This window comes from Fictibacillus sp. NPDC058756 (assembly GCF_042746035.1).
Lineage (GTDB): Bacteria > Bacillota > Bacilli > Bacillales > Fictibacillaceae > Fictibacillus.
This window is the reverse complement of the sequence record NZ_JBHYPU010000001.1, coordinates 57,672-173,014: the sequence shown is the minus strand read 5'-3', so window position 1 is coordinate 173,014 and position 115,343 is coordinate 57,672. Positions and strand designations below refer to the sequence as shown.

At 39.9% G+C, this 115,343-nt stretch carries 116 protein-coding genes, 4 pseudogenes and 4 riboswitches (1 of these 124 only partly in view); of the genes and pseudogenes, 47 read left to right on the top strand and 73 right to left on the bottom strand.

Annotated elements, in window-relative coordinates; translation table 11 throughout:
* Positions 1-404 precede the first annotated feature (404 nt).
* Both ACFW35_RS00885 and ACFW35_RS00880 read left to right on the top strand, forming a co-directional pair.
* Entirely contained in the window at positions 405-1,205 is an 801-nt protein-coding gene (locus ACFW35_RS00885) for a class I SAM-dependent methyltransferase (RefSeq protein ID WP_379843095.1), read from the top strand.
* Entirely contained in the window at positions 1,205-2,038 is an 834-nt protein-coding gene (locus ACFW35_RS00880; protein WP_379843094.1) for a lipoate--protein ligase family protein, read from the top strand. Before ACFW35_RS00885 ends, ACFW35_RS00880 begins: the two co-directional genes overlap by 1 nt.
* Positions 2,039-2,255: 217 nt before the next feature.
* Here the strand turns inward: ACFW35_RS00880 and pta are convergent, their stop codons facing one another.
* Entirely contained in the window at positions 2,256-3,236 is a 981-nt protein-coding gene (gene pta / locus ACFW35_RS00875; protein ID WP_379843092.1) for a phosphate acetyltransferase, read from the bottom strand.
* Between the two features lie 197 nt (positions 3,237-3,433).
* Here pta and ACFW35_RS00870 point away from each other — a divergent pair, with 197 nt between their 5' ends.
* The 5 genes from ACFW35_RS00870 to gerQ all read left to right on the top strand — a co-directional run bounded on the left by ACFW35_RS00870 (position 3,434) and on the right by gerQ (position 6,506).
* The gene (locus ACFW35_RS00870) at positions 3,434-3,535 is read left to right on the top strand and encodes a four-helix bundle copper-binding protein (RefSeq protein ID WP_379843090.1); all 102 of its coding nucleotides are present in this window, start codon (positions 3,434-3,436) and stop codon (positions 3,533-3,535) included.
* 110 nt (positions 3,536-3,645) lie between these two features.
* Positions 3,646-4,422, top strand: coding sequence for a sporulation protein (locus ACFW35_RS00865; protein WP_379843088.1), 777 nt, complete (start codon positions 3,646-3,648; stop codon positions 4,420-4,422).
* Between the two features lie 75 nt (positions 4,423-4,497).
* On the top strand, positions 4,498-5,241 hold the full coding sequence (hemQ, locus tag ACFW35_RS00860; RefSeq protein WP_379843086.1) for a hydrogen peroxide-dependent heme synthase: 744 nt from the start codon (positions 4,498-4,500) through the stop codon (positions 5,239-5,241).
* A 344-nt stretch (positions 5,242-5,585) separates the two neighbouring features.
* The gene (locus ACFW35_RS00855; protein WP_379843084.1) at positions 5,586-6,017 is read left to right on the top strand and encodes a cell wall hydrolase; all 432 of its coding nucleotides are present in this window, start codon (positions 5,586-5,588) and stop codon (positions 6,015-6,017) included.
* Positions 6,018-6,029: 12 nt separating this feature from the next.
* Positions 6,030-6,506, top strand: a complete 477-nt coding sequence (gene gerQ / locus ACFW35_RS00850) for a spore coat protein GerQ (RefSeq protein ID WP_077360750.1) — start codon at positions 6,030-6,032, stop codon at positions 6,504-6,506.
* A gap of 75 nt (positions 6,507-6,581) precedes the next feature.
* On the opposite strand, the gene ACFW35_RS00845 is transcribed toward gerQ, so the two are convergent.
* On the bottom strand, positions 6,582-6,953 hold the full coding sequence (locus ACFW35_RS00845) for a DUF423 domain-containing protein (RefSeq protein WP_379843082.1): 372 nt from the start codon (positions 6,951-6,953) through the stop codon (positions 6,582-6,584).
* A 113-nt stretch (positions 6,954-7,066) separates the two neighbouring features.
* Entirely contained in the window at positions 7,067-7,294 is a 228-nt protein-coding gene (locus ACFW35_RS00840) for a YvrJ family protein (protein ID WP_066294082.1), read from the bottom strand.
* Positions 7,295-7,500: 206 nt separating this feature from the next.
* On the opposite strand from ACFW35_RS00840, the gene ACFW35_RS00835 reads away from it, so the two are divergent.
* On the top strand, positions 7,501-7,671 hold the full coding sequence (locus ACFW35_RS00835; protein ID WP_156774322.1) for a hypothetical protein: 171 nt from the start codon (positions 7,501-7,503) through the stop codon (positions 7,669-7,671).
* Positions 7,672-7,822: 151 nt separating this feature from the next.
* Here the strand turns inward: ACFW35_RS00835 and ACFW35_RS00830 are convergent, their stop codons facing one another.
* A complete protein-coding gene (locus ACFW35_RS00830; protein WP_379843080.1) occupies positions 7,823-8,146 on the bottom strand; it encodes a DUF5327 family protein in 324 nt (107 codons plus the stop codon).
* A gap of 259 nt (positions 8,147-8,405) precedes the next feature.
* A complete protein-coding gene (locus ACFW35_RS00825; protein ID WP_379843079.1) occupies positions 8,406-8,636 on the bottom strand; it encodes a hypothetical protein in 231 nt (76 codons plus the stop codon).
* Positions 8,637-8,991: 355 nt separating this feature from the next.
* On the opposite strand from ACFW35_RS00825, the gene ACFW35_RS00820 reads away from it, so the two are divergent.
* Both ACFW35_RS00820 and ACFW35_RS00815 read left to right on the top strand, forming a co-directional pair.
* Positions 8,992-9,549 (top strand): beta-class carbonic anhydrase, encoded by a 558-nt coding sequence (locus ACFW35_RS00820; RefSeq protein WP_379843077.1) that lies wholly within the window; start codon positions 8,992-8,994, stop codon positions 9,547-9,549.
* A 175-nt stretch (positions 9,550-9,724) separates the two neighbouring features.
* Positions 9,725-10,075, top strand: coding sequence for a general stress protein (locus ACFW35_RS00815; protein ID WP_379843075.1), 351 nt, complete (start codon positions 9,725-9,727; stop codon positions 10,073-10,075).
* Positions 10,076-10,128: 53 nt separating this feature from the next.
* On the opposite strand, the gene ACFW35_RS00810 is transcribed toward ACFW35_RS00815, so the two are convergent.
* On the bottom strand, positions 10,129-10,662 hold the full coding sequence (locus ACFW35_RS00810; protein ID WP_379843074.1) for a hypothetical protein: 534 nt from the start codon (positions 10,660-10,662) through the stop codon (positions 10,129-10,131).
* A 101-nt stretch (positions 10,663-10,763) separates the two neighbouring features.
* Between ACFW35_RS00810 and ACFW35_RS00805 the strand changes: the two genes are divergently transcribed.
* Positions 10,764-11,978, top strand: coding sequence for an NAD(P)/FAD-dependent oxidoreductase (locus ACFW35_RS00805; protein WP_379843072.1), 1,215 nt, complete (start codon positions 10,764-10,766; stop codon positions 11,976-11,978).
* Positions 11,979-12,209: 231 nt separating this feature from the next.
* On the opposite strand, the gene ACFW35_RS00800 is transcribed toward ACFW35_RS00805, so the two are convergent.
* Positions 12,210-13,007 carry an alpha/beta fold hydrolase gene (locus ACFW35_RS00800; protein ID WP_379843071.1) on the bottom strand — a complete coding sequence of 266 codons (798 nt, stop codon included), beginning with the start codon at positions 13,005-13,007 and terminating at the stop codon, positions 12,210-12,212.
* Between the two features lie 174 nt (positions 13,008-13,181).
* Between ACFW35_RS00800 and ACFW35_RS00795 the strand changes: the two genes are divergently transcribed.
* Positions 13,182-13,679, top strand: coding sequence for a YajQ family cyclic di-GMP-binding protein (locus tag ACFW35_RS00795; protein ID WP_066244549.1), 498 nt, complete (start codon positions 13,182-13,184; stop codon positions 13,677-13,679).
* 70 nt (positions 13,680-13,749) lie between these two features.
* On the opposite strand, the gene ACFW35_RS00790 is transcribed toward ACFW35_RS00795, so the two are convergent.
* The 4 genes from ACFW35_RS00790 to ACFW35_RS00775 all read right to left on the bottom strand — a co-directional run bounded on the left by ACFW35_RS00790 (position 13,750) and on the right by ACFW35_RS00775 (position 15,697).
* Complete coding sequence (locus ACFW35_RS00790; protein WP_379843069.1) at positions 13,750-14,001, bottom strand: DNA-binding protein; 252 nt, start codon at positions 13,999-14,001, stop codon at positions 13,750-13,752.
* Positions 14,002-14,226, bottom strand: coding sequence for a hypothetical protein (locus ACFW35_RS00785; RefSeq protein WP_379843067.1), 225 nt, complete (start codon positions 14,224-14,226; stop codon positions 14,002-14,004).
* 366 nt (positions 14,227-14,592) lie between these two features.
* The gene (locus tag ACFW35_RS00780; protein WP_379843066.1) at positions 14,593-15,309 is read right to left on the bottom strand and encodes a lysophospholipid acyltransferase family protein; all 717 of its coding nucleotides are present in this window, start codon (positions 15,307-15,309) and stop codon (positions 14,593-14,595) included.
* Positions 15,310-15,322: 13 nt separating this feature from the next.
* Entirely contained in the window at positions 15,323-15,697 is a 375-nt protein-coding gene (locus tag ACFW35_RS00775) for an SLAP domain-containing protein (RefSeq protein WP_379843064.1), read from the bottom strand.
* Positions 15,698-15,832: 135 nt separating this feature from the next.
* On the opposite strand from ACFW35_RS00775, the gene ACFW35_RS00770 reads away from it, so the two are divergent.
* The gene (locus tag ACFW35_RS00770) at positions 15,833-17,305 is read left to right on the top strand and encodes a hypothetical protein (protein ID WP_379843062.1); all 1,473 of its coding nucleotides are present in this window, start codon (positions 15,833-15,835) and stop codon (positions 17,303-17,305) included.
* Positions 17,302-17,946: a sortase gene (locus tag ACFW35_RS00765; protein WP_379843061.1), complete on the top strand. Its 645-nt coding sequence runs from the start codon at positions 17,302-17,304 to the stop codon at positions 17,944-17,946. Before ACFW35_RS00770 ends, ACFW35_RS00765 begins: the two co-directional genes overlap by 4 nt.
* 54 nt (positions 17,947-18,000) lie before the next feature.
* On the opposite strand, the gene ACFW35_RS00760 is transcribed toward ACFW35_RS00765, so the two are convergent.
* From ACFW35_RS00760 to ACFW35_RS00700, 13 genes are all read right to left on the bottom strand, one after another.
* Positions 18,001-18,546: a hypothetical protein gene (locus tag ACFW35_RS00760; protein WP_379843059.1), complete on the bottom strand. Its 546-nt coding sequence runs from the start codon at positions 18,544-18,546 to the stop codon at positions 18,001-18,003.
* A 17-nt stretch (positions 18,547-18,563) separates the two neighbouring features.
* Complete coding sequence (locus ACFW35_RS00755; protein ID WP_379843057.1) at positions 18,564-20,144, bottom strand: bifunctional metallophosphatase/5'-nucleotidase; 1,581 nt, start codon at positions 20,142-20,144, stop codon at positions 18,564-18,566.
* A 184-nt stretch (positions 20,145-20,328) separates the two neighbouring features.
* A complete protein-coding gene (locus ACFW35_RS00750; protein WP_379843055.1) occupies positions 20,329-22,719 on the bottom strand; it encodes an immune inhibitor A domain-containing protein in 2,391 nt (796 codons plus the stop codon).
* A gap of 173 nt (positions 22,720-22,892) precedes the next feature.
* Entirely contained in the window at positions 22,893-23,831 is a 939-nt protein-coding gene (locus ACFW35_RS00745) for a type II secretion system F family protein (protein ID WP_379843053.1), read from the bottom strand.
* A gap of 4 nt (positions 23,832-23,835) precedes the next feature.
* Positions 23,836-24,798: a type II secretion system F family protein gene (locus tag ACFW35_RS00740; RefSeq protein WP_379843052.1), complete on the bottom strand. Its 963-nt coding sequence runs from the start codon at positions 24,796-24,798 to the stop codon at positions 23,836-23,838.
* Positions 24,798-26,225 (bottom strand): CpaF family protein, encoded by a 1,428-nt coding sequence (locus ACFW35_RS00735; protein ID WP_379843050.1) that lies wholly within the window; start codon positions 26,223-26,225, stop codon positions 24,798-24,800. The genes ACFW35_RS00740 and ACFW35_RS00735 overlap by 1 nt, the downstream gene beginning before the upstream one ends.
* Before the next feature lie 12 nt (positions 26,226-26,237).
* A complete protein-coding gene (locus tag ACFW35_RS00730) occupies positions 26,238-27,086 on the bottom strand; it encodes an AAA family ATPase (protein WP_379843048.1) in 849 nt (282 codons plus the stop codon).
* Positions 27,087-27,124: 38 nt separating this feature from the next.
* On the bottom strand, positions 27,125-27,784 hold the full coding sequence (gene cpaB, locus ACFW35_RS00725) for a Flp pilus assembly protein CpaB (RefSeq protein ID WP_379843046.1): 660 nt from the start codon (positions 27,782-27,784) through the stop codon (positions 27,125-27,127).
* 8 nt (positions 27,785-27,792) lie between these two features.
* Positions 27,793-28,698: a TadE/TadG family type IV pilus assembly protein gene (locus ACFW35_RS00720; protein WP_379843045.1), complete on the bottom strand. Its 906-nt coding sequence runs from the start codon at positions 28,696-28,698 to the stop codon at positions 27,793-27,795.
* An 11-nt stretch (positions 28,699-28,709) separates the two neighbouring features.
* Positions 28,710-29,090 carry a TadE/TadG family type IV pilus assembly protein gene (locus tag ACFW35_RS00715; protein WP_226536906.1) on the bottom strand — a complete coding sequence of 127 codons (381 nt, stop codon included), beginning with the start codon at positions 29,088-29,090 and terminating at the stop codon, positions 28,710-28,712.
* A complete protein-coding gene (locus ACFW35_RS00710) occupies positions 29,090-29,605 on the bottom strand; it encodes an A24 family peptidase (protein WP_379843043.1) in 516 nt (171 codons plus the stop codon). The genes ACFW35_RS00715 and ACFW35_RS00710 overlap by 1 nt, the downstream gene beginning before the upstream one ends.
* Before the next feature lie 141 nt (positions 29,606-29,746).
* The gene (locus ACFW35_RS00705; protein ID WP_130292912.1) at positions 29,747-29,941 is read right to left on the bottom strand and encodes a Flp family type IVb pilin; all 195 of its coding nucleotides are present in this window, start codon (positions 29,939-29,941) and stop codon (positions 29,747-29,749) included.
* The gene (locus tag ACFW35_RS00700) at positions 29,913-30,308 is read right to left on the bottom strand and encodes a DUF192 domain-containing protein (protein WP_379843041.1); all 396 of its coding nucleotides are present in this window, start codon (positions 30,306-30,308) and stop codon (positions 29,913-29,915) included. The genes ACFW35_RS00705 and ACFW35_RS00700 overlap by 29 nt, the downstream gene beginning before the upstream one ends.
* 85 nt (positions 30,309-30,393) lie before the next feature.
* Positions 30,394-30,493, bottom strand: a riboswitch (cyclic di-GMP riboswitch).
* A 436-nt stretch (positions 30,494-30,929) separates the two neighbouring features.
* Between ACFW35_RS00700 and ACFW35_RS00695 the strand changes: the two genes are divergently transcribed.
* A complete protein-coding gene (locus tag ACFW35_RS00695) occupies positions 30,930-32,507 on the top strand; it encodes a hypothetical protein (protein ID WP_379843039.1) in 1,578 nt (525 codons plus the stop codon).
* Positions 32,508-32,754: 247 nt separating this feature from the next.
* On the opposite strand, the gene ACFW35_RS00690 is transcribed toward ACFW35_RS00695, so the two are convergent.
* The 5 genes and pseudogenes from ACFW35_RS00690 to ACFW35_RS00670 form a co-directional block, all read right to left on the bottom strand.
* The gene (locus ACFW35_RS00690; protein ID WP_379843037.1) at positions 32,755-33,582 is read right to left on the bottom strand and encodes a TIGR03943 family putative permease subunit; all 828 of its coding nucleotides are present in this window, start codon (positions 33,580-33,582) and stop codon (positions 32,755-32,757) included.
* A 119-nt stretch (positions 33,583-33,701) separates the two neighbouring features.
* Positions 33,702-34,572 (bottom strand): annotated as a pseudogene (locus ACFW35_RS00685) (permease).
* 262 nt (positions 34,573-34,834) lie between these two features.
* Positions 34,835-35,743, bottom strand: coding sequence for an NAD(P)-dependent oxidoreductase (locus tag ACFW35_RS00680; protein ID WP_379843036.1), 909 nt, complete (start codon positions 35,741-35,743; stop codon positions 34,835-34,837).
* A 22-nt stretch (positions 35,744-35,765) separates the two neighbouring features.
* Complete coding sequence (locus tag ACFW35_RS00675) at positions 35,766-36,080, bottom strand: hypothetical protein (RefSeq protein WP_379843034.1); 315 nt, start codon at positions 36,078-36,080, stop codon at positions 35,766-35,768.
* A 262-nt stretch (positions 36,081-36,342) separates the two neighbouring features.
* The gene (locus ACFW35_RS00670; RefSeq protein WP_379843032.1) at positions 36,343-37,680 is read right to left on the bottom strand and encodes an MFS transporter; all 1,338 of its coding nucleotides are present in this window, start codon (positions 37,678-37,680) and stop codon (positions 36,343-36,345) included.
* 155 nt (positions 37,681-37,835) lie between these two features.
* Here ACFW35_RS00670 and ACFW35_RS00665 point away from each other — a divergent pair, with 155 nt between their 5' ends.
* The gene (locus ACFW35_RS00665; protein WP_379843031.1) at positions 37,836-38,459 is read left to right on the top strand and encodes an NAD(P)-dependent oxidoreductase; all 624 of its coding nucleotides are present in this window, start codon (positions 37,836-37,838) and stop codon (positions 38,457-38,459) included.
* Between the two features lie 56 nt (positions 38,460-38,515).
* Here the strand turns inward: ACFW35_RS00665 and ACFW35_RS00660 are convergent, their stop codons facing one another.
* Together ACFW35_RS00660 and ACFW35_RS00655 are read right to left on the bottom strand one after the other, a co-directional pair.
* Entirely contained in the window at positions 38,516-39,049 is a 534-nt protein-coding gene (locus ACFW35_RS00660) for a DUF420 domain-containing protein (protein WP_379843029.1), read from the bottom strand.
* Between the two features lie 232 nt (positions 39,050-39,281).
* The gene (locus tag ACFW35_RS00655) at positions 39,282-40,985 is read right to left on the bottom strand and encodes a M3 family oligoendopeptidase (RefSeq protein WP_379843028.1); all 1,704 of its coding nucleotides are present in this window, start codon (positions 40,983-40,985) and stop codon (positions 39,282-39,284) included.
* Positions 40,986-41,104: 119 nt separating this feature from the next.
* Between ACFW35_RS00655 and ACFW35_RS00650 the strand changes: the two genes are divergently transcribed.
* The 5 genes from ACFW35_RS00650 (at position 41,105) to ACFW35_RS00630 (ending at position 46,996) form a co-directional block, all read left to right on the top strand.
* The gene (locus tag ACFW35_RS00650) at positions 41,105-42,337 is read left to right on the top strand and encodes a PucR family transcriptional regulator (RefSeq protein WP_379843026.1); all 1,233 of its coding nucleotides are present in this window, start codon (positions 41,105-41,107) and stop codon (positions 42,335-42,337) included.
* A gap of 369 nt (positions 42,338-42,706) precedes the next feature.
* Positions 42,707-43,837, top strand: a complete 1,131-nt coding sequence (gene ald / locus ACFW35_RS00645) for an alanine dehydrogenase (protein ID WP_379843025.1) — start codon at positions 42,707-42,709, stop codon at positions 43,835-43,837.
* Positions 43,838-43,974: 137 nt separating this feature from the next.
* On the top strand, positions 43,975-45,330 hold the full coding sequence (locus ACFW35_RS00640; protein WP_379843023.1) for an alkaline phosphatase: 1,356 nt from the start codon (positions 43,975-43,977) through the stop codon (positions 45,328-45,330).
* 81 nt (positions 45,331-45,411) lie between these two features.
* Positions 45,412-46,089: a DUF4352 domain-containing protein gene (locus ACFW35_RS00635; RefSeq protein WP_379843021.1), complete on the top strand. Its 678-nt coding sequence runs from the start codon at positions 45,412-45,414 to the stop codon at positions 46,087-46,089.
* 159 nt (positions 46,090-46,248) lie between these two features.
* Positions 46,249-46,293: riboswitch (PreQ1 riboswitch) on the top strand.
* A 4-nt stretch (positions 46,294-46,297) separates the two neighbouring features.
* Positions 46,298-46,996 (top strand): queuosine precursor transporter, encoded by a 699-nt coding sequence (locus ACFW35_RS00630; RefSeq protein ID WP_379843020.1) that lies wholly within the window; start codon positions 46,298-46,300, stop codon positions 46,994-46,996.
* A gap of 14 nt (positions 46,997-47,010) precedes the next feature.
* On the opposite strand, the gene ACFW35_RS00625 is transcribed toward ACFW35_RS00630, so the two are convergent.
* Positions 47,011-47,976 carry an HD domain-containing protein gene (locus ACFW35_RS00625; RefSeq protein WP_379843018.1) on the bottom strand — a complete coding sequence of 322 codons (966 nt, stop codon included), beginning with the start codon at positions 47,974-47,976 and terminating at the stop codon, positions 47,011-47,013.
* A 240-nt stretch (positions 47,977-48,216) separates the two neighbouring features.
* Between ACFW35_RS00625 and ACFW35_RS00620 the strand changes: the two genes are divergently transcribed.
* Positions 48,217-49,047: a glycerophosphodiester phosphodiesterase gene (locus ACFW35_RS00620; RefSeq protein WP_379843016.1), complete on the top strand. Its 831-nt coding sequence runs from the start codon at positions 48,217-48,219 to the stop codon at positions 49,045-49,047.
* Positions 49,048-49,404: 357 nt separating this feature from the next.
* Here the strand turns inward: ACFW35_RS00620 and ACFW35_RS00615 are convergent, their stop codons facing one another.
* Positions 49,405-49,905, bottom strand: a complete 501-nt coding sequence (locus tag ACFW35_RS00615; protein ID WP_379843014.1) for a hypothetical protein — start codon at positions 49,903-49,905, stop codon at positions 49,405-49,407.
* 87 nt (positions 49,906-49,992) lie between these two features.
* Positions 49,993-50,490: a Crp/Fnr family transcriptional regulator gene (locus tag ACFW35_RS00610; protein ID WP_379843013.1), complete on the bottom strand. Its 498-nt coding sequence runs from the start codon at positions 50,488-50,490 to the stop codon at positions 49,993-49,995.
* Between the two features lie 82 nt (positions 50,491-50,572).
* Between ACFW35_RS00610 and ACFW35_RS00605 the strand changes: the two genes are divergently transcribed.
* The gene (locus tag ACFW35_RS00605) at positions 50,573-51,517 is read left to right on the top strand and encodes an AEC family transporter (RefSeq protein WP_379843011.1); all 945 of its coding nucleotides are present in this window, start codon (positions 50,573-50,575) and stop codon (positions 51,515-51,517) included.
* On the opposite strand, the gene ACFW35_RS00600 is transcribed toward ACFW35_RS00605, so the two are convergent.
* Entirely contained in the window at positions 51,494-52,459 is a 966-nt protein-coding gene (locus ACFW35_RS00600) for a YbgA family protein (RefSeq protein WP_379843009.1), read from the bottom strand. The two genes, ACFW35_RS00605 and ACFW35_RS00600, sit on opposite strands and share 24 nt — an antisense overlap.
* Before the next feature lie 102 nt (positions 52,460-52,561).
* Between ACFW35_RS00600 and ACFW35_RS00595 the strand changes: the two genes are divergently transcribed.
* Entirely contained in the window at positions 52,562-53,029 is a 468-nt protein-coding gene (locus tag ACFW35_RS00595; protein WP_379843008.1) for an NUDIX hydrolase, read from the top strand.
* Here ACFW35_RS00595 and ACFW35_RS00590 read toward each other — a convergent pair whose 3' ends face one another.
* A complete protein-coding gene (locus ACFW35_RS00590) occupies positions 53,030-53,902 on the bottom strand; it encodes a GNAT family N-acetyltransferase (RefSeq protein ID WP_379843006.1) in 873 nt (290 codons plus the stop codon).
* A 155-nt stretch (positions 53,903-54,057) separates the two neighbouring features.
* Here ACFW35_RS00590 and trhA point away from each other — a divergent pair, with 155 nt between their 5' ends.
* On the top strand, positions 54,058-54,699 hold the full coding sequence (gene trhA / locus ACFW35_RS00585) for a PAQR family membrane homeostasis protein TrhA (RefSeq protein ID WP_379843004.1): 642 nt from the start codon (positions 54,058-54,060) through the stop codon (positions 54,697-54,699).
* 21 nt (positions 54,700-54,720) lie between these two features.
* The gene (locus ACFW35_RS00580; RefSeq protein WP_379843003.1) at positions 54,721-54,903 is read left to right on the top strand and encodes a DUF6954 family protein; all 183 of its coding nucleotides are present in this window, start codon (positions 54,721-54,723) and stop codon (positions 54,901-54,903) included.
* Positions 54,904-54,930: 27 nt separating this feature from the next.
* On the opposite strand, the gene ACFW35_RS00575 is transcribed toward ACFW35_RS00580, so the two are convergent.
* Both ACFW35_RS00575 and ACFW35_RS00570 read right to left on the bottom strand, forming a co-directional pair.
* Entirely contained in the window at positions 54,931-56,193 is a 1,263-nt protein-coding gene (locus ACFW35_RS00575; RefSeq protein ID WP_379843001.1) for an MFS transporter, read from the bottom strand.
* A gap of 67 nt (positions 56,194-56,260) precedes the next feature.
* Positions 56,261-56,863: a TetR/AcrR family transcriptional regulator gene (locus ACFW35_RS00570; protein ID WP_379843000.1), complete on the bottom strand. Its 603-nt coding sequence runs from the start codon at positions 56,861-56,863 to the stop codon at positions 56,261-56,263.
* An 81-nt stretch (positions 56,864-56,944) separates the two neighbouring features.
* Here ACFW35_RS00570 and ACFW35_RS00565 point away from each other — a divergent pair, with 81 nt between their 5' ends.
* Positions 56,945-57,430, top strand: coding sequence for an 8-oxo-dGTP diphosphatase (locus tag ACFW35_RS00565; RefSeq protein WP_379842998.1), 486 nt, complete (start codon positions 56,945-56,947; stop codon positions 57,428-57,430).
* Between the two features lie 201 nt (positions 57,431-57,631).
* Here the strand turns inward: ACFW35_RS00565 and ACFW35_RS00560 are convergent, their stop codons facing one another.
* The 5 genes from ACFW35_RS00560 to ACFW35_RS00540 form a co-directional block, all read right to left on the bottom strand.
* Positions 57,632-58,735 carry a M24 family metallopeptidase gene (locus ACFW35_RS00560; protein ID WP_379842997.1) on the bottom strand — a complete coding sequence of 368 codons (1,104 nt, stop codon included), beginning with the start codon at positions 58,733-58,735 and terminating at the stop codon, positions 57,632-57,634.
* 410 nt (positions 58,736-59,145) lie between these two features.
* Positions 59,146-60,528, bottom strand: a complete 1,383-nt coding sequence (locus ACFW35_RS00555) for a glycine--tRNA ligase (protein ID WP_379842995.1) — start codon at positions 60,526-60,528, stop codon at positions 59,146-59,148.
* A 346-nt stretch (positions 60,529-60,874) separates the two neighbouring features.
* Positions 60,875-61,828, bottom strand: coding sequence for an aminoimidazole riboside kinase (locus ACFW35_RS00550; protein ID WP_379842993.1), 954 nt, complete (start codon positions 61,826-61,828; stop codon positions 60,875-60,877).
* Between the two features lie 290 nt (positions 61,829-62,118).
* Positions 62,119-62,616 (bottom strand): PTS sugar transporter subunit IIA, encoded by a 498-nt coding sequence (locus ACFW35_RS00545; RefSeq protein ID WP_379842991.1) that lies wholly within the window; start codon positions 62,614-62,616, stop codon positions 62,119-62,121.
* Positions 62,617-62,840: 224 nt separating this feature from the next.
* Positions 62,841-65,210 (bottom strand): M14 family zinc carboxypeptidase, encoded by a 2,370-nt coding sequence (locus ACFW35_RS00540; protein ID WP_379842990.1) that lies wholly within the window; start codon positions 65,208-65,210, stop codon positions 62,841-62,843.
* 244 nt (positions 65,211-65,454) lie between these two features.
* Here ACFW35_RS00540 and ACFW35_RS00535 point away from each other — a divergent pair, with 244 nt between their 5' ends.
* The 4 genes from ACFW35_RS00535 (at position 65,455) to ACFW35_RS00520 (ending at position 71,062) form a co-directional block, all read left to right on the top strand.
* The gene (locus ACFW35_RS00535; protein WP_379842988.1) at positions 65,455-66,417 is read left to right on the top strand and encodes an aldo/keto reductase; all 963 of its coding nucleotides are present in this window, start codon (positions 65,455-65,457) and stop codon (positions 66,415-66,417) included.
* Positions 66,418-66,858: 441 nt separating this feature from the next.
* On the top strand, positions 66,859-68,523 hold the full coding sequence (locus ACFW35_RS00530) for a PTS transporter subunit IIBC (RefSeq protein WP_379842986.1): 1,665 nt from the start codon (positions 66,859-66,861) through the stop codon (positions 68,521-68,523).
* 3 nt (positions 68,524-68,526) lie between these two features.
* Entirely contained in the window at positions 68,527-69,330 is an 804-nt protein-coding gene (locus tag ACFW35_RS00525) for an endonuclease/exonuclease/phosphatase family protein (protein WP_379842984.1), read from the top strand.
* 67 nt (positions 69,331-69,397) lie between these two features.
* Entirely contained in the window at positions 69,398-71,062 is a 1,665-nt protein-coding gene (locus ACFW35_RS00520; protein WP_379842982.1) for a glycoside hydrolase family 13 protein, read from the top strand.
* Positions 71,063-71,105: 43 nt separating this feature from the next.
* On the opposite strand, the gene ACFW35_RS00515 is transcribed toward ACFW35_RS00520, so the two are convergent.
* The 7 genes from ACFW35_RS00515 to proC form a co-directional block, all read right to left on the bottom strand.
* Positions 71,106-71,423 carry a hypothetical protein gene (locus ACFW35_RS00515; protein ID WP_379842981.1) on the bottom strand — a complete coding sequence of 106 codons (318 nt, stop codon included), beginning with the start codon at positions 71,421-71,423 and terminating at the stop codon, positions 71,106-71,108.
* Positions 71,424-71,697: 274 nt separating this feature from the next.
* Positions 71,698-72,495 (bottom strand): nucleotidyltransferase domain-containing protein, encoded by a 798-nt coding sequence (locus ACFW35_RS00510; protein ID WP_379842979.1) that lies wholly within the window; start codon positions 72,493-72,495, stop codon positions 71,698-71,700.
* 69 nt (positions 72,496-72,564) lie between these two features.
* On the bottom strand, positions 72,565-73,668 hold the full coding sequence (locus tag ACFW35_RS00505; RefSeq protein WP_066294247.1) for a fatty acid desaturase family protein: 1,104 nt from the start codon (positions 73,666-73,668) through the stop codon (positions 72,565-72,567).
* Between the two features lie 173 nt (positions 73,669-73,841).
* On the bottom strand, positions 73,842-74,273 hold the full coding sequence (locus tag ACFW35_RS00500) for a hypothetical protein (RefSeq protein ID WP_379842977.1): 432 nt from the start codon (positions 74,271-74,273) through the stop codon (positions 73,842-73,844).
* Between the two features lie 2 nt (positions 74,274-74,275).
* Entirely contained in the window at positions 74,276-74,854 is a 579-nt protein-coding gene (locus ACFW35_RS00495) for a hypothetical protein (protein ID WP_379842976.1), read from the bottom strand.
* A 95-nt stretch (positions 74,855-74,949) separates the two neighbouring features.
* A complete protein-coding gene (locus ACFW35_RS00490) occupies positions 74,950-76,065 on the bottom strand; it encodes a DEAD/DEAH box helicase (protein ID WP_379842974.1) in 1,116 nt (371 codons plus the stop codon).
* The gene (proC, locus tag ACFW35_RS00485; protein ID WP_379842972.1) at positions 76,065-76,874 is read right to left on the bottom strand and encodes a pyrroline-5-carboxylate reductase; all 810 of its coding nucleotides are present in this window, start codon (positions 76,872-76,874) and stop codon (positions 76,065-76,067) included. The genes ACFW35_RS00490 and proC overlap by 1 nt, the downstream gene beginning before the upstream one ends.
* 117 nt (positions 76,875-76,991) lie before the next feature.
* Here proC and ACFW35_RS00480 point away from each other — a divergent pair, with 117 nt between their 5' ends.
* From ACFW35_RS00480 to ade, 6 genes are all read left to right on the top strand, one after another.
* Positions 76,992-77,459 (top strand): hypothetical protein, encoded by a 468-nt coding sequence (locus ACFW35_RS00480; protein ID WP_379842971.1) that lies wholly within the window; start codon positions 76,992-76,994, stop codon positions 77,457-77,459.
* Between the two features lie 22 nt (positions 77,460-77,481).
* Complete coding sequence (locus ACFW35_RS00475) at positions 77,482-78,876, top strand: dipeptidase (RefSeq protein WP_379842969.1); 1,395 nt, start codon at positions 77,482-77,484, stop codon at positions 78,874-78,876.
* Positions 78,877-79,154: 278 nt separating this feature from the next.
* Positions 79,155-79,649 (top strand): hypothetical protein, encoded by a 495-nt coding sequence (locus ACFW35_RS00470; protein WP_379842968.1) that lies wholly within the window; start codon positions 79,155-79,157, stop codon positions 79,647-79,649.
* A gap of 16 nt (positions 79,650-79,665) precedes the next feature.
* Positions 79,666-79,842, top strand: a complete 177-nt coding sequence (locus ACFW35_RS00465) for a hypothetical protein (RefSeq protein WP_165389308.1) — start codon at positions 79,666-79,668, stop codon at positions 79,840-79,842.
* On the top strand, positions 79,839-80,036 hold the full coding sequence (locus ACFW35_RS00460) for a YwbE family protein (protein ID WP_130292825.1): 198 nt from the start codon (positions 79,839-79,841) through the stop codon (positions 80,034-80,036). Before ACFW35_RS00465 ends, ACFW35_RS00460 begins: the two co-directional genes overlap by 4 nt.
* Before the next feature lie 148 nt (positions 80,037-80,184).
* A complete protein-coding gene (ade, locus tag ACFW35_RS00455; protein WP_379842966.1) occupies positions 80,185-81,921 on the top strand; it encodes an adenine deaminase in 1,737 nt (578 codons plus the stop codon).
* Here the strand turns inward: ade and ACFW35_RS00450 are convergent.
* The 6 genes from ACFW35_RS00450 to ACFW35_RS00425 form a co-directional block, all read right to left on the bottom strand.
* Entirely contained in the window at positions 81,918-82,547 is a 630-nt protein-coding gene (locus ACFW35_RS00450) for a response regulator (RefSeq protein ID WP_379842964.1), read from the bottom strand. The genes ade and ACFW35_RS00450 overlap by 4 nt on opposite strands.
* Positions 82,544-83,584: a sensor histidine kinase gene (locus ACFW35_RS00445; protein ID WP_379842963.1), complete on the bottom strand. Its 1,041-nt coding sequence runs from the start codon at positions 83,582-83,584 to the stop codon at positions 82,544-82,546. The genes ACFW35_RS00450 and ACFW35_RS00445 overlap by 4 nt, the downstream gene beginning before the upstream one ends.
* A complete protein-coding gene (liaF, locus tag ACFW35_RS00440; protein ID WP_379842961.1) occupies positions 83,581-84,318 on the bottom strand; it encodes a cell wall-active antibiotics response protein LiaF in 738 nt (245 codons plus the stop codon). The genes ACFW35_RS00445 and liaF overlap by 4 nt, the downstream gene beginning before the upstream one ends.
* An 86-nt stretch (positions 84,319-84,404) precedes the next feature.
* The gene (locus tag ACFW35_RS00435; RefSeq protein WP_379842960.1) at positions 84,405-85,049 is read right to left on the bottom strand and encodes a PspA/IM30 family protein; all 645 of its coding nucleotides are present in this window, start codon (positions 85,047-85,049) and stop codon (positions 84,405-84,407) included.
* 27 nt (positions 85,050-85,076) lie between these two features.
* Complete coding sequence (locus tag ACFW35_RS00430) at positions 85,077-85,424, bottom strand: flagellar basal body rod protein (RefSeq protein ID WP_379842958.1); 348 nt, start codon at positions 85,422-85,424, stop codon at positions 85,077-85,079.
* A gap of 198 nt (positions 85,425-85,622) precedes the next feature.
* Positions 85,623-86,102, bottom strand: coding sequence for an NUDIX hydrolase (locus tag ACFW35_RS00425; RefSeq protein ID WP_379842956.1), 480 nt, complete (start codon positions 86,100-86,102; stop codon positions 85,623-85,625).
* 112 nt (positions 86,103-86,214) lie between these two features.
* On the opposite strand from ACFW35_RS00425, the gene ACFW35_RS00420 reads away from it, so the two are divergent.
* Complete coding sequence (locus tag ACFW35_RS00420) at positions 86,215-86,691, top strand: glutathione peroxidase (RefSeq protein WP_379847337.1); 477 nt, start codon at positions 86,215-86,217, stop codon at positions 86,689-86,691.
* A 462-nt stretch (positions 86,692-87,153) separates the two neighbouring features.
* On the opposite strand, the gene ACFW35_RS00415 is transcribed toward ACFW35_RS00420, so the two are convergent.
* Positions 87,154-87,852 (bottom strand): pseudouridine synthase, encoded by a 699-nt coding sequence (locus ACFW35_RS00415; RefSeq protein WP_379842955.1) that lies wholly within the window; start codon positions 87,850-87,852, stop codon positions 87,154-87,156.
* A gap of 216 nt (positions 87,853-88,068) precedes the next feature.
* Here ACFW35_RS00415 and ACFW35_RS00410 point away from each other — a divergent pair, with 216 nt between their 5' ends.
* Positions 88,069-89,220, top strand: a complete 1,152-nt coding sequence (locus ACFW35_RS00410; protein WP_379842953.1) for a GNAT family N-acetyltransferase — start codon at positions 88,069-88,071, stop codon at positions 89,218-89,220.
* Between the two features lie 145 nt (positions 89,221-89,365).
* The gene (locus tag ACFW35_RS00405) at positions 89,366-89,554 is read left to right on the top strand and encodes a DUF4025 domain-containing protein (protein ID WP_379842951.1); all 189 of its coding nucleotides are present in this window, start codon (positions 89,366-89,368) and stop codon (positions 89,552-89,554) included.
* Between the two features lie 111 nt (positions 89,555-89,665).
* Here the strand turns inward: ACFW35_RS00405 and ACFW35_RS00400 are convergent, their stop codons facing one another.
* The 4 genes from ACFW35_RS00400 to ACFW35_RS00385 form a co-directional block, all read right to left on the bottom strand.
* Positions 89,666-90,319: a glycosyltransferase gene (locus tag ACFW35_RS00400; RefSeq protein ID WP_379842950.1), complete on the bottom strand. Its 654-nt coding sequence runs from the start codon at positions 90,317-90,319 to the stop codon at positions 89,666-89,668.
* A gap of 344 nt (positions 90,320-90,663) precedes the next feature.
* On the bottom strand, positions 90,664-92,709 hold the full coding sequence (locus tag ACFW35_RS00395) for a catalase (RefSeq protein ID WP_379842948.1): 2,046 nt from the start codon (positions 92,707-92,709) through the stop codon (positions 90,664-90,666).
* Positions 92,710-92,828: 119 nt separating this feature from the next.
* Complete coding sequence (locus tag ACFW35_RS00390) at positions 92,829-93,416, bottom strand: hypothetical protein (protein ID WP_379842947.1); 588 nt, start codon at positions 93,414-93,416, stop codon at positions 92,829-92,831.
* A 13-nt stretch (positions 93,417-93,429) separates the two neighbouring features.
* Positions 93,430-94,614 carry a hypothetical protein gene (locus tag ACFW35_RS00385; protein ID WP_379842945.1) on the bottom strand — a complete coding sequence of 395 codons (1,185 nt, stop codon included), beginning with the start codon at positions 94,612-94,614 and terminating at the stop codon, positions 93,430-93,432.
* Positions 94,615-94,982: 368 nt separating this feature from the next.
* Between ACFW35_RS00385 and ACFW35_RS00380 the strand changes: the two genes are divergently transcribed.
* Entirely contained in the window at positions 94,983-96,533 is a 1,551-nt protein-coding gene (locus ACFW35_RS00380; RefSeq protein ID WP_379842943.1) for a glycosyl hydrolase family 28-related protein, read from the top strand.
* A gap of 42 nt (positions 96,534-96,575) precedes the next feature.
* Here the strand turns inward: ACFW35_RS00380 and ACFW35_RS00375 are convergent, their stop codons facing one another.
* From ACFW35_RS00375 to rlmN, 3 genes are all read right to left on the bottom strand, one after another.
* On the bottom strand, positions 96,576-97,115 hold the full coding sequence (locus ACFW35_RS00375) for a GNAT family N-acetyltransferase (RefSeq protein WP_379842942.1): 540 nt from the start codon (positions 97,113-97,115) through the stop codon (positions 96,576-96,578).
* A gap of 14 nt (positions 97,116-97,129) precedes the next feature.
* Entirely contained in the window at positions 97,130-99,085 is a 1,956-nt protein-coding gene (locus ACFW35_RS00370) for an endonuclease MutS2 (RefSeq protein ID WP_379842940.1), read from the bottom strand.
* Positions 99,086-99,618: 533 nt separating this feature from the next.
* The gene (rlmN, locus tag ACFW35_RS00365; RefSeq protein ID WP_379842938.1) at positions 99,619-100,698 is read right to left on the bottom strand and encodes a 23S rRNA (adenine(2503)-C(2))-methyltransferase RlmN; all 1,080 of its coding nucleotides are present in this window, start codon (positions 100,696-100,698) and stop codon (positions 99,619-99,621) included.
* A 311-nt stretch (positions 100,699-101,009) separates the two neighbouring features.
* On the opposite strand from rlmN, the gene ACFW35_RS00360 reads away from it, so the two are divergent.
* Positions 101,010-102,500, top strand: a complete 1,491-nt coding sequence (locus tag ACFW35_RS00360; protein WP_379842936.1) for a peptide MFS transporter — start codon at positions 101,010-101,012, stop codon at positions 102,498-102,500.
* Between the two features lie 621 nt (positions 102,501-103,121).
* On the top strand, positions 103,122-103,613 hold the full coding sequence (locus tag ACFW35_RS00355; protein WP_379842935.1) for a GNAT family N-acetyltransferase: 492 nt from the start codon (positions 103,122-103,124) through the stop codon (positions 103,611-103,613).
* 123 nt (positions 103,614-103,736) lie between these two features.
* Here ACFW35_RS00355 and ACFW35_RS00350 read toward each other — a convergent pair whose 3' ends face one another.
* The 3 genes from ACFW35_RS00350 to ACFW35_RS00340 form a co-directional block, all read right to left on the bottom strand.
* The gene (locus ACFW35_RS00350; protein WP_379842933.1) at positions 103,737-103,925 is read right to left on the bottom strand and encodes a hypothetical protein; all 189 of its coding nucleotides are present in this window, start codon (positions 103,923-103,925) and stop codon (positions 103,737-103,739) included.
* A gap of 383 nt (positions 103,926-104,308) precedes the next feature.
* Positions 104,309-105,133, bottom strand: a complete 825-nt coding sequence (locus ACFW35_RS00345; protein WP_379842931.1) for a MetQ/NlpA family ABC transporter substrate-binding protein — start codon at positions 105,131-105,133, stop codon at positions 104,309-104,311.
* 19 nt (positions 105,134-105,152) lie between these two features.
* Positions 105,153-106,547: an LLM class flavin-dependent oxidoreductase gene (locus tag ACFW35_RS00340; protein WP_379842929.1), complete on the bottom strand. Its 1,395-nt coding sequence runs from the start codon at positions 106,545-106,547 to the stop codon at positions 105,153-105,155.
* A 121-nt stretch (positions 106,548-106,668) separates the two neighbouring features.
* Positions 106,669-106,772, bottom strand: a riboswitch (SAM riboswitch).
* A 160-nt stretch (positions 106,773-106,932) separates the two neighbouring features.
* A riboswitch (SAM riboswitch) is annotated at positions 106,933-107,048 on the top strand.
* 88 nt (positions 107,049-107,136) lie between these two features.
* Between ACFW35_RS00340 and ACFW35_RS00335 the strand changes: the two genes are divergently transcribed.
* The 4 genes and pseudogenes from ACFW35_RS00335 (at position 107,137) to ACFW35_RS00320 (ending at position 110,189) form a co-directional block, all read left to right on the top strand.
* A complete protein-coding gene (locus ACFW35_RS00335) occupies positions 107,137-108,318 on the top strand; it encodes an acyl-CoA dehydrogenase family protein (protein ID WP_379842927.1) in 1,182 nt (393 codons plus the stop codon).
* A gap of 24 nt (positions 108,319-108,342) precedes the next feature.
* A pseudogene (locus tag ACFW35_RS00330) lies at positions 108,343-108,746 on the top strand (cupin domain-containing protein); the annotation flags it as partial.
* A 135-nt stretch (positions 108,747-108,881) separates the two neighbouring features.
* A complete protein-coding gene (locus ACFW35_RS00325; RefSeq protein ID WP_379842926.1) occupies positions 108,882-109,742 on the top strand; it encodes a helix-turn-helix domain-containing protein in 861 nt (286 codons plus the stop codon).
* A gap of 57 nt (positions 109,743-109,799) precedes the next feature.
* A complete protein-coding gene (locus ACFW35_RS00320) occupies positions 109,800-110,189 on the top strand; it encodes a VOC family protein (RefSeq protein ID WP_379847336.1) in 390 nt (129 codons plus the stop codon).
* 126 nt (positions 110,190-110,315) lie between these two features.
* On the opposite strand, the pseudogene ACFW35_RS00315 reads toward ACFW35_RS00320, so the two are convergent.
* The 6 genes and pseudogenes from ACFW35_RS00315 to ACFW35_RS00290 all read right to left on the bottom strand — a co-directional run.
* Positions 110,316-110,653 (bottom strand): annotated as a pseudogene (locus ACFW35_RS00315) (SDR family oxidoreductase); the annotation flags it as partial.
* Positions 110,654-110,661: 8 nt separating this feature from the next.
* Positions 110,662-110,765 (bottom strand): annotated as a pseudogene (locus ACFW35_RS00310) (alkylphosphonate utilization protein); the annotation flags it as partial.
* Between the two features lie 80 nt (positions 110,766-110,845).
* Positions 110,846-111,112, bottom strand: coding sequence for a hypothetical protein (locus tag ACFW35_RS00305; RefSeq protein WP_379842924.1), 267 nt, complete (start codon positions 111,110-111,112; stop codon positions 110,846-110,848).
* A gap of 506 nt (positions 111,113-111,618) precedes the next feature.
* Positions 111,619-112,782, bottom strand: coding sequence for a CaiB/BaiF CoA transferase family protein (locus ACFW35_RS00300; protein WP_379842922.1), 1,164 nt, complete (start codon positions 112,780-112,782; stop codon positions 111,619-111,621).
* A 2-nt stretch (positions 112,783-112,784) separates the two neighbouring features.
* A complete protein-coding gene (locus ACFW35_RS00295; RefSeq protein WP_379842921.1) occupies positions 112,785-114,359 on the bottom strand; it encodes a fatty acid--CoA ligase in 1,575 nt (524 codons plus the stop codon).
* 192 nt (positions 114,360-114,551) lie between these two features.
* Positions 114,552-115,343, bottom strand: the 3' portion of a protein-coding gene (locus ACFW35_RS00290) for a thiolase family protein (RefSeq protein ID WP_379842919.1). The gene runs 348 nt beyond the window's last position; the window shows 792 of its 1,140 coding nt (coding positions 349-1,140); its start codon lies off the right edge, out of view; it ends in the stop codon at positions 114,552-114,554.

The window sequence follows — 115,343 nt, the reverse complement described above, 5'->3', positions numbered from 1 at the left end:
AATCATGTTGAGAAGGTATTTTCTGAACGGAATCTGTCATTTGTTTAATAGAATATACCCTATTGTATCGTGTTACTAACTTTCAAAACAACCACTATTTTTTCTATATTGGTCTCTTTTATATCGGCAAATGGTGCCATAAATCCACCATTTTCTTCCCCTTTCAATATGAGTTATACTAGATAAAGCTTATATCGGAAATGATAGTTTTATATGGCTGAATGTTGATTTTCCGCTCCAGGATGCTCGCTTTTCGCGGGGTGTGCGGTGAGCCTCCTAGCGCTCTGCACCTTCAGGAGTCTCACCTGTCCCACTCATCCCGCTGGAGTCTCACACCTTACGCTCCAATCAACTTAACAAAGAAGAGTACTCAACTTTTATATAGATTGCAGGAGGAACAATTCATGGATCAAGAACGAAGATTAAAAAATGGACAGGCATGGAACAACAGTTCTTATCAGGCTTGGGTCAACCGTTTTGGCGCGCCTGAAAAAGCGGTATCCCGCATTTTGAAAGATCCAAAAAGACGGCTGCAGCCACTCGATCAGTATGTTGGGGATGTTTCTGGCAAAAAGATCGTCAACCTTTTAGGATCACACGGCAGTAAAGCTGTAGCTTTGTCTTTGCTTGGAGCTGACGCTACAGTTATCGATATTTCAGAATCGAACGCTGCATACGCACGCGAACTAGCTGAAGCTGCTGACGTTAACATTCGCTATGTTGTTGAAGACATTTTAAATCTGCCAGAATCAGAACTGACGGGTGATTATGAGATGGCCTTCATGGAAAACGGCATTCTGCATTATTTCACCGACTTGAACGCTTATTTTGAAGTAGTCGCAGGTCTATTAAAGCCGGGCGGAAAACTGATTTTGCAAGACTTCCATCCTGTTTCTACAAAACTGATAGAATCACAAGGCAAAAGTCAGGCCGTAAGAAAGCACAAAGTCACTGGTGATTATTTTAGTGAAGAGCTTGTAACGATGGATGTCGCTTACTCCAAATTCCTGCCTGAACTCCAATATGCAACTTCTGAAGAACGAGCTCCTTTTCAGGTTCAAATCCGCCAATGGACGCTTGGAGAAATCGTTACGGCAATCGGCAGCCAGGGCCTTTGGATCAAACAGCTCGTTGAAGAGCCCCACGCAGACGAACTTGACCGCGGCATTCCAAAATCCTTCATTATCGTTGCGGAGAAACTGTAATGACGAATCATCTGTTAGAGCAGCCTGCTTGGCGGCTGATCGACCAGTCTACGCTAGGACCCGGATTTGATGCAAGACAGTCTTTTGCGACCGACGATACACTATGCACTTCGATCGGGAGCGGGAACTCGCCTGCCACGGCACGCACGTGGGTCCATCACAATACGATCGTCCTCGGCATTCAGGATACACGGCTACCCTATCTAAAGGACGGGATCAATTATTTGGAGGCACGCGGTTATCGAGTGATTGTACGAAATTCCGGCGGTCTTGCCGTTGTACTGGATGAAGGTGTATTGAACATCTCACTCATTCTCCCTGAAAAAGAAGGGACAATCGACATCAACCAAGGCTATGATACGATGACAACATTAGTGGAGCAGCTCCTTGAACCTTATGGAGCATCATTTGAAGCCTATGAGATCGTCGGCTCTTATTGCCCGGGAAGCTATGATCTAAGCATCGGCGGGAAAAAATTCGCAGGAATCTCACAGCGGCGCATGCGCGGCGGTGTTGCGGTGCAGATCTACTTGTGTGTGGATGGCAGCGGTTCAGAGCGTGCAGCGCTAATCGGCGAGTTTTACAAGCGCGGCTTAAGAGGCGAAACAACAAAGTTTCAATACCCTGAGATTCAGCCGAATGTGATGGCAAGTTTAGCGGAGTTGCTAGGCCGTCCGCTCACAGTAGCAGAAATCCACGCCCGTCTATTAAATGTGCTGCACAAAAACAGCGATCTCTTTTTCAGTGGCCAGCTATCAGCGGAAGAAAGCGAGTTGCTTCCAGGAAATATACAAAGAATGTGGGATCGAAATGAGAAGGCACTGTCACTTTAGGTGGCAGTGTCTTTTTTAAGCGGACAACAACATTTTTTGTACGATAGAGAAGAAAAATTGTTCGATTCGGCCCACCTTTTTTTGGTTAGCGTTGTTTTTTGTTCGGTTACCTGCACTTTTTGTTCGGTCGCCCATACATTTGTTTTTTAACAAAGAATTTGCAGAAAAATCCTTTTTTCCATAAGAAAAAGCCAGCTCCACCGAGCTGGCTTTCCAATTATTTAACGTCTAGTGACTGCATCGCCGTGATCAAGGCTAATTTATAAACGTCTTCTGCATTACAGCCACGGGATAGATCGTTTACAGGCATGTTCAAGCCTTGTAAGATAGGTCCGATTGCTTCAAATCCGCCTAAACGCTGAACCATCTTGTAGCCGATATTTCCTGTTTCAAGGCTTGGGAAGATAAATACGTTCGCTTCCCCTTTTAATGGTGAATTCGGGGCTTTTTTCGTTGCAACAGACGGTACGAATGCTGCATCGAATTGAAGCTCTCCATCATACATAAAGTTCGGGTCCATCCCCTTGAGAATTTCAAGTGCTTCTACTACTTTTTCAGTCTCAGGTGAAACAGCAGATCCTTTTGTTGAGAAAGACAGCAACGCCACTTTCGGGTCGATGCCGAAAACGCGAGCCGTTTCAGCAGAAACAACCGCAGATTCAGCTAAATCCTGGCTGGACGGTGCGATATTGATCGCGCAGTCCGCGAATACATACTTCTCGTCGCCACGCACCATGATGAACGCACCAGACGTTTTCTTAACGCCTTCTTTTGTCTTGATGATTTGAAGAGCCGGACGAACCGTATCAGCCGTGGAATGAGCTGCTCCGCTTACAAGCCCTTGAGCCTTTCCAGTGTAAACGAGCATCGTGCCGAAATAATTTTCGTCCAATAAAATCTTGCGTGCCTGCTCTTTTGTTGTTTTCCCTTTACGGCGTTCTACCAATGCATCAACTAAGGCATCCAACTCTGGATATTCAGATGGGTTAAGAACTTCTACTCCATCAAGTGAAAATCCACCCGCTTCTGCTTTTGCAGAAACCTCCGCTTGGTTTCCTACTAAAATAGGCTGCAAAACTTTTTCAGAAGCTAGACGGCTTACTGCTTCTAGAATTCTTTCATCCGTACCTTCAGGAAAAACGATAACCGGATTCGCTGCTTGTACTTTGTTTTTTAAATCTATAAAAAGTTCGCTCATGTGAAAAATAGCCTCCTATAAATCTGTTTCTGACTCTGCAATTTACATTCCCTATTAGGTTACTCCTTTTTTATGACCTTTTAAACCTATGCATACAGTTGTAAGCGCTTGATAAGAGAAGTTCTTTTATTTTGAATTTTTAAACGCCTGCTATTGGAGGATGTTGACTTCCACTCCAGGTTCTCGCTTTCCGTGGGGTGGGCGGTGAGCCTCCTAGGCTAATTAAGCCTGCACACTATCAGGAGTGTGCGAAAGCTTGCTTCAGAAGTGCAGAAGTTTGCAGAAAAATGGTCGCGTAAAACGATGAAAATTTTCTTCCCCCAATCGGAAGAAAGTTTTTTGTTTGCAGATGAATCTTTTTCCTTTTCCTTCCGTAAAATTGAGAGATAAATTTGGAGGAGGAATCAGCATGTCTTTTGTTAACCGTATGTTGGCTAGTGTAGGAATTGGAGCAGCAAAGGTAGACACGATTTTAGATAAGGATACTTACTCACCTGGCGAAACCATTACAGGTACGATTAAAATAGAAGGCGGAAAAGTGGATCAGAATATTGACCACATCACCCTTTACGTGATGACAGAATTTTACCGTGAAGTCGATGATAAAAAAGTGCGTGATACAGCAGCGATTGAAAACACTACGGTTGGCACAAGTCTTGTGGTAAAGGCAGGAAGTTCTCAAGAGATTACTTTCTCGCTCAAACTTCCATATGATACGCCTTATACACTTGGACACACCCCTGTTTGGATCAAGACTGGACTGGATATTCAGATGGCAGTGGATCCAACAGACAACGATCAGATCCGTGTACACCCTGATGCTGAAACATCTGCCATTTTTGATGCGATCGAACAGCTTGGATTCAGACTTCGCAAAGCATATTGCGGATCTGCTCCGCGCTATATGCGCCGCAGGCTTCCTTTCCTGCAGGAATTCGAGTACGTACCAACTTCAGGTGCTTATGCAGGGAAACTTGATGAACTGGAAGTCATATTAGTTCCGCAAAGTGACAGCATCGAGCTTTTAATGGAGATCGACAAACGCGGAAAAGGCTTGTTCGGCATGCTGGAAGAAGCAATGGACCTTGATGAAACGAAGGTGCGTATGACCCTTACACGTACTGAGCTGCAAAATCCTTCTAACGTAAAAGCCAAAATCGAGCACACTCTGCGTCAATTCAGCTAACCCTTTTTGGATTCGTCCCTACTTATGGTATATTTGTAGGGACGTGTTTATTTTTAGCAGGGAGTGAATTATACGATGAGTGAAGCAGCTATTACACTAGAAGGCTGGTATTGTCTTCATGATTTCCGTACGATGGATTGGGCCGCTTGGAAAACGCTTACGAGTGACCAGCGCGAATATGCGATAAATGAATTTCTAACGTTTCTTGAAAAATGGGAAAACGTAGAAGCAAATAAAACAGGCAGCCATGCCCTATACAGCATCATGGGTCAAAAAGCCGATTTTATGATGATGCTTCTTCGCCCTACAATGGAAGAATTGAACGAGATCGAGAACGCATTTAATAAAACAGCTTTTGCACAATATACGATTAAAGCTTATTCTTACGTTTCAGTTGTAGAGCTAAGCACATACAATCCACAAAACGAGAGCGGCGAGATGGATCCGATGATCAAAGCCCGCCTGTTCCCAGAACTTCCTAAGTGGAAGCATGTTTGCTTCTATCCGATGGACAAGCGCCGTGATGGTGATGACAACTGGTACATGCTTTCAATGGAAGAGCGCAAAAAAATGATGTACTCCCACGGTATGATCGGCCGCGGATATGCAGGTAAAGTAAAGCAGATCATCACTGGATCTGTCGGCTTTGACGATTGGGAATGGGGCGTAACACTGTTCTCAAACGACATGCTTCAATTTAAAAAATTAGTATACGAAATGCGCTTTGACGAAGTAAGTGCACGCTTCGGCGAATTCGGATCTTTCTATGTAGGAAACATCCTTATCAAAGAAGCTGTACCTGCTTTCTTGCAAATTTAAATGGATGAAAGATGACTTGTTACATGATGAGTCATCTTTTTTCTTGTCGACGATTACCCTGTATAAAAAGATGATTACCGTTCAATTGTAAAATGACATCACTCCAAATTAACATCATCGTGAACTGTCCAATCCACAAATACACTTCTTTATATGTCTTTACTCCCTTCTTAAACTTCATTGAAAAAAAAATAATCTCCACTTTGTTCATTACCTAAAAACTCATCATTTATGAAACTTTCATCGACAATGGTCTAGTTTTCAAAAAAAGCTCATACACATATATCGAATGTTCTGTTTCCCTGCTTGTACACCAAGAATTAACACATAGAGGGGGAAGGCAATTGGCTGTTATTAAAGCAAACAGTAAAGATATTGATTTGCTTGCCCGTTTAATACGTGCAGAAGCTGAAGGTGAAGGCGATCAGGGCATGCTGCTTGTGGGTAACACTGGGGTTAATCGAATTCGCGGCAATTGTCTTGATTTTAAAAATATCCGAACGATGCAGCAGATGGTGTTCCAAAGACCAGGAGGATTCGAAGCGACAATCAAAGGATATTTCTATCAAGGTGCCCGAGAGAACGAAAGAAGACTGGCAAGAAGAGTTATCAACGGTCAGCGTTTTCATCCTGCTAGAAACTCATTATGGTTTTTTGATCCAGCTGGCGCTTGTCCGCCAACCTGGTACAATCAGCCGCATTCTGGAAGCTTTAAAGCTCACTGCTTTTATCAGCCGAAACAAAGTGATTGTCCGAATGTGTTTAACACCTTTTAGGGAGGCTTGTTGATGAATAATTTTAATCCTTATTACCGGCAGCAAAATGGAATGAATGGTATGAACGGAATGAATGGAATGGGTGGCATGATGGGAGGCATGGCTGGAATGGGCGTGCCGCAGGACATGGCACAAAGCCAGCAGGCACCAGGAGTAGGCGGCGGTCCAATGGCAGATATGGCTGCACCGGGACAGCTTCCGCTTGAGCAATCCTATATTGAGAACATTCTACGCCTCAATAAAGGTAAGGTCGCAACGGTTTATATGACTTTTGAGAACAACGAAAAGTGGAATGCGAAAGTTTTCAAAGGTATCATTGAAGCTGCTGGCCGTGATCACATTATCCTAAGTGACCCGCAAACGGGCAAACGCTATTTATTATTAATGGTATATGTAAACTATGTAACGTTCGATGAGGAAATCAATTATAGCTATCCATATGGAACACAGCAGCAAACCGGGCAGCTCTCCCAATACAGCCCGCGCTGATAAGAATAATTAAATGTCTGGTCAAGACAGGTCACATAAAAAAAAAGGCGTCCCGCTAAAAGGAACGCCTTTTCATTATGCTTTTACAACCGAGATAATTAGTAAGATCCAGCCAACGATAAATGCTACTCCTCCAAGAGGCGTAATCGGCCCGAAAAACTTCATGCCTGTGTTCGATAAAGCATATAAGCTGCCAGAGAACAGCAGAATTCCGATGAAGAAGGACCACCCCGCTCCATTCAATAAAGCAGACGCCGGCCATTTGCCGAGCAGAATGCCAACGGCAACTAACGCCAAAGCATGGTACATATGATATTGAACACCTGTCTGGTACACGTGAAGCATGTTGCGTTCTGTTAATTTGGCTTCCAGAGCATGTGCGCCAAAAGCTCCCAGCATAACCGCAAGCATGGCATTAACCGCTCCTAATATTAGAAAAAGCTTCATAGTTCCACTCCTGTTTTTCTTTTATCTTACCATTGAAACTCACCGAATCAAAAGGTTGCCACAGGATTGTAAAGAATTTGGCGGACAACTCGTCCATGATAAAAAAACGAACGCTAACGTTGTTTGGTTTGGCGTTCGGTGTCCAGCATCCGGACGTATTGATCGATCTTTCGTTCCAGCTCCTCTTTTTCAACTAACTCTGAATGCAGTTCTTTAATAATTCCCTCCAGACTCTGAATCCGCTTTTCAAACTGAAAGAGCAGGTATCCTGCAATCACGATAGGAAACCCTACATTACCGAGGAGATTTACTAAGTTAAGCCAATCATTTGCTTGAGTCATTTTTGTTTCACCCCTCATTTTTTTCGAACATTCATCGAACGTATGTTCGTAAATTAATTATAAAACGAAGGAGAATTTTTTACCATCATTCCTTTTTCATATTTCAATTTTGATTCCTTAGACCTACACAAAAAATAGGTTTAAATAATTTTTATAGTGGAATAAAGATACTAAGACAGAACAAACAACAAAGGAGGAACAACAAAATGGAACTTATTATTACGATGATATATACAATTTTAGGACTTGCCACTCTCAGTTTAATTGCAACAGCAGCTGCAGTTTACTTTTCTAATAAAAAGATCAACGAAAAAATTGAAATCGCAAAACGTAAAGATGAAAGAATGGAAAATCAACATACGTACGTATCGATCTAACAGCGTTTAAATAAACGCTGTTTTTTTTTGTGCGAAAACCTAGCATTTTTTATTTTTGTACTGTCGCCTTTAATTTTGATTTCATGAACCCCATGCACCAAAAAACAGAAATAACCCGCTCCAAAGAGCAGGTTTTCACAAAATTTTTTACTTAAAAATCAAAAATGGAATCTCCATTTCCGTCATTATCGTTGTTGTCATCGTCATCATATTCCATGTCATAGTCCATCATGGATTTTTTGTGGCTTTTGGCTGGAGGAGCAGTCACCATGCTCATCGGCTTTTTAACCGGATGCGAAGGAACCCACTCTTTTACTGAAAGCTGATCGTCCTCTCCCGCTTCCATCATTAATTCGCACAGTGTATGGATGGCTGTGACATGTTCCCGAAGCTTAGGAGAGGTTTCTCCTAATTGTTTGATCTCCGCGAGATGCTTTTCTATTTTTTTCGCAAACTGGCTTACTGGTATATTCATCTATTTCACCACAACTATCTTTTTTTCTTATTCTACCAAACGGTTCAACAGAAATAAAATGACGCCAAAAAAGACAGCTCAAAGTAAGCTGCCTTCCTTCTCCAAATCCGCACAATAACCCCCATTAACAAGCCGGCATACGGTGATCCAGGCCGCAAGCCATGCAAGTGAATGCTAAAAATACCAATTCCTATTCTTCTTATTTTTAAATAGATTTCCCCCTTTTTATTTAAATTTATATATATACCATAAACAATTGTTATGATGTATCCACCCAACTGAACGCCTGCTTATTGAATGTGCTGTTAACTGCTTGCTGAAAATCAGCTGCAATCACATTTTCCGTTTCTTCATCCAGCAGCAATCTGCCCCAATGATCCACCGCAGGCAGAGTTTGTCCCGATTTCGGCAGAGAAGCAGCAACCATATAGTTCTTCATAACAGACCCCATTAGCAGCAGAACCCAAAGGATGTACGTCATAACTTCCATGTTCCCTTCCCCTTTCAAAATTAGAATAATAAGTCCCCGATCTATTTAAAAACCAACTGGCAAGCTAATTGTTTTTCTTCCTCCCTTCGAACTTACCAATTTATGTGGTGTTAACTGCGATTATACGTACCTTATGATAAAATGTTTGTCATAATGTGCTTTTGTTTCAAAGTTTCTATCAACAAAAAAACTGCCTCTCATACAAAAAAGAGCAGATTGAGCATCCTTTTTTGTATAATAGTTTTAATAAGCCTGAATAAGTTAGCGAGTTCAGGCTGATTATGATAGAAAAAGACGCACACTATACGATTACTTTAATAGTGAACTATTTTCTGTAGAAACGAGGAGGAAAATCATGTCCATACTTAACGAAATTATCGCGTACAATCAAAAATTTGTTGAAAACAAAGAATATGAACCTTTTCAAACTACCAAATTTCCTGATAAGGGGCTCGTCATCGTCTCTTGTATGGATACACGACTTACAGAATTAATGCCAAGCGCGATGAATATTAAAAACGGAGATGTGAAAATCATTAAATCAGCTGGAGCCGTTATCTCTCATCCGTTTGGCTCTATTATGAGAAGCATACTTGTTGCCATCTATGCACTAAAAGCTGAGGAAGTAATGGTTATTGGCCACTATGACTGCGGGATGAGCAATGTAAATGCAGATGCATTGATTGCCGAAATGAAAGACCGAGGCGTTGAAGAAACAACTCTCGATACTTTGAAATATTCTGGCCTTGATCTTAAAAAGTGGGTGCAAGGCTTTGACAGTGTAGAGGAATCAGTGCAAAACAGCGTAGAGTTAGTAAGAAATCACCCGCTGCTTCCAGAGGGTATCAAAGTGCATGGACTCGTCATCGATCCTTCCACGGGCAGACTCGACATTGTAGATGCAGATAACTAAATAGATATAAGAAGGTACCTCCTAGTGAGGTGCCTTTTGATTTTCTAGACAATATAACGAAACATTATTCAAAGATAGTAAAATCCTCCTGTTATTGACAACGAATTTTACGTTTAGAATCACTTGAATGCGTGAATACACACTATAACTTCGTTTAAAGGAGAGGATATAAAAAATGGTTAAACCAATTGTACATGAATTTAACTCACAACAAGAATTGATTGCTGCTGCAAGTGATTTGAAAGCAAAAGGTATTCATGAAGACAATCTCTATGTCCTGTCACACGAAAAAGGCGACACCCGTGATCTAGCAGATAATGCGGATGTTAATACAATCGGATTAAAAGAAGAAGGATTAGGCACGGCGCTCAGCAACGTGTTTGAGTCCAGAGGCGATGAGCTGCGCAAGAAGATGACCGAAATGGGGTTATCTGACGTAGAGGCTGATCAATATGAGAAGAGACTCGACATGGGTAAAATCTTACTCATTGTAAAAGATGAAGATAAGGTAACGAACATGCCATAAGAAAAAGAAAGAGTCGCTGAACCCGATTTGGGTTTGGCGGCTCTTTTAGTCACTTATGCTGGCTGCTTTAACTCTTTTGATTGTGGCTCACATATCTTTTTCAGCCTAAAGAGAGCCGCTTTCATTTCTCGCCTCATCTTCCATTTATAGAAAAAAGTAATATACCGTTCAAATGGATTTTTCATAGAGGTCCCTTCGCACATCCATGTTAGTGTTGTTGAACCTTGCTTCTGAAAAAAGAAAATACAAAACATTAATATGGTTTCGCCTTTATTAATCCGCATCTGATAATGAATACTTTTTCCCGGGACACAGCGGCCGATTTTCAAACTAGCCGGAACGCCGTCGATTTCCCAATATTGCGAAGCTCCTTCTCCCCTTTCTGGTCCAACATACATAAAGGGTATAGCTGCATTTTCATCCATCTGCCATCGCGGCCAATTTTTCAGATGCAATAAGGATTCATATAACTCAAAATGAGATATGTTCATTTCACTAGTTTCTTTTACCCTCCAGCCAACTGGAATAAGAAACGCTGCCAAAATAAATAAAATGATTAAAATGCCTGTAAATAGCAAAAACACCATGAGCATCCCTCCTGTTTTCTATTCTATTGAAAAATTTTTCCTTTCATGCGGTTTCTATTTTGGTTTTCCCGGGAATGAAAAGAGGACGAGGAGGAGTAAAAATGAATTTACACAATGGCCAGCTGTTTTGGCCTTCAACATATACAGATGACGTTCAATATCCAGTACTTGAAGAGAATATTACGTGCGACGTACTGATTGTAGGCGGAGGAATGTCCGGAGCGCTCTGTGCTTATACGCTAGGCAAAGAGACCGATCTCGACGTTGTCGTCATTGACAGGAGAAAGCCAGGCTATGGCAGTTCGTCTGCAAACACCGGTCTCTTACAGTTCTCAAGTGATAAAATGCTTCACGAGCTTATTGAACAAAAAGGTGAGCAAGATGCGGTTTATTTTTATCAGCTTTGTCAAAAAGCTTTAGAAAACTTAAAAAATATTGCACAAAATTTATCAGAAGATCCTGAGTTCAGAGAACAAAAAAGCCTCTATTACGCCAGCACGGCTGAAGATGCCTCAAAGCTAGTCCGCGAATACGAAGCTTTAAAGAAATTTGATTTCCCTGTAGAATATCTAGAACCTCAAGAGGTTTCCTCACGTTTTCCTTTTTCAAAACCAGCTGCACTGGTAACGAGCGGTGACGCTGATGTTAACCCATATAAATTTGTCCAGATCATGTTAAAAGATGCTGAAGCCGCTGGAGTAAGAATTTTTGAGGAAACGCCTCTCATGCGAAAAACAAAAACAGTCCACGGATTTACATGTGAATCTGAAAATGGAACGATTCAAGCAAGACATATCATTTTTGCAACGGGATATGAAAATGATTTTCTCGCACAGCAGCTAGGTGCTGACCTTAACCGTTCCTATGCGATTGCAACGGAACCCCTGCCCTCATTAAAGACGTGGTACAAAGAATGGCTGATCTGGGAAACGAAGCGTCCCTACTTGTATATGCGTACAACAAAAGATGGAAGGATCATTGCGGGAGGCTTAGATGAGGATCACGCAGAAGCACCATTAAATGACGGATTGATTGAAGAGCGCGGAGAGCGAATCAGGCAAAAGATCATGGAACACTTTCCAGATCTGTCACCCAAAATCTCACATTCCTGGTGCGCAACATTTGGTGAATCTCATGACGGACTCCCCTATATTGGTGAACACCCTAACCGCCTAGGCGAATATTATTGTTTAGGATTTGGCGGAAATGGAACAGTATACAGTATGCTAGGTGCTGAAATAATCAAAGATCTAATCACAAAAGGCTTCCACCCTGCATCAAGACTGTTTACGATTGCACGGGCCGTAAGCTTGTAATTTTCAAGACACTTCTTACTTTTTTAGGGGAAGTGTTTTTTTCAGTTGTACATAAGTACCATTAAATGGATAATTATGTGTTCAACTCACTTTTTTATGTGATGAAGAGCTATATTTATGTGATGTTGATCCTTTTTATGTGATGTACCTCGAATTTTTATGTGATTATGATGTAGTTTTGATCCTCATCATAAAGAAAAAGCCAGCTGTACATAGCTGGCTTTCCCTAAATTATGAAGCAGTCGGTGCTGCTGCAATTTGTTTTTTAATAAAATCAATTGATTTCTTATTAAAGATTTCAGGCTGATCGACGTTGCAGACATGTCCACAATCTCTAATCGTTAATAGCTTTGAATGTTTCTTTTTATCGATAAATGCCTGAATCGGCGGCAAAAACATATAATCTTCCTCACCCATGATGTAAAGTGTAGGAATTGGCATTTCTTTTTTCGTTAACTTTTGCAAAAACGGATTAATTTTTAGTGTTAGCTTGAACCAGCGCTTAAATTCTTTCTGGCAAAGCTTTTTCGCTTCACCTATAAACAGCGAACGCGATGCTTCGTGCCTTTTCTTTGGCATGATCACCCATGCAAATAAGCTATAAAGCCACATGTAAGGAATAAAAGATTTGCATAAATTCCCCATTGCAATCAAAAACTGTGAACGGAAATTCATTTTCGTTACAGCTCCGCCAAGTGTCATAGACGCAACTCGTTCCGGTTTCAACTCAGCTAAAGTCTGAATCAGAATCGTACCAAGTGAAATACCAACAAAATGCGCTTTTTGGATCTTCAAATGATCCATGACTTCGAGCACATCAAGGCTTACTTCTTTAAAAGAGTATTTTTTTAATAAAAATTTCTCAGATTGAGATTTGCCGTGACCTCTTAGATCGACAAGCAAAATATTAAAGTGTTGTTTGAATTCTCTTAACTGTTTATACCAAATGGATGAACTGCCCCCTGCTCCATGGACAAAAATCACCCATTGATGATTTTTTTCGTGTGTATAAGTCTTGTAATGAAGCACTAAGTACTCCTCCTATTGGTTAAACGTCGATGAAAAATTCCAGCCTTCATTTTACCATACTATACATGTTTTGTACCCCCATCTGGGCAAAAGAATGTGTACAAACTGGAAACATGACGTATTTCTCTTTATACTATAGGTATATTAACGATAGTGAGGTCAGGAGGTTTCAAAATGGCTAAAGAAAGTTCATTTGATATTGTTTCACAAGTTGATTTATCCGAAGTAGACAACGCCATTAATATTGCAACAAAAGAAATCACAACACGCTATGATTTTAAAGGCAGCAAGAGTGAAATCACGCTTGATAAATCAAGTGAAGAATTAGTTTTAGTTTCTGATGATGAATACAAGCTCGAACAGCTTAAAGATGTACTCATTACAAAGCTTATTAAACGCGGTGTTCCAACAAAAAACCTGGATTACAGCAAAATCGAACAAGCTTCAGGCGGAACCGTTCGCCAGCGTGCAAAACTTGTTACAGGCATTGATAAAGACAATGCAAAGAAAATCAACACGTTAATTAAAAATTCCGGTTTAAAAGTTAAGAGCCAAGTACAAGATGACCAAGTTCGTGTAACAGCAAAGAGCAGAGACGATCTTCAGCAGATCATTGCACTTGTAAGAGAAGCAAACTTGCCGATTGATGTGCAGTTCATTAACTACAGATAAATATAAAAAAGCTTGAGGAATTTATTCTCCTCAAGCTTTTTGTTTGAAATTTTCTTTTGTTGAGAGCCACTCATAAAAATGATGATATTGATAAGTATCTCGTACCTTTTAGTTCGATTTTAGGTATATCAGGATACTTTTGAAGAAGCTCTTCTACTTCATCAAACGTTAATCCCACATAATTGTGCAAATCTTTTTCTTTAATGAGCACCGGATATTCTGAAAAGCTGTTGCCTGGATTCTTAAAATTCTTTAATCCATCCCCAATAAAATAACCGAAAGCTGCCAGCCCTAATCCAATCCAAAGCAAACTGATCTCCATTTATACGGACTCTTTCTTGTCGCTGGAATCTAAAAGTTTCATCTGTTCAAGCTCCAGTCTCATCTTTTGCGTTTCGATCACATAGTTATCGTGCTTCAGTCTTTCAAGTTCAAGCTCATCTTTTAGCATCTTGTGCTTCAGTTTGGTCTGTGATTGAAAGTGCCCCAATACGATTGCGATAATTGGAATTGAGAATATCATAATGACTGAAATTGTCCCCGTCATAGTATTCCTCCTAGAAATTTTTACCTTATGTTCCAATAATACCAAAAATGAAAAGGGCTCGTATAGACAAACATTTATTTATTTTGGCTGTTTTATAAAGACTGTTGCTTTATTGTTACCTCTCTTCATTGACAAGTTGATTGGAGCGCAAGGTGCGAGACTCCTCGAAAATGAAAATCACATTTTCTTCGTGCGATGTAAGGCTTCCGAAGCCTTCCTTGTCCTGCGGGATTAGCGGGAAAGGTGAGACCCCGTCTTGCGAAGCGATAGGGAGGCTCACCGCCCGCCCCGCGGAAAGCGAGCATCCTGGAGCGGAAATCAACCACTTTCAAAAGCAACAATATTTACGAAAACAGTATTTTGATTTTAAGAAACCGCCTTTTTTACGCCTTCTTTAATGATTTGTTCCGATAACCTAGCCAAGTCCTTGGCTTCCTGCTGCTGCGGATAGATTGGTGGATGAACCTCAATATGCACGTTAGCCGGCTTTATCCAAAATCCCTGCTGCTCCATAATTTTATAAGAACCATTGATTGTAACAGGAATAATTGGCACACCCGATTTAGTAGCCAGCTTAAAACTGCCGGCTTTAAATTCAGACATGTCATCCCCTTTGCTTCTTGTCCCTTCAGGGAAAATAACCAAAGATGTACCGTTTTGAAGCAATCGTGCACCTTCATTAATCGCTTTTACAGACTGGCGCACATTCTTACGGTCCATGAATAGACAGTTCAGCTGCTCCATCCACGTTCCGATAAAAGGCATTTTTTTCACTTCTATCTTGGATATAAAAGCTTTTGGCTTATGTATATATCCCAGTAAGAGAGGAATATCAAAATTCCCTTGATGATTACTTACAAAAAGCACTGCCGTATCTTTCGGAATATTTTCTTCCCCGCTTACCGTTATTTTTGATCCAGTCAGCTTTACTAAAGAACGCGCCCATTCTTTCGCTTTTTTATCAGCTAATTCATCACGTTCTTGAATCTTTCCAGATTTCTGCAGGTTTTTGACGCGATTTAGTGCAGGTATTAACTTTATTAATATCGTCCAAAAATAAACAAACCAAATAATCGTTCTCAAAACTTCTCATCCTTCAACTAATTATTAACTCACCAGAATCACCATTAGGTGTATCTATCAAACTTCCCACTGGAAATATAAACGTCCAAGGCATACTGGTTTCAGCAGGAACCTCCAATTTATAAACTGATTTGAACTCCCCTAAAATCTGATCTCCCTCTTTATATACAATCTTCTTGCCTAAAAGTGACATCGGAACTTTAGAATAATTGTTTAATAAAACCGTCACCAAAAATTCTCGCTTATGATTAAATGCAGTCTTTAAATTAACAGCCTGCTGCCCTACTTTTCTTTCCACAACAAATTCAGAAAATACACGCTCAATCTCATGTCTGTCTTTTTGTGCTAAAGTCCTGTCCCACGCGGATTCAAATACCAATTTTTGCATGGTTTATCACCCTTTCGATTCATCTTATCATAAATTTTTATTCGTTTTTTCATAAAAAGAGGTTATTCTGACAATTTTCTTGGGTATATCTTCCTTGTGCACAAATAACCAAAATTAGAAAGGGATGTGAATTATTTGAAAAAATGGTTTTTTTCTTTACTTGTAGTATGTGTCATGCTGGCTCCTATGAGTGCCATGGCTGCAGGAAATGAATCCTCAAAAGCGCAAACTCAGACATTGCCTGTTAACCTTCTAGAAATCGACTCAGATGTGACTGCATTTTCTGATTTTACCGTAAGTGATTCTATGCGTAAATTAAGCGGCTCCATCCATTTAAACGGAAATGTACCAGATGCAGAAAATAAAATGCGTCCCGTATACAAGTTTAAGCTTGAAAATAAAACGATGGATACATTGAGCAATTTAACGGTAAACATCCCTTATCCCCCTGGAACACAGCTAGATACTACATACCCTCCTGAAGTACTGATAACTGAAACTAACAAAAATCGCAACAAAGAAGATATCATTGCAAACTATGATACTACAACAGGTATTAAACTAACGCTTCCTGATATGGAAAAGGATGAGATTTTAACCTTTGATGTGAAATTCTTCTTGCTTCCATTAGAAAATGATGAAGAAGAAACCATTATTGATCTTCACAAAGTAACAATTAAACCTGAAGCGAAAGTCGTGGAATGGTTTAAAGATGATGTAAAAGTAAGGCTGATGCTGATGATGCATAACTCAAACAGCATAATGATGGAAAAAGTGATGCTGAAATTAAAGCTGCCTGAAGGAATTGATATCCAAGATGCAATGGTTACTGGCATTGATGGTGCTACGGTAACGATCAAAGATGGCTATGCCATTATTTATCTCCCTAAGATGGTAAAAGGGGATTCAAATATTGTCCTCCACTTTAACATGAAGAAAATGCAAGGATGGGACAAGCTTCATCTTCCTCTAATGATTGGAATGGATGGAATGACTGATGTGTCTCTTACACCGCTTACGCTCACTTTAAAAGATATGCCTGAGTTCGACTGGACTAAGATTATGGCAAAAGGCGATTTTATGGCTGAAATGAAAAAAGGTAAGCTTTTCTTAGATTATAAACTGAACATCGACAACAAAAACACTGTAGCTGCAAAAACGTATAAACTGCGCTTGCTTCTTCCTAAATCGGTTAAAATTGAAGACCTTAAAGTTTCTGGATTAGAAGGCGCAAAAATTGAAATGGATACAAAAGGTGTAATCTGGATCATCATCCCTTCTTTAAACGCAGGAATGTCAAATCTTCATATAAGCTTAACAGGAACGTACACAGGTTCTGCTAGTGATCTATCGACTGACATCGTGACAGCAGGCTCAAATGGTGTTACCGCAACACTCTCAACAACCGTTAAAGGCATGACTTCGACTGACACTGATACGGCTGAGGTTATTACAGTTGAGAAGCCAACAAATGCTTCAGGCGGGTCAGGGAACACCCTTCCTAAGACAGGAAGTCCTTTCAGCCAGTTAACTTGGTCCATGCTCGGATCACTTTTTGTACTATTAGGAATCGGCCTGTATGTTAAAGCAGCACGGATGCAGGCATGAATAAAAAGAAGTTAAAACGCGGAGGAATTGCGGTCTTTCTTCTCGGCATCGCTCTCCTTATTCTTCCGGTAATAACAGGGTGGCAGACCAGCAGCGAACAACAGGCACTTGAAAAGGAATGGAATGACCTAAACACATCTTATGATAATCCTTTTACTCTTCCTTTCGTTAAAGCTGCTAAAGCACCTGAAACTAAAAATGAAAATAATCCAAGCACATCTGAATCATCTAAGAAAAAAGCGATGGAAAAAGGCGTTATAGGGAAAATGTCGATTCCTAAAATAGATTTAGAATCCATGATGGTTCCTGGTGTTACTCAAAAAGACCTCCAGAATGCGATTGGATGGATGACAACAACATCTTTTCCTGGCGAAAAAGGAAATACCGTCATGGCCGGACATCGCTCTCACACATACGGGCAGTTCTTTCATCGTTTAAATGAGTTGGATAAAGGCGATACGGTAAAAGTAGAAACCACTACTGGAACGATTCTGTACAGAGTATATGAAAAAATAGTCGTGAAGCCAGACAACCTTTCTGTCTTAGATGCTAAAAAAGAAGAAGAGATTACATTAATAACGTGTGAACCTCTTTATTCTGATGAGTTTCGTCTTATCGTTAGAGCTGAACGTATTAATTAATAGAAAAAGCTGGCTCATAACCGTGTTTACCACGATTTGAGCCAGCATTCTTTTTTATTCATATATAGAACTCGCAGCTTTCAGCAAATTTGATTTTGCTTTCTTACTGTCTGTCTCTTCTTCTTTTAAATATTCCATTTTATGATACAGGCCGTCCTCTTCCCATGCTAAAATCGGCAAGTCTGAACTTCCAGAAAAATAAGCTTTTATTCCGTTCTCAAGCTTTACCTTTTCGTTCGTTTCCAGTTTTTCTGCATTCGGAAGAAAGTTAGAGATCCGGTAGGCTAAATAGACATTCTTTCCTTCCTGTCTTGGATAAAAAACAGAATCGAGCAGTATGTTTCTTTTTTCTCCCCAATCTGAAATCTGAAAAGTAGATAAAGCCACTTTGAACGGCAGCTTATCAGGCAGTTCTAAATCAAACGGAAGAGCCTTTTGCGCCTCTTCTTTTGAGACATGTTCATAATATCTTGGGTAAGCACCTTTTATATGGTCCTGCAGTTTTAAGTTTTTGTCATTTAAAGTACCTTGTGCACTGCTTGAACAACCAGCCAGGAAGACAATGATAACCAGATAAACAAAAAGCTTCTGCTTACTCAACCGCCCCACCCATTCCTTTATTTTTTGGAAGATGGTACTTTGACTCTCCAGTTATGATCACACGATGCCTGTATTGTACCTCTTTTTAGCAGATAGTTAGCCATCAGTTCCGAAACATCAATTGGAATATCCTTTACAACACGCTTTCCTTTGAACATATGGTAGTCTCCTCCACCGCCTGCACGGTAGTTATTCATTACTACTTGATACACTGCGTGATCATCTACCTCATCACCTTTAAAAGTCAATTCAGTGATTCTATGTCCGAATGGTTTGGATAGATCGATCGTATATCGGATGCCTTCCCACATGTCATAATTGTAATGCTGCGGTTTCGGAACAGAAAATGCAGGATTAACACCTACTGTACCATCCTCATTTAACACAAAATAAGAAGCCGATCTCTCCAAAGCCTCTCTCATATCACTGCCTGTAATCTCAACGACTTTTAACGTATTTGGATAAATGTAATTCGAAACGATATCGCGCATCGTCACAAGGGAAGAGAACCCTTTTGACCGGTTATCAAACAATGCAGTGCTCGAAATCTCTGTACCCGCAGCATCCAACTGCACTTTATTAATAAACTCGATTAAAGGAGTGTCTTTTAATCTCGTTTCCATCGGATCAGTTATCTCCATATCTCCCTCAATAACGCCGATCGGCTGATCCAGCCATTCCTGAGCTTTTTCTTCGTATGGAGTAATTAAGTTAAGTACAGTCTGATCAGGATCATAGCCTTTTGCAGAAAGAAGATTAGATTTTTTACTAACCACTTCCCAAGACCCGTTATTATTTCTAACTGTTACTTCTACATGACCTACCGAAGTTCCTTGTGTACCTGGCTGAATAACCGTCACACCATTTATTTCTTTGTTTTCTATCAAACGGTGCTGATGACCCGTTAAAAGGACATCGATACCCTCGACCTCCATACATAACTGGTAACCTTGATTTTCCCCTGTCAACGTCTCCGTTGGTTCGCCAGATTCTATGTCTCTTTCAAATCCTCCATGATAGGAAACAATCACAATATCTGCCTTTTCTTTTAAGACCGGAATCCATTTTTTTGCCGTTTCGACGGCATCAAGAAAGGCTATGCCTTTTATATGTTCAGGGTTCTCCCAATTCGGTATATGTTGCGTCGTAAGACCAAGGACAGCTATTTTACAGCCGCTTCTAAAATTTTTTATGAGATAAGGCTGCCCAAAAATAGGTTCACATGACTCCTCCAATACAATATTTGCAGCCAGCCATGGAAAATTCGATTCATTTACTGTTTTCTGTAAAAGAGGAAGTCCGTAGTTAAATTCATGGTTTCCGATCACAGCTGCATCAAACTCAAGCTCGTTTAATAAAAGCGCCATGGGATTAATAGATTCTGTCCCCATCCTCGCATAATGATAGGTAAGCGGAGTTCCTTGAATGAGATCACCGTTATCAATTAACAAACAGTTATCCCTCTTTTTCATTTCCTCTTTAATGAGAGCAGCAGCCTTAGCAAGCCCCAACTCTGCTTTTTCGTTGTTTCCATAAGTTAATGGGAGTACGTTTCCATGTATATCACTCGTTACGTATATATGGATGGTTTCTTCCAAAACATCTACCTTCCCTCTATGATCCTAGTACTCGTATTATACTATTTAACCTATATTATGCAGAAACTCGTTTTCTCATTTTTTTGTAAAATCGTTCAGAGGATTCGACATTATTTCCGCGGGAATAATCATTATTCTACAAAAAAAGCCTAAGCATCCATATGGATTACTTAGGCTTTTACGATTACTTAGAAATTTTAATTTTTGCAGTACTGCGATCTGCAGCTTCTTCTAATACTTCAATCTTTAATCCGTAAGAAGGAAGCTTTAAACCAGAGTACGGGCTAGATGGACTCCAATAGTTTGCAGTATCATCAAACAATGATACCGGCGCTTTTGCTGCTTGATACATGTGATTTCCTTGTCCATAATCCACATCAAGTGCAGCACCCTTCACTTTACTGAATGTCGCATCATAGATTTGGTAGCGCGTGCTTGCCAAATCACCAGTTGCTGCATTTCCACCCCAATGGTGAACGTTTTGATGAGCGTCAACGACACCGACAAACCCTTTACCAGGATGTGAGCCAACCCAGTTGTTGTCAAAGGCATTGTTCACATACCAGATAACCATACCAGGGTCATAAGACATGATAGAGCTACCGCGCTTTAAGTGAGCAAGACCATTGTCCACACCATCATGGTTACGCCATTCTACTAAATAGTAATGAGTCTTTAACTCTTTGCCTTCGTGCTTTTCAAAATGGTCTAAAGCAAACTTAGGTGATCCTTCAGCTCCATCTTCAAATGCAGTTGCTCCATTTTTTGTTACTTTTACATTATCAACGAAGAAGCCATCTTCATTGCTGCCCCAATCCGTCATGTAGCGAAATTGCAGCTGAATGTTTTGTCCAGCATATTCGCTTAAATCAATAGATTCGTGAATCCATCCATTTGAGTGTCCTGTATAACCAGGAAGATTTTCTTTAATAGCAGGGTATCCGTCAACTACTAGATTACTATTTGTGTTAGGTGTAGATAGGGATTTCCATGTTGCTCCGTTATCAGTAGAAACCTGAACCATCGCATAATCCCAGTTTGATTCAATCTTATACCAAGCGTCATAATCTAACTTTGCAGATGTTGCGCCTGTTAGATCGATGTTTGTTACCATCTTATGATCAATTTCATCGCCTCTTCCACCATAATATGCGTAAGAGCCAGATGCAGGTGTCGTAATTTGATTTACTTGATCTGGTAAGTTGATACGAACCGCATCTTCATTTGTACCTTTTGTAGATGCTTGATCAAGTGTAACTGTAACACCGTTTTTGCCTAAAGAGCTCGCATTTACAGTCTTGCCCTGCAACCATTTTCCACCGATAGTAGATTGATAGAATTCTTTTGCAAGCGGGCTGAATCCAGTCGGTTCAGTTCCTGGAATCTCACCAGCCCAGCTTCCGCTAGACATGATCGACCAATAAGAAACCGGCTCACCATGAGGAGTTGAGTACATAGTATCATACTCATCCGGATAGTTCAGATCGTGACCGAATTCATGCGCGAATACTCCAGTTGCTCCATCTTCCGGCTCAATGGTGTAATCATATGCACCCATCGCTCCGCCCCAGTATGGAACTGTTGCAGTTGAACCAGGAATCTTGTAGACACCGCCGAGATTCCAACGGTGAGACCAGATTGCGTCAGCACCTAAGCTTCCACCACCTGCTTCTTCACCTACACCGGCGTGAACAACCATTAAGTGGTCAACAAGTCCATCCGGCTCGCGCTTGTTTCCGTCACCGTCAAGGTCGTAAATATCTTCTTTATCATATAGTGTTAGATCAACACCATTAGCTGCAGCTGCTGCTAAAGCTTCTGCTACTAGATTACGAGGTCTAGAGTCATTGTCAGAAGCGTTGTTTCCACCGTAGTAAGCTGCAGGATTCTTTGCTGTATACCAACCGTAAACATCTCCATCAATCGTATAAGAACCGCCTGATTGCTGAAGGTAGAACTGTTTCATAGAAACCATGTTCTTACCGTTTGGACCTGTATAGCCATTATCTCCGAAAATCATATCGCGATAGTGCTGCTGCGTATATTTCGGATAATGGAAATCCGTTTCGGAAGGTGAAATGCTTCCTTCTTTATAGTCATTATAGTCAATTAATAAAACTAAAACTTGGTCTTTGCGTACATCACCACTGTATGTTTCAGCTTGTGCGCTATCTAAGGATGACACAGTAGCAGTACTAGATTTCTTACCACCTTTTCCAGGAGAAGTTGTCGTAGAACCGCTGTCAGTTGTAGACTTCATTTCTGCTTTTAAGAACTTAGCTGTTTCTTCAACATCATGCTTCTCATGAAGGTGAACAGAACTGCCCCCTGCACGTTTTTTCAAATATTTATTTAGTTCTGCCTCTTGCTGTTGTGGAGTTAACCCCGCTTTGATGACACCACGCTCTGTCAATGACTTGATTAAGCGGTCCTGATTGACTATCCCTAGGTCAACTGGTGCCACGTCTTCATTGTGTTTTTTAGCTGCAACCGGATCTACTGATGCTGGGCTTGTCCAAAGAAAAGTACCCGCGAGAACCGAAGCTGCCGCAAAACTAGTAAGAACTCGTTTCATCCCTTACATTCCCCCTAACAGAATTTTCGCATTTTTGCGACTTTTTAATTTTAACATAAACGTTTTCCATTAAATGTGAGGAATTTTAACTATTTTTGTCATTTATACTAGTCTTATTTTACTATTAATAGGTTCTTTTGTAGTTACATAGTTTTAATTTAATAAAATTAACACTACTTTTTATTCATTTCCGTAAAGGTCTGCACAAAATCAATTATCGCTGGTCCCAGCAAAACGATGAATAGACTAGGAAAAATAAAAAGAACGAGTGGAAAAAGCATCTTTACAGGTGCTTTCATCGCAGCTTCCTCTGCCCTCTGCTTTCTTCTGTCTCTCACCTCAGCAGACTGTACTCTCAGTACTTGAACCATTCCGATCCCTAGTTTTTCCGCCTGTAAAATAGCACTGATAAAATAATTCACTTCATCAACGCTAAGCCGTTCACGGATTTTACCCAATGATTCTCTTCTCGTTTTTCCGAGCCTCATTTCTTCTAGACAGCGATGAAATTCTCCTGTCAATACGCCATCTTTTTTAGAGACTAACTTACTTAGTGCTCCATCAAAGCCTAATCCCGCTTCAAGACTTACTGTTAAAAGGTCCAATACATCTGGAAGCTCACGCAATGCCAAATAATTTCTCGTTTTTATTTTTTGTTTTAAATAGAAACCAGGTAAAAAGGCAGCGATTCCAAACCCTATCAAGAAAAATAACAACCCAGCCCCAAACGAAACGTTTAATAGCTGGCTGTAAAGTACAGATCCAATCGGAAAGAATACAAACAATGCGATCTGCAGTATGCGATAGTCTACAGGTGTCATTCCAAATGGATGTCCAGCTTGATTCAGCAATTTTTCTATCTTTGCTTCTTTTTCACCTGGCATTTTTCGTTTAAAACTTCTTTTAAAATCTTTCCATAACGGCATAATAAATCGATCCGCAAAAGAAACAGTCCCTTCTAAGGCAGCCGCTGTTTCAAGATTGCTTTTTTGCCCATTTTTCCCTAACGCAGTTGAAAGCCGTCTTTCTACAAACTGTCTTTTTTCACTCGTCCAAACATATACCGTGTAGGCTGTTAACGTAATGGTTATAAAAAAAGTAAAATACATCATCCGTCTACACCTCGATCGTTGTAATTTTCCGGATTAAAATAAAGCCAATGAGCCCTGAGATTGAACCACATGCAATCATCACCCAGCCAATCACGTTTTCAAACAGTGTTCCAATATAATCGGGTTCAATCATATATAAAAGAATCGCAAGAATAAGCGGCAAAAGTCCGATTATAATTCCTGATAGTTTCCCTTGTGCCGTTAATGTTGTAATCTGCCGCTGTATTTTTGTGCGGTCCCGAATGGTTTCTACAATCTTATCCAGAACTGTCGCAAGGTTACCCCCAACCGTCCGCTGAATAATGATCGCTTGAATCATAAGGTCAAGGTCTTCGCTAGGCATACGTACTTTTAATTCATTTAACGCTTCTTCAATCGTGCTTCCATACTGCATTTCTTTCAGTACTCTTTCCATTTCCTCTTTTACAGGAGACTGCGCTTCTTCAACGACTGTCATTAGCGCTTGTGGAAAGCTGAACCCTGCTCGCAAAGATCCCACAACTGTTGTGATTAAATCCGGCAAACCTTCATTAAATTGTTTAATTCGTTGTTTCTTCTTTTTCTTAACCCACATTCCTGGTGTTATAAAACCGATTATCGCTCCAATTATTAAGAGAAAGAAAGAATTTGTGATCAGTAAAAAAAGCATCGCTAAAAGTGCGATCAAGATCCATTGGAAGAGCACATACTCCTCAGGCTTTAATGGAATTCCAGATTGCTCAAGCATGACTGAAAGCTTTTTATTTTTTTCCTTTGAAAGAACTTCATCTCTTACTTTCTGCTTATACATTTGAACTTGAACAAAAGCATTGAAGTTAGAAGTCTTAGGCTTTTTTCCGCTTTTCAATTCTAAAAAATGCTTCATGCGGCGCTCTAACCGCTTATTTGACATAAAAATCAGCTTTAACAGTCCATAAAAGAACAAAAAGGCAGTCAGTAAAATTAGAAGAAGGAATAAATAGATCATTACTGCCAGTCCCCTTCCATAAAGACACTTGGCGGAATGTGAATACCAGATTGTTCAAGGCGCTCAAAGAATTTAGGCCTCACACCAGTAGGCACTAAACGTCCTATGATCTTTCCGTTTTCATCAACGCCTTCTTGCTTATATTCAAAAATATCCTGAAGGACGATCACATCACCCTCAAGTCCTTGCACTTCGGTTATGTGCGTGATTCTTCGCGTACCATCTTTAAGGCGTGCCTGCTGAATAATGACATCAACAGCTCCTGCGATTTGCTCGCGTATCGCTTTAACAGGCAGATCAACACCGCCGAGCAAAACCATCGTTTCAAGTCTGGCGATCATATCTCTTGGCGAGTTAGAGTGACCCGTTGCAAGTGACCCGTCATGACCTGTATTCATTGCCTGCAGCATATCAAGCGCTTCACCGCCTCGCACCTCCCCGATCACAATGCGGTCTGGACGCATACGCAAAGAGTTTCGAACTAAATCGCGGATTGTAATAGCACCTTTGCCTTCTATATTTGGCGGCCGTGATTCCAGCGATATAACATGCTCCTGCCAGAGCTGTAATTCTGCTGCATCTTCAATAGTAATAATACGTTCATCACCTGGAATAAAAGATGAAAGTACATTTAATGTTGTCGTTTTTCCTGATCCTGTTCCTCCGCTGACAAAAATGTTCAAATGGGCCTTTACACAGGCTTCAATAAATACTGCCATTTCCCTCGTAACTGTCCCAAAGTCTATTAAGTTCTCAATCGTATAAGGGTCTTTAGAAAACTTACGGATAGTTATTGTAGGACCAATCAAAGACAGTGGCGGAATAATAGCATTTACACGCGAACCATCGGGCAGACGAGCATCAACCATCGGACTGCTTTCATCAATTCTTCTGCCGATTGGCGCACAAATTTTTTCAATTACATTCAGGACATGTTCATCGTCTCTAAATTGAATAGGCGTTAAAATGAGCTTTCCTTTTTGCTCTGCATATACCTGATTCGGCCCATTTACCATGACTTCCGTTACGTTTTCATCAAGCAGCAGCGGATTGATCGGACCAAACCCTGTCAGGTCATTAATTAATTCATCGATAACCTTTTTGCGGTCTACTGCACCTCTGAATGTTTCATCATCTTTTATAAAATCAATGGCCATGCCATCTAGTTTCGGAATAATCTCTTCTACCGAAATATCTTTTAGTTCATCTAAAATTTGTTTATGCAGAAGATTTTTAAGCTGCTGATGCTTCGTTACTTTTTCCATACGTTCAGAGGATTTATCGTTCCCTTTCACATCTGGTTTTTTTGGCTGGCGAAAGGTTGACAGCAAATCCTTTTTAGCAGCAGCTTGCTGTTCAGCAGGCTCTTCTTCTTGCGGAGAGGCTCCACCTGGATTTTTGGCTTGGATTTTTTCTAATAAACTCATGTGTCCCTCTCCTTAACTTTTAACTTTTGATTTACGGAATAGTTTTGTTAATATACTGCTTGCTTTAGATTCAGCCGGTATTAAAGTGATTTCTCGTCTAGTTGAAATCTGTTCAGCCATTTTAAAAACGGCCTTCGCAATATCTGTCTTTCCTTGATTCACAACAAAGGGAATTCCAATATTTAAAGATTGCGTAGCTACCTGCCAGTCGTTCGGGATAAAGATAGGGTTTTCTATGCCTAAGATATCCGCTACGTCTGACGCATTAATGACGCTTTCCATTGTTGCACGGTTTACAACGACCTGAACTTTGTCTTTTAAACCGAGCATATCGAACGTTTCCAGCATTAATTTTGTATTTTTCAGCGTCGCCATCTCAAGATTTGTAAGAAGCAGAATTTGATCAGCTTTTTCAATGATCGGTAAGTTTCGCTCAGGCAAACCTACACCAGTGTCAGTTAAAACATAGTGGTGCTCCATTAATAATAAGTCGAGAACCTTGCTGACAGCGTCTTCACCAATTAAATCTGCATGCTCCGGTCTTTCTGGGGCAGCAAGAACCTTTATTCCAGATTCGTGACGATTCAAATAACTCAGCAAAGAATGCTGATCCATCTGCTGTATTCCTTCAACAACATCTTTAATCGTAAAAGTGGTCTGAAGGTCCAGTGCTAAACTTACATCGCCAAATTGAAAGTCTGCATCCACAACACCGATCTGTATATTTTTTTTACACAGTGCAACAGCAAGGTTAACGGTCATAACGGTGCGGCCGATCCCTCCCTTTGCACTGCATACTGCAATCATCTCGCCCCGTACCTGTCTTTTCACTTCTCTTTGTTCTCCCAGTTGGCTGTCCATGCTTGCCTACCCCTTTTTCCGCATATTCTTTAAATCTATTATTTTGTTCTCTTTAATTTGCTTCGAACGGCAAGATGAATGTTTCCGTTTTCCTCTGCATTTACAATGTTCAAAACGTCTTGCGGAAACATCTCTAACGTGGCTGAAGTATATTCCACATACGGTTCACCTTCAGTCGGTTCAATCATTTTTCTGCCGATTGCAAGAACTCGCACATTCTCCATAATCATCTTTGTTTCCATCTGATCGCCCTTTTTTATAGAAGCAAAAACATCCACATAATCCTCTGGTTCAATTAAGTTTGAAACCGACTGTACGAAATTAACACCGACAGATACAGCCCGGAATTGTTCTTTTACCTTTCTGCTGATACGCAGTGATTCTTCTGTCGTTGTACGGGCATTATGAGTTAAGAAAACCTCGCCTTCAGCCATTTTTGTTGTTGCATAGTGATTTTCTATTGATTCAATTCTCTTAACTGAATCTGGATGCACAGAAGCTTCTGGAACGTTTTCAATAGTCAGCATATTCGCTGTGATTTTTTCGTTTTGCTTAATATCCCGTTTAGCCGTAACGACTTTAACCGTGTTTTCAGAAAGAACGGTTGCCGCATTGTAATCACCCATATAGTTATAAAATAAAAAAGTTGTAATAAGTCCCATAAAGATTGCCGTTCCTAAAATGAGTTTTGCCCTCATGTCTTCACCTACTCTGTTAGTCTTATGCTAAATGCACCTTTATTCACATCAACTGGCTTAACAAAACCAGTTCCTGCGCGTTTAATAAACATGCCAGTAATTGAAGTATCTTTTGAATCCATCGGTTTCGTTATGTAAAAGTAAGCGAATCCTGTGATTTTCACCTCTTTTAACTGGTTGCCATTTGTTTCAAGCCTTTCATATACAGGAATCAATATAATTCTGGAACAATCCCGATGGTGTGTTTCCCCTTCTGGATATGGACAGCTATTGATTCGTTCTTGAATGACTGCCCGTGTTTTACCGGCAATATTACCTGTTTGTGTTTCTAAAACATCTCCCACTTCAAGTTCGTTTTGGTATCCTTTTAATAGATTATCTTCATAAGTTGCAGCACCGGTTCCGCCAAGCGCAAGAACTCCGAAGTTTCCGGCTTCAACACCAGTCTGATCCACTTTCAGCGAATATTCTTTGTTGAATTCCAAACCTAAACTTTCATCGATCCCAAGCGGCGCGACGCCCGCGGCTTTCCCCATCGTTCCAAGCTCTGCTGCAGCATGTACGTTTACTGGTGCCGTATCAAAACCAAAAAGCTGTGAAAAAGTCAATGGAACTTCTCTTGATAGATCTACGCTCACTTTGTCTTCCATTTGAATCTTCATATCTTCCAAACTATGATTCTCACTATGTTTATCAAGGGTTTCATGAACAATCGTGCGAACCGATTCCTCCTCATTTGTTAGCTCCTGAGCACCAGAAAGAACCGCAGCATTAGCTGTTTTTTGCAGATGGGTTTTCGTTAAAAACAGCTTTCCGCCATCAATAATGAGTCCTGTCATTGCTATGAGCGCTACAAGACTAAAGGCAACAAGTATGATTGTATTGCCTTCTTCCTTTTTTATAAGACGCCTCATCTTTATTCACCTCACTCCACCCGAATAGTAGATTCCGTTTCAACAGGTATCGTTTCTCCAAACAATTTTCCCATACCAGGTGTAATAAATTTGTGCGGGTACGACAAAGTAACGGTCACATACTGGCCTGATTCTCTTGTTGAAGAGTCCGGCGTGATTCCAATCTGAAGAAGAGAGGGATCTTTTATCTGCACATAATCTCGTGCAAATGCACGGATCTCTTCATCCTCTTTACCAAGGCCTCCAAGCCTGACTGTTTCTTGTGTGGCAAGATGCATCTGCATATATGTGTAGAACAGCTTCCCAAAATCAAAAATACCTACAATGAGCAACAGCAGCAGCGGGAGAACAAGTGCCATTTCAACAAGAGATTGCCCCTTTTCGTTTTTCATCATAAAAGGACTCCCTTCATTGCGAGACATACAGCTGCTCCGCCGGCAATGGCAAGGCCGTACGGGTAGGTTTGGGTCAAAGCATCTTTTTCTATAAAAACAGGAATTCTAATGCCGAATTTCCAGCAACCCATTGAATAGAGGATGCCTTTTATTCTTTTTATAAATCCCCTTCTAAATAACAAGATCCCGAGAGCAATAACGCCGCCAATCAAACCCATGTAGATCGCTGTATAAAAAACAAACAAAGAACCCTTTAAGGCACCGATTAAAGCAAGCAGCTTCACATCCCCTGCACCCATACCTCCTAAAAGATAAGGAATGAGCAGCAATCCAAGACCTAGAAAGAACCCTTTTAACGAAAAAAACAACCCGGTCCATCCAGATGCGATTATATGAGAAAAAACGCCGATCATAAGCGCAGGGAAAATGACGTTGTTATAGATTTTGCGGCTTTTTAAATCTGTTACGACACAGATGATTAATACGAAAATTAAAATGGCATCGAACCACATTGTTATCACCTTCTAATTAGAAAGTCTTCAATAAACCTAAAACTTGGCAGCCAGGACACGTGTCATCTGACCGCCAAGTTAGACTGTTTGTTTAAAAAAGACCTTACGTTGAGTAACGTAAGGCCCTGTGGTGCCTTTGTATTAAGGGGTTGTTGTACCACCAGATTCACGGTTTACAACCATATCTTTTGCAGTAGTAAACATTTCCACGATTTCTGTACGTAACATTGCTAGCGCTCCAACAGCCGCAACTGCTATCAAGCCTAATACTAAACCATATTCCGTCATTCCTTGTCCTTGTTCTTCTTTAATAAGACCCATTAATTTGTTTTTCATGATTAGTTCCTCCTAAGAATTTGTTTTTGGTTTCAATAAATAGTTTGTGTCCCACTTTGGTCTGGCTTTTGGCGATCGTTCCAGACGGAAGTTCAATGACAGATTCAGCATGTTTGTACAATTTTCCGAACCGTTTTGGGGGTAGGTCTTCATCCATTGCCACAATTCGCTTTTCACTGTCTAAATAAAGTACATCGATTGCATAATTCATAAAAAAAGTATGGATAGAATGGCAAGGTTTAATATGCATTGCACTCTCAGTTGAAAGCTCTTTCGTAAACATGAGCCCTTTTAATCGTTTGGAAAAACGGTATGCCGGCTTCACTTCTCTTGCCAGCAATTCACCCGTTTCCAGGTTAAGCAGCAAGTTTCTCTCACCTCCATTTATGTATATTTTTACTTTTTTACCGAAAAATGGGGTTTATAGGCAAATGAAAAACACCCCGGGCTCTTTCGGTAACTGGCTGGCATAATGTACGATCGAATAGTTCGTACACCTTAGCCCCTGTAGTTTTGCGTCACTGGTTTTCACCAGCTTTGCCTTTATCGAGATTCAGCGTGCTTTGTTGGATTTTATCAAGATGTGTCGATGAATCTGACTTATAACCAAATTCTATCTTTATTACCTGTTATAGGAAATCAGACCTGTTGCTTATTTTTATATTGCAAGTTTTAGTTATTTAAACATATTAAGATTTTTTCAGTATAGGTCCAAGTAACCGCAAAATCTTCCATTCAAATTCAGTTAATAGTTTCATAATAAAAGCAAAAACTAGTAATTACTTAATATTCAGAAAATATTAATGGGTCAATATACCCGGAATGTCTCTTTTCCAGTTTACTAAACACAATTAGGACTATTTAACCTGCATCAATCAATACGTAATATCTATTCTCCGTTAAAAAATGAATAATTTTTACAGGAATATCCGTCTATATATCGAATACTAATAATCTTGTTCTTTTATAGAAAAAAGGGGGCATTACCATGAACGTAGATTCGAAAGTAAAAAAGAAAAAGAATCATTCGAATCGCAAAGCTTATCTTCTTCCTCTTGCAATTGTTCTGCTTTTGGTAGGATTGGTGGTTTGGAACAACATCCGCCAGGAGACTAAACTTCCAAATAAGGACTGGAGCCGATCTGTCAGTATATCGGCTGAATCCATAAGCTCAGAACCGATTACATTTAAGGAAGACAATCAATATCATATCTACACACATCTTAAAGATGGTATTAATGCTACCATTTTGGATGAGGAGCTGAATGTTGTTTCAGAGAAAACTGAAAAGCTGCCGATTGATGAGAGAGGCAACTTTTGGACGAATGGCAAGCAGATCGCTTTCGTATCGCAGGGCGATCTAATCATTCAAGAAGGCGGAAAGCAAAGTGTATTAGATAAAGGCGTTGAATTCTTAACCGATACAAAGGACCGATTTGCCTATACGAAAGGGAATGAAGTTTATGCGTATGAACCTGAGAGCGGTAAAAGCAAATTAATTTTTTCAGCTAAAGAAAAAGTTGCTGAGTTAACAGCAAATCCAGAATCTGCTTCTTTTATTGCCGTTGTCGGTGAAAAAGTTGAAATGGAAGCATTCTATTTAACTGAAAAAAGCGGACAATATGAACCGATCTCAATCCTTAAGTACAGCAAAACGCCAACTGATAAAATTTACAACTTCAGATTTGCTGAAGCTGGTGATGACGTTCATATTCTTTATACTTTTTATTCATCAAAGCAAGGTACGAAATCATTTAAAACCTTTTACAGTTCAGCACCTATGAACCAATTAAAAGATCTATCATTTGCAAGCGTTAATTTTAAAGACGTATCTGAAGGTTACGAGATTGAAAATCCAACTTACCTGAATTTGAACATAGAAGACAATGCACCAACAATTCTTTTCTCTGCTAGAGGTGCGATATCCACTAAAAAAGATGCGGGTAATATTTATAGAGCTTCGTTAAAGAATGATACTTGGGAAGCAACTCGTATAAGTACGACTAACGATTTCTCAATCTACCCTGTAAAAGCAGATGATCAAACTGTCTTCTGGTTAAAAGCTGAGTCTGTTCAGGATTATCAAGTTCACGCAGCAAGCCAGGATCCTGCAATTATAAAGAATAGCCAATCCATAAGTAAGCAAGATGTGTACAATGCAACATTTGACGCTTTCGCCGCTTCAATTGTTTCGTTTATTGCGATGACCAATGCATTTGTTTGGATTGTGCCGACCATTTTATTTTTAGGTGTTCTGTATATTGTTCGAATTGATGTGATTGAAGAAGAAAAACCGTGGGTGAAATGGGTATCGATTGCGCTCTTTGTTCTTACACAGCTCTATGTGATTCAATCATTGTTTAATAATCGATTCTATACACTTGCACCTGAATATTTAACCTTTGATGGCAGTTCACTTGTCGTTCCGATTATCGTTTCGATCGTAGCACTGTATGTCATGCAAGCGGTTAAAAATAAGGATTGGGGTCTTTTCGCCCAAGTTTCTTACTTTATCGGAATTACTGTTTTATTCCAGTTGTTTATCGTTGGAACGTACGTATATTAAAAAGGCTGTTGTGGCAAACTTTGTTGCTTTTGTAAGAGGTTAATTTCCGCTGCAGGACTCGCTTTCCGCAGGGTGTGCGGTGAGCCCCCTCGTCGCCTCGCGACATTGAGTGGTCTCACCTGTCCCGCTTATCCTGCCGGAGTCTCGTCCTTTCGCTCCAATTAACTTGTCAAAGAAGTGTCTAGCAACAATCTTTTTGAAAAGACCAAAAAGAAAAAGCGGAGGAACGTTCCCCGCTTTTTTTATTTTATTCTGTCGCAAAACTTTCTGCACTTGGATATACATAAGGATCTTTAAGAGGTTCAATCTTCTTTAAAGAGCTTATTTTTACAAGAGGCAGCCGGATGTGATTAAATTCTGTTTCATCGATAACGCCTGTTACCGTGTACCAAGTATCCGTTTTTAGCTTTGATACCGGACCTCCTTCAACAATTGTTCCGTATACGACCGCATCCGCACTGCAGCAGTTCATAGAAAAGCGGGCAATAACGGCCTGGTCTTCCTCCATGCCCTCTTCTCTATAGACAAATCCAGTCGTTTCAATTTCTTTTCCTTTAAATTGATCAAGATAGATATTAAAGACACTCATTGCATCTAAATAATGTTCTGATGTCACGGTGATTTTATCTTCTTTTAATAACTCTTTCCCAAATTTCTCATAGTACTCGGTTACATCATACGTTTCGATAGGGTTCTCTTTCTTCACGTTCTCTTCCATTTCTTTTAAATAGCCTTCTGGATCCTCCAGATATGCTTCGACATCGATTTCCTCAGATGCAACGACTTTCCCATCCTCAGTCTTTTGAGCAGGTTTCGCATATAGTCCTGTACCGTAACGAATTCCCCTTTTCTCAGCAATAGAGCTGTCCATCGCTTTCTCAGGCATCATAAATCCTGTTAACAAGGGAATCACGAATAACATATAGATTATGAAGTGTTTAATTGGCGCACCCTTTGGCGTATGGTCCACGCCGCACCCGCATCCATCATCATGATGATGCTGTGACCTTCTGAAAAACTGCATTACTCCTAAGATTCCAAATATCGCAACAGCAAAATAAACGAAGATATGCATTTTGGGAGCTACATAATAAGTAAGCTTTCCTGAAGCAGCATGAAGCCAATCAAAATAATGCCTCTCAAGTAAATATGAAAGTCTTGGTCATTCTTTTTCATATCAGCTTCTCTCCCATTCTAAAAATACTGAAACAACATTGTTGCGGCAAACACCATGAATGTAATTAATCCCATCAGCACAAATACGAATCGTGTTTTAAAATAAGCAAACATCATAAACATGTTTTTCACATCCAGCATTGGCCCGTACACTAAGAAAGCGATGATTGATCCAACTGTAAACGTACTTCCGAATGAAGCAGCGATAAAGGCATCCGCTTCTGAACAGATCGATAACAAAAATGCGAGTCCCATCATCAGTCCTGTAGACATCCATTCATTGCTTCCCAAGCGCGAGCAAATCTTTTCGATCCAGAAAGACTTGGAACATACTTGCTAAAAAAGCACCCATGATCAGAAATTTTCCTGTATCAAAAAATTCGTCTGAAGCATGATACAAAGTCTGCTTCCAGCGGCTTTGGGTTAATCCATGCGTATGGTCATGACCCGCCTGAAGCACTTCAGATTTCAGCTGGTTTTGGTTGCGAAAAAGGAAATAAATGATGATACCAATTACAACTGCAACAGCCAAGGCAAGTCCAACACGGCCATATACAACCGTCATATTTGTCCGGAATGCATATAATGTCGACAGAATAACCACAGGATTAACGATTGGCACTGTCAAAAGAAAAACAACACCTAGATGAAGCGGCATACCTTTTTTAATTAAGCGCCTAACCACTGGGATAATGGCACATTCACAAACTGGAAAGATTACACCTAAAAACATCACTGCCCCAATACCTGCAAAAGGATTTTTGGGTATTAATTTTCTGATGTGGTTCTCTGTAATAAAGGTCTGGATAAGAGCAGAAATGAAAACTCCCAATAAAATAAAGGGCACTGCCTCAATTAAAATACTTAAAAATACTGTATTAAGGTGCATGATTGAATTAGGGAGATTTTCAAACACTGAATCATTCTTAATCTCTTTCATAAATAGAAAAGAAATTATAAATATGGCTAACAATAAAAGACCGATCATCTCTTTTCTTACAGAATCTCTAGTTGCAATATCTCTCATCGATTTAATCTCCCTTCTTTTGATTTTGAGCCATTTATGTAATCTAGTAAATTTTAAATTTAACCATCTATATTAAATCGTAGTTATTACGTTTTGTAAAGTGCAAAAATAAAACCAGGGCTTTTTAACCCTGGTTTGCTAATCTCTTATACAATGCATGTGTTCCGCTATCTTCTTCTCCCATTTCCGCTAATTCCTCATAAAGCTTTTTAGCTAAGGATAAGCCTGGCGTCATTAATCCCATTTCTTCAGCTGAATTCAAAGCAATCGTCATATCCTTAATAAAATGTTTTACATAAAATCCAGGTGCAAAATCACCTTTTAACATTCTTGGACCAAGGTTGCTTAAATTCCAGCTTCCCGCTGCTCCTGATTCAATGCTCTTCAATACAGTTTCAGGATTCAATCCTGCTTTTTCAGCATATAAAATAGCTTCACAAACACCGATCATTCCAGATGCGATAGCTATCTGATTACACATTTTAGTATGCTGTCCAGAGCCTGCTTTTCCTTGATAAACAACGTTGGTTCCCATTTTAGAGAAGATTGGCAGAAGCTCCTTAAATGCTGATTCGCCCCCGCCGACCATGATGGATAATTTAGCATCCCTTGCTCCGATATCACCGCCTGAAACGGGTGCATCCAAGGCTGCAAGATGTTTTTCAGCAGCAGCTTTTTCAATTTTTTGAGCGAGCTGAGGACTTGAAGTCGTCATATCAATTAAATAAGAACCTTCTTTAGCGTGTTCGATAAGACCGTCAGTACCTAAATATACTTCCTCGACGTCCTGAGGATATCCCACCATCGTGATGATCACGTCACAATTTTGTGCAATATCCTTTGGTGTATCTGCCCATTTAGCACCATTATCAAGGAGGTCATTCGCTTTTTCTTTCGTTCGTGTATAAACATGAACAGGATGCCCCGCTTTCATCAAGTGGCCTGCCATGCTTTTTCCCATAACGCCTGTTCCAATAAATCCGATTGTCTTCAATTCTCTCACTCCTTTTTCTACATTATAACGAAAGTACATGAAATGAAAAAATCATCGCTCTTTATGCGATGACTTCACCTTGTAAAATTCGTTCGATCTTAAGTTGTGCTTGATCATAATCCATATTTAAATACGTTAACATCGTCATGATATCGTCTTTCGAATGCCTTTTCAATAAATAAAACATTTGGGGCTTTTCTTTCTTTAATAAAGTCATAATTTCAATAGTAGGCAGTGTTCTGCCCATTGGTTTGATGCGTAAAAAAGAGCGTATGTAGTTTGTGAAAACCGGAATGGAATCAACAGTATCTGGGTGCGTGTTTAATAGTTTCTGAAACTTAATTAATGAATCGATCAGTTCTTTATTTCTTTCCACGAATCTTCCCTCGTCCTTTCACAATCATTTATATGGATACTTAATGATTAGCCTATTTATCTTTCCAGTTTACTTATCGGCATTTTCTGACAAAGTTCTACAACTTTTTAATAAAGGGGGTCTGACCCCCAACAATTTATTCCCCAGATTGTTTTTAAGGATTTGTCCTAGGCTATTAACTTTATTTCATACATTGCCAGACTGCCATTTTAAAATCTCGCATAAAAAAAGTGTAAGCCGTTTGGTTATTCACCGCACTGACTCACACTTTTTTCTTTATTTTGAAATGATAGATTAGGATCGCTATACACACGAGAACCGTATAGAAAATAAACACATTGCGGTATACATCTTCTAATGGAAAAGCTCTTTGTCCTTCAATTAAGAGCCCCGCAATCGCCACACCAAGTGCACCCCCGAAGAATTGTACAAGCTGGAGCATCCCCATGCCAGAACCTACTTCGTCTTTACTTAAAATTCTAGAATTCTCGTTTGCCAGACTAGAAGTGAGACTGGAAAACCCTATGCTCGTAAACATATAAAAGATAGCTGTCATATAGAACGCTTTCGTTCCAAGGAGAGAGAAAAGCACAGCCGATATCAGCAGCGACAGAAGACCCGCGCGCATCACAGGAAGATTTCCGAACCGATCGATCCAGCGCCCGACATATATTGCAGCAAACGCGGAAAGCATGGCACCTGGAAAAATTACGAAACCTATAACAGCCGGTTCTTTTTGAAACAGATTAGAAAGCATTACAGGCATAACAAATAAGAAAGCAAAATGAGTTATGAACGCTATGAGCCCAACAAGCAATAGAGATACATATCTATTGTTTTTAAACAGATTAATCCGTATAAAAGGTTCATCTTTTTTCTTTGAATAAAAAACAAGAACTACAAAGAACAAAACACTCAATCCAAGCTGCCAAAAAGCGAACGAGGAAAGATAGAGTAAAAGAGTTGTAACTCCTCCACCCGTTAACAGGGCTCCGACAAAATCGAACGAACCGGCCCTTCTCTGTTCTAAAGGCAGATATATTTTAAAAACAGGCAGCAGCAGCAAGACCAGCCCTGTTACGATAAATAAGAAGTTCCATCCAAAAAGCTGTGTAATGCCTCCGCCAATAACTGGCCCGAGCCCAAAGCCAAGAGATGCAGCTGACGAAATAAAAGACATTGCACGTCCCCGTCTTGAGATCGGAATATACCTTGTCGCAAGCACCATTCCGAGTCCAGGAACCGCTCCTGCTCCCATCGCCTGCACCATGCGGCTGACCAGTACAAAAGCAAAGCTGTTAGCAAAATAGCCGATGATCGATGCGATTCCTAATATCACTAGCCCCGTCATCAATAACCTGCCAATCGGTATAAAATCAGACAACCTGCTGAAGGTTATCGTCGATAAGGCAAACACAATGGAATAGCCTGAAACAATCCAGGACCCGGCTGTCGGACTTAAATCAAACTGTGAAATGACACTCGGAAGAGCAACATTAAACATGGTTGTATTCATGACAACCAGCCACACCGTTAAACTCCATAAAGGAATAATCCGATTTTCCTGAATTGTGCCGAAACGTGCTTCTTCTGCAGCCATTGTGTTCACCTCTCTCATCTAAACAATATTCCCTATCTTAGCATGAGAAGAAATTAAAAATCTTTTAATTTGCTTAGTAAAATTTACACTTTGTTAGATTTTTTCAAGAAAGCTTAAATGATATGATAAAGGTAGTTACCATAGGAGGTACTCTCATGAAATTATTTTTGTTAGGAGCTTCGGGAAGAGTCGGTCAAAAGGTTGCCGAACTATCCATTCAAGAAGGAATGATGGTGCACGCCCTCCTTCGAAACCCAGAGAAAGTCCCTTCAACAATATTAGAAAAAATAACGTATACACATGGAAATGTCTTAAATAAAGAGCAGATAGAAAAAGCCATATCGGGTAGCGATATGGTAGTTAGCGCTTTATCCACTGACGGAGGAAACGGTCTTTCTGAAAGCATGCCGCTGATTATTGAGGCAATGAAAAAAGAAGGCATATCGCGTATCATATCGGTCGGTACGGCTGGAATATTACAAAGCCGCACTGAACCTGATTTGCTGCGTTATCAATCTTCTGAATCAAAGCGAAAACTAACAAGAGCTGCTGAAGATCATCACCAAGCGTATACTCTTTTAAAAGAAAGCGGTCTGGACTGGACAATTGTTTGTCCCACTTACCTACCAGATGGAGACGCTACGGGTGGATATCGGGTGGAAAAAGATTTCTTGCCTTTAGACGGCAGCAAAATCAGTACAGGAGACACCGCACATTTCACTTTTTCACTAATTAAAGAGCCGTGTTTCGTTAAATCCCGCGTCGGTATCGCTTACTAAGACAAAGCGATATAAAAAAACTTTTGCTGAAAAACTCTCAGCAAAAGCCTTCTTTTTTATGCATAATAAGGCGCTATCATCAAGTAGACGAGTACACCTGTTAAACTTACATACAGCCATAACGGCATCGTCCAGCGAGCGATCTTACGGTGTTTCTCCACTTGCATGTTCAACCCGCGTGTTACAGTAATCAAAGCAAGCGGCACAATGACGATCGCAAGCAAAATGTGTGTGATCAAGATAAAGAAATAAATATATTTAAGCGGACCCTCTCCGCCATAAGATGTCGATTCTGTTAAATAGTGATACGTCACATAAGAAAGCAAAAAGAAAGTCGTACTCGTAAACGCTGCAAAAATGAACCGTTTATGAAGCGTTATGTTCTTCTGCTTAATGAAATAAAGAGCAGCCAATAAAAAAACGAATGTAAAGCTGTTAAAGATTGCATTCAATCGCGGCAGCAAAGTAACATCAAACACGATCTCCCCTTCATACTCGGGCAAGAAGAAAAGCACCGCAACCAGTACGTTGATCGCAATCGATAATCCGATAATAAGCGGTGTATAATTACGCTGTTTTGTTTCAGCCATAGTGTATTACTCCTTTTCAAAACAAAATGTAGTTTCTCATACCTTTTCTACGCGTTTCCAACTTTATTTTACCATTCTGTACTCTAATTCCAAACTTAATAACCGCTGAAAACAGCATGCCCGATGCAAGTGTCAATATTTCTTCAAATAATGTACAGGTTTGGTTACGAAACTTACCTTTAAAAAGAAAAAACCGGCACACAGCCGGTTTCCCCTCATCCCCAACACTTATTTAAGCTTTCGCAAACTGCTCCTCATCAATTGTCGCAAGGAACTTCTCTACTTCTCCTACCACTGACGATACGCAGCCTTTTTCAAATGGCGAGATCAATCCTGCCTCTTCAACAAGCTTCGTGAACGGAAGGCTTCCTCCTTTTTGACAAAGAGCGAAATAGTCTTCCCAAGCACTTTCACGGTTCTCAACCGAACGCTTCCAGAACTGAAGTGCACAAATTTGCGCCAGTGTGTAGTCGATATAATAGAATGGCGAACGGAAAATGTGGCCCTGTCTATGCCAGAATCCGCCGTTTTCCAAATACTCCAATCCATCATAATCACGGTGAGGCAAGTATGTTTTCTCGAGCTCTCTCCATTTCGCTCGGCGCTCTGCCGGCGTCGCGTCTGGTTGGTCATACACAAAGTGCTGGAACTCATCCACTGCCACACCGTATGGAATGAATTCTACTGCCCCTGTTAAATGGGAGTATAGATACTTTTCCGTGTCTTTACCGAACAGTTCTCCAATCCATGGATATGTTAAAAACTCCATGCTCATTGAGTGGATTTCACAAGCTTCCAATGTCGGGAATTGATATTCAGGCACTTCGTATCCGCGGCTCGTGTACATCTGAAACGCATGGCCGATCTCATGCAGCAGCACGCGCACATCGTTATCTGATCCGTTAAAATTCGTAAAGATAAACGGAGCTTGATAATCCTGAAGATATGTACAATAACCGCCTGGAGCTTTACCTGCTTTGCTTTCAAGATCCATTAACTCATCTTCAGCCATATAGTTGAAAAAAGCACCCGTTTCTTGAGCGAGCCCAGCAAACACAAGCTTTGCTTTATCAACAATCCAACCCGCGTCGCCTTGTGGCTTAGGGTTACCAGTTGTGAAGCTAAAGGGCTCATCATAAAACTTTAGTTCGTTTAATCCAATACGCTTTTGCTGCTTCGCTCTTAATTTCGTGCAGAGCGGAACAATAATGTCTTTCACTTGTTCACGGAACACTTTTACATCTGCCGCATTATAATCCGTTCTTCCCATACGATCGTAGGCAAGCTCTGTGAAATTCTTATAGCCAAGTTTATGTGCGATCCTTGTGCGTAACTTTACGAGTTCGTCATAAATTGAATCGAATTTTTCTTCGTTCGACTTCAAGAATGCATTCCCAGCCAAACTGGCTGCTTTTCTTGTTTTTCGATCGGAAGACTGGCTGTACGGTGATAGCTGAGCAAGTGTCAGCTCTTTTCCTTCAAACTCAATTTTCGCTGAAGCCATTACTTTCACATATTCAGAGCTTAATTTATTTTCTAGTTTTAAATCTTCGAGAACATCATCGGAATATGTTTTGACTTTTAATTCAGCCAAACGGAACAGCTGGCTTCCCCACTTCTTTTCTAACTCGTCTTTAAAAGGAGACTGCACAAGCGCCTCATGGAATGCTGTTACCATCCCTTGATAAACAGGAAGGTTTTCATCCATGAATGCCTGTTCTTCCTTATAATAAGTATCCTCCGTGTTAATCGTATGACGAATCTTCGCTAGTCTCGCTTTTGATTCAAAGCTGTTGCGCAGTGAAACAACTTTTTTCATCGCTTCGTTCTGTTCATCTGCTGATGATGCATCACTAAAAACCTGTACTGCATCTTCAAAAGCTTTTTTCAGTTCTTCCACATTTGGTCTTTCATATGTAAATTCACTAAATTTCATGTCGATGCCCCCTATAAATTTTGCATTATACCAATTTCTACAAACCGCCCCCTTTCTCCTGTAATATCCCTTACTTTTTCGGTAGAATAAAGGCAGAAGAGTTTAAGGCGGGAGAACAGATGAAAGAGTTTCAAACAGATCCTTTTAAAGGCACATTCGGGAGTCTCGAAAATTTAGCTGATAAAATCAGTGATGTCTTGTCATGCCCTGTTACTATTGAAGATCAGAACCATCGTCTTCTTGCATACAGTACGCATGAAGACGGCACAGACCCTGCACGAGTCGCAACAATCATCGGACGGCGTGTTCCTGAAAAAGTCGTGAACAGCCTCTGGAAAGACGGAGTGATACCGAGATTGCAGGAAAGTGATGATCCCGTTCGGGTAAGTTCCATTCAAAAAGTCGGGCTCGGAGACCGAGTTGCTGTATCCATCAGGAAAAACAGCGAGGTCCTCGGGTATATTTGGGTTCTTGAAGTTGAGAAAAAGTTAACCACCGATGACATGCATCTCTTAAAGTTAGCTGCTGTATCCGCTAAAAGCCAGCTTCTTCAAATGCAGATCGGAACAAAAAAGAAGGAAGAAAACCGCCAGGAGCTTTTTTGGAAGATGCTAACGGGCAACCTTCCTCAAGAGGAACACATTCTGGAAAAACTGCATGAGCTTAATATATTGCCTGTTCTCCCTGCTGTCGTTTTTATTTTACAGCTGGAGGAAGAGATCACACCTGCCTTAGAAAAAGATATTTTATACCTGGCTGCTGTTAATCAAAAGATCAATGTTCTTTTATCTGCAGCAGATTCGAACCAAATGCTGCTGCTCGCTTCCCCGGTCGGGAAAGAACAGCCGCTGGATCTGGCAAAATCGTTCGTCGAGTCATTTTTCACTCATATGAAAGAGCGTTTTTCTGTCTCGGAAATAAAAGCAGCCTACGGAAGTCTAGTTACATCGTTCTCACAAGTAGAGAAAAGCTATAAAGAAGCATCCAGCGTTTTAGCTGTACAAGAAAAACTCGGCGGGGAGACACTTTCTTTAACCGGTTATCACGAACTTGGCATTTACCAATTTTTAGATACGATTTATGAAAAACAACAAAGACAAGGCTATCAGAATGAAATGCTTAAAACACTTCAGGAATATGACCGGCTTCACAAAACAGAGCTTTATCACACATTAGAGACCTATCTGACAATGGATGAGAACTTAAATAAATCCTCAGAAGTGCTTCATATCCATATGAATACACTGCTTTACCGATTAAAAAGAATTAGCGAAATTACGAATATGAATTTAAAAAGCCCTCATCAGAAAATCATGGTTTACCTTGATTTTAAGATAAACAGGTTGTTCTGAAAGGCCTTTAAAGATAGTTGCTTTTGATTAGTTCTTAAAGACTCATCGTTGACTAATTGATTGGAGTGGAAGGTGCGAGACTCCTAAGGGATCAAGCGGGACAGGTGAGACTGCCTAAAGGCGCAAAGCGGCAGGAGGCTCACCGCACGCCCCTAGGAAAGCGAGCATCCTGGAACGGAAATCAATTCTACCAAATCACTAGCAAAATTTACGAAAAGGCTATCTTTTTAAAAAACATTTGTGAATTATCACAAATGCTTTTTTTGTTTTTCTAGTTTCTTAACAATGAAAAGCCAACTCCCTCCTTTTATACTGAAACCACAATTGAAAACGCACTCAACGAGTTCACTTATATAGGAGGATTCACAAATGATTATTGGAGTTCCAGCAGAAATTAAAAACAACGAAAACCGCGTTGCGATCACGCCATCAGGTGTTATGACACTAACGGCTGCCGGCCACACAGTATTGGTAGAAAACAATGCAGGTGAAGGAAGCGGATTTACAAACGAAGATTATGCAGCAGCAGGCGCGCAAATCTTAGAAGATGTTAAAGATGTATGGGCAGCAGAAATGGTAATGAAGGTTAAAGAACCTCTAGCTTCTGAATACAAATACTTCCGCTCAGATCTTATTCTGTTTACTTACCTTCACTTAGCAGCTGAGCCAGCATTGGCAAAAGCTCTAACTGAAAGCGGCGTAACAGCAATCGCTTATGAAACAGTTGAATTTAACCGCACTCTTCCATTATTAACACCAATGAGTGAAGTTGCAGGACGTATGTCTGCACAAATCGGTGCACAATTCCTTGAGAAGCCAAAAGGCGGAAAAGGTATTCTTCTTGCAGGCGTTCCTGGAGTTCGCCGCGGTAAAGTTACAATCATCGGAGGCGGTGTTGTAGGTACAAACGCAGCCAAAGTAGCGATCGGACTTGGAGCAGATGTTACAATCATCGACCTTAGCCCAGACCGTCTTCGCCAATTGGATGATATTTTCGGAAACAGCATTCAAACATTAATGTCTAACCCATTGAATATCGCACAAGCAGTAGCTGAATCTGATCTTGTAATTGGTGCTGTACTTATCCCAGGAGCAAAAGCACCTAAGCTTGTAACAGAAGAAATGATCAAAGCCATGACTCCAGGATCTGTTGTTGTTGACGTAGCAATCGACCAAGGCGGTATCTTTGAAACCGTTGACCGCATCACAACACACGACAACCCAACATACGACAAGCACGGTGTTGTTCACTATGCAGTAGCGAATATGCCTGGTGCAGTGCCTCGTACTTCTACGATCGCACTTACAAACGTAACAGTACCTTATGCACTTCAAATCGCTAACAAAGGTGCACAAAAAGCAATCGCTGATAACCCATCACTAAAAGCTGGTCTAAATACAGCTGGCGGTTTTGTAACGTATGAAGCAGTTGCAGCTGACCTTGGCTACGATTATGTTGCACCTGAAGCAGCATTAGAAAAAGCAGTTCAAACTGTATAATAATTAATATCCAAACCTCCCATCTATTTTGGGAGGTTTTTGACATTTAATGAAACCTTAACAATTGACTAACCTTTTCTTAATATTATCCAAATATAATTTCCTTGAGTGATCAAATCATTTCAGGAGGTTCTTATATGCAATTTTCTAAAAAGGCTCTAACCGCTGCACTTGCATCTACGCTAGCCGTAAGCGGCTTAGCTTTCAATAATGCTTCTGCAGAAAACGAAAACGAAATACGCAACGTTATCTTTTTAATCGGTGATGGTATGGGTCCAACTTACACAACAGGATACCGCGCACTTAAAGATGACCCAAAAACACCAATGATGGAAGACACAGCGTTTGATAAGCATTTGGTCGGAATGCAGTCAACATACTCTTCAGATGAAAAAGAGAGTATAACGGACTCAGCAGCTGCAGCAACATCAATGTCAGCAGGTATCAAGACTTATAATGGTGCCATTGCAGTAGATATGGAAAAACAAGACGTTAAAACTGTTTTAGAGCAAGCAAAGGAAGATGGTAAGTCAACTGGATTAGTTGCTACTTCTCAGATTAACCACGCTACTCCTGCTGCTTTCGGTTCTCATGATGAATCGCGTGAGAATTATAATGAAATTGCAAATGATTACTATGATGATATGATTGACGGCAAGCATAAAGTCGATGTGTTATTAGGTGGCGGGACGAGCTATTTTGTTCGTAAAGACCGTGACGTTACAAAAGAATTTGAAAAAGATGGCTATTCTTATGTAACTTCTAAAGAAGAAATGCTCAATGATAATAACAAACAAATTCTTGGTCTTTTCGCTCCTAAAGGCTTGGATAAAAAGATTGACCGTCCTGCAGAACAGCCTTCACTTAAAGAAATGACAAATTCTGCACTAGATCGTTTAAACAAGAATGATAAAGGTTTCTTCTTAATGGTTGAAGGAAGTCAAATCGACTGGGCTGGACACGATAATGATGTAGTTGCAGCTATGAGCGACATGGAAGATTTTGAACAAGCTTACCAGTCTGCAATTGAATTTGCTAAAAAGGACAAGCACACATTAGTTATCGCTACAGCTGACCACTCAACAGGCGGTATGGCAATGGGCCGTGACGGTGAATACAAGTGGGATCCTTCAGCGATTAAAGCTGCTAAGAAAACACCTGACTTTATCGCAAAAGAAATTGCAGAAGGTGCACCAGTTGAAGAAACACTAAAGAAATATATTGATCTTGAGCTTACACCAGAAGAAGTTCAATCTGTAAAAGACGCTAAAGAAAAGAGCGGCGATGTATTAGAAATCGATAACGCTATTGAAAAAATCTTTGACATTCGTACAGGTACAGGCTGGACGACTGATGGACACACTGGCGAAGACGTAACAGTTTACGCTTATGGTCCTGGCATGGAGAACTTTACTGGTAAGATCGACAATACGGATACAGCTAAAGAAATCTTTGCTATTCTTAAAAAGAGCAAATCTGCTATCCAAAAATAAACTCAATTTTAATTGGGTACTCTATTTAAAAAGCATCCCGTTCATTATTGCGGGATGCTTATCTATTAGGAGGTGTTTTCCGTGCCTTTTAAAGGATGGATGATACTAGGGTTAACAGCTGCACTTATTACAGGTTGTTCTACCGATAATACAGAAAAGAATAAAGAAGAAAAAACACAGCAAGAAGAATCTGGACAAGAACAAACTGACAAAAATTCAGATAAAATGACATTCACAGACAGTTCTCAAGCTCCTGATGATACAAAACTTACGGAAGTAAACAAAACTGTAGAAGATGCAGATGGGATTGTCACATTAAAGAAGTATAAGAAATTAGATGAGGAACAAAAAGCTGATTTAATCTCTCTTACCCTTTCAGAGGTAAAAGTTTTGCAATATAAGCCTTCTGTAGACTTGATTGATTTTTTTCACAGTTACACACATGAGCAGAAAGAGTTTCCGTATGTGAGAGTAAATGTCCGAATCAAAAATAATGGAAACAAACCCGTCCACTTTGCTCCGGTCTCCGAGATCAAGACCGACCAAGGAAAAAAAGTAACTTGGAAAGAAGATTTTTATTTAGAAAAACTAAATGGCGAAATCAAGCCAGGTGAAGTAAAAGTCGGAAGTTTAGGTTTTATATTAGAGGATACAGATCCGGAGAGTATTAAAACTATAACTATTAAGTCAAGTGAAGTCATTAACAATGAGAAAAAGAAAATCTCAGATCCCCTTTCTTTTGAGGTGAACTTTGATTAAATAAAAAACATCCCTTTTTGGGGTGTTTTTTTATTTTCCGGGAAATTTTTGTCGAATTTTCGGAACTGCTATTCTCTATTTAAAAACTCCCGCAGGAACTTCTAGTAATTGATTATTAACATAAACTGACTTATAATGGGAAACTGTTGTAATTTATGTATTTTCGCGGTTCGAAAACTCCCGCGTTAACAAAACTAGGAGGAATTATATGTTTAATTTTTATTTTGGTGTAGGTTTTGCACTTGTGAATTTTGTGCTTTTCTTACTGTGCTATAAGTGGTTTGGAAAAGCAGGTTTATTTGCTTGGATTGCTGCCGCAACCATCTTAGCTAACTTGCAAGTCGTGAAAACGATCGAGATGTTCGGACTTGTTATGACACTCGGAAACGTTATTTACGGCACGATCTATTTAGCAACGGATTTGCTAAACGAAAAATACGGTGAAAAAGAAGCTAAAAAAGCTGTTTGGTTTGGATTTTTCACACTTGTTATGACGACAATCATCATGCAGCTGGTTCTTGTATTTGAACCGCATGAAAGTGATTTTGCCCAGCCGCACCTTGAAGCTCTTTTCGGCTTAATGCCGCGTATAGCGCTTGGAAGCTTGACAGCCTACCTAGTCAGCCAATACCTTGATGTAAAGCTATTCGCTAAATTAAGAGAGAAGTTCTCTCGTCCAGACCAGCTTTGGATTCGTAACAACGGCAGTACGATGGTGAGTCAGCTGATCGACACGTTTATCTTTTGTATGATTGCATTTGCTGGCGTCTTTTCTTGGGACGTATGGCTTCAAATCTTCTTCACAACGTATATGATTAAGTTTGTTGTATCAGCAGCATCTACACCATTTATTTATATAGCAAGGGGCTTCAAACACCCAGAAGAAGCACAAAAACCAGGCATTTAATCGCCTGGTTTTTTCTATATCACTTTTATATAACTACCTTTTAGGGCTCTTTCTTTCGCTCTTTCATTCATCTCTTTTACTGCAGAAGAGATTTCGGATGCTGCTGCAATACTATGATTGTCAATCACCGTTGGATCTATCAAGCGAGGTTTTCCTTTTAAATGAATTTCATACTCATTTTCATTTTCTTCTAGATTTACAGGCTTAATGATTTCCTCATATCGTCTATTCAATTCATATTCCCCAGATTGCCTGATTTTATCTAACACTTCTTCATCTGTAAGGAGGAAATCATCTTTAGTGATCACTTTATCCCGCAAAGCCTCCTTCAATAACTTAATCAATTTATCATAGCCATATACATTGAGAGGATTCATAAAAAAGTCCTGAACTTCTTTGTAATATGCCTGAACAAACCATTCAGCATGGTGAATACCTTTTATGCAGATCAAGCTGTCGTTCACACAAAGACTAGGCAAAAAAACTTCTACTTCATCCTTTGTTATGTAGTTGTATCTATATAAGTCTCTGAGCGTATAATCAATTCGATCAGCGCAAAGAAGAGGAAGCGGCTGTTCTAGAAGCGGAAATTCTCCCTTAAATATCATATCTATGGAATAGTCATATTTTTTCAAGATCTGCGGTACCTCAGACTGCAAAAGTATCTCTTCAAAGATTTCTTCATGAAAATCTTCAGCTTCGTTCTCTAAAACAAAATCGATTACATGAGAAAACGCTGTATGTGATACATCATGCAGCAGTCCAGCAATTTGTTCTTCAATAGACCCGCCCAGCCTGCGAATGAGAAGCATAACGCCTATTGAATGTTCATATCGGGTTACATTCCATTTTGGGTTTACTAAATAAGAAGCTCCACCTTGATGAATGCCCTTTAAACGCTGAATAGGCTTTGACTGCAATAGATCTTGAAGTACAGATTCAACTTCGTACTCACCGTAAATTTCATCTTTAATAAGCATTATTTTAGCCCCCTTCTATCTTTGTCATCTTAACATAAATGAAACGTCATTCACCCCCTCTTTACATGAGCCGGTTTTATTAAGATTTCTGCTCTATAAGGCCTCTTTTTCTTTAGAATTGTAGGGAATATCTGACCATTCTTTTCCAAAATACCTTTGTTAGCATAAGTCTTGTGAGTCCTGCCTGTTTGCATGAGGCAGGCAGGATACACACACAACCAGTGCAAAGGGGATGGAAAGATGAACGTAAAGAAACTGACAGTAGCTTCACTTCTTTCGATGGGAATTATCAGTTCATTATTCACTACTGCAACATTTGCTTATGAAGCATCAGATCAAGTAGAAACAGTTGCTCACCGTGGTGCAGCAGGATATGCGCCCGAGAATACGATGGCTGCTTTTCAAAAAGGTGTTGATATGAAAGCTGATTATATCGAGATTGATGTACAGCAAACAAAAGATGGGGAACTTGTTGTCATCCATGATGTAACACTTGATCGTACAACAAATGGCACTGGATATGTAAAAGATCATACGCTCGAAGAAATTCGCCAGCTGGATGCAGGAAGTTATTTTGCACCAGAATTTGCTGGAGAAAAAGTTCCTACATTTGAGGAAGTACTTGATGAATTTCGAGGTAAGACAGGTATTCTTATTGAATTAAAAGCTACTTATTATTATCCTGGAATCGAACAAAAAGTAGCTGATGACTTAAAAGAACGCAACATGCACCTTCCTAACAATGAGAAAATTATCGTTCAGTCCTTTGAATTTGAATCTATGAAAAAAATGGACGAGCTTTTGCCAACTGTCCCTGTTGGTTTGCTTACAGGACGTGCAACTGATTTAAGCGAAGAGAAGCTGAATGAATTCGCAACCTATGCAGAGTATGTGAATCCAAGCAAATCCCTCGTTAACTCCTCTCTTGTAAATGAAGTTCATGAGCGTGATATGGGTATCATGGCTTGGACTGTACGTAAAAAAGAAGAAGTTCAGCCGCTGCTCGATGCCGGTGTCGATGGTATTATTACAGATTATCCTGATTATACTCCTTCACATAAAGCTGAATAAAGAAAAGTGTTGAGGCGTTAGTAGCGCTTCAACACTTTTTTGTTTAAGGCTCATTACATATAGATTGTTGCTTTTGACCATTTTTTATTGAGTTGACTTCTTTGAATAGTTGATTGGAGCGCAAGGTGCGTGCCTACCACATGATAAGCTTCTCGCAAGGCATGCGACGAGAAACTCACATCGGTAGCATTAACTTGTAGACGCAGGAGCAAGGTTCCTTCTATGAAGCGGGACAGGTGAGACTCCTAAATGCGCAAAGCGCGAGGAGGCTCACCGCACGCCCCGCGGAAAGCGAGCATCCTGAAGCGGAAATCAACATCTTCTAATAGAAACTATGTTTATGAAAAACAGCCTTGATTAATTGTATTGCTCTATGATCTCATCGAGTTTCTGAGATTTTTCACTAAGTTTGTTATTTATCTTTTCGTTGATGCTCAGCCATTGAGTCATTTTTTCTTTAGCGAGTTTTTCATCATCAGCTCGCATGGCATCATGCATCGATTTTTTCGTTTTATGCGCTTCTTGCTTTAAAGCTTTCAAGTCTTCATGAATCTGCTTCATATCCTGCCAAATTGCCTTTTTCCCGCTTCTAGTTTCTTTCTTTCCACCTTCAGCAGCTTTTACGTGAAGGCTGAAAAGCTGATCCTTCTTTTGTACAATCTCTTTTTTTATTTCAAGACGTTCTATTTTTAGCTCATTGGCCATATGTACTTCGGCTTCAAAGTTTTTCATGTGTCTGAAATGATGTTCTCTTTTCTCTTTTACAACCTGAACGTTATCCGCTTGTTGTGCAAAAACCGTTACAGATCCACTGGATAGTAAAGCAAAAGCCAGTGCAGCAGGTAAGATCTTTTTCATCTATATCACTCCTTAACTGTTATACTTGTATCATTTGTTAAAAAAGTGAATTTCTTGCGTTCATATGTATGTAATTTCTTTGACAATTCACTTCAGCTTTTTTAAAACCCGGTTAACTGTTTCTCTTCTAAGTCCAACAAACTGGCCGATTTCCTCCTGGGTCAGTACCTTTTCAACAGGCACTTCAGGAAAATAACTCGCAAACCACTTTTGAAGCTTTGCGACCTTTCCTTCCGGAGTTAATGTCGACATCTGATTGATCCTTTGCTGCATCATTCTTAATTTTGTTTCTAAAAGATGCGCTACTTCTTTAAAGACCCTAGGATCTTCCTCTAAAGACCTGTACCATTGCTCTGGATCAATTCTTGTGACCTCTGAAGGTAAAAGAGCAATCGCCGAGCCGTTGTATTCTTTATGGCTTGTTAGTGAATGATGCGGAATCATCTCACCTGGAACGATCAAATTTAATAATAACTGGCTTCCATCCTCATGTACTCTGACTATTTTTAATAATCCTTTATCAAGTTTGAATAAAGGCCCTTCTTCCCCTTGCCTAAATAAAGTTTCTCCCTTTGCTATAAACATGAAGAACTTCATCCCCCTTTGCGTCAATCGTGTTCACCCATTTCAGCCCATGCCCATACTCTTTATATGGGGAGGAAACAAAATGAACCAGTTCGCTTATTTCATACAGGAATTAACACTATTGTACAGCATTGCCCTAATAGGTTACATGCTTCGAAAAAAAGAAATATTACCGGAGGGCAGTGAAAAAGTTTTAACGGCTGTTATATTAAACGTCACTCTGCCTGCGCTTATTTTATATGGGATGGATGTTGAGTTTTCAGTTGAAAATTTAATTCAGTTCGGCTGGCTCTCTTTTATATCAGCATTTGTTCTCATCGTTTCATCTATAATCTCCTCTTTTACCGTTAAAAAATTAAAACCAGATACTCAAAAGAAAAATGCCTTAGAAGGCATCATGATCTTTGGCAATCAAGGCTTTCTTGGCATCGCAGTCTGCTTTTTATTGTTTGGAAAAGAAGGAGTTTTCTATGGCACTCTATTTAACTTCGTTTATTTATTATATATCTGGACATATGCGATCTACCTTTTTGCACGGAATGCAGAAAGCGTCCAAAGGCAAAAAGTTTTCTTGAATTCCGGTGTTATTGCTACCTTAGCCGGTCTATTATTGATGATTCTGCCCGGAACTCTTCCTGTTGTTATTTCTAATACGCTAGAACTGACAGGTAAACCTACTGTGCCGCTTTCCATGCTGTTGATCGGTTCTTTATTAGGAGGGATGCCTGTTGCAGAATTAAAGCTATTTCTAAAAAACAGAGCCCTTTGGCTGGCATCCTTTTATAAATTGATTCTATTTCCGCTTTTATTGGTGCCATTCTTATTTTTATCATTGCCGTTTCAGCTTTTTGCAGTCGCCTTTTTAGTAGCCGGAATGCCCTCAGCTCCTACGATCTCAATGTACGCTCAACAATATGGAGAAGATGCTTCCTTTGCAGCGGCAGGAGTTGCTTTAAGCACTTTTCTTTCTTGTATAACCATTCCAGCTTTATATAGCTTCCTTTTAATAATCTCGTCCCTTTCCTGAATCAGAAATCTCGAGCAGAATCTCAGGATATGGAGCAAAAAACGTCTGCTGCAATACCTCGTTATCTTCAAAACGGATAGCGTGTGATTTTAATAGTGTGGTAATACTTGAAAACGGCTCCTTCTTGTTGGCGTATTTTTGCAAAAGCTCTTCAAAAAAAGCCACTTCTCTGACAGATAGTTTGGATTCAAACCTTTTGAAAATTTCTTTGGCAACACTGCGATTAGAATCATTTCTCGCCGCGCGGTTAAACAACTTGTGCAGTGCATTTGCATACAGCTCAATCGTCTTCTCTTCACCGTTCTCATGAACATTTTTTAATATCCGGTTCATCACCTTTAAAGTCGGTTTGCTGTATGCCATGAGTAAATAGTAATTTTTTTTATGAAAATCGTTAACAGCATCTAATTCCTTAGGAAGCAATCTGCGAAAAGAGGCTAATGTGAAAAGTTTCGTATAAAACCTGTCCCGGATCGTAAAGTTATTTAGTCTTCCTTCCTCTTCAACTGCCAGATGCGAAAAGAGTTCCGTGACCTTTCCTCCGAACAGACCGCTTGCATGACCGATCGCCGGACCTTTTTCAGTTGACGCATACACTTTTACCTCTTTTATTCCGCATGAAGGTGAGCGTGTTTTTAAAATAAACCCGTCTGTATCCTTTAGGCCCGCTAGATAGTTTTCTGAGAATGTAGTCATTTCTTTTGTTACGTCTCGTTTTGTAGAAGGCTGAAGAAGCAAATAGTCTTCTCCTTGTTTTACAATTCTGATTGTTTCCCTCGGTGTTCCGAGGCCAATCTCCACTTCCGGGCATACTGGGACAAAATCTACGTACTCTATTAATTTTTTAATCACATCATTATAGATCACATCACCGTTGTAGCGGCACGCGTCAAATTCCAAACACTTGCTGACAACGACTCTAGGTCTTGCATAAGCTTCCATCCATCCTGCTCCTCATTCATTGTTTTCTATCATTGTCTCCATTTTCAGGTGAAATTTTATCATGATTCCTGTAAAATGTTGGTTAAAGAGAGGAGAGGTTAGATGACATATTATGAGGATCTTCGAAAACACGTAGGAAGTGCACCGCTTATTTTACCCGGATCAGTTGTAATCATTGTAAACAAAAATGAAGAAATACTGCTGCAGCACCGAAGAGATGGAGGCTGGGGACTTCCTGGGGGTTTAATGGAACTAGGTGAAAGTTTTGAAGAAACCGCAGTTCGTGAAGTAAAAGAAGAAACGGGTCTCGATATTGGTGGCTTAACACAGCTCCATGTTTATTCCGGTGCAGATCATTATTTAAAAGCTCCAAATGGAGATGAGCTCTATTGTGTAACTGCGGTATATACGGCAACAGACGTAAAAGGTAATATTTTAATAGATGAAGATGAATCTTATGATTTCCGTTACTTCAGCCCGAATCAGCTTCCTGACGGATTACTAAAGAGCACGCAAAGATACATAAACGATTATCTCCAGAAAAAAGAAAAGAACAGAGCGTACCGGTAGTTAAGCCGGTGTCTCTGCTCTTTTTTCGTTAAACTTAAATTCAACGAAATCACATACAGGTTGATATCCAATATTTTGATAGATTTTATTTGAAGTTGGATTCGCTAAATCCGTAAATAAGGAGCAAAATTCATATCCCTCTTGTAAAAGGTGTTCACTTAATGCGGCAACACAGGCACTCGCGTAGCCTTTTCCTCTCAGCTCTTTTGGCGTATAAACAAGATTTACTGCTACACCTTTAACATTAGGTCTTGTTTTAGATGCCATACATACGGCTTTCCCACCATCTTCCCAAACAAAAAGGAAGCCATCTCGTACTCTTGTATCTGCATATACTTCTGCTTCTTCACGCGTCATGAGCTGATTGATCTCACCTGTCATCTCAACAATCCACTGCGGTAAAAACGTTAAGTCACTTTCGGTTGCGAGCCGCAATTTCCCAGGACGTACCGCCGGCTGTATAACAGACTGCAGCGTATACAAGCGCACATCCATTAGCACTTTTTCTTCCAAATGATGAGCTGCTGTCCAATGCTTTGAAAAAGCTTTCCCAACTGCCTTTGGTGCATGTACTTTATGAATCGCGTAATTTTCTTTTATTAAATAGTCGGCTAAATGCGGGGCAGCTGCAACGCCGTCTGCTTCTTCTTTTTCTAACAGCAAGATGGCATATGGCGGAATCAGCATTGCAGCAAGAATGATCTTTCCATCTTTCTTTACTGTCGCTAAGAATGGCTTTTCTTTTTCCCACACTTTATCTCTGTTTCGCAGGCAATTCCCCAGCATAATCTGCGCTCTGTCCTCCTGATCAAGCAAGAACGTTTCCACTTCATCATAAAATGCAGGAATAGATTCATAACGTGTTACTTCCATAACCATGACCCTCTCTTTATATAAAGTCTGTAATCCTATATATTTCAATCTTTACAATTCGATTCCCTCTATTTCATAAAATCTTAAAGTCTTTATTTGATTAAAGGGCGTTGATTTCTGATATACTGACCATAACGTAAAGGGAGGTGAACGGAATGAGTACACATGTATTTACAAAACGTGAAGAAATAGCGAACGCCATCACGCATGGTATAGGGGTCCTGCTTAGTGTTGCCGTAACTTCCATCCTGCTCGTGTTTGCAGTCTGGAAAGGGACAGCTGTTCATATTGTAAGTTTTGCCGTATTTGGTGGAACGATGCTTGCGCTTTATACCGCATCCACTCTCGTACACGCTTTTCCTAAAGGACGGGTAAAAGATATATTTGAGATCATGGACCATGCTGCAATCTACTTGTTCATCGCCGGGACGTATACGCCGATCGTACTGATCGTTGTCGGCGGTGCACTGGGCTGGTCATTGTTCGGAGTCGTTTGGGGTCTTGCCGCTTTTGGGGTTGTCTTTAAAGTCTTTTTCACAAAAAAGTTTGTTGTTTTGTCCACGCTTGGTTATGTAGCAATGGGCTGGCTGATCACATTTGCGCTTCAAGATATTTCGGCAAACATGCCTCCTGAAGGAATTCAGCTGCTTGTTGCTGGCGGGATCATCTACACGCTCGGCAGTATCTTTTATGTGTGGCGCAGCTTTCCCTTTCACCACGCGGTTTGGCATCTGTTCGTTTTAGCGGGCAGTGTTTTACATTTTCTTATGATGTTTTATGTGCTCCCTCTGTCATAGAATAGATAAGGGGTGACAAAAATGAAAATCGTGCTGAGGATTGTTTTTGGAATTGCCTTTTTACTAGTAGCCTTTTTTGGTCTCGGTCCGGTGTTGATGGCAGACGGGATGCCTGGTGAACGGACGCTGACGCTGATTGTTGTTTTATTGATTTTTGCCGCATTGTTTGCAGTTTATAAATCGCTAAAGAAGAGAATTTCGTAAGAGCAGAGATTGACCTCTGCTCTTTTTTTATGCCGTAGACTTTTCGATTCTTTGTTGTTTTTGTTCCGTTTTAAATAATAAATAGTAGATCATCAAGCTAACAGAACCCATTAGAATAAACAAACCAGTAATTATCGCCGCTGAAAGAATACCGCTCAGCATGACAAATAGTGCAGCAATAATGCCTGAAAGGTGAAAAGATAAACCATAAACAGCCATGTAGGCTCCTCTTGCATCATCAGGTATTAATGAAGCCAAATAAGCTTGCTTAGCCGGAATATGTGCCAGTTCCCCTATGGTGGCAATAAACATAGCTATTAGTAAAACTAAAGGAATATTACTATAACTAATAACGATATAGCCAAACGCATAACAAAAACCTCCCCCAAGCATCAGAAGACGCTCTTGATACTTTTTCAATAAAGCTGCAATGACTAAACTTAGCAGAACGACTAAGATCGTGTTTTCTGCTTTTAGCAAACCAATCAGCTGGAATCCATCTACTTCAAAGATTGAAGTGAACGGGAGCAAAGGTATAGGATCCTTAAATTGTTCGACAAGTTTTATACCCATATATGTCGTTAGACTTTCTTCTAAGGAAATAAGGAACAAGCCTGCTATAGTAAAGAATATAAATCGTCCATTTAAAAAAATATCCCTATAATTCTCAATCCAGCTTTTAGTATCTTGTTGACTGATTTGAATAGCAGCTACGGAAACCTGAATGTCCTGCAGCCATATTTTCGTTACAATCCACGAGAGAAAAGCCACAAGTGCAATTCCAATAAACATTTCATATGGGTATTTTTTAAAAAGAAAAGCTCCGATTAGACCTCCTGCTGCAACAGCAAGATTATTTAGCCAATACGAGACCGTATAAACAGCCTTCCTGTTTTCCTGTGTACTCGAATCAATTATGACCGCACCATAGGCAGGTCCTGCCATTCCAGTAAAAAACATAATAATGATAAATAAAATAAAGTTAGTGTGAGGCGATATCGAAAATATTAGATTACTAATTCCTGCTAAGAGATAACCTATTCCTATCATTCCTTCACATAATAAAATTGTATTTTTTCGTCCTATCCGATCAGCACGTCTCCCTCCTAACAAAGCTCCTGTAATTCCTGATAAAATCACACCAATGTACATGAGCCCTGTTGCAAATTCACCTACCTGATTTGAAAAGAAAATCGCTAAGAACGGGATTACAGCTGAGGAAGCAAGTGTTGTAAAAAATTGAAGAGCCAGCCTTAATTGAATGTTACGATGAAACGTAAAATAACTCATATTCAAACCTCCATTTTTATGATTGATTAATCAATCATTTGTATTTTAAAAATAAACCGAAACACATTTAGCGTTTCGGATATAGCAATTGAAAAGCCGGAATCTTAAGCTTTTCCCAGATGCGTGACACAGCATAGTCAGTAAAAGTTAATCTGATTCCTAATAAAAAGCCCAAATAAGCAGTTGCTGTTAAATCAGCGTCAGATTCTTCAAGGACACCCCTTCTTTGCGCATTTGTAATAATTAGAATAAGCTTTTGAATAAACTCAAGGCTAAAATCATCAAGCTCTTTAAAAGGTTCAGGAAACTTCGTATGCTGTCCTATTACTTGTACTACTAATTGCAGATACGTACGCATCTCGATAAAAATACGAATATGTTTGTCTATCATACTTTTAATTTCAGCCAATAAATCCTCAGCATCAGGATCAAACTCTAAAAGATCCACTTTAAAAACGGTGTTTAATGGCTCTGTAACAGCATGGTAAAAAAGCTGGTCTTTGTTTTCGAAGTATGTAAAAACACTGCCGAAGCTCACACCAGAAGCTTTAGCTACTTTAGCTATTGTTGTACTTTCATAGCCTTGTTCAGCAAATAAGATGATTGCCTGCTGCAGGATTTTTTCACGTTTTTGTTCCATCGCTTTAATTTGTTTGTCTGATAAAGGCAAAATAAATTTCTCCTTTTTACCGATGATTGGTTAATCAATCATTATTATATGTGATATGTTAAAATTAGTAAACAACTTTTTATGGAATACATTATAATGTCTGTTGAGCACCGTCTTTTTACAATGTGTATGGTACAGAATAGTGATAAAGTTCTATTGATTAAGCGTCCCGACGAACGAGGATTTCCTGGTTATCTAGCTCCAGGAGGTAAAATTGACTTTCCTGAAAGTTTAATAGATGGGGCAATTAGAGAGGTAAAAGAGGAAACTGGGCTCGATGTCTCCAATCTCGTCTTTAAAGGGATCGATGAGTATGTTAACCCGAAAGAGAATGTCAGATACATGGTTTTTAACTATTGGACTTATATGTTTTCTGGTGAATTGATGGAAGATCCACCTGAAGGAGAGCTTGTATGGGTGCCGATTTCTAAAGCTCTTGAACTGCCTATGCAAAGCTGGTTTAAAGAAACGTTCCCTTTGTTCTTTGAAGCAGGCACTTTTGAAATTCAGAGAGAGTGGGATGCTGATATAGATGAGCAGATCAAAGTAAAAACTTTAAAGACTTGATTTAGCATATATGACTAATGTCGAACTAATGTAAACTCGTGGATTCAACACCCTTTTTTGTGGATTCACGCCCAAAACTTTAGGATTGGGTCTCACAGCACTGCCGAAAACCACTACTACACAGCCAAATACCCTCTCAAAGACTCACTAAAAAGGAAAGGATGACTCAATCACGAGTCATCCTTCTTTATTTCACTTATTTTATTTAATTATCTGCAGTTCTTTCGGATATTTCGTCAATGTTTCATACCCAACAGCGGTTACAACAACATCATCTTCAATACGTACACCGCCGATGTCATCGATATAGATCCCTGGTTCGATCGTGTACGTCATGCCTTCACGCAGCACGCCGTCATTGTTATCACTCATGGACGGGAACTCATGGACATCGATTCCCAAGCCATGCCCGATGCGGTGCGGGAAGTTGTCTCCATAGCCTGCTTCTGTAATATGGTTGCGCGCAATTACATCAAGGTCTCCGATGCGTGTACCTGGCTTTGATGCTTTCAACGCCTTCAGCTGCGCCTGCAAAACTGTATCATAAATCTCACGGCGTTTTTCATCCAGATCACCAAACGCTACCGTACGCGTGATGTCAGAGCAATAGCCGTCTAACACAACACCTAAGTCAAACAATACAAAATCACCGTGCTGAAGCTTTCTTAAGCCCGGTTTACCATGAGGCTGTCCTGCTTTCTCGCCAAACAGCACCATTGTCGAGAACGACATTTGGCTGATGCCTTTTTTCTTCAGTTCGAACTCGATCTTCGCGAGTACTTCCATTTCTGTTACGCCTTCTTTAAGTGCTGCAACACCAACTTCAACGCCGTAGTCCGCCAAACGTGCCGCTTCACGAAGGGTCTCAAGCTCGCCTTCTTCTTTTATTAAACGAAGTTCGTTCAGCAGCTCTTCAGCCCCAACTAACTTTGTATTCTCAAACATACCAAGAAGCTTTTCACCGCGTGCATATGGAAGTGTTTCTTTTTCCACCGCAATTGAAGTTGCTGCTGTTACACCGCGCCCAGCCAAAGTTTCCTGCACTTTAGCCCACGGATCTTCAGAATCGCTGTATCCAACAATTTCATGTGTCCATCCTGCACCTTTTGCCTGTGAATGCTCCATTCCCGGGCAAATCATGAACGGTTCACCTTCTGGCAGTACAACAACACCAAGCACACGTTCATGCGGATCCGTGTAAAGTCCAGACAAATAGAAAACATTTGCCTTCGTATGAATGAAGGCAAACGTTTGACCTTCTTCTTTTAACCAATCTTTAACCTTTTGAATACGTCCTTCGTTCATATGTATACCTCCATTAAAAGCCTGAATTGGCATCAAAGTTTTATCTCTCACTGTCTATTGTAAAATAAACCCCACAGAAAAAACAGAAACACACATCGCATTCGCAAATGTGTGCTCTATTTTTCTGTTAGGTTCATTTCTAAAAGGTTGTTGCTTGGAACATTTTAGTGAGTACGCTTCATTGAAAGTTGATTGGAGCGCAAGGTGCGAGACTCCTGCGGGATCAGCGTGCCAGCTACCTGAGTATTCTTCTGGTAAGGCATGCGACGAGGAAGCTCGCATCATCAGGATTTTCTTGTAGACGCAGGAGCAGCACTTCATATCTTCACAGGGGCTCACCGCACGCCTCGCGGAAAGCGAGCATCCTGGAGCGGAAATCAACCACATCTAACAGCAAAAAGATTTTTTTGTTAAAACTGTACTTTTTCCTCGATAAAGCTCTTAAGGTCTGCAATCTTCACACGCGTTTGTTCCATCGTGTCACGGTCACGAACAGTCACCATGTCATCTTCTTTAGAATCAAAGTCATACGTGATACAGAACGGTGTACCGATCTCATCTTGACGGCGGTAACGTTTACCGATCGATCCTGTTTCGTCATAATCCACATTGAAGTCTTTAGCTAATGAGCTGAACACTTCAGTCGCTTCTTCAGACAACTTCTTAGACAATGGCAGGATTGCCGCTTTATATGGCGCCAATGCAGGATGCAAGTGCATGACTGTTCTGCTTGTGCCATCTTCTAGTTCTTCATCTTCATAAGCATCGATTAAGAACGCTAGCGTTACGCGGTCAGCACCTAGAGAAGGCTCGATGCAATACGGAATGTAACGTTCGTTCGTTTCTTGATCAATGTAGTTAAAATCTTCACCGGAGAACTCCATGTGACGCTTTAAGTCAAAGTCTGTACGGGATGCTACACCCCAAAGTTCGCCCCATCCGAACGGGAACTTATATTCAAAGTCAGTCGTCGCGTTAGAGTAGTGAGAAAGCTCATCTTCATTATGGTCGCGAAGACGAAGGTTCTCTTCAGTCATACCTAATGACTTCAGCCAGTTTTCAGCTGTATCTTTCCAATAGTTGAACCACTCGATCTCGGTTCCTGGCTTACAGAAGAACTCAAGCTCCATTTGTTCGAACTCACGCGTACGGAACGTGAAGTTACCTGGCGTGATCTCGTTACGGAAACTCTTACCGATCTGTGCGATACCGAACGGCAATTTTTTACGCATCGTACGCTGAACATTTTTAAAGTTAACGAAAATTCCTTGTGCAGTTTCCGGACGCATGTAGATTTCGTTGGAACTTGATTCTGTTACACCTTGGTGCGTTTTGAACATCAAGTTGAATTGGCGGATGCTTGTAAAGTCGTGGCTTCCACACTCAGGACAGGCAATATTGTACTCTTTCACTAATTCTTCCATCTTTTCGAACGGAAGACCGTCTACGATGATTTCTTTTCCTGCTTGATCTGCTGCATCTTCAATCAGCTTATCAGCACGGTGACGCGCTTTACAGTTTTTGCAGTCCATCATTGGATCGTTGAAGTTTCCAATGTGACCTGAAGCTTCCCAAGTACGAGGGTTCATAAGGATCGCTGCATCCAAACCTACGTTATAAGGGGACTCTTGAACAAACTTTTTCCACCATGCTTTTTTCACGTTGTTCTTCAGTTCAACACCAAGCGGACCGTAATCCCACGTGTTTGCAAGACCTCCATAAATTTCAGATCCCGGAAATACAAAACCGCGATGTTTCGCATGATTTGTGATGGTTTCCATGTTTTTTGACATTGTAATTCCTCCCATTCGGATTTAGCCTTATGGACCGTTCGTCTTTTATAAAAAAATAAAAAACTCCCGTCCCAAGGCGCTATGCCCAGGGACGAGAGTTGTATCTCCCGCGGTTCCACCCTAGTTGATCCGTCCGTATGTAAAACGAATCCTCTTTTCCAAAACAGCTCCGGATTGCCGTTTCACTAATGTCTCTTACCGGGCTTGCACCGCCCCCGGCTCGCTTTAAAGAGTGTCAGATTAGCTACTATTCATCCTTCACGGCTGCATATCTTGTTTTATTATAAAGTAATATTACCAAAAAACAAAAACATTAGTCAAAATATTTTCCTATTATATGCGTTTATTACTTCAATTGTGCAAGTTCCTCTTTAACTTGTTCCAAAGTTGGAAGAGATGTCATTGCACCTTTACTCGATACCGTTAGAGCCCCTGAAATACTGCCGAAAACCGCCATATCGGCTGCTTCATCGAGACTAAGTTCCTCAAGTGTCCCCTTATATTCATTTAACTGATGCAATACCGCTGAAACATATGCATCTCCCGCTCCCGTCGTATCAATAGCTGTAACACCTTTTGCAGGAATATACTCACCGCCATCTTTCGTGACAACATAGCTGCCGTCATCTCCGAGGGTGATAAAAAGTAAGGGTATATCGTATTGCTGAAGGACTTTAATACCTTCCTCAACCTTTTTTAATCCTGTAATAAATTCTAGTTCCTCTTCTGAAAGCTTAACTATATCTGCATGAGGGAGCATGGAAAGAATGGTTTCACGTGCCAAAGCAGGTGTCTTCCATAGCGAAAGCCTTAAGTTCGGATCAAAAGAAACCCACATGTCGTTCTCTTTTGCGAGTTTAACGGCTTTTTCCGTCGCACTTTTGGATGGTTCGGCAATCAAGGAAATAGAGCCGAAATGAAAGATTTTTTTGTCTTTGAAAAGACTAGGCTGTATATTCTTTTCTTCTAAGAAGCGATCGGCACTCGGATTAATGTAAAATTCAAAAGACCTTTCTCCTTTTTCAGATAAGGTTACAAAAACAGCTCCCGTCCGCACAGCATCGGTTTTATACACATGAAACGCATTTACACCGTAACTTTTCAATGTATCAATTAAAAAGTCACCGAGTACATCGTCACCGACTTTGCCTAAAAAAACAGCATCTGACCCAAGGCGTGCGACACCCACTGCTACATTAGCGGGAGCACCGCCGGCACGTTTATAATACATCGAATTCGTTTCATCAGTAGGGATAAAATCAACAAGCGCTTCACCTAAAGAGATAATTCCTTTTTTCATCATTGCCTCCCCCTTTGTTTTATTAAAAAGGCTGTTTTCGTAAAATTTGTTGCTTTTGAATGAGTTAATTTCCGCTGCAGGACTCGCTTTCCGCAGGGTGTGCGGTGAGCCCAATCGTCGCATAGCGACATTGATTGGTCTCTCCTGTCCCACTTATCCTGCAGGAGTCTCGCCCTTCCGCTCCAATTAACTGTTCGATGAAGAAATTCTTCAAAATCTCTCAGTTGCAACAATGTATAGAAAAAAGAACCTTTTAAAAAAACCAGACCAAATAAGCCTGATTTTTTTCTCTATTTCATCTTAATCTGCAGCAGAGACGTTTCACCTTTTGTTGCATCTGAGGCAGCTCGCTTATCCAAGGATTCAACGGCATCTCCATTCGTGATAACGATTGGGGTCACCGTGCTTGCTGCTTTCTCTTTAATAAGATCTAAGTCAAAAGTCAGAAGTTTATCGCCTGCTTTTACTTTATCCCCAACATTCACGTGACCTTTAAAGCCTTCACCGTTCATGTTCACCGTCTCAAGGCCCACATGAATTAAAATTTCAGCGCCAGATTCAGACTGAATACCAATCGCGTGCTTCGTGTGGAAAAACTGCACAATTTCACCGTCAACAGGTGATACAACCACACCTTCTGTTGGCTCTATCGCAATCCCGTCCCCCATCATTTTTTGAGAGAATGTTGGGTCTGGTACTTCTTCTATTGATACGATTTTACCTGTTAAAGGAGCAACAATCGTTTCTTCTTTTTTCACTTCTTTTTTTCCGAACAATTTATTAAACATATTCCTTCACTCACCTTTCCGTCTGCTTACCTTTATAATTTACACTTGTGGGAACGCTTTAAAACATTCGACTTTTAAAAATAACGATACTAAAGAAGACCAAAGAACAGGGAAAGCAGTGTTTCAATGTTCTTCAGGTCTCTTAGTTTGTCAGTTCTCTCAGCAAACTTTACATATAAAAATAATGCAGCGTTTGCTTAAAAGTCAATTAGAAAGGTCTCACTTTATTGATAAAGCGCATTAGATAATAGACGGAATAAGTAGTCCGTATGGTCACGGAAGCCTGCTTCAAGTCCGATCAGTGTCACATCTTCATCTGTTTCTTCCACGATAACTGCTTGTCCTGCTGCAAGCTCATTATTTTTCCAATGTCCGGCCATAAAGAAATCTCCTGTTTTAAACGAAGCAACAGTTTTCGCTTCACCAAGCTCTGTGAACCAAACTGGCTTATAAACAAAACCTAGGTCATTCTCTTTATAGCCTTTGCTTAGCTCATCTTCACCGTATACTACTTCCACAATTCCATTGCTGTCAGACCCCCCGGTATTCACTTTAATATCTGTAAGTCCCATCATGCTGGATGCCTTTGCACCGCCTGCGCCAACCGCGATAAATTTACCGCCGCCATCTACAAAGTCCTGAACATTCTCTGCAAACTTGTCATACGCTTCTTTTGTTCCTACAACAAAAGGCTTGTTCGCTTCTCTAACTTTTTCATATTGAAGCATCAGTTCTGTTCCGCTGTAAATAAACGCATCAAAGTTTGAAATTCCTTTTTCAGCTACCTCTTTAGGTGTTACTTCTGTTACAGAGAAACCTAGGCGTTCGAGTGCAAGCTTAGTGCCGGCATGTGTTTGTGCTTTATTTATACCGCCATCCTTTAAAATCGCAACTTCTATAGTAGTCAGCTTTTCCTTTTCTGATGGGATCGCTGCTGTATCCACCTTTAAACCTGATTCTTTTACAAGAGATACACTTTTTGCTGGAATGCTCTCCAGATAAAAATTGCCGTCTTCCCCTTTATAGACTGCCGCACCAGCTTGCAGCAATTCATTAACCAGCTCTACCGCTTCTACTGAGCTGTTTTCAATCACATAAGGACCTTTTCCATTCAAAGATCCATGGTAGTCAGCGCTTTTTACTGGTGAGGTTTTTGCGTTTAATTCAGACTTCACTTCAACGGCTTCAAAGCCCCAAAGTTCTGGCAAGCTCCACGCGGAAATGTCATACATAGCCGGTGTATCATTCGTGATGTCTTCACCGTTCCAGAGCATTGTGTTCGCGAGTCCCGCTTTCGCCTGGTCCATAGGTACAATAAAGGTTCCTTTAGGGTAAGTTACCCCTTCTGCTGTGAAAGGCTTATTCGCTTTTTCAACAGAAATGTCGTTATCAAGGAGATGGTTAACCGCCTTCTCTGCAACTGTCGGGTCTTTTTCATCTACAGGAAGCACATAAGCATTCGGGAAGAACCCTTGTTCATGGTAAGGGTGATCAAAATTAATTCCTCTTTTGAAAATTTCAATCTGATCCGTCAGCATGCCCTGTTTATTTTCTGTTGAAAACTTAAGAGCTCCCATTACCGCATCATTCGCCCATTTCACGCCATCCCACGTATTTGTCGGCGCTTCTAATGTATAGCCATAAGCCCCATGATACATGGCATACATAGGGGTAAAGATTGGCGGATAGTCGTCCCAGCCAAAGCTGTCATCACGCTGAGGAATGTATGTCCCGCTCATATTTTGATAGGTTTCACTTTCATATTCTGCTTTATTTCCTACGATCTCAGCTTCCATCGCTTCCGCTTGATCTAACGCCCACTTTGAAAAAAGATCATACTCATAGTTAGGATTATGCGGCGGTGTACAAGGCTCGATCAAGCCTGGCTTATTTTCCATCCAGTTCACGTACCCATGAAGATCTAAGAAGACCATCGGATTCCATTCTGTAATAAGATCGACCGTTTGCTTTGTCTCGGGCTGAGACTGCGTAATGAAATCACGGTTCAAGTCGATACCCTCACCGTTAAAACGAGTGCCGTCCACACGTCCATCAGGATTTGCAGATACATTGAAGATTAATATATTGCTAGCTAGAATTTTTTTTGTCGTTTCATCGTTCTTAAACGCAAAACGTTCGATCAGCTGAAGAACAGCATCAGAGCCTATGTATTCCGTTCCATGAATGGAACCGTTAATCATAACCGGCACTTTAAAATCTTCATTCTCGGCGACCCACTTTTGTGCTTTTTCAGGATTTTTAATCATTTGCTTGCGGAGTTTTTTATAATGACCATACTTACCTTTATCTTCAGGATTTGAGATGGTGATTGCGTATAATGGATGTCCATCTGCCGAATGTCCTGTAATTTCTAACGATACACGTTCACTTTCCTTATCAATCTTCTTAAGTATTTCATCAAACTTAGAATACTTTACAAAATCATAATGCTCGGAGTTAAAAAGACTTCCATCTGCCTCTTCACTTACATTTACATTCTTCCACTTTTTCTGCAGTGCTTCAGCTGTAACTGCATAAGGTGTCGAAGCTAGTAAACTTATACTTAATACCCCGGCAAACCACTGTTTTTTCATTTATTTCTTTCTCCCCTTCCTTCAATCTGGAAATAATTATAATTATTTATGAATATTTATTCAATTTTTATTTATCAACTTTTACACATTTGTTTCTAAACATCTTTATTCAATAAATAACCATCAAAAGCCTCCGCAACTTTGTATGATGTATAAAAATAAGAAAATACTCATGGTTCTTTAATCACATAATTTACAAATGGTATAATTTAGGTGGATACATTTTTGAAGGGAGATGAGCGTCTTGAAACGAACTACGCCATGGTTTGATGTTTCACGCATAGCATTAGGAACACATCTAGGTGAAATGAATGAAGCAGATTCAGCGTTATATCAGGAATCTATTGAATTCGCTTTATGCAATGGCATCAATTTCATAGATACTGCACTTAACTACCGGGGAATGAGATCGGAAAGAGATGTTGGAGCTGTGTTATCTAAATTATTTAAGAAAGACAGAATTAATAGAGATGATATTGTTGTTTCGACGAAAGCAGGAATCATTCCAGGAGATATCGATCTGCAGCTTCGCCCTGAAAACTACTTAAAAGAAAAACTAATAGCTCCCGGAATACTTCAAGAAAAAGACCTTCAAATTATCGATAATCATAAACATGTGTTAAAGCCCTCTTATTATGAATTTGCTATTGAGCAAAGTTTGAAACACTTAAATCTCGATACGATTGACATCCACTATATACATAACCCTGAAATCTCCAAGCACGTGCTGGGGGAAGAAAATTTTTATAAAGAATTAGAAAGGTTATTCAGGTTTTACGAAGATCAAGTCAATCGTGGCACGATTCGTTTTTACGGAATGGCGGTCTGGACAGCCTTCACTGAAGACCCTAGTGCTTTAGGCTATATTTCACTTGAAAAAGTGATGGATACCGCAAAGAAAGCGGCGGGTTCATCTCACCATTTCCGTTTTATCCAAACTCCATTCAACTTTTATAACCAGAAGGCATTAACCGATCGAAATCAGCAAGTTCAAGGCAAGTGGCGCACTTTATTTCAAGCAGCGGAAGAACTTGACGTATATGTCACAACGAGTGCACCGCTTGATTGCGGAAGGCTGCGAGGGAATCAAGAACAAAACGCAGATCAGCTTATTCGTTTTGTTTTGGACACTCAAGAGATACTATCTACGATGATTGGTATGCGTAAAATAGAAACGGTGAAAAGCAATTTAAAAGTATTCGCTTGAATAGTTGAGCTGGCTCGACAATCATGAGCCTGCTTTTTAAATCAAGATTTTACGGTACGTGTTCTTTTATTTATTACACGTTCACTCAATGATAGACTAGTTTCACGCAAAAACTCCTCTGTTCCACGCGAAAATATTTCCGTTTCACGCGTAAACCCATAAGTTCCACGCAGAAATGTTTGAGTTTCACGCATGCCCCCCTATATATCATCTATAAGAAGCTGTTACTACCGTATACACCGACGGCTGGAAAAACTTTTATCATCTTTTAAAATTTATCGCTTGTAAATGTAACCGTTTTATTTTACAATCCATTTATGCAAACGATTGCACCTACTTGCATATACAAATTTGTAAGCGATTCATAAATAATTTTTGCAATCTAATGAATGCGATTTCAAAAACGCATCGAAAGATATATACTTAAAGGAGGAAATCGTTTTGAAACAACGTGGAAAACTCATTTCGTTTGATTTCTGGCAAAAGCTTGGTAAAGCACTGCTCGTAGTAGTAGCCGTTATGCCAGCTGCCGGTTTAATGATATCACTAGGTAAGGTTATTGCTATGTCAGGTGGCGAGATCACTTTGGTGCAAACGATTGCCCGAGTAATGGAAGACATCGGATGGGCAATCATCACGAACCTGCACATATTATTTGCAGTAGCCATTGGTGGTTCGTGGGCTAAAGAACGTGCTGGCGGTGCATTTGCAGCTGTCATCGCTTTTATCCTCATTAACCGTATTACTGGTGCTATCTTTGGTGTAAACAGTGCAATGATGCTTGAAGAAGGGGCAAAAGTAAAATCCCTTTTTGGAAGTGAACTGATCGTTGGAGATTACTTCACATCTGTTCTAGGAGCTCCTGCTCTTAACATGGGTGTTTTTATTGGTATCATATCCGGTTTCCTAGGTGCAGTTCTATTTAATAAGTATTACAACTACAACAAGCTTCCAAATGCTTTAGCATTCTTTAATGGGAAGCGTTTTGTGCCATTTGCCGTTATTTTATGGTCTGTCATTACGGCACTGATTCTTGCATTGGTTTGGCCGTTTATCCAAGGCCTTTTGAATGACTTTGGTAAATGGATCGCAACATCACGAAATACTGCTCCAGTTATCGCACCGTTTGTTTTCGGTACACTTGAGCGTCTATTATTGCCGTTTGGTCTTCACCACATGTTAACGGTGCCGATCAACTATACAGAACTTGGCGGAACGTACCAAATCATGACTGGTTCTGGCGCAGGCTCTCCTGTAGCCGGGCAAGACCCTCTATGGCTTGCATGGATCAATGACTTGAACAACTTCTTGCAAGCTGGAGATACAAAAGCGTACCAAGCACTATTGAACGATGTTGTACCTGCCCGCTTTAAAATGGGACAAGTTGTACTTTCAACAGCTTCTCTAGTAGCAATTGCTCTAGCGATGTACATGAACGTTGATAAAGACAAGCGCAAAAAGTACAAGTCTATGTTCTTATCTGCAGCACTTGCTGTATTTTTAACAGGTGTTACAGAGCCCATCGAATTCATGTTCATGTTCGCTGCACCATTGCTATATGTAGTGTACGCGATCACAACGGGTCTTGCATTTGCAGTAGCTGACTTAATTCACGTGCGTGTTCATGCATTCGGTTTTATTGAGTTATTAACACGTACACCATTGCTTGTAAAAGCAGGATTAACTCGAGACTTAATCAACTTTGTACTAACTTGTATCGTATTCTTTGGACTTAACTTCTCAATCTTCTATGTATTAATTAAAAAGTTCAACCTGCCTACTCCAGGACGTGCAGGTAACTATATCGAAACAACGGAAGGTGAATCTGCTGCACCTGCTAAAAATGATGCTGCAACAGGTTCAGACAACTCTCAAGCATCTGCAATCATCGGACTGTTAGGCGGAGCTGACAACATTGAAGACGTTGACGCATGTATGACTCGTCTTCGTGTAACGGTTAAAGACACTGCTGGTGTTGCAACGGAAAAAGAATGGAAAGATAACGGCGCTCTTGGTCTCATTATCAAAGATAAAGGTGTTCAAGCGATTTACGGACCAAAAGCGGACGTATTGAAATCTGATATTCAAGATCGTTTGGAGATGTAATCAATGAAACTTCTAACGTTGAATGTCCATGGCTGGCAAGAAGAGAACCAGATGGAAAAGTTAAAGATGCTAGCTCGCGATATTGCTAGCGAGCGTTATGATGTAATCGCGCTTCAGGAAGTCATGCAATCGATCGACTCACCTGTTGTGAATGGCAACGTTAAACAAAACAACTATGCTTTGGTGTTAATTCAGCTGTTACAGGAACTTGGCGTTCACGATTATGATTTTGTTTGGGACATGGCTCACTATGGTTTTGAAACGTATGAAGAAGGTCTGGCCGTTTTAAGCCGTCATCCGATCAAGTCAAACGATAGCTTTTTTGTTACAGAACTTCAGGACATGAATAATTGGAAAACAAGAAAAATCGTTTCAGCTGTGATCACTTATGAAGGAAAAGACCTAAACTTTTTCTCTGGCCACTTTGGCTGGTGGAACGATGAAACAGCACCGTTTAAAAAACAAATTGACGCTTTCTTTAAGCAAGTTTCAGAAAGCGGATTATCCTTCTTAATGGGCGATTTAAACAATGATGCTAACGTGAGAGACGAAGGATTTGATTATGTAAAATCAAACGGCTTTTACGATACGTATGAATTGGCTAAAGAAAAAGATGATGGAATAACCATCAAAGGCGCAATCGCCGGGTGGAACCAAAACGGTAAAGAAGACGGACGAAGAATCGATTATATTTTATGCAGCAAACCGCTTAACGTAAAAAGTTCTTACGTTCGTTTTAACGGAAAAGAAACTCCGGTGGTCTCAGATCACGCTGGTGTAACCGTAACTTTAGAATTAGAAAACTAACAGACTATGGGGAGCCGTTTTTATGGTATCCCCTCCCCTGTTGTTAAGAGATGATGGAGGTAACATTATGGAAAAAGTTTGGTGGAAAGAAGCCGTTGGCTATCAAATTTACCCTCGCAGCTTCCAAGATTCAAATGGAGATGGAATTGGTGATTTAATAGGAATCATCCAGCGCTTGGATTACATTAAAGATTTAGGAATTGATGTCATCTGGATCTGTCCGATGTACAAATCTCCTAATGATGATAACGGGTATGACATCTCAGACTATCAGGACATTATGGAAGACTTCGGAACAATGGAAGATTTTGATGCGCTTTTAAACGAAGTGCATAAGCGAGATATGAAGCTGATCATTGACCTCGTTCTTAACCATACAAGTGATGAGCATCAATGGTTCATTGAGTCCCGCTCATCAAAGGACAACCCGAAGCGTGACTGGTACATTTGGAAAGACGGCAAAGACGGTAAAGAGCCAAACAACTGGGAAAGCATTTTCTCAGGCTCTGCTTGGGAATATGACGAAAAAACAGGCCAATATTACCTTCATGTTTTCTCAACAAAACAGCCTGACGTGAACTGGGAAAATCCTGAAGTTCGGGAAGCTCTTTACGATACAGTAAACTGGTGGCTTGATAAAGGAATCGATGGTTTCCGAATCGATGCGATCAGTCATATTAAGAAACGCGAAGGCTTCCCGGATATGCCGAATCCGAAAAACGAAAAGTATGTATCTTCGTTCGACATGCATATGAACCAAAAAGGCATCCATACGTTCCTTCAAGAATTCAAAGACCGCACATACGCGAACTACGATGTAATGACAGTAGGTGAAGCAAACGGAGTAAAAATCGATGAGGCAGACCTTTGGGTTGGTAAAGAACAAGGAAAGATGGACATGATCTTCCAATTCGAACACCTTGGTCTTTGGGATGCTGAAACGAATCCGGAGCTTGATATTGTGGAGTTGAAGAAAGTGCTGACGTGCTGGCAGAAAGGTCTTGAAAAAGAAGGCTGGAACGCTCTATTCATTGAGAACCATGATAAGCCTCGTGTCGTTTCCACTTGGGGCAACGACGAAGAATTTTGGTATCAAAGTGCAACAAGCATGGGTGCGATGTACTTCCTTATGCAAGGAACACCGTTTATCTATCAAGGCCAGGAAATCGGGATGACGAACGTTCAGTTTGATTCCATCGAAGATTATGATGATGTAGCGGTTAAAAACATGTACCGTATTAAGCGTGAAGAAGGCGTTTCACACGAGGACATCATGGCCGTAATCTGGGCATCTTCCCGTGATAACAGCCGTACACCAATGCAATGGAACAGCGCTGAAAATGCTGGATTTACAAGCGGAACACCTTGGATGAAAGTGAATCCTAACTATACAGAGATTAACGTAGAAAAACAGGAACAAGACAAAAATTCGATCTTGAACTTCTACAAAAAGATGATCTCACTAAAAAAAGAGAACGAGATCTTTACGTATGGAACGTATGATTTATTGCTCGAAGACGACAAGCAAATCTACGCATACACACGCACACTAGGTGAAGAGCAAGTTATTGTCATCACGAATCTTTCTAAAAAGGAAGCTTCATTTGAATCGACACTTACTCTAAATGCTGAAAACATACTCCTCGCGAATGAAGAAGTCGCAGCACATGGCGATGTGACTAGTATCTCACTAAATCCTTATGAAGCTCGCGTTTACCGAGTGAAGGCTTAATATAAAGAAAGCGTGCTTTCCGAATGCGGAGAGCACGCTTTTTTTACAGGGGCAGCCGTTTTTCAAAACGAATAAATGAATATAAACGCATAAGTACAATAAATACACAAACAACCGTTAATCCCCAAGTAACATCCTTAAACAACGGAATCCACGCTAATATAAAAGCCACAAGTGCTGTGAAGTTTCCCGAAAACCCGTTTATCGGCTGGTTACCTACAAAAAGTGCAGCCCCTTTTAACGAATTCTCATAACAGGATCTATGATAGGGCCGAACTTTAAAAAATGCCCATACGGTAATCAAATCATCTCTTGTCTTAATCGGCATCAAACAACTCTCGCAATGCATTTCTTTTTTCAAAAATAATCCCCTCAATCTTACTCTATATTTCTAGTTAGGCTCATTTCTAAAAGATTTGTTGCTTATGAATATTTTTTGTTAAATAGGCTTCTTTGACTAGTTGATTGGAGCGCAAGGTGAGAGACTCCTGCGGGATCAGCGGGACAGGTGAGACTCCTGAAGGCGCAAAGCGCCAGGAGGCTCACCGCCCGCCCCGCGGAAAGCGAGCAACCTGGAACGGAAATCAACTTCTTCCAAGAACAGCAATATTATTTACAAAAACAACCTCTAGTTATTACGCTCTCTGAAGCTGATAGGTTTCATTGCAGTACGTGATGGTATACTCAACAAACCGCTTCATATCCTCTTTCCGGACTTCATTGGAATGGTAGTAAGATTCGGATTGCTGATTTGTTTTTATTCTAAGTCCCTCCAGCAAAATCGGATGATACCTTGCAGGTAATAACATTCTCGCTTTACCAACAGCTTCTTTCTTGCTAAAAATTTTTCGATATTCCAGTGACAATAAAATTCTGCATAACGTAATGATACCAAATTCAATCCATTCGTCATAAAAGAAACACATGTCTCGTTCTAATTTTTCATTCCAATATGTATTTAAATTATAGTTCAAAGTCTTTTGAACATCTTCCCACTTCATATCTAAATTTAGAGAAGATATGGGTTCACCGAAAACAACGACGCCTTTGTTCTGAAGTGTCCACCAGGTTATGTAGTTTAAATCATAGTGCCCTTTGTGAAGTTTCCCATCAGCAAAGAACGGATATTCCTCTATTTCTCGATATACCTTTCCCGCTTGATCAATTGTGACATAGCAGCCATCCATCCTCGAACCAAAAGGATGTGAATTGCTTCTTAAATGAACTAGATTCAATAATGCCTCTGTTTTCTTTCCAATTCGCCCTTTAATCACCGTAATGAAATCAATATCACTCGTATCCGGATCAAAGGCATCAAGTGCTAAAGAACCGTACAAATAAATACCATGAACACGTTCAGCAGGCAGAACTTCTAATAAGAGTTCCTTGTAAAATTCTAAAAACTCTCGAATATCATCCTGTAAATTTTTCAACATCTTTCCCCCCTGCATTCATTATAAATGAGTTTTACAGTTAATTGGAAAAAGAAAAAAGCACCCAAATTAATGGATGCTTTTCGGAGTTCCTTTTGGAGAATTCATTTCTCGATCTGATGCTTCGCCTTTTTGATAAGATATACGGTCAGGATCCAGACCATGTCCAAGCGATTGATATAAATTGCCTGGTGCAGGATCTACGAATTGATGCTGATTGAAGTATACACGAGGAGTTTTCCATAACGTCACTAATGCTTTCCAATGCGGCATTTCGTGATAGCGTTCAGGCCACATTTCTTTAATATGCTTCTTAACGAGCGGATAATATTTTGGACTCATACCCGGGAACAAATGATGTTCCGTATGATAAGAGAAATTAAAATGAAGCACGTCCACCCATTTCGGAACGGTAACCGTTAAGCTGTTTGCCAGCGGATCGTTCACGTCAGTCATTGGATTAAGACGATGGTTTGTTGAAATATAGCTCATTACAATCGCATTCGCAATTAATAGCGGAAGCAATACCGCAAAGAACCATTTAACAGGGCCAAGCCATACTAAGAGTCCTAGCCACGTTGCCCAAGGCAGTAATAGCTGAAGCCATACAGAGGGACGTTTGCTTGGTTTAAATTCCTTAATAAAGCGCTTGAACATGAAAAGTCCATGCGTTGTAAATGAAATCGATAGAAAAGCAAAACTTACAATGGAACGCATCCACATTGGTAGCTTGTACACTTTTTGTAAGAGTGGCTTATGTGACAAGTTTTCTAATGTCGGCCACGCATCAGGGTCTTCCCCGTCCTCTTGTGTGTGAACATGATGTGTTGTGTTATGCCATTTACGCCAAAGCTTTGGTCCAACACTTAACGGCCAGAATGCCACAGCTCCTAAAAAGTCACGCAGCCAAGGCTTGCGAATTACAGTTCCGTGCAAGATCTCATGTCCTAAAAAGCCCATCCCTGCGAAACATGTCCCCAAAATTACGGCAATACCAATTCCTAACCAAGGATGCAGATTATTTAATAAACCGATAACCAAAATACCGGCGATTGCAATCAATAAGTAGACAAGTCCTCCCCATAACCGTGATGGTACCGGTTTGAAAGCCTCTTTCGGCAGCTTGGGAGCAATTTTTGCTGCATACCAGCCAAACGATTGTAGATCTTTCATTTGCTCAACTCCTCTAAATCTGACTCTTTTGATTCTTGTACTTCATCATCGTAACAAGGTTTATTTTATGAAGCAACCATTTTTATTACCAGGTAATAATAGTTGGTATTATATACCCACAAAAAAACGGGTCCCCCTGAAGGATTACCCGTTTTTAATAAATTTATTACTAGTTAAATCACATTTTTTTCTTTAAAATGTGTTGATTGCCGATCCGCTTCTCTTTCCGGAACTCTAATCATATAGTGCAGAATAAATGACCAGATGGTGCTCAATACAATTGCACCCGTCCACAGTTCAGGATCCCAGCCCATGCCTTCAAAAATAGCGATTCCGACATAAAAAACTACCCAGATAAAAAGAGGGAGAACAACAGCTAGGACATTAAATTTCTTTTGCTGAATGAATATATCCGCAAGCAGCCCTGCAACAACCCCAATACCTATTACTTCAGCATTCTCAAAACCTCTTATAATTGTCATCAGGACAAAATTGACCGTATACAAAAGTGTGATAGAGCCAAACGGCAGTGTCCATCTTTTCAGCAAGAAATAAACAGGAACCATTAAAAAAGTTGTCGTAATTATCGTGTTGCTTATGCCCATTCTTATGATATTTTGAAAGGCAGCTTCATCTGTACTAAAAAGAGCCGTCGCTTTCGCCGCGACCCAGCCATGGTTAAACGCCCACGTGTACATATAAAAAAGCTCAAAACAGCTACTGATAGTGTGTAAGAGAGCAGAGTCGAAAAGAACTCTTTAAAACTTGGGCTATTCTTTAATTCTTTTTCACCCATCCTATAAGGACTTGTAATGATTAATAGTACACCAACAAGCAATAAAAGGTGTGAAGGACTAAGAAGTGCCGCAATATCTTCTTCAATTCCAAAAATGATGTGCCATGTCATGTCACAAACACCGCCAATAAAAAACAGCACGACACCTAAAATACCAAGGCCATAACCATTTGGAATCCCTTTCTTAAAAGGCACACCTAACTTCTTGGCATTCTGATATGTAATCCAAAACATCCAAAGAGCTGTTGCTAAAAATCCTGAGTACAAAATTGCGTGCCAAGGTGAAAAGAAGGTCTCTGGCTTATTATGCGTATGAGCAAACCCATCCACGAAAATACCAACAATCAGCCAGGCCCCAAGTAAAATCGTCACCAAATTCTTTGCCGTCATACTATCACCCAATTCTTATAGAATACACGCAGTCACGTATATTCCATAATATGGGTTTACTTTCTTTTTATGAAGGTGGATTTAATGTATAAATTCTATAAATATTCTAGTTTCAGAGCTTTTAATCTCTGATCCGTCTCTCGTTCGATCATCTGAAGCAACCTGCGATCCTTTTGTGCCACAAACGTTACAGCTAATCCTTTTCCACCCGCACGTCCGGTTCTGCCGATTCTATGAATGTAGCTTTCCGTATCAAGGGCGATATCATAGTTAAAAACATGTGTAACACCTTCTACGTCCAAACCGCGAGCTGCCACGTCTGTTGCCACAAGAAACTGAATTTCTCCTTCTCGGAAACGTTTCATGACATCTTCTCTTTTCGCTTGTGAAAGGTCGCCATGCAGTTCATCAGAGTTATACCCCATATTTTGCAGCGCCTCATTTAATTTGCTTACCCTCCGCTTTGTCCTGCAAAATATAATAGCCAAATAAGGGCGCAATAATCGGATGGTTTGAACGAGATCGTTCTGCTTTCCTCGATCCGTCGTTTCAACAATACGCTGCCGGATTTCCTTCAGCGTAATCTGTTTCGTTTTAATGTGAATATCCAACGGATTTTTTGTGTAAGTCTGAGCGAGCTTCTTCACTTCATCTGGCATCGTTGCTGAAAAAAGCAAGGTCTGGCGAGATTCTGGTACTTGTTCCATGATGTCCTCAATGTCTGTTAAGAAGCCGATATGCAGCATCTGATCGGCTTCATCAAGCACAAATGTTGAGACTTTAGATAAATCAATCGTTTCACGGCGAATGTGATCAAGCAGTCTGCCCGGCGTCCCTACTACAAGATGCACCTTCCCTTCCAGTTTGTGCATCTGTGCGATAACATCCTGTCCCCCGTAAACGGCAAGGACGTTAATCTCATTCAGGGGCTCTGTCAGCTTTCTAACTTCCGCTGTAATCTGAATGGCAAGCTCTCTAGTTGGAGCTACAATCAAACCTTGGATGAAGGGATTCTCACTATCTATTTTTTGAAGTATCGGCAGCACAAAGGCAAGTGTTTTCCCCGTTCCTGTCTGTGCCTGCCCAACAACATCTTTTCCATCTAAAATAATGGGGATCGTCTCTTTTTGAATCGGTGTAGGTTCCCCTATTCCGTTCTGTAATAAAACATCTACAAGAGTATCTGATATGCCTAATTCTTTAAAGCTCATTATTTTTTCCCCAATTCTTTTACTTTCGCTGTACAGCTATCCATCGCAGCTAATATTGCCCCTCGGAAGCGTTCTTGTTCCAGAGTTGAAACCGCAGCGATCGTTGCCCCGCCTGGTGATGTCACTTGATCCTTTAACTCGCCAGGGTGCTTTCCTGTCTCAAGAACCATCTGTGCTGCTCCCAGGACGGCCTGAGCTGCCAAACGGTAGGACTGATCACGCGAGAGACCCTGCCTTACCCCGCCATCTGCCATCGCTTCAATCATCATATAAACATACGCAGGCGAAGAACCGCTGATCGCAGGGATTGCATCCATTTGCGATTCGGCAATAATCTCTACTTTTCCAAAGCTGCTTAATAATTTTTCGGCTGATACCAGATCTTCATCTGTAATTTCGCTGTTCACCGAAACAGCGGTCATACCCGCTCCTACAAGGGAAGGCGTATTCGGCATCGTACGAATCACTTTTACCTTTTTACCGAACCCGTTCTCTACATCTGATGTTGTAATACCAGCTGCAACGGTAATTATAATCACATCAGGTTTGATGTCTTCTTTTATTTCTTTTATCACTTCAAAATAAGTATAAGGAGCTACCGCCAGGAACAAAACGTCTGCGAATGCCGCTATATCACGGTTAGACGCTGATACTTCTATTCCGAACTGTTCGACTGCAAGTGTTCTTGATTTCTCCGTACGCATGCTTGCCATAATCTGATCCGCTTGGACTAATCCAGAATGGATCATGCCGCCTGCCATCGCCTGTGCCATTTTTCCAAAACCAATGAAACCTATTTTTTTATTCAATGCGCCTACACTTCTTTCTATCTAAACTTTTAAGAGGGAAATGTTCACTTATACAGAATACCTTTATCGTTAGCTTTACCTTTAGTAAACCACAAATACATAAGGTGTGTGAAATGGATGGACAAGTTTACAAAAGATGAATGGCATCGCAAACAAGCTGTAGAAAATTTTAATAAAACATGGGATCTCATCGAAAAGAAAGAACGTACGAAAGAGGAAGATTTCGAGATGATCCATACTGCGCACGCTTCCCGTTTTCATTGGGGTTTAGCTGGAACCCCGCTGAACTATGCACGTGGAGAATGGCAGATTTCTAGAGTCTATTATCTGTTAAAAATGGGTGATTCAGCATTGCTTCATGGTGAACAATCTCTGGATCTCTGTCTTCAAAACAACTTCGGAGATTTTGACTTAGCATTTGCCTATGAAGCTGTTGCCCGGGCGTATATGGTTAAAGGGGAAGAAGCGAAGATGGAGGAGTACTTTTCACTTGCGTCTAACTCTGCTGAAAACATCGCTAAAAAAGACGGTAAAGAATATTTCATTTCCGAGCTGAACTCTATTAAACTAAGAAGTAAAGCGTAACCATACATAAGGAGGACTTTAGATGACAGAACAGATTACGAGCTATTTAAAAGAAAATCGCGATACCCATTTAAAAGAGTTAACGGACTGGCTTGCTGTACCAAGTGTTAGCGCACTGCCTGAACATAAAGAAGACGTTCGAAAAGGTGCTGAATGGATCGCAGACGAACTTTCTAAAATCGGGATGAATAACGTAGAAATTCACGAGACAGATGGACACCCTGTTGTTTATGCGGATTGGCTGAAAGCAGAAGGAAAACCGACTGTGCTCGTTTATGGACATTATGATGTTCAGCCTGTTGATCCGCTTGAGCTTTGGGAGACGCCTCCTTATGAAGCAACGATTCGAGACAACAAACTTTATGCGCGCGGTGCATCTGACGATAAAGGCCAAACGTTCATGCATTTAAAAGTTTTGCAGGCTATTTTAGAAACAAAAGGAACACTTCCTCTTAACTTTAAGTTTTGTATCGAAGGAGAAGAAGAAATCGGCAGCCCGAGCCTTCCGAAGTTTATTGAAAACAACAAAGAACTTTTAGCAGCCGATGTGATCGTGATCTCTGATACAGGGATGCTTGACCGCGGAAAGCCTGCGATCTGCTACGGTCTGCGCGGCATGTGCGCGATGCAGGTTGACGTAACAGGACCAAACAGCGACCTTCACTCTGGTCTCTATGGCGGAGCGGTTCAAAATCCTTTGCATGCGATTACTGGGCTTCTGCAATCCTTCCGTGATGAGAACGGACGTATTTTAGTTGATGGCTTTTACGATAACGTTCAAGAGCTAAATGAGGAAGAAAGAGAAGCGTTCCGTGCTCTTCCGCTAACAGAAGAAGCACTTAAACAGCAGCTTGGCGTGACAGAACTTACAGGTGAGGAAGGCTATTCTCACATCGAACGCACATGGGCTCGCCCGACGCTGGAGCTTAACGGTATCTGGGGAGGCTTCCAGGGTGAAGGCATCAAGACGGTTATCCCTGCAGAAGCTCATGCGAAAATCAGCTGCCGCCTCGTACCAAACCAGGAGCCGGACGAGATCATTGAAAAAGTAAAGGCTCACATTGAAAAGCATAAGCCTGTTGGCATTGACGTTAAGGTTACTCTTTTTGATAAAGGAGCACCTTATGTAACACCGTTTGACCATCCTGCCATTCAGGCAGCTGCACGTTCTTATGAAAAAGTGTATGGCGTTCCGACAGCCTTCACTCGCGGCGGAGGATCCATTCCAATCGTAGCCACGTTCGATCAAATGTTAAACATCCCTGTTGTTTTGATGGGCTTCGGTCTCTCAACAGAGAACTTCCATGCACCGAACGAACACTTCCATCTTGAAAACTTCGATAAAGGGATGGAAACCCTTGCCGAGTATTGGTTTGAACTGGAGAGATCTATCAAGAAAGAACCATCTGCACTATGATAATTTATTGATAGTAAAGAAATGGCTGGACTCGGAATTCTTTTGAGTTTAGCCTTTTTTTACGGTACATGTTCTTATATTTATTACACGTTCGCACAAAAAACGGGGAGTTCCACGCCATCGAGGGTTCGTTTCACGCAGAATGTAACTTGTTCCACGCCAAATTCCTGACGTTTCACGCACAAGCTCATTTTGAAAGAGGATTAGGTATTTTCGTTTTCTTTATTCGGTATGATATAATCAACCAATCACAATAAAAGAAACGGAGAGTATAAAATATGCTTTCATTTGAAGATAAAGTTGCTTTAATTCAAGAGAATTTCCCAGAGCTGGACATGCACGAAGTGTCACTTGGCCGTTTGAATTTTCACTATGAGGAAAGTGTACAGGACAAAAAAATCGTCGTATACCACCTTCACCCAAACGGCAACGGTTTTGTATATGGCGGACACCTTCCGCAAAGTGTAAAGAACGATAAGGGCTACGTAAATATTCGTGACTATGAAGCGGATGAGCTAATCGCGCTTATTAAAGAATCAATGGAGTTCCTTTCAAAAACACACGGATGGCAGCAGCCGAAGAAAGACCGCACAGATGATGGTGAACGCAAAGAAGAACACTGGTTTAGCCACAGTCATGAAAAAATCAGACTTGTTGGTGAAGATGGTATGTGGTTTATCTTTGATGAGGATGATGCACTTGAGGCAGCATTTGAAACATACGCAGAAGCAGAAGGCTATTTAAAAGAAGCAGACTTTAAAAAGAAAAAATAAAATAGAGGTGACAAAAATGGCAGAGGAGAAAAAGAAATTAAGCTTTCAAGAAATTGCAAAGCAGCGCCTTGCAGAAAAGAAAGCACAGCAATCAGGTGGATCACACCATAAAGGTCCTGTTAAAGTAGCAAACCAGCTTAAGAATCAGCAAACGAAAAAAGCGAACAATCAGGCACGGAGAACCGGCGTATAATGCATCGCAAACGCTCCAACATCACCCCTGGACTTCCCGTTAATGTTATTTTAAAAGCCGATCAGCGTTCCGGGAAGAAAACAAAAGGAATCGTTAAAGATATCCTGACGAACTCGCCCAATCATCCGCACGGCATTAAAGTAAGACTAGAGGACGGTCAGGTTGGCCGTGTGATCGACATACTAAGTGAATAAATTGTTAAAACGGTCTCTACAACAGGGACCGTTTTTATTTTGATACTATATAAATAATAAGCAGGACTAAATGAGTATCAAACCTAAATAAGTAACCGCAATTCTTCGCATACTAGTTGGTATATTTTGCTCTTAAGGAGATCAGATTATGGACCAGGATTTTCTAAAACAGCGGATTGATGTGAGCACGAAAAGAGTTCCAGCAGATATCGTCATCAAAAACGGCAAAATCATTGATGTATTTAATCTAGAAATCATTAGTGGAGATGTAGCTATTGTAGATGGCTTTTTTGCTGGAATAGGAGAATATGAAGGGCGTGAAACGATCGATGCTGCCAGCCGCTATATTTGCCCTGCTTTTATAGATGGTCATGTTCACATTGAATCATCGATGGTAACTCCTGCTGAATTCAGCAAAGTCCTTCTCGCTCATGGAGTGACGACCGTTATAACAGATCCGCATGAGATCGGGAACGTTTCAGGAAAAGATGGGCTCACATTTATTCTGGAGCAGTCAGAAGGTTTGCCGTTAGATGTTCGTGTAATGCTCCCTTCCTCTGTTCCTGCCACACCATTTGAGAATGCTGGAGCTGTTCTCACCGCTCGGGACCTTGAACCGTTTTACAAACACCCCCGTGTTAAAGGATTAGCTGAAGTAATGGATTTTCCCGCCGTTTTTAAAGGGGATGAAGATATGCTTAAGAAGATAGCTTCTGCCGATAGACATCACGCTATTATTGACGGACATGCAGCTGGAATCGACGCAAACGGTATTAATGTATATAGGTCTGCTCTCATCACAACTGATCATGAGTGCACGACGGCAGAGGAAGCACTCGATCGCATTCGCCGGGGAATGTACGTTTTAATACGCGAGGGATCTGTTGCAAAAGATTTAAAAGCACTCATTAAGGCTGTTACACCTGTAAATGCCCGCCGCTTCTTATTTTGCACAGACGATAAACATCTAGATGATCTTGTAGCTGAAGGAAGCGTTGATCATAATGTAAGACTCGCGATTTCCGAAGGGATTTCTCCGCTTCAAGCCATTCAAATGGCTACAATAAACGCAGCTGAGTGCTATGGACTTCATGAAAAAGGGGCTATATCACCTGGATATAAAGCTAATTTTCTTTTGCTGGATGATTTAGATGGAATTATGATTTCAGAAGTTTTTGTGGAGGGGATTTCAGTAGCTTCTAAAGGCACGTTCACTGGCCAAATAGATGTTCCTCCCTCCCCTCCAGAACACTTAATGAAGTCGGTAAATATTCATGAGATACAAGGTGAAGAACTGTCTATTAAACTTGAAGAAGGCGATCATATTCATGTGATCGAGCTAATACCAAACCAGCTTGTTACAAAAAAGAAGATTCTTCGAGCAAAAGTGGAAAACGGAGAGTTTAAACCATCATCTGAAGACGACCTGCTGAAAATGGCAGTCATTGAACGCCACAATCAAACAGGAAATACTGGGCTCGGTGTTGTAAAAGGACTTTTATTAAAAAACGGTGCGATCGCTTCAACGGTTGCCCATGATTCTCACAACCTTGTTGTGGCAGGAACGAATGACCACGATATGCTATGTGCAATAAATGCCATCAAAAATATGCAAGGCGGTTATGTCATCGTTAAAGATGGAAAGATACTTGCTTCAGTACCGCTTCCGATCTCAGGATTAATGGCAGACCGCCCTTTTGAAAAAGTAAATGAAGAGATCATACTCTTAAAGGATAAGCTGAAAGAACTTGGTTTTAATGGGGATTTTGATCCGTTCCTGACACTGTCATTTTTGACACTGCCTGTTATCCCGGAAATTAAACTCACCGACTTAGGACTTTTTGATTTTAAAACGTTTCAGCATATCTCTGTAAAAGCTAATTAAACAAGCGAGTGGTTAAACGCGTAAATAACAGCTTGTGTACGATCCTGTACGTCTAGTTTGCTTAAAATATTACTCACGTGAACTTTTACTGTTTTTAGAGCGATAAACAGGTCATCAGCGATCTCCTGATTGGTTTTACCTTTTGTCATGAGTAATAATATTTCCATCTCGCGCGCAGTCAGCTCTTCATGTGGCTCGCGCGTTTGTTTTTGCCTCATCTTGCTCATCATCTTGCCTGTTACTTCAGGTTCTAATACAGACTTTCCATGATAGGTGTCGCGAACGGCCTGCGCAATATCACTTGCTTTCGATGTTTTCAGCATATAACTCGAGGCACCTGCTTCGAGTGCAGGATACACTTTTTCATCATCTAAAAAGCTCGTTACCACGATAATCCTCGCTTCTGGCCAAGATTGTGTAATCAAACGGGTGGCTTCAATTCCGTCCATTTCGTCCATCACAAGATCCATTAAAATGATATCCGGTTTCATTTCTATAGCTTTCTCAACGGCAATCTTCCCATTTTCAGCCTCAGCAGTTACTTCTATATCCGGCTGTGCAGAAAGATAAGCGGAAACCCCAATTCGGACCATTTCGTGATCATCAACTAACAATACTTTTATCATGCTTTTTCCTCTCCCGCTGATAAAATCGGAACTTTAACTTCAAGACGCGTCCCTTCGCCTGGCAAACTCACTATTTTAAGCGTGCCGCCAATTTCAGCAGCCCGTTCATGCATATTCTGAAGTCCATATGAACCGGTTTTTTCCTGTTCCATTTTAAAGCCAATACCATCATCCTCTATGCGCAGAATGATTAGATCATCTCGCTGGACAAGCAGGATTTGCGCTTTATTTGCCTGTGCATGCCTGAGAATATTAGACACAGACTCTTGTAAAATACGAAACAGATGATCTTCTACTCCTTTATCAAGAGGAATGGTTTCGATCTTCCACTTCAGTTCGATCGGAACTTTTTGCAAAAGCTCTTGCAGCAGTTCTTCCATCCCTTTTTGGAGTGATTTTCCGTTTAGTGCAGCAGGGCGCAGATGCAAGAGTAGAGCTCTCATCTCTAGCTGTGTCTGGTGAATGGTCTCTTCAACGAGCTTTAATTGCTTAGATTCACGCGTCTCTGATTCTTCCCGCACTTCATTTACGGCAGACATGATCATACTTGCCGCAAAAAGCTGCTGAGAAACAGAATCATGCAGCTCTCTAGCCAAACGGTTTCTTTCTTGAGAAATGATCTCCTGAATGCGTTTCTCCTGATCAACCGCCTTCTCTGTCGCCATTTTTTGTGACTGGCGGATCTTTTCCCCTAATTGTTGCTGAATACCCTCCATGCGTTTCGTGATCGCTTTTAACTCCAGGGTCGAAACTTCTTTCATATTGACTTGCCTGCCGTCTTCAATCGACTTTAACGTCCGGTCTATGAGGTTTAATTGCTTTCGAGCCGAGATGCCAGAATTCAATCCGAAAAATGCTCCCATGATAAAGACGAGAAATGGAACCACAAACGCTATTGGAAAGTCTAGCAATTGTTCTTCCAGCAAAAAATTCCAATCGCTGATAGGAAAAAGTGTATACACGACAGAGCCTAAAAGAATGGTTATGGCAAAGGCTAACGAGATACCAGAAAACATATGGCGCAAAACGGTACTCATACCCGCTTCACCTCCAAGCTTCCCGCAAATAAGCTTGTCATGATTTTTACTTTTTTCTCAGTTTCATTGTAGTTCTTTGTTCGATACGATACCGCCTGATTAAACATCTTGGAATCCTGATAATCAAAGATCACCGAATTGCCTGCAATGACAGAATGTTTTACAGCTACTTCTATCTCATAAGGAACGTAAATTGTAATATTGCCAATGAGTCCACGAATAAAAATAACAGATTCCCCTGAAGGCAAAAGAGTTTCACTCAAATCTATAATTGTATCCCCTGCACCGCATTGAATGTTAATATCGTTCCATTCATAGACATGATCAGGTGTCTGCTGCGTTCCAAAAGCGATATTTTTCAAAAGAGATTCTTTCTTATATAAATCTTCTGATGAATGGGTTACTTGATCATTCACTTGCGGTTTAATAACAAACGGATTCTGTTTAGATTGATAGAATTGCACAATGATATAGACCACTAGTGCAACTAAAATTAATTTAAACGTATACATGCTTAAGATCGTAATGATGGCTATGACTACTCCAGCCCAGAACATGACTTTCCCTGAACGTTTCGGCATTCTTTTACGGCCAAAATACATAAGGGCTGCACAGATGATAAGAGTGAATACAATACCCTCTCCATTAATAGTTGCTTCTAAAAGCACCATGACACATGCAATTAAAAGCATCCAGCTGATAAAATCATTTTTCTTCCTAATCGGCATCTGCATTCACTCACTTTCTGTCTGTCATTAAACGGCGTAAAAGGCGCAGTAAATATGCGCCTCTGTCTTTCATAATCGTATCATATACTGCATTAAACGGTAGTAGGAGTTACTTCTTTTTTCCAATCTTTTTCTAACTTTGCGAGTTTTGCTTCCATAGAGCTCGCATAATAATCAGCGTTTACTTTCTGCTCAAGACGGTCCATGTAATTTTCAAGCTCATCAAATTTGAAAGCTGTATTCTTCAACACATTAGCAGGCTCAATTACACGATCCATCTTTCGGTGAGCTCTAGCTACATTCTCACGACCCATTAATTCCATACGTTTAATTTGCATATCCTTCAGCTTATGTTTCATTTGTTCATATTTTTGCTCAAGCTCTGTTAGATCTTTTTCTGTTTGAGCTGCTGATTCCTTAAGTTTGCTTATACGCGTTTCATGCTGCTCTTTCTCAGTAATAGAAAACTGGTAAAGCTCATGTTCATTAGCTTGTTGAGCTAATTCTGCCTGGTGACTGCGCTTAGATGCTTTTGCTTCTGCTTCTTGAATTTCACGAACAAATTGATCTTTTAAAAGCTGCTGGCGCTCAACAAGCTTACGCGCCTTGTTCACCTCTTGCTCGCATTGTCTTAAATATTGATTCAAGAGAGAAAGAGGATTCTTTTCCTCCTTTTGATCTAAAAGTTCGTGAACATCTGCTGAGATAGAGTTTTTGATTCTTTCAAATAAGTTCATTTTTGTTAGCTCCTTTTTGATTGTTTTTTAGCTGTTTTTAAGTTTTGCCCATTCTTTTTCAAAGTTTGTGAATGGATCATTTTCTGTGTGCTCATCCATAGATTCTTTTTCGTTCCATTTTTTGTACACCACATAGAGTACATAAATGGCAACTGCACCTAAAATCGCAGGGATGTTTGCTACGGATACACAAAGTCCAATAACGGAAAGTGCTCCCCACCAAAATTTCTTACCGCCGGTTTCTGCAGTTATGCATTTTTTATACGTGTAGTACATAACAGCAAGACCGATCGCGAGTCCAACCATCGGACCTAAGTTAGCTATCAATACGATAGCAGCAATTCCTCCTACAACAAGCAAGCCTAATTTTTTCATAGCGGCTGCCTCCTTTCGTATCTTTAGCTTACCTCGATGCAAGATTTCCCAAAACTGACCTTGGCTGTATTTTCCAATAAGACTTGAGGCTTAGGTGGGGACAGACCCGGGTCTGTCCCCATCCACAAAACAAAAAAAGAGAAGCAGCTCTCATACAGCCGCCTCTCTTTATTCGTTTAAACACTGTTTATTATTTTCTTATACATTCTGCAGATCATTTACAAAAAAATAATCTGACTCAAGAGAACCCGTCATTAATTTGTTTTTTAATACTTCTGGATACAATTTATAAGCTGTGAGGTCTTTCAAAGGAATCCATTTAAATACAAGTCTTTCTGCCTCTTCGACCGTAAATTCTTCCCCATTATGAAGAGATATAGGATTTCGAGTCTTCATATCAAAGTAAAGTCCAACTTCATGAATGTCTTTTCCGTTGTATGTAAAAAAGTTTTCAATCGTACAAAGGTGATTTAGAGGTTCCACATCTAATGCTAATTCCTCTACCATCTCACGCTTCAAGCTAGTTCTCGCATCTTCTCCCAGCTTTACCCTGCCACCGGGCAATGACCAGTGTGATTCTAACTTTGAACGGTGAATTAATACATGTCCATCTTGTATTAAAACCCCTGCTACTCGGTAGTTAAAGACTTGATGTTCCACATGAAACACTGCATCCATTTTTCCCATCCCCCTTTTATGTATCCTTATTCTACCATTAAGAGCATTTTTCATGAAAGCCATTTCAAATACCGTTAAACTAAAAGATATGAAACGAAAAGGAGACGTTAAAATGTCAATCTATGATTTTCCTGTTGAAACGATAAAAGGTGATCAAACAAGTCTCGAGTCTTATAAAGGCAATGTCATATTGATTGTAAATACGGCAAGCAAGTGCGGTTTTACGCCGCAATATCAAGGGCTTCAATCAATCTATGAGGCAAATAAGAATAAGGGATTCACTATTCTTGGATTTCCTTGTAACCAATTTGGTGCACAAGAGCCTGGGACAAGCGATGAAATACAAGAGTTTTGTGAGTTGAACTACGGAGTAAACTTCCCAATGTTTGCGAAAGTGAACGTGAATGGAGACGATGCACATCCTCTTTTTAAACATTTATCGACTGAAGCACCAGGCATTCTAGGTTCCAAAGCAATAAAGTGGAATTTCACAAAGTTCCTTGTAGATCGCGAAGGCCGTGTGGTAAAACGGTATGCACCAACTGACAAACCTGAAACCATCGAAAAAGATATACAAGATTTGTTGTAAGAAAAAAAGCTGTTCAAAGGAAGATTCCTCTGAACAGCTTCTTCTTTTTTTAAAAAGACTTTTCTCTAAAAAGATTGTTGCTTTTGGGTCATACTTTTCTTCTCTTCATTGGTAAGTTGATTGGAGAGCAAGGTGTGAGACTCCTCGAAAATGAAAAATCACATTTTCTTCCTGCGATGTAACGCTGTCGAAGCCTTCCTTGTCCTACGGGATCAGCGTGCCAGCTACCTGAGTATTCTTCTCGTAAGGCATGCGACGAGGAAGCCCGCTTCAGCAGAATTTTCTCGCAGACGCAGGAGCAGTACTTTCGTGGCTCACCGCACGCCCCGCGGAAAGCGAGCATCCTGGAACGGAAATTAACCACTTTCAAGAGCCAAGTATATGAGTTTATGATAGTTTTCGAAATTTATAAATAATCTAAAGACTATAGAAATGTATACGATAAACGTAGAATATTTCCCGTTATTTTAGAAGATCTAAGCCCTCTTTTAACACTAAAAGCTCGTCAGGCTTAAGTTCTCTCCACTTTCCAGCTGCCAATGTATGAAGATGTATATTCATTATACGTATGCGTTCAAGTTTCTCTACTTCATATCCAAGTGCCTTGCACATTCTTCTGATCTGACGATTCAATCCTTGAGTCAGAGTTATTCGAAACACATATTTACTGACAAACTTTATTTTTGCCGGCCTTGTTATTGTGTTAAGAACAGGAACACCCTCTGCCATTTTTTGAAGAAAAAGCTCCGTTACAGGCTGATTTAGAGTCACTTCATACTCTTTTTCATGCCTAAAGTCAGATTGGGAGATACGATTTGCAAGCTCCCCGTCATTTGTAAGCAGAATCAATCCTTGAGAGGCTTTATCTAATCGTCCAACCGGAAAAACTCGTTCAGACACATTTACACACTCCAGAATATTTCCTTTTATCTCAGGGTTAGCTGTACATGTAATGCCAACTGGTTTATTAAAAGCGAGATATATAGAAATTTTTTTTCTAGGAATGGGCTTATGATCGATTAGTACCGTATCGCCTTCATCTACTTCTGTATCTTTATTGCAAACAACGCCATTCACCGTAATACGGCCGTTTTCTAAAAGACGCTTAACTTCCCGCCTGGAACAATATCCTGTTAAACTAATATATTTATGAATTCGCATGAATGTCCTCACTTTGTCGTTGCTTTATGCACAACAGTTTATAATTATAACTGTGTTTGAATATATTTTCGATACTTTTTATAAATATCCAATATTTTTCTCTAATTATAAATATCCTATCACGGACAACGCTTGTTATCAGAATATTACTATAAATAACTTTCCAAATATCTACTTAAACTTGTAAAATATAGAGTGAATGGGAGGCTGTACAGTATGCAATTACGAAAAATAAAAGAAGAAGAATTTGATAAAGCTATCCAACTCTCTGAATACGCATTTCAATACAAAGTAAAAAAAGAGGATCTGCCTAAACGATATGAGATGCTGAAGCGACATGAAATTTGGGGAGAATTTGAAAACGAAGAATTAATATCGAAGGTGCATATTCTTTCCCTGGAAATAATCATAGAAAATTGTCGATTCGCCATGGGGGGATTAGCGGGAGTTGCTACATGGCCAGAACATAGAAGAAAAGGTTCTGTAACACGCCTGCTTAATAAAGCACTTTTGGCGATGAAGGAGAATGGCCAGACGATCAGCTTGCTGCACCCCTTTAACATTTCCTTTTATCGCAAGTTCGGATGGGAACTGACAGCTTCAGTTAATAAGTATACAATCGAAAAAAATGATTTATATCGTTATGAAGATATTCCAGGCGGGGTATTCAGGCTCAAACAAGAAGAAGGGAACTCCCTTTTAAATTCGGTTTATGAAAAATGGTTTGCAAAATACAATCATTTATTGATTCGTCCTGACTATTGGTGGAATAATCACGTATTCACAGATGGATATAACCGAATCGTCTACAAAGATGAAAAGGGAGAGCCTCAAGGCTATTTATGCTGTAAGGCTGCAGACAAACTGCTGGATGTTCAAGAGTTTGTGTATGTAACTGAAGACGCCAGACGAGCACTATGGAACTTTATCTGTCAGCATGATTCAATGGTTGATAAAGTGAAAATCGTTGCACCAGCACATGACCAGCTTCCTTATTTATTGAATAACCCAAGGATTCATCAAGAGCATTTTCCTTACTTTATGGCTCGAATTGTGGATGTTGAAGGATTTTTAAAACAGTATCCATTTAAAACAATAGAGTCTCCTCTATCTATTTCGGTTACCGATGAAAAAGCAGAGTGGAATAACAGAACCTATTTCATTTCTCAAAATAGAATTGCTTCTGAACCAGCAAGCGAGATAGGTAAGCTCAGTATGGAGGTACAAACTCTGACTGCAGTCTTTCTAGGATCTCAAAAACCTGCCTTTTTACATGAATGCGGCAAGATTAAAGGTAAAAAGGAAGACGTTATCAAACTCGAACAGTGCATCACAAAGCTTCCTGCAGCCTTTATTGATTTCTTTTAATAACATTCTCGCCTCATCCTCCAGAATAGGATGGGGCTTTTTCATATTTGAGATGTTTCAGGTTAATACTATAGGGAATTGAAATATACCAGCCTTTTTCGGCTGATCAAGGATTTTTGGTAGTAATAGAGGAGGCTAAAATGTTATGAGTGATAAAAATAAACAATCAGAAAAAGTAGCTGAAGAAAATTATGAGCCTAACAAGAAAAATAAATCAGACACCGAGAAAAACTTAGAAATTGTCCATGAACAAATCAATGACACTTTTAATCAAGGAACAATTGATGAAAAGAAAAAACAAGAAAAGGAAAAACAAGAGAAGAAAAAAGATTGACCAAACTATAAGATGACCTGCTTGATCGTTAAGCGGGTCATTTTAATTTGAAAACCTATTTCACGTAATTTTAAAAGCCTCTCTTTGTGAAGAGAGGCTTTTTTTATTGATTTAGTTTCTAAATTGATGAGGGAACTGCTTCATAATACCGTTAGTAATTTCATCTCCGAGCATTACGATATGATTTTTCCCTTTATCAAAAGCTACAATTTCTCCAGCCCAGTCTTTATTTAGAAAGGCTGCAACCTCATCCGTTAAAAGCTGCAAGTGCATATACAGCAGATCTTTCATCTCTTGCTCTGCCCAGTTAGGGTTTGCCTTGCTTAAAAATTTCGCGATATCATCAGCGTTTCGGTACCATTCTTTATTATATTTTTCTGCATTCACTTTATCGCCTTTACTTAAAGCATCTACCAGTTGTCCTGCGATAACAATGTGTTCTGTCAGCAACTTAGTCAGCTGGTTGCCTGCTGCATCGCCATAATAAGGTTTAATTGAATTACCGATGTCGGCTTGGTTTTGCAATAATCTTTTCAAAACGGCATCTTTATTTGGAAGTCCTGACAAAGCACTTTCAATATAGCTTCTTGTCCAATAAACATGATCTTTCCAAAGTCTTCTTTGGGTAGAGTACAGGTTTATCGCATTCTGGCTATAGCAAGGTCCCTGGTCGCGTTTTGCTTTTGCATCAGCTTGAAGCGGTGTTGAAAATACAGGGAATGCTATTGCTAACACCATGATTATAGATATGATTTTTTTCCTCATAAAATCTCTCCTTAAAATTTAATCCTACATAGGTAGTTTGGATAAAACTTTTCATTTCATTCTTTTGAAAAGACTGTTTCGTAAAACTTGTTGCTATTGGAAGTGGTTGATTTCCGCACCAGGTTGCTCGCTTTCCACGGGGCGTGCGGTGAGCCTCCTTGATGCTTTGCACCCTTAGGAGTCTCACCTGTCTCGCTGATCCCGCAGGAGTCTCGCACCTTGCGCTCCAATCAACTTGTCATTGAAGTGTCTTCACAAAAAAGAATAATAATCAAAAATCTTTTAAGATCCTTTGACATAAAAAAAGCAGCTTCATAAATGAAGCTGCAACTTTTTGTTATTATTTATATAATTTGTCTGTCCCAATGACGATGAGCTGCAATAGCATCAGTAAAACGCTCTGCAAAATCATTCATGTCATCACTGCTTACGACTCCTGTATCATCTATTATTTCGGCTTCTTTCAGTAATAAAGCACCTTCGTGCGTAGCTCCGATCGGCTTATAGTGCGCGTATGCTTCGTTAATAAAGTGCAATGCATTCTTCTTGAATTTGGCATCCTTACTGCCGCCTGCAAGATAAATCGCATCAAACAATACCGAGGATGCTGTCAAAAATGTATGTATGACTTCCAATTCAGTGCCATCACCAGCCATTGGATTACCTAACTTATCACTAATAACTTCTGCCTGAATCCCTTTAGCTCTTAGAGTTTTCAGTACAGCAGAGACTTCTTTCCCATTTATTTCATTGCCAACAATAACTCCAACTTTACGTGTGCTTGGGTTTTTCTTTGTATTTAGCTGGCTTAACGCAGGGGAAGATTTCGTAACTTCGGATTCCTTACCTGCAGGAGGTTCAGCTCCAATTGCTTCAGCAAACGTTGCTGCAAGCTCTAAGCTTACATTCGCAAACATATCAACAACCTGCTGCTGAACGGATTTGCTCTTTACTTTCCCTAGTTCAAAGCTAAACGCATTTTTTAAATGCTGTTTCTCTGGTTCACTCATACTGTTCCAGAAAAGTGTCGCTTGAGAGAAGTGGTCTTTAAAGCTCTCACTTCTGCTGCGTACCTTTCTGCCTTCTACTTTTTCCTGGTAATGGACATAGCCGCCTTCTTCTTCGGATGCTGGTGACGGCGTGTTAGCGGCAAGGGAGTTTTTGTGGTAGCTTACTTGCCCTCTATTAATGGTCTGACGTCCGAAACCATCCCTTTGATTGTTATGAAACGGACAAACTGGACGGTTAATCGGAAGTTCATGAAAATTCGGACCGCCAAGACGAAGTAATTGAGTATCTGTATAGGAAAATAAACGCCCCTGAAGCAGGGGATCATTTGAAAAATCGATACCCGGCACTACATGACCAGGATGGAAAGCGACCTGTTCCGTTTCCGCAAATACATTATCCACGTTTCGGTTTAACGTCATTTTCCCAACTATTTTTACAGGAACATCTTCTTCCGGCCATAATTTCGTAGGATCAAGAATATCAAAATCAAACTTAAACTCATCTTCTTCAGCGATAATTTGGAGTCCTAATTCATACTCCGGATAATCACCGTTTCCAATCGATTCCCAGAGGTCACGGCGGTGGAAGTCAGGATCCTTTCCTGATATTTTTTGAGCTTCATCCCATACTAGAGAATGTGTGCCTAGTACAGGCTTCCAGTGGAATTTAACAAAATGTGCTTTACCCTCGTCGTTAACAAGTCGGAACGTATGTACACCGAACCCTTCCATCATGCGGAAACTTCTTGGTATAGCACGATCAGACATTGCCCACATAACCATATGTGCAGATTCTTGATTGTTCGCAACAAAATCCCAGAACGTATCATGAGCACTTGCTGCTTGCGGCATCTCATTATGAGGCTCTGGTTTTAACGCATGAACCAAATCTGGAAACTTAATAGCATCCTGAATAAAAAAGACCGGGATATTATTGCCGACTAGATCATAATTCCCTTCTTCTGTATAAAATTTTGTTGCGAAGCCGCGTGCATCACGCACTGTTTCTGCAGAGCCCCGTGACCCAGCAACAGTTGAAAAACGTACAAATGTTGGGGTTTTTTTAGAAGTATCCTGCAGAAAATTCGCCTTAGTAAATTCCTTTAAAGACTCATATAATTCGAATTCTCCATGTGCTGCGAAGCCCCGGGCATGTACAATTCTTTCCGGGATTCGTTCATGGTCAAAGTGTGTCATTTTTTCCCGGAAGTGAAAATCCTCCATTAAAGTTGGTCCACGTTCACCCGCTTTAAGAGAAAACTCATCCTCCGATACTTTTAAACCTTGATTTGTCGTCAGTTTCTTGCCTTCATCATCTACACGAAATTGTTCCAGTTGTTCGTCTTTAGTGTTTCCACTCATTTTACTCTTTTCGCTCATTCAACTGTTCCTCTCTGTAGGTTTTTTACTTCACATAAGAACCCTTCCCTTCAAAGACAGTTAACAAACTGAAATTTTTCGCAAAAAAAGCACAGCTATAAGCTCAGCTGCGCTTTCCATTACTTATTCATATGTGCAAGGAAATCTCCTAATAAATCTTCCATTTCTTTTTCAGGATCTTTCGGTTCCTCTTTTGGTTCGTCTTCCTCACGTTTAGCGTTATCCCAATCAAATTGACTTAAATCATCATCATCTAAATCATCAATTGTATCAAGATTAACTGTTTCATCATCATAAACGTCTAAAGTAACTTCATCATTCTGCTCTTCTTCTTGCAGATATAAAGCTTGATCAATATCCGTAGAGTTGCTGTTTAAAGCTGCGAGTAATGAAGCGGTTCTAACAGGATTCGATATAAGCTGATACATAATATTGCCTAATAAGGCTTCAGAATGTTCATGCTTAAGCCAATCCCTTTGCATTTTACTAAGATTTTTTGGGAGCGGGATGGTGATTGTCTCTCTATCTTTTTGAATGGTTTGCCCAACACCCTGCATGACGAACTCTGAAATCCTGCTCGAAAAGTTACGTCTCTCCGTCTCTTTAAGCTTTTGAAGCTGCTTTAAGACGTGATCAGGGGTATCAGAGGGTATACGAAAAGCAATCGTTTTGCCTCTGGTTATTTCATTGGCAGCTTTTTTATCCATTTCATCACCCTACTTAAGCTTTAACGGCTTTTTTCTCTTTGTCCTCGCTCTTTTGGTCTTTCGTCGTTCTCTTAAGGTGATCAGAAATCAGCTTATAATAAGCATTTGCCATCATCCAGATGCTCTCTTTTTCATCCTCAAAAAAGTCGATGTTATATCCATCAAGGTTATTATTAAGCGTCTTAATATAATCCTTTAGGACTGCAGAACCTCCGCCTACAAAGTAGCAGATCTCAGTCTGTGAATTCTTTTGCCACACATTGCGAAGCAGACGGTACTGCTTTTTAGCTAAGTCTACCAAAATACGGTCTGTAATATCGTGTACGCTTGTACGGCTTCCGCGCACCATAATATGGTTACGGTTTGTCTTCTTCGTAATAATGTCAACAACATCACGTCGGCTGTCGAGTTCTACACCATGTTTTGAACGAATTTCTTCTCTAATCTGTTCTAATGCTTCAGAAACTCCGAGGTTAAAGCCTTGTGCTTTGTCATCATCAACATTTCTATTTTTGATTACTGCGATATCTGTTGATAATCCGCCGATATCCTGAATAAGAATAGGCTTGTCAATTAAATCTTTGTTAATGATGTTCAAATCGTTATCCATTACAAGGTTAATGAACGCAGCAAATCCTTCTGGATACACCTTTACTTCTTCAAACTTTATATTTACTTTTAACCCTTGATATTTTGGTGTAACCAAAAACTCTACCTGGTGAACAGAGCCTAACAATTTAGAGCGGTAACCAGCGTCTTTACCTTCTTTTACTTCACGAAGAGGCAATCCTGTACCTAAGATGTAGCTTGTATCAAGTACATTATTGTTTTTAGTGAAAGTTTTTGCGTTTTCGTCTCTAACAGCGTCGAGGGCAAGAGCTGCAAAAAGCATGATCAATGTCTGATCTTCTTCAGACTTGCTGCTTCCTGGATCTAATTCTGTAGAGTTATCACTTTTAGCTGCCAACTCTCCAACACGGTAAATTACATTGTTCTCTTTAAGAGCAGGGGAGTGAACTTTAATATGTATTCCTTCTAAAGGATCTTTGCTGTCTAATTCTTCAATTCCAATAACAGGACGATCTTCAATATCTCTTGCGATAACGTTTGGTATGTTCAGCTCATAATCTAATTTTCCAAATATCCCTTTTAATGAATCATTGCCTACATCAATTGCTGCAATTCTAGATTTACTCACGGGCATTCATCCTTTCTTATTTCAAATGTTATTTTGTTGCTATATTAATAGATTAGAATGTATTGGCAAATTAAACAATGCCTATTTTTTCTTTTAACAAAAATGTAAACATGCAAACATTGTTGTAAACACAACCTTATTTTCTCCAAAAAGCCTCTCACACCAACAAGTAAACAGATTTGCAAACTTGCAAACTTTATTGCAAACAAATGCAAACATTTCCGTAAACATGCAAACAAAATTGTTTACAAGTTAACTTTTTTGTTTGCACGCTCTCCCCTACCCTATTTTTTCTTATCTGATTACAATTTAATTGAACGGGAATCATTAAAATAGATTCTTTTTTAAGGATTGAGGTGAAAAAGCTATTGATTTATTTAGATAAAACACATAAACCTAGTAAAAATGCAAAGCTGATAAAACAATATCAGCAAGAGAACTTTTCACTTAAAGAAGCTCTATCTGAAACGGAAGATTTATTTAATGAAAGAAGCCAATATACAAAGAGAATTGAAAACAAGAAAACTTTATTTAATTGGATGAAACTAGTTACAAAAAGAACGTTAGTTAAAAATATCGGTTTTCAAAAAGTCTCAACAACACAAATATGCTGTGATTCAGACGAATCCATCTATCCAAATTGGAAAAGCGAGCTGGATGATCAATATACGAAGCTATTAAACATAATAAGAGAGGAAGTAAACGTAAAAGACTATGGCGCAATTGGTGATGGGATATCAGATGATACAGAAGCTTTTAAGAAAGCTATAGGAAGAGGAAAAATAATAGTACGCGTCCCTGAGGGCACATATCTCACAAAAGGAATAAAACTGCCTTCCTGGACATGCATAATAGGGGAAGGAAAGGGAAAGTCTGTTTTAAAATTACATGACCAATCCCCTAAGAGTGAATGGCTTGTAACAAATAAAAACCATTTTTGGGGCAACCGCAACATTTTAGTAAAAGGAATGAGTCTAGACTGGAACATCGAAAGACTTAGGAATGAAGAAAAAACAAGCGCAGGAAATAATCGTTCCAGTTGTCTTACTTTTGCAAACGTAAAATATGGGTGGATGCATGATATAGAAGCAATTAACCCTGGTCTGCATTGCTTTGACGTATCTTCCTCTATCTATACCTATCTAGGGGATGGCACGCTTTCAAGAGGAGGAAGTAAATATATCTGGCTTGATAATCTTAACGGCTATGGTTTCGGAGATGATGGGATAACAACTCATCACAGCTCACATATTTTTATTTCTAACTCTCATATGTGTGATCCTAGAGGCAGATCGCATAAAAGAGGATTTTCTAACTCTAATGGGATCGAGATCGACGATGGATCCCAGAACGTATGGCTTTTGAACAACTCAACAACACGGTGCTTTGGAGGTCTCGAGATTAAAGCGCATCATAATGCTTCTGCAGCTTCCAATGTCCATATCGTTGGCCACTTGTCTGTGAATGATAATCGAGCATATAATTTCAGACATATTGGCCACCACAAGGATATTGATCCAGAATCGAAAACTGCTTTTCATATTTCTGCTACTAATATATGTGCTGTTGCACCGGTTTTTACTGATCTTTACAAGGATTCAACTCCCCGAGGACTTGTCGTTTCAGGATACAATCACGTATTGATCAATCATTTTACCCTTATTGGAGATTCTTCTTATGATTATAAGAAAAACCCTGTGATCGCTATCCAATACCGCGCACGCAACGTCTTGTTGAATCATGTAACAATAAAAGACTTTAAGACGGCCGGTCCTGCGATTAAAGTCTATGGAGGCAGCCATCGTGCCGATGATATTGTGATTCAAAATATAAGCTGCGATAAATATTTTTCAACACCTATCGAAGTAGGTACAGATGTAAAAAATGCAGTGATTGATAAAGTTAGAGTTTTTGCGTGAAAATGGCTCCTGTCAGTGACAGGAGCCTCTTTTTAATCTGGACTATAAAATTTTTTCTAACTGAATATCAAGTGGTTCTCTTCTTAATATATTTTCGTTAATTTCAACAGCCTCATCACATCCCATTGCTTTATAAAATCCTTGTGATTCAACGGATGGATGTGCAGCAATATAAAGCTTTCCCGCACCTAGTTTCTTTGCTTCTTCACAGCATTTTATAAAGAGCATTTTTCCTATCCCAGAGCCTCTTCGTTCTGAAGAAATATGAATGTAAGGGAGCTCTAAATATTGCATTTTTGACCCGAAAAAGCAGCCATCTATATTTGCAAAACCAGCTAGACCCGCTTCGTCAAAAGCTCCTATAGCCCTGCCCCCTTGATCTAAACAAATACGCAAATCATGAATGACTTTTGCTTTTTTGTTATCATCCCAGTCATCAATAAAATGATCCGACTTGATGTTAAATTGATGATTTTCCTTAAACACAACCTGATTGGTTACTTGATAACGATTAAACTCACTTAAAAAAGTATCAGTTAAGTCATTTAAACTTAAAACCTTACAGATAATCATGTTTTTCATCGATGATCCCCGCTTTAAATGTTCTCTCTTTCTATCGTTATTCCATCGATGTGACGCTTGTTCAACAGCTTATCTTTTTTTCGATTCTCTTTTGTTTCAAACACAATATCCATATCATAGTTCTCTGGATATAGCATTTCACTCCGAATATGAAGAATTAAGCGTTTTTTGTGAATATGATGCTTTGTTTCGCCGGCTAGTACTCCATACTCTCCTTGTGTATTCTCTAACTCACAAATGATTCCTGCCGTTTTTAAACTTGTTACATATACTCGGTCTCCTATTTTGTAAGTTGATTCTTGTTCGTTTTGAACTGGAATCCGATTTTCTTGCGGCTTTTTTATTGTGGATTGGGCTTTTTCTCTCGAATTCTGAAGTATTTCACTATTTGCTGTGGATAAGGGAATTAAATTTTGTTTATCCACATGTGGATAAACTTCATCGCTGTACGTGACCTCTTTTGCACGGTTAATAACCTCAGGAACCATTCCTAACTTAAGAGCTATTGATAGAGCCTGACTTTTACCCGCTTTTCCGATTATCAATCGATAAAGCGGCTGCAATGTTTCTAAATCAAATTCCATAGACCCGTTCTCAAAGCCTTTTGTTACATTTGCAAATTCTTTGATCTCACTATAGTGAGTAGTTGCTAAAATCATACTTCCCTGACTGTACAGTTTTTCTAGTATCGCTACTGCCAGCCCCATTCCTTCTGCAGGATCTGTTCCCGCTCCAAGCTCGTCGAGTATAACTAAATCTTGAGGTCCCGCTTGTTTCATTATTGAAATAATATTTGTTATGTGCGAAGAGAAAGTACTTAACGATTGCTCAATACTTTGCCCATCGCCAATATCTGCGAAGATCTCACGAAATACTGCAAACTCGCTTCCTTCACCTACGGGAACATGAAGTCCGGATTGAACCATCATTGTTAAAAGACCTATAGTCTTGATTGCAACAGTTTTTCCCCCGGTATTCGGTCCTGTTATTACAAGTGCTTGATAAGTTTCACCAAGGGTAAAATTTAAAGGTACACATTTTTCTCCCAATAAAGGATGTCTTCCGTTTACGATCTTTATTTTATTATCTGCATTTAGCTCAACATTTGTGGCCTCTAAAGACCTGCTGTACTTCCCTTTAGCAAAGATAAAATCATAATGGGTCATGCCTTCAATGTTTATTCCAAGTTCACGTTCATATCCCTCTACCATACCAGTTAAAATACTTAAAACTTTAGAGATCTCAATCTCCTCTTCTGCTCGTAGCATACTAATCTCTGTTTGAAGCTTGCGGATATCATTTGGCTCCATGTAAACTGTAGCACCACTCGATGAACTATCAAGAATCTGGCCATCTATATTTCTTTTGAATTTACTTTTCACCGGAAGTACATAGCGTCCATCCCTCATAGAAATGATTTGCTCCTGCATCATATCCCGGTAGGCGGCGGATTTTAATATGTTATCAAGCTTTGATTTAATTCGTTCCTCTATTACTGCAATCTTCTTTCTTGTTTTTAAAAGAGATTTACTGGCATGATCATCTACTCTTCCATTTCGAATACAACGGTATATTTCGTCCTTTACATTTGGAAGATCAAACATAGAGTACGCATAACTAGATACAGCAGGTGCCAGAAACTGCTTATCCTTCATATACCGCTGCATTCTGCTGACATTATCAAGAAGGCCATAAACTAGTGTCAGCTGTTCAGGTGACAGGTTTACCCCTTTTTTCGGAATTTCAAGTATGTGCTCCAGACCATTCAAGTTTGCTATTGGAACACTTGCACTTTTTTCTAATATAAGTCGCGCCTCTGTTGTGTCGACCATCCAGGATTGAATGATGGAGAGGTTTGTAGAAGGTTCTAACGTTTCAATCACTCGTCTTGTTATAGCATTAACAGCAAAACCGCCTAAAATTTCTTTGATTTTTTTATATTCAAGCATATTTATTGTTTGTGTATTCAATGGAACTGCCTCCAATTTTTTTAGGATATAATTTTTAAAACATAAATTTATTGTTTGAGCTAAAATCCCCTCCTCTAACAGAGGCCAGGAACATGCCAATAAAAAAAGACAGAAATGAACATGTCATTTCTGCCTCATAGATAGACTTCACCCTGAAAAAATGCATAAAAAAATCGGCTCTTAAGAAGAGTCCGGCAGCATCAAGGATTTGTAAATGATGGCTTGTATCTGACCGCTGTTCTTAACTATTGGCGGCAACAAAAGAGCATAACAAATAAACGCAAAAACGCTTAATTTTTCTTTCGCTTGCCTTTATCCAAATTGTTTTAGTTAAGAACGCTCACGCTCACAAACACACCATCCTTTCCATTGATTACCCTTATTATATGTAATTAATTTACAAACTGTCAATAAAGAAAAGGGCACTATGTACCAAAAGCTATACCCTATGAGCCTAAATAAACGTTCTATGAGCCAATCAAATTTTACATATAAAAAGAGGATGTCCCGTAAAAGAGACACCCTTATCCTGATTAAAGATTTATTGACTTGTCTTTTTCCTTTTTTATCTGTTTACTCCTTAACTGTCCGCAAGCAGCATCAATATCTGTTCCGTGCTCTTGGCGGATTTTACAGTTGATTCCGTTCTTTTTGAGTGTGTCATAGAAAGCTAAAACGGATTCTTGTGCACTTCTCTGGTACTGACTGTGCTCATCAACCGGGTTATATGGGATTAAGTTAATATAAACTTTTTTCTTTTTATCCTGAAAAAGGACTGCAAGTTCATTTGCTTCCTTTATATGATCGTTCACATCTTTAAGCAATATATATTCAATCGTTATACGGCGGTTTGTCTTCTCAATGTAATAATTGATCGAATCCATCAGTTTTTCTAGAGGGTACGAACGATTAATTTTCATGATTTTAGTACGCAGTTCATTGTTTGGTGCATGCAAGGATATAGCTAAGTTTACAGGGATTTTTGTATCGGCAAATTCATAAATTTTGTTAACAATCCCGCTAGTCGAGACAGTGATGTGTCTGGATCCGATAGCAAGACCTTTTTGATCAATGATAATCTTTAAAAAGTCTACCATGTTCTCAAAGTTATCAAAGGGCTCTCCTATTCCCATTACTACGATATGACTTACTTTCTCACCTTTTCCCGCATCGTCCAAATGATGCTGAACATTCATGATTTGTTCAACGATTTCATCGCTAGTTAAATCACGAGTTTTCGTTAATAAGCCGCTTGCACAAAAACTGCACCCTATGTTGCAGCCTACCTGTGTTGTAACACATACAGAGAGGCCGTATTTATGCCTCATCAACACTGTTTCAATTAAGTTGCCGTCCTTAAGCTTAAATAGAAATTTAACTGTACCATCAGATGCTTCTTGTTTAACATGATGCGATAACGTATGAATGACAAAACTCTTTTTTAATAGATCTATACAATCTTTATTTAAGTCAGTCATCTGAGAGAAATCTGTTACTCTCTTCCGGTAAAGATAATCCCATACTTGTGATGCCCGGTATTGTTTGTGTCCATGATCTAAAAGCCATGCCGCAAGCTGTTCAAATGTTAATCCATAAATGGAATTAGTTATCATAAAAAGACCTCTTTTCAAAACCTTAAACTTATTCCTCTATACTACTGAAAACTTATCATTCCCACAATGTTATCATGCCATTTCCAATACATTCATATTAAAATCTCATCTTTTAAACCATACTATATTCTGGGTCTTTCATAATAATTTGTTTAGCTTTTTTATGCAGTTATATAAGCCATTTAACCTATATAGGTTGTAATTTCCATTTACGAATAAATAATAACCTGTAATAATAGATAAGCCAAAAACTTTTGACAATAATAAATATTTCAAAGTATTATATTTAAAGAACTAAAGGAGGTTGTCTTATGTCAGACATCAATAGACAGAAAATTGTGGACAGTGTTCCTCAAAAAGGCTTCTTTGGACATCCTAAAGGTTTGTTCACTCTTTTCTTCACTGAGTTTTGGGAGCGCTTTTCTTACTATGGAATGAGAGCAATACTGATTTATTACATGTATTACGAAGTTTCAAAAGGTGGTTTAGGAATTGATCAAACCACTGCATTAGCAATCATGTCTATCTATGGTTCACTCGTATATATGTCTGGAGTTATCGGTGGTTGGTTAGCCGACAGAGTTTTTGGTACATCTAAAGCTTTATTCTATGGTGGTATTTTAATTATGATCGGTCATATTGTCTTATCACTTCCAGGCAATCTGACTATGTTATTCGTATCAATGGTGTTTATCGTTATTGGGACAGGCTTACTTAAACCTAACGTATCAAGCGTTGTAGGTGACATGTATGCACCAGAAGATAATCGTCGAGATGCAGGATTCAGTATTTTCTATATGGGTATTAACTTAGGTGCATTTCTATCTCCGTTAATTGTAGGGGAAGTTGCAAAAACGAGCTTCCATCTAGGATTTGGGATTGCAGCCGTTGGTATGCTATTAGGACTAATTGTATTTGTTGTTACAAAGAAAAAAAATCTTGGCCTTGCGGGTACTTTTGTGCCAAACCCATTATCTCCATCTGAAAAGAAAAAATATTCTTTAATCGTTGGGATAACAGCAGTAGCATTAGCCGTTATTTTAGGAACTACAATTCCTGCTGGTATTTTTACACTTGATGTCTTCATTACACTTGTTGGTATTTTCGGTATTACAATTCCGACAATTTACTTTATCGTAATGTATCGCAGTCCAAAAACGACTGCAACAGAGCGTTCAAGAATTATCGCGTACATCCCGTTATTTATTGCATCTGTAATGTTCTGGGCTATTCAAGAACAAGGTTCTACAATTCTTGCTGTATACGCAGATAAGCGTACAGATCTTGAATTTGCAGGTCTAACGATCTCACCAGCTTGGTTCCAATCATTGAACCCATTGTTCATCATTGTTCTAGCACCTTTATTCGCTTGGATTTGGGTGAAGCTTGGTGATCGTCAACCAACAGTACCAAAGAAATTTGCTTTAAGTTTATTATTTGCTGGATTATCGTTCCTAGTTATTCTTCTTCCTGCATACTTTGGTGGAGAAGACGCACTAGTTAATCCATTATGGCTTGTTCTTAGTTACTTTATCGTTGTACTTGGCGAACTTTTATTATCACCTGTTGGCCTTTCTGCAACAACGAAGCTGGCACCTGCTGCTTTCTCTGCACAGACAATGAGCTTATGGTTCTTATCTAGTGCAGCTGCACAGGCAATTAACGCACAAATCGTTAAGTTCTACACTGATAAAACAGAGATGATGTACTTTGGAGTTATTGGTGGAGTAGCTATTCTACTAAGTGTTATCCTATTCATGCTTTCACCTAAGATTCAAGGGTTCATGAAAGGTGTTCGTTAATCTAAATTCATTTACGCCACTGGTATAATGGGATTCCATTATACCAGTGGTTTTTTATTGCAAAAAAAAGAGCCTCATTAGCTTTTGTTTTTCTCTCTCATAAATCATCATGATTTCCTCTTCTCATTCAAGCTGTGAGTAAATTATAATCTATTTTCCCTATCGGCTAGTAACGACATTTTTGTATGCATCCATTTTTATAATACTAATTGTTTGTCCAAACATTTCAGACAAGCTTGCGTAAGATAGATTATGGAAGAAGGTACAGTCATTGTCCTTTTCCTAGGTTCACATATAGAAGGGGGTGTCTATTGTGCTACCAATCTTATTCCCATTAAAAAAAAGAAAGAAAGCTTGCAAGAAGAGACCTGCATAAGCTTAATTTTTTTAACGAATAGTCACTTAGAAAACCGGGCGACCCCCCGGTTTTTTGTCATTTACCTAAATGAAAAAGCCCTTTTCATCAGGAACTGGGATTCTATCCAAACCATTTTTGGACAACCACATATAGTACAAGCAAGGGGGAATTTAATAAAAATAAACAGCTGTGCTTAAACAGTATATTCATCCATTTTTTATTAATCTTTTCTCCTTTGCAGAGTAATATAAGGGGGAATATTTTTGTATATTCGCAAGTGGATTCCTGGTAAAGACAATCCTGTTTTAGTTGATATGGTAGTTAACAACTTTCAAGTAAAAAAAGAAGTCATCCAGCTTATTTTAGGGATGGCTAATGAGGTCATGGTTGTTTGTGACAGCAGTGATAGGATCGCAGGTTTTGTTAGTTACCGCTTTAGATTAGGCAATATGATTTTAGTAGATTACGTTGTGCTGGATACAAAGCATCAAGGAAAAGGAATCGCCAGTTCTTTTCTTCCAGTTTTTGAAAACCATCTATTAAAACAAGGCATTCAAGTGGTTTATGGTACTGTGGATGAAGATAACACGGATGCTCTTAGAGCTTTTAAACAATGGGGCTTTGAGGTACAAGGACAAATCGGTTCAAGTATCGTTATCCAAAAAAATCTTACAGGTTCAAATCAGCAAAACCGTGCTCGTACTTCTAATGTAAGGAAGCTAAGTTCGCCTCCATCACTAGGTTTAACCATGTGATTAAATTAGCAGATCCATAATAATTGTTGGGTCTGCTTTTTTTGTGCTATTAATTTTAAAAACTGGCCCGTTATGTTGAGCCAGCTTGTCTGTTTTTAAAATATATATATGAGACTGTTTGTCCTAAAAGTTTGTTGGATTTTGCAGGTTCGTTGGTCTTTTTAATTTCTTAGGTGCTCTTAGGAACGTATTTTCACTGCTGAAAATCTCATCTATAGCTCTTTCGTTCCAATCATTGTTATACTCTTGATCGCTGCATATACATCCACTTAAATCGTATCGAAACAAACCACAGTGCGGGCAATTATTCACTATCCATCACCCCCCATTTTTCAACATAACATATTCTATGAAACCGTATAAAAAAGGTAACGGCTATTGCTAGATATATTAATAAAAATGGATGTTTTCGCAAACTTATAGTGTTTGAGCGGTTGATTTCCACACCAATATGCTCGCTTTCCACGAGGGGCGTGCGGTGAGCCCACTCGTCGCTTTGCGACATTGAATGGTCTCTCCTGTCACACTGATTCCGTAGGACAAGGAAGGCCACGGCAGCGTTACATCGCACGAAGAAAATGTGGTTTTTATTTTCGAGGAGTCTCGCACCTTGCGCTCCAATCAACTTGCTAACGAAGGGTCTTAAAAAAGCACCAATCTTTTAAAATAGAGCCTAAAAAAAATTTATAGTAAACTCATTTTGAAGCAGTTTTCTTATTCATCCATTCAGGTTTATGGAATTGTTCAAACTCTCTATTGATTACTTTTTTAAATTCTTCAGATTCAACAGCTGCTTTAAGATCTTTAGCCAACTTTGAATTCTTATCTTCTTCTAAAACAACGATTCGATTAATGATTTCTTCTGGAAGCTTATCCTTTACAATTGCGTCCTCTAAGTTTAAACCTGATGAGATCGCAAAGTTTCCATTGACCGCTGCTAAATCAACAGATTCTAATGTTCGGGGAGTTTGAGCCGCCTCTACTGGCTGAAATTTAAGCTTCTTCGGATTTTTTGTAACGTCTTTTTCTGATACGCGCAACGGATCTGCTTTATCATCAATCTCAATTAATCCGTTATCTCTTAAAATCGTTAAACCGCGAGCTAGATTTGTTGGATCATTTGCTAGTGCGACCGTGCTCCCAGGCTTAATTTCTTCAAGCGATTTAAATTTGTTGGAGTATATGCCGATAGGTGCTGTTGGAACCGTCACTACACTTGATAATTTCATATTATTTTCTTTTGAAAAAGCGTCCATATACACCTTATGCTGAAACAAATTTGCATCCAGCGAACCGCTCTTAAGTGATATATTCGGCTGTACATAATCATTGAATTCCTTAACCTCGACTTTGTATCCCTTTTTCTCTAAATATGGCTTTACTCCTTTTTCAAGCATATCGCTATATGGAACGGTAGCTCCGAGTGTAATATCTTTCTTTTCCCCTTCTCCTGAAGCTCCACATCCAGCTAAAGCAATGATGGCTGTGAGCCCTATGATTAAACGAGTTATTTTTTTCATTCCTCTCTCCACTCCTTTTCTATTGGTTAGTTTCCGCTAGAACTCTTCGATACTTTGCTGCTGGATGGTCACTTGGCAATAAGCTCTCTCCATGCGGAAATAATTTTTCCCTCAACGTTCCTTTGCTGTACTCTTTTTTATACAGTCCTCTTTCTTGAAGGACCGGTACGACCAGTTCCACAAAAGCTTCCAGATCACCCGGAGTTACAAGGTGATTTAAGTTAAATCCATCAACACCAGAGCCCTCAAACTGAGCTTGAATCCCGTCTGCTACTTGTTCTGGGCTGCCAACAATATAGCTTCCCCTGTCAGGTGACTCAAACCGGTTCAACACTTCTCCTACAGTAAGTTTTTTAGGTGCATCCTTTGTAAGTGTGGCAGCCTTGTAATGACCGCCTTCTGTAGACTTTGTATATTCAAATGGAAGGTCTGGATCAAGCTCTTCGTATTCAGCAATATCATATCCGCTTGCCCCATACTGTGCTTTTGCTGCATCAGAGCTCCAAACCTTTGAATATTCCTCAAACTTCCGCTCTGCTTCCTCTGTAGTTTCTCCAACAACAACGTTTAGGAAAGAAAAGATTTTAATATTCTCAGGGTTCCGTCCATGTTTTTTTGCTCGCTCTCTAATATCATCTGCATAGAAACGAATCCTTTTTGCTGTCGGACCTCCTACAAAAATACACTCAGCATGTTTTGCGGCAAAATCACGCCCTCTTTCTGAGGTGCCTGCCTGATAAATAACAGGTGTTCTTTGCAGGGATGGCTCGCTTAAATGAGGTCCCTCCACTTTAAAATACTGTCCTTCGTGGTTGATCTCATGTACTTTTTCAGGATCGACCAGAGTGTCCGTCCCGATATCTTCAACAACCGCACCATCTTCCCAGCTGTTTTCCCAGAGCTTATAAGACACTTCTAGATACTCATCAGCAATGTTATAACGCTCATCGTGTTTAATCATATCCTCCAGGCCAAAATTTCTGGCTGCATTAGGAAGATAGGAAGTAACGACATTCCAGGCAATCCTTCCTTTCGTTAAATGATCGAGTGTAGAAAAACGGCGTGCATTTCCAAAAGGCTGTTCATATGTGGTACTAACCGTAATTGCAAACGATAAATTTTCAGTTACACTAGCCATCGCTGAGATAAGCAGAGCGGGATCATTTAACGGAACCTGCAGTCCATCCCTGATTGAAGGGGCTTTACTCTTTTGATAAACGTCATAGACACCTAGAACATCTGCAAAAAATATGGCATCAAACTTCCCTTTCTCCAGCAGCTTGGCATATTCAATCCAATAATCTAAGTCTTTATAACCCTTATGCCGTTTATTTTCCGGGTGCTTCCAAAGTCCATGAGAGTTATGCATGGCACTTGTCATCTCAAATGCGTTTAACAAAATTTCTTTACTCAAAATGATTTCCTCCGTAACGTATGAATTTTTTGTACCGCTCCCAAGAGAAAAAATAAAAACCACTTCATGAATAAGAAGAGGTTAATAAAATACGTGAAATGGAAAAAACGCATTTGATCTCTCCTTATCTATCAAGCTTGTAAGCTTGCTGGAATTGGCACAGTTCTAAAAATAGTTGTTGCCGAGGCTTCAAAGGGCCAGTCCCTCCACCTCTCTCGATAAGAAATCGATAGTATTCAATTTATCAACAGAATATACAGGAATAAAAATAGTCTGTCAACGCACTTTCCCAAAATAATATAAAAATTTTAAGTTTTCAGTTTTTCGTTGACAATATGCTACCTGGTATCTTATAGTGATGACAATTAATATTTATAATCTATTATTCTTATCACGAGTCAGGGGAGGAACTGGTCCTAAGATCCTGCAGCAACCGCTTATCTTTATTAGATAAGAAAGGTGCTAATTCCAGCAGACATGCTAGTGTCTGAGAGATGAGAAAGAGTTCTTTAACAATGTCCTCTTTCGTCATTTTGAAAGGAGGATTTTTTTATGTCCTCTGAAAAAATAATTGCAGGGGGAAAAATTCGTGACAAAAACTTATGTTGAAGCAGAGCATGATAAGAAACAAACAAACATTGAAGAGATTTTAAAACAAGCTGAAGAACTAAAAGAAATTTTCAGCACAAGAGCCGATGCGATTGATGCAGAAGGTACTTTCCCTTACGAGAATTTCGCAGATCTAAAAAAAATGAACTTCCTTTCTCTGACTATACCAAAAGAGTATGGCGGCAAAGGCCTCAACCTTCTTGAATATTTACAGGTGCAAGAAATTATAGCTCAAGGCGATGCCCCTACTGCTCTATCTTTGGGGTGGCACTTAGGTGTGATGCTTGAAACTGCTGAAAACTGGCATTGGCAAGGTTCAGCTTTTGAAAAAGTCAGCTCGTTAATTGTTCAGGAAAAATTACTCTTCAATTTAGCTCAGACAGAACGAGCTACAGGAAGTCCTTCAAGAGGCGGAACTCCTGGCACAACTGCAATAAAAGAAGAAAACGGCTGGCGATTGAACGGAAATAAAGCATTTACTTCTATGGCTGAAGCTCTCGATTATTCCATCATTACAGCAGACCTTAATCACACCGGTAAAAAGGGGTTTATTTTAGTTGATCATAAACGAGAAGGTGTCTCTGTAAAAGAAACGTGGGACAGCATATCTATGAAAGGCACCAAAAGTGATGACCTTGTACTAGAAGATGTACTTGTTGATGAAGAAGACCTCTTATTTGTAGAAGATAGCCGTTCAGCCACAGCAAGAGGATGGTATCTTCAAGTACCTGCCGTTTATATTGGGATTGCCGCCGCCGCAAAGGATTATGCGATAAAATTCGCTTCAGAATACAGTCCGAGTACTTTACCAGGTCCAATAAAAGATGTCCCGGAAGTAAGAAGAAAAATTGGAAAGATTGAACTGGAACTTTTTAATGCACGTCAGGTGTTATATGCTGTAGCACGAAAATGGGTCGAACAGCCAGAGCAGCGGACAAATATGGCTTCAGAGCTTGCTGCTGTTAAGCATATTGCGACGAACAGTGCGAACAAAGTAGTTGATTTAGCGATGAGAATCGTCGGGGCAAGGAGTCTTTCCGCTTCAAATCCGCTGCAAAGACATTTTCGTGATGTGCGTGCAGGACTTCATAATCCTCCGACAGATGATGCGATCGTTTACACTTTGGCAGATGCAGCACTATCGCAGGAGGAACATATATAAATACTTGAATAGATCTGTCAACTGACAGAAAATTTTCCTATCTCTCAAAAAATAGCTGCAGCATTAGTAGAAATAAAGCCTGACGGTATGAGAGAGCTGCATTGGCAGCCTAATAATGATGAGTGGCAATATATTTAGCAGGTAAAGCGAGAATGACGGCTTTTGCCGGGAATGGAACAGCGAGGACATTCGATGTAAGAGCAGGTGATGTGGGTTATGTTCCTTTCGCATTCGGTCATTACGTTCAAAATACAGGTAATTAGAGCCTTTGGTTTCTAGAATGTTTAAGAGCGACCGCTTTGCTGATGTGTCATTGAGTCAATGGATAGCTTTAACAACAAAAGAAATTGTTCAATCAAATTTAAATCCAAGTCCTGAGCTGATGAATTCCCTTAAAAGAAAAATGGCCTGGGGTTAAATATGATTAATCTTAAAGGTTTACTGTATAAAATCACCTTCTATTTTTTTATTGTTTCATGTGGAACATTATTAAAAAAACACCTTATACCTAACATGTATAAGGTATAATTTTCCTTACAAAACTCTATTTAGGGGAAATTAAAATGGCTGATAATAATGCATCGAACTACATACTCCATGCAAAGAGTAATCAATTTCATTGGGAAGGTAATGGGCTTCTCTCTATTAAAACCTTTTCATTCGGCAAAGCTCATTACAAAACAAATAAAGGTTACTTTGCTGTAGAAGAAGGCAGTTATCTACTCCTTAATGAAGGCCCATATACCATCACAATTGACCAATACAATGATGTTGAATCTTTTTGTGTTTTTTTTCAAGAGGAATTTGCAGGGGATGTTTTACGAAATATGTCAGATTCTTCGAGCCGATTATTAGATGATCCATTTAAAACAAGTACTCCTGCTTCCTTTTTTGATAAAACATATCAAAAAAGGAAAACGCTCGCTTACCAACTGAATCATTTAAAACATAGAGCTAGCGAATACAAAAATGATTCAGCCTTGCTGGATGAATATTTTCATCTTGTTATGCAATCTATCCTAAGGGATCAAATAAAGACTTTACGTGAAGTCGATATGTTAGATGCCATTCGTATGTCTACTCGTGAAGAAATTTATAAGAGAATTAACATTGCCCATGAATATATTAGAGCATTTTATGATAAACAGATCTCATTGGAGGAGATTGCGGCAGTGGCATGCTTATCACCTAATCATCTTTTAAGAAATTACTCAACGATCTTTAAGAAAACACCTTTTCAGCACATCACAGAGTTAAGAATGGCTAAATCGATTTCTCTGTTAAAGAATCTAGAATACTCGATTACGGATATTACGTTTGAAATTGGTTTGAAAAATCCTGTTTCATTTAGTAAATTGTTCAAACAGCATGTTGGCCTCTCTCCCCTTCAATATCGAAAAAAGGTGATATTGGATAAGAATTAATTTTTATAATTGCTTATCATGAAGGAGAAAACAATGAAGGAGAGGTTATTAATGACTATTCAAACTGATCGTATTCAAAAAGTTGGACAGATTGCAGTGCCGGTTCATGATATAGAACGTTCTATTCATTTTTATGAGGATATCTTAGGTCTAAAACTATTATTTCGGACAGAATCAATGGCATTTTTCGATTGTAAGGGGATTAGAATTCTTTTAAGTCTTCCTGAGAAAGAGGAGTTTGCCCATTCTAGCTCTGTCATTTATTTTCAAGTGGAACACATCAAACAAGCGTATGAAAGCCTTAAAGAAAAAGGTGTAACTTTTATAGATTCACCTCATGTCGTGGCAAAAATGAAAAATACCGAATCATGGATGGTATTCTTTAAAGATTCTGAAGGCAATACACATGGGTTGATGAGTGAAGTTGAGATTTATAGTTACAGCTAAGAGTCTGCTCATCTCCACGGGAGTTCTTTCCAGCCCGTATTCTAGCCAGAGTGCCGGCAGATTCCCTAATAAAACAAGACATAAAAACCTTAGCTTTTATAAGCTAAGGTTTTTATCATTTATTATTTATTGAGCTGTATATCCACCATCGATAACGATCGCTTGTCCAGTAACGCTTTTCGCTTTGTCACTTGATAAGAACATTGCATAGTTGCAATTTCGCTTACTTCCATAAGACGTTTTTGCGGAACCAACGGATAAATTACTTCTTCGAGCACTTTATCTAAGGATACATTTCTAGTTTTAGCCAAGTCTTCTAACTGACCGCGAACAAGAGGAGTATCTACATAACCAGGGCATAGTGCGTTAACTGTAACACCCTCTGCAGCTGATTCTAGTGCTGCAACCTTAGCAAGACCGATAACGCCATGTTTTGCACTATTGTAAGCCGCTTTTCCAGCAAATTATGATTCGTTTCTAAAGTCCATTCATGTGCGCATTCAGGACAAACAACAAAATTCCATCCTCGTATGTATATTCTGAATTGCATATTGGGCAGTTAGGCAAGTTAGACACTATCATCCCTCCATTATTCATGAGTAATTTTACCATATGTTTCACTGCTAACTGCCTAACATTAAGTGTATTATTACAAATCAATCTTCTATTGGAACTAATACATCAAAGTACTCAAAATCTCCATATTTTTTACGCATTTTTTCTTTATATTCCTCAAAAGGCAAATGAAAATTCTCTGGCGGAGTTCCCGATATAACATTGAAAACACCATTATGAAAAGTAACAAAATAGCTTCTGTCTTTATCAGTATCCTCTTTCATAAAAATGTTTTTGTTTTCCTCAATTTGTTTTTCTGTCACAGTCGAATTAAATAACTGCATTTGACTTGTATTATCTTTTTTCACTAAAAACAAGACACCATAACCCTTTCTCTCATCTTCTTTATATTCCCTATGATTTGCTGTTTCACGAATGATTTTTATGGAATAATTATATCCGCAACGTCTGCAATAGGTAACCTTTTCATCCGTTTTATAATAAAAGTCCTCAATAGCCGAACGCCCGCAATTGTTGCATTTTACAGCAGAATATTAGATGCCATCCGCATATCTCCTTTACATTTTTTCATCTGAAATATATAGAATATCAATTTAAATAAGAGTTTTAATGACGTACTTAAACAAACCGAAGTAACTCTTTTTATACGAAAACGATTCATAGTAACAAATAATTTTTAAACATTAGCAGTGTGATTTTACTCGATAAGGCTGGTTTTAATAGGGTTTATCGTGGTGATGATAGACATGTCTATATTATTAGTTTAGTGGATTTGAAAATTTAATAAAAATAACCGTATCCTTCAAAGATACGGTTAAAGTAACAAATATTAATGATATTGTTTAGAGCCTGTTTATATAATACCCGCACTTCTCCATGCCAAAAGCTCACTTTCAGTTATATGAAGCAACTTTTTAAGTACTTCGTCAGTATGTTCTCCCTTTTCTGGTGCAGACGGCAGATCTTCTGTTCTCAGCCCGCTGTGCATCTTAACCTGACCGCCTGCATGCACGGCTTCTTTTTCTAAAAAATACGGGTGCTTAGCGAGTTCGTGTCCCTCAAGAACAGGAGTAAGACAGCAGTCCGTATCCATACCGAACTTACTCCACTCATCCATTGTTCTGCTCTTAAAGAGTTCTATCATTTTCTTATAGATAGAACAGTCTGTCGTAGTTCTTGAAAACTGCAGCGGTATCCAATCCGGACGATCTACTCCCAGGCAAAAGTTGTTCCAGAACTTTGATTCCAGTGCTCCTAGACTTACAAAACGGCCGTTCTTTGTCTCATACAGTGCATAAGAAACAATACTACCGTTTAATACACCGAACCCGTTTCTTGTTCCGGTTTCCTTTTCTATCAAAACATGATTGACCATAAAGGAAGCCATGACCTCAGTGATGGAGATAGAATGATAGCTCCCCTTGCCTGTTATTGATCGGGAAACGAGTCCTGCTAAAATCCCTTCGTTGGCTGCCATCCCTCCAATAAAGTCTGCAAACGTATTAGATGGGTGGATTGGACGGCCATTATCATCCTTAAGCTGAGCGAGTGCCCCGCTGAGTGCCATGTAATTGATATCATGGCTGCCAAGAGTGCTTAAAATGCCGTCCTGTCCATATCCAGATATGGAACAGTAGATGATTTTCGGATTTACTTTGGATACTTCTTCAAAACTGAGACCGAGTTTTGCCATTTTGCCAGGACGGAAACTTTCAATAAGTACATCCGCTTCTTTTACAAGACGAAGGGCTATTTCCCTCCCTGATGCATGTTTCAGGTTCAATGTGATACCCTTTTTCCCCCGGTTATTTGCCTTAAATCCAATTCCTTCTCCATTACTTTTTGGACCTGTAGTACGGGCAGGGTCGCCTGATGGAGATTCCACCTTAATGACTTCTGCCCCCATTTCTGTAAGCCTTAATGTGGCGAACGGTCCGGGTAAATACTGACTGAAATCAATAACCCGCACACCTTCCAGCAGCTTGCTTGAAAGATGTTCTGTTCTTTCCTTCAGCATTCTTACAATGCTCCCCTGTTCGTTATGAACAGATCCTCTAATTGTTTACGTAGTACGAATTTTTGAATTTTGCCGCTCGCGTTTCTTGGGAGAGCTTCACAGAAAATGTACTTACGCGGACGTTTATAATTGGCGATTTGGTCACTGCTTTTACACCATTCATCAAGCTCTTCTTCTGTTACATCATGATCCTTCTTTACAACAAAAGCTGTTACCGTTTCGCCCCAGCGGTCATCCGGCTGCCCGACAACAGCGGCATCAAGCACACCTTTATGAGCATGAAGAACATCTTCAACCTCTCTTGGATATATGTTTTCACCGCCGGAAATAATCATGTCATCAACTCGGTCCTTTACCCACAAGTACCCTTCTTCATCTAGGTAGCCGATATCGCCTGAATGATACCATCCCTTATATAAAGCCTTTTCCGTCGCCTCTTCCCTTTGAAAGTAACCGGACATCATGCAAGGACCTTTGACAAGGATCTCACCGGTTTCTCCAGGCGGCATAACATCATCAGGGTCAGACGGTCCATTTTCATTCGGGCGGACAATGCGAATCTCATGATTAAGACATGCCTGTCCTGCCGATCCGGCTTTTGTGAGCTGATCTTGTTCACCAAGAAACGTAATAGCAGGACCCATCTCGGTCATTCCATATGCTTGGACGAGCGTTAGACCTAGTCGTTCGTGGCAAGCATGGACAAGGGAAGGAGCCATTGGCGCAGCCCCATACAAACCGGTCTTTAAACTCGATATATCAAATTGTTGCAAATCTTCTTGAAGGAGCATATTCCACATGGTGGGCGCTGCAAAAAATTTCGTGATTTTCTCTTCTTCAATCAAGCTAAGCACCTTTTTGGGATCAAACTGATGAAGAATGACATTGCTTGCTCCGACATGTATTCTTGGTAAAAATGCGCAATGGAGTTCCGCACAATGAAACATGGGCGCCGTTACAAGTCCTGCATCAGAAGAATCAAGCTTCGTTGCACCTATAACGATTAAACTTTGTTCTGCAATTTCACGGTGGGAGTGGAGCACCCCTTTAGGTCTTCCCGTCGTCCCGCTGGTATACATGATGGCGTACAGGTCATTTTCATCTACAGGTAATTCTGCCAGCTCTGAAGAGGCTCCCGACACTTTTTCATGATAGCTCGCGGCATATTCAGGACACTCTCCGTCAATCTGCCAAAATAAAGCTCTCGTAAATCGATCCTTGATACTAGTTACTGTTGGCTCAAGAGCTTTTTCAAAGAGTACAACCTTAGGGGCTGCATCATGAAGGATAAACGCCACTTCTTCAGCCGTCAGACGGAAATTGATGGGGTTGAAGACAGCCCCGATTTTTGTGCAGGCAAGGAATGCAGTAGCGAGTTCTTCCGTATTGAATAAAAAGGTTGAAACTCGGTCACCCTTTGTCACTCCTTCTTTCATGAGTGCATTGGCCAGTTTATTTACCTGGACGTTCCATTCGCTGTAGGATAAGCGCTGATTCTTCCTGACATCATAAATCGCCTCTTTGTTTGGAAACTTTTGCACGGTCAAATCAAATATTCTGCCAATTGTTGTCCCCATCTTAATCCCTCCGTTATCATTAGATTCAGCTTATTTCTAAAGGCCGTTTTCGCAAACATTGTTGCTCTTGAAAGTCGTTGATTTCCTCCTTTCTATGAATTTATTTTTACCGTTGATAAAATTCAAATTACTGTTCATAAAAATCGAATTACCTTGCATAAAATCCATCACTGCTGAAATTAACCCTTTAAGCTAATCAAGCCTTTCTATAATTGTGGCATTCGCCATTCCGTGCCCTTCACACATCGTTTGCAGCCCATACCTTCCTCCAGTCCTTTCAAGCTCATGCATTAACGTAACCATTAAGCGGGCACCACTTCCGCCGAGTGGGTGCCCTAGTGCAATCGCACCGCCATTCGGGTTGAGCTTCTTAGGATTGGCACCTGTCTCTTTTAACCACGCAAGTGTGACAGATGCAAAGGCTTCATTCACTTCAAAAATATCAATGTCATCAATGGTAAGACCTGATTTTTCCAATGCTTTTTGTGTTGCTGGAATCGGACCTGTCAGCATGAGAGTTGGATCCGATCCAACCACAACACGGGTATGGACTTTAAACCGGGGTTTAAGCCCGAGTTCTTCTGCTTTTTCCCGGCTCATTAAGAGCATAGCGGCAGCTCCATCACTGATCTGGCTTGCATTTCCGGCATGGATGACGCCATTTTCTATAAAAGCTGGTTTCAAGCTTTCCAATGCTTCAAGTGATGTTTCCTCGCGCGGTCCAGAATCCTTGGAAAACACCGTTCCATCTGAAAGCTGTACAGGAACGATCTCCCTGTTAAAATAGCCTTCAGCTTGCGCACGAAGTGCTTTTTTATGACTTTCGAGTGAATAGCGGTCGAGATCTTCTCTCGTAAACTCGTATTTTACAGCGATTCGTTCCGCCGACAATCCCTGATGAATCACTTCATAACGTTCCTTTAGAGCCGGACTGAAACCCGTTCCCTGATAATTCGATCCCATTGGCACACGGGACATGCTCTC

Bases quoted from the DNA above. Each gene is read 5' to 3' on its own strand.
- ald (WP_379843025.1), top strand. From the start codon at position 42,707: ATGATTATTGGAGTTCCAGCAGAAATTAAAAACAACGAAAACCGCGTT.
- ACFW35_RS00615 (WP_379843014.1), bottom strand. From the start codon at position 49,905: ATGAAAAAGATCTTACCTGCTGCACTGGCTTTTGCTTTACTATCCAGT.
- ACFW35_RS00815 (WP_379843075.1), top strand. From the start codon at position 9,725: ATGGTTAAACCAATTGTACATGAATTTAACTCACAACAAGAATTGATT.
- ACFW35_RS00625 (WP_379843018.1), bottom strand. From the start codon at position 47,976: ATGCTTATTAAAGATGAAATTTACGGTGAGTACGAAGTTGAATCTGTA.
- ACFW35_RS00325 (WP_379842926.1), top strand. From the start codon at position 108,882: ATGGCTGATAATAATGCATCGAACTACATACTCCATGCAAAGAGTAAT.
- ACFW35_RS00880 (WP_379843094.1), top strand. From the start codon at position 1,205: ATGACGAATCATCTGTTAGAGCAGCCTGCTTGGCGGCTGATCGACCAG.
- ACFW35_RS00795 (WP_066244549.1), top strand. From the start codon at position 13,182: ATGGCTAAAGAAAGTTCATTTGATATTGTTTCACAAGTTGATTTATCC.
- ACFW35_RS00655 (WP_379843028.1), bottom strand. From the start codon at position 40,985: ATGAAATTTAGTGAATTTACATATGAAAGACCAAATGTGGAAGAACTG.
- ACFW35_RS00470 (WP_379842968.1), top strand. From the start codon at position 79,155: ATGCTTTCATTTGAAGATAAAGTTGCTTTAATTCAAGAGAATTTCCCA.
- ACFW35_RS00300 (WP_379842922.1), bottom strand. From the start codon at position 112,782: ATGCTGAAGGAAAGAACAGAACATCTTTCAAGCAAGCTGCTGGAAGGT.
- ACFW35_RS00590 (WP_379843006.1), bottom strand. From the start codon at position 53,902: ATGGAAGTAACACGTTATGAATCTATTCCTGCATTTTATGATGAAGTG.
- ACFW35_RS00745 (WP_379843053.1), bottom strand. From the start codon at position 23,831: ATGATGTATTTTACTTTTTTTATAACCATTACGTTAACAGCCTACACG.
- hemQ (WP_379843086.1), top strand. From the start codon at position 4,498: ATGAGTGAAGCAGCTATTACACTAGAAGGCTGGTATTGTCTTCATGAT.
- ade (WP_379842966.1), top strand. From the start codon at position 80,185: ATGGACCAGGATTTTCTAAAACAGCGGATTGATGTGAGCACGAAAAGA.
- ACFW35_RS00865 (WP_379843088.1), top strand. From the start codon at position 3,646: ATGTCTTTTGTTAACCGTATGTTGGCTAGTGTAGGAATTGGAGCAGCA.
- ACFW35_RS00765 (WP_379843061.1), top strand. From the start codon at position 17,302: ATGAATAAAAAGAAGTTAAAACGCGGAGGAATTGCGGTCTTTCTTCTC.
- rlmN (WP_379842938.1), bottom strand. From the start codon at position 100,698: ATGATAACTAATTCCATTTATGGATTAACATTTGAACAGCTTGCGGCA.
- ACFW35_RS00690 (WP_379843037.1), bottom strand. From the start codon at position 33,582: ATGCATATCTTCGTTTATTTTGCTGTTGCGATATTTGGAATCTTAGGA.
- ACFW35_RS00825 (WP_379843079.1), bottom strand. From the start codon at position 8,636: ATGGAAGTTATGACGTACATCCTTTGGGTTCTGCTGCTAATGGGGTCT.
- ACFW35_RS00395 (WP_379842948.1), bottom strand. From the start codon at position 92,709: ATGAGCGAAAAGAGTAAAATGAGTGGAAACACTAAAGACGAACAACTG.
- ACFW35_RS00740 (WP_379843052.1), bottom strand. From the start codon at position 24,798: ATGATCTATTTATTCCTTCTTCTAATTTTACTGACTGCCTTTTTGTTC.
- ACFW35_RS00840 (WP_066294082.1), bottom strand. From the start codon at position 7,294: ATGACTCAAGCAAATGATTGGCTTAACTTAGTAAATCTCCTCGGTAAT.
- ACFW35_RS00390 (WP_379842947.1), bottom strand. From the start codon at position 93,416: ATGGATAAAAAAGCTGCCAATGAAATAACCAGAGGCAAAACGATTGCT.
- trhA (WP_379843004.1), top strand. From the start codon at position 54,058: ATGAGTACACATGTATTTACAAAACGTGAAGAAATAGCGAACGCCATC.
- cpaB (WP_379843046.1), bottom strand. From the start codon at position 27,784: ATGAGGGCAAAACTCATTTTAGGAACGGCAATCTTTATGGGACTTATT.
- ACFW35_RS00360 (WP_379842936.1), top strand. From the start codon at position 101,010: ATGTCAGACATCAATAGACAGAAAATTGTGGACAGTGTTCCTCAAAAA.
- ACFW35_RS00660 (WP_379843029.1), bottom strand. From the start codon at position 39,049: ATGGCTGAAACAAAACAGCGTAATTATACACCGCTTATTATCGGATTA.
- ACFW35_RS00400 (WP_379842950.1), bottom strand. From the start codon at position 90,319: ATGAGGAAAAAAATCATATCTATAATCATGGTGTTAGCAATAGCATTC.
- ACFW35_RS00600 (WP_379843009.1), bottom strand. From the start codon at position 52,459: ATGGAAGCTTATGCAAGACCTAGAGTCGTTGTCAGCAAGTGTTTGGAA.
- ACFW35_RS00715 (WP_226536906.1), bottom strand. From the start codon at position 29,090: ATGAAAAACGAAAAGGGGCAATCTCTTGTTGAAATGGCACTTGTTCTC.
- ACFW35_RS00670 (WP_379843032.1), bottom strand. From the start codon at position 37,680: ATGGCTGCAGAAGAAGCACGTTTCGGCACAATTCAGGAAAATCGGATT.
- liaF (WP_379842961.1), bottom strand. From the start codon at position 84,318: ATGCAGATGCCGATTAGGAAGAAAAATGATTTTATCAGCTGGATGCTT.
- ACFW35_RS00630 (WP_379843020.1), top strand. From the start codon at position 46,298: ATGTTTAATTTTTATTTTGGTGTAGGTTTTGCACTTGTGAATTTTGTG.
- ACFW35_RS00640 (WP_379843023.1), top strand. From the start codon at position 43,975: ATGCAATTTTCTAAAAAGGCTCTAACCGCTGCACTTGCATCTACGCTA.
- ACFW35_RS00495 (WP_379842976.1), bottom strand. From the start codon at position 74,854: ATGACGGCAAAGAATTTGGTGACGATTTTACTTGGGGCCTGGCTGATT.
- ACFW35_RS00620 (WP_379843016.1), top strand. From the start codon at position 48,217: ATGAACGTAAAGAAACTGACAGTAGCTTCACTTCTTTCGATGGGAATT.
- ACFW35_RS00605 (WP_379843011.1), top strand. From the start codon at position 50,573: ATGAACCAGTTCGCTTATTTCATACAGGAATTAACACTATTGTACAGC.
- ACFW35_RS00555 (WP_379842995.1), bottom strand. From the start codon at position 60,528: ATGTCAAAAAACATGGAAACCATCACAAATCATGCGAAACATCGCGGT.
- ACFW35_RS00435 (WP_379842960.1), bottom strand. From the start codon at position 85,049: ATGAACTTATTTGAAAGAATCAAAAACTCTATCTCAGCAGATGTTCAC.
- ACFW35_RS00565 (WP_379842998.1), top strand. From the start codon at position 56,945: ATGGAATACATTATAATGTCTGTTGAGCACCGTCTTTTTACAATGTGT.
- ACFW35_RS00545 (WP_379842991.1), bottom strand. From the start codon at position 62,616: ATGTTTAATAAATTGTTCGGAAAAAAAGAAGTGAAAAAAGAAGAAACG.
- ACFW35_RS00410 (WP_379842953.1), top strand. From the start codon at position 88,069: ATGCAATTACGAAAAATAAAAGAAGAAGAATTTGATAAAGCTATCCAA.
- ACFW35_RS00490 (WP_379842974.1), bottom strand. From the start codon at position 76,065: ATGAGCTTTAAAGAATTAGGCATATCAGATACTCTTGTAGATGTTTTA.
- ACFW35_RS00610 (WP_379843013.1), bottom strand. From the start codon at position 50,490: ATGTTTATAGCAAAGGGAGAAACTTTATTTAGGCAAGGGGAAGAAGGG.
- ACFW35_RS00785 (WP_379843067.1), bottom strand. From the start codon at position 14,226: ATGACGGGGACAATTTCAGTCATTATGATATTCTCAATTCCAATTATC.
- ACFW35_RS00720 (WP_379843045.1), bottom strand. From the start codon at position 28,698: ATGAGGCGTCTTATAAAAAAGGAAGAAGGCAATACAATCATACTTGTT.
- ACFW35_RS00695 (WP_379843039.1), top strand. From the start codon at position 30,930: ATGAACGTAGATTCGAAAGTAAAAAAGAAAAAGAATCATTCGAATCGC.
- ACFW35_RS00465 (WP_165389308.1), top strand. From the start codon at position 79,666: ATGGCAGAGGAGAAAAAGAAATTAAGCTTTCAAGAAATTGCAAAGCAG.
- ACFW35_RS00790 (WP_379843069.1), bottom strand. From the start codon at position 14,001: ATGGAGATCAGTTTGCTTTGGATTGGATTAGGGCTGGCAGCTTTCGGT.
- ACFW35_RS00650 (WP_379843026.1), top strand. From the start codon at position 41,105: ATGAAAGAGTTTCAAACAGATCCTTTTAAAGGCACATTCGGGAGTCTC.
- ACFW35_RS00750 (WP_379843055.1), bottom strand. From the start codon at position 22,719: ATGAAACGAGTTCTTACTAGTTTTGCGGCAGCTTCGGTTCTCGCGGGT.
- ACFW35_RS00580 (WP_379843003.1), top strand. From the start codon at position 54,721: ATGAAAATCGTGCTGAGGATTGTTTTTGGAATTGCCTTTTTACTAGTA.
- ACFW35_RS00500 (WP_379842977.1), bottom strand. From the start codon at position 74,273: ATGGGCATAAGCAACACGATAATTACGACAACTTTTTTAATGGTTCCT.
- ACFW35_RS00575 (WP_379843001.1), bottom strand. From the start codon at position 56,193: ATGAGTTATTTTACGTTTCATCGTAACATTCAATTAAGGCTGGCTCTT.
- ACFW35_RS00705 (WP_130292912.1), bottom strand. From the start codon at position 29,941: ATGAAAAACAAATTAATGGGTCTTATTAAAGAAGAACAAGGACAAGGA.
- ACFW35_RS00730 (WP_379843048.1), bottom strand. From the start codon at position 27,086: ATGGACAGCCAACTGGGAGAACAAAGAGAAGTGAAAAGACAGGTACGG.
- ACFW35_RS00805 (WP_379843072.1), top strand. From the start codon at position 10,764: ATGAATTTACACAATGGCCAGCTGTTTTGGCCTTCAACATATACAGAT.
- ACFW35_RS00525 (WP_379842984.1), top strand. From the start codon at position 68,527: ATGAAACTTCTAACGTTGAATGTCCATGGCTGGCAAGAAGAGAACCAG.
- ACFW35_RS00415 (WP_379842955.1), bottom strand. From the start codon at position 87,852: ATGCGAATTCATAAATATATTAGTTTAACAGGATATTGTTCCAGGCGG.
- ACFW35_RS00375 (WP_379842942.1), bottom strand. From the start codon at position 97,115: ATGAAAAACATGATTATCTGTAAGGTTTTAAGTTTAAATGACTTAACT.
- ACFW35_RS00480 (WP_379842971.1), top strand. From the start codon at position 76,992: ATGGACAAGTTTACAAAAGATGAATGGCATCGCAAACAAGCTGTAGAA.
- ACFW35_RS00520 (WP_379842982.1), top strand. From the start codon at position 69,398: ATGGAAAAAGTTTGGTGGAAAGAAGCCGTTGGCTATCAAATTTACCCT.
- ACFW35_RS00810 (WP_379843074.1), bottom strand. From the start codon at position 10,662: ATGGTGTTTTTGCTATTTACAGGCATTTTAATCATTTTATTTATTTTG.
- ACFW35_RS00345 (WP_379842931.1), bottom strand. From the start codon at position 105,133: ATGAAAAAAATAACTCGTTTAATCATAGGGCTCACAGCCATCATTGCT.
- ACFW35_RS00425 (WP_379842956.1), bottom strand. From the start codon at position 86,102: ATGGATGCAGTGTTTCATGTGGAACATCAAGTCTTTAACTACCGAGTA.
- ACFW35_RS00550 (WP_379842993.1), bottom strand. From the start codon at position 61,828: ATGAAAAAAGGAATTATCTCTTTAGGTGAAGCGCTTGTTGATTTTATC.
- ACFW35_RS00450 (WP_379842964.1), bottom strand. From the start codon at position 82,547: ATGATAAAAGTATTGTTAGTTGATGATCACGAAATGGTCCGAATTGGG.
- ACFW35_RS00595 (WP_379843008.1), top strand. From the start codon at position 52,562: ATGACATATTATGAGGATCTTCGAAAACACGTAGGAAGTGCACCGCTT.
- gerQ (WP_077360750.1), top strand. From the start codon at position 6,030: ATGAATAATTTTAATCCTTATTACCGGCAGCAAAATGGAATGAATGGT.
- ACFW35_RS00430 (WP_379842958.1), bottom strand. From the start codon at position 85,424: ATGAAAAAATTAGGCTTGCTTGTTGTAGGAGGAATTGCTGCTATCGTA.
- ACFW35_RS00295 (WP_379842921.1), bottom strand. From the start codon at position 114,359: ATGGGGACAACAATTGGCAGAATATTTGATTTGACCGTGCAAAAGTTT.
- ACFW35_RS00885 (WP_379843095.1), top strand. From the start codon at position 405: ATGGATCAAGAACGAAGATTAAAAAATGGACAGGCATGGAACAACAGT.
- ACFW35_RS00680 (WP_379843036.1), bottom strand. From the start codon at position 35,743: ATGTACTTTCGTTATAATGTAGAAAAAGGAGTGAGAGAATTGAAGACA.
- pta (WP_379843092.1), bottom strand. From the start codon at position 3,236: ATGAGCGAACTTTTTATAGATTTAAAAAACAAAGTACAAGCAGCGAAT.
- ACFW35_RS00420 (WP_379847337.1), top strand. From the start codon at position 86,215: ATGTCAATCTATGATTTTCCTGTTGAAACGATAAAAGGTGATCAAACA.
- ACFW35_RS00560 (WP_379842997.1), bottom strand. From the start codon at position 58,735: ATGAACGAAGGACGTATTCAAAAGGTTAAAGATTGGTTAAAAGAAGAA.
- ACFW35_RS00540 (WP_379842990.1), bottom strand. From the start codon at position 65,210: ATGAAAAAACAGTGGTTTGCCGGGGTATTAAGTATAAGTTTACTAGCT.
- ACFW35_RS00445 (WP_379842963.1), bottom strand. From the start codon at position 83,584: ATGAGTACCGTTTTGCGCCATATGTTTTCTGGTATCTCGTTAGCCTTT.
- ACFW35_RS00475 (WP_379842969.1), top strand. From the start codon at position 77,482: ATGACAGAACAGATTACGAGCTATTTAAAAGAAAATCGCGATACCCAT.
- ACFW35_RS00830 (WP_379843080.1), bottom strand. From the start codon at position 8,146: ATGAATATACCAGTAAGCCAGTTTGCGAAAAAAATAGAAAAGCATCTC.
- ACFW35_RS00845 (WP_379843082.1), bottom strand. From the start codon at position 6,953: ATGAAGCTTTTTCTAATATTAGGAGCGGTTAATGCCATGCTTGCGGTT.
- ACFW35_RS00405 (WP_379842951.1), top strand. From the start codon at position 89,366: ATGAGTGATAAAAATAAACAATCAGAAAAAGTAGCTGAAGAAAATTAT.
- ACFW35_RS00505 (WP_066294247.1), bottom strand. From the start codon at position 73,668: ATGAAAGATCTACAATCGTTTGGCTGGTATGCAGCAAAAATTGCTCCC.
- ACFW35_RS00820 (WP_379843077.1), top strand. From the start codon at position 8,992: ATGTCCATACTTAACGAAATTATCGCGTACAATCAAAAATTTGTTGAA.
- ACFW35_RS00710 (WP_379843043.1), bottom strand. From the start codon at position 29,605: ATGTGGTTCGATGCCATTTTAATTTTCGTATTAATCATCTGTGTCGTA.
- ACFW35_RS00735 (WP_379843050.1), bottom strand. From the start codon at position 26,225: ATGAGTTTATTAGAAAAAATCCAAGCCAAAAATCCAGGTGGAGCCTCT.
- ACFW35_RS00775 (WP_379843064.1), bottom strand. From the start codon at position 15,697: ATGCAAAAATTGGTATTTGAATCCGCGTGGGACAGGACTTTAGCACAA.
- ACFW35_RS00835 (WP_156774322.1), top strand. From the start codon at position 7,501: ATGGAACTTATTATTACGATGATATATACAATTTTAGGACTTGCCACT.
- ACFW35_RS00665 (WP_379843031.1), top strand. From the start codon at position 37,836: ATGAAATTATTTTTGTTAGGAGCTTCGGGAAGAGTCGGTCAAAAGGTT.